The following is a 115,343-nucleotide window of genomic DNA, read 5'->3' on the forward strand; positions in this document are numbered from 1 at the left end:
AACGCGGTGTTCTCGGTTTGTATTACTAATTTACTTCAAATATCCAGTTTTCAATGAACAAAAATATATYTTTGAGAGTARACCTCTCAAAACTGAACAAAGTRWAAAACAAACAGTGTAGTCTCCGTAATATTCCTTAGAAAGGAGGTGATCCAGCCGCACCTTCCGATACGGCTACCTTGTTACGACTTCACCCCAATCATCTATCCCACCTTAGGCGGCTGGCTCCAAAAGGTTACCTCACCGACTTCGGGTGTTACAAACTCTCGTGGTGTGACGGGCGGTGTGTACAAGGCCCGGGAACGTATTCACCGCGGCGTGCTGATCCGCGATTACTAGCGATTCCGGCTTCATGTAGGCGAGTTGCAGCCTACAATCCGAACTGAGAGAAGCTTTAAGAGATTAGCTTAGCCTCGCGACTTTGCGACTCGTTGTACTTCCCATTGTAGCACGTGTGTAGCCCAGGTCATAAGGGGCATGATGATTTGACGTCATCCCCACCTTCCTCCGGTTTGTCACCGGCAGTCTTGCTAGAGTGCCCAACTAAATGATGGCAACTAACAATAAGGGTTGCGCTCGTTGCGGGACTTAACCCAACATCTCACGACACGAGCTGACGACAACCATGCACCACCTGTCACTTTGCCCCCGAAGGGGAAGCTCTATCTCTAGAGTGGTCAAAGGATGTCAAGACCTGGTAAGGTTCTTCGCGTTGCTTCGAATTAAACCACATGCTCCACCGCTTGTGCGGGCCCCCGTCAATTCCTTTGAGTTTCAACCTTGCGGTCGTACTCCCCAGGCGGAGTGCTTAATGCGTTAGCTGCAGCACTGAAGGGCGGAAACCCTCCAACACTTAGCACTCATCGTTTACGGCGTGGACTACCAGGGTATCTAATCCTGTTTGCTCCCCACGCTTTCGAGCCTCAGCGTCAGTTACAGACCAGAGAGCCGCCTTCGCCACTGGTGTTCCTCCATATATCTACGCATTTCACCGCTACACATGGAATTCCACTCTCCTCTTCTGCACTCAAGTCTCCCAGTTTCCAATGACCCTCCCCGGTTGAGCCGGGGGCTTTCACATCAGACTTAAGAAACCGCCTGCGCTCGCTTTACGCCCAATAAATCCGGACAACGCTTGCCACCTACGTATTACCGCGGCTGCTGGCACGTAGTTAGCCGTGGCTTTCTGGTTAGATACCGTCAAGGGATGAACAGTTACTCTCATCCTTGTTCTTCTCTAACAACAGAGTTTTACGATCCGAAAACCTTCTTCACTCACGCGGCGTTGCTCGGTCAGACTTTCGTCCATTGCCGAAGATTCCCTACTGCTGCCTCCCGTAGGAGTTTGGGCCGTGTCTCAGTCCCAATGTGGCCGATCACCCTCTCAGGTCGGCTATGCATCGTCGCCTTGGTGAGCCGTTACCTCACCAACTAGCTAATGCACCGCGGGTCCATCCATCAGCGACACCCGAAAGCGCCTTTCAAATCAAAACCATGCGGTTTCGATTGTTATACGGTATTAGCACCTGTTTCCAAGTGTTATCCCCTTCTGATGGGCAGGTTACCCACGTGTTACTCACCCGTTCGCCACTCCTCTTTTTCCGGTGGAGCAAGCTCCGGTGGAAAAAGAAGCGTTCGACTTGCATGTATTAGGCACGCCGCCAGCGTTCGTCCTGAGCCAGGATCAAACTCTCATAAAAAGTTCGAACAATCTTGCGATTGTTAAGCTCAATTGTTTGCTAGCATATTGCTTGCTTGTTAAAAATGTTTGTTGTCTTGAATCAATCAAGACGCCCTACACATTTGGTTTGTCTTTGCTTTGTTCAGTTTTCAAAGGTCTACTTGATTAATGCTGCTTGATTTAAAGTTGAAACTTCTTAACGAGCTAGCGATTAATCATTCGATATTGCCGTAGCAACTTTTATATCATAACAGATCGACATTTGTTTGTCAACTATTTTTTAAAAGTTTTTTTGACTTCGTTTTTCAGAAACGCTTCAGCAACTCATTTATCATAACTCACCGTTTGTTATTTGTCAACAACTTTTTTGAAGTTTATTTCGATGAAATCAAGCTTCATAAGCTGTCGGTTTTTAACGACTCAGTTATCTTATCATGTGATAACTCACACGTCAAGAACTTTTTGAATCTTTTTTATTACTTCATTTTTTTAAAACGAGTAACTAAAAACAACAAAAAAGAATATACCATGTAATTTTACACATGTCAATAAGTATTTAAACCTTTGGTATAGGTTATCACTCTTGGTTTCAGCTTTTCTATATTAAATAAGCCATAGTCATTCTACTGATTCTGGCTATCCAGATAATCGAACCGTAAGACTTCTTTCAGCTGTTGTCCATTTATGACATCTTTGGTTACTCCACACAGTTGCCCCATTGATGAGCGTTCATCGTTTTCCCGTTGATCAATGAGGTTGAGACAAAAGCAGCATCAAGAAATAAGAAGAAATTTCCGAAGATGCTGCTTTTGTCTCACCGTGAATCAGAGGTCGTGAAAACATCGGGTAGCTCTGATGACAATAAGAAAGAATTTTTTGAAACAGCTTCTCATGTTTTGAAAAATTCAGGCTTATTTCAAGGAGCTGATGTTTGAATACCGTTTAAAGCAAGAGGCTGTGAAAGAAGCGTTCAACTCCGAGCGAATAAGAGAGGATTTTTTTAAAATAGCTCCTCATATTTTAGAAAATCATCGCTTATTGTTGAGGAGTTGCTTCTTGAACACCGTTTATTCGTTTTTAGAGATAATAGAAGAGACCGAGACAAGTTTCTTTTAGAAAAGATCACTCACAAAAAAAGGAAATGAATAGCCATCCATCTCCTCTAACCGACTATTTCGTTTTTTTGCCACTGAGGTCATCCTGTATTTATTGGCTTGCAATTAATTTCTCCATTAATTCCTCATTAAACCCAACAAATAAAACATTATCAAAAATAATCAGCGGACGTCTGATTAGTTCTCCATGTGTTCTACACAAAACAATCAATTGTTGTTCATTAATAGTAGATAAATCAATTTCCAGATTTTTGAAACCTTGTGACCAAGTGGCGAACAGTCGTTCCGCGTGAACATTCTCAAACCCACACAATTCTTTTGCTTCCTTAACGGTTAGCTCTCTTTGATCTAAATCAATAAACTGATAAGAGAGATGATGTTCTTCTAACCACTGCTTTGCTTTTAGACACGTCACACAATGCGCCGACCCGTATACCTTCACAAGATTCCTCCTTTTTTAAATTTAACTGAAGATACTGTTTTGCATATAAATCATTCTTCTTGCAACTGAACGAATTTCTCTTGGAACAAACGAACGAATTTCATCTTCATTAAAACCGATCAATATTCTTTTTTCATCAATTAAGATCGGACGTCTTAGTAAAGAAGGATATTGTTTAAAAAGGACGATCATTTGCTTTAATGTGAGCTCGTTGAAGTCAATAGCTAATTTTTCGTATATTTTTGAGCGAGTAGAGATAATGTCTTCAACGCCTCCGTTAGTGGCTGCTAAAATTTCACGTATTTCATTTTCTGATATCGGCTCTGCAAAAATATTTTTTTCTTCAAAATCTAAACGATTTTCTTGCAACCATGCTCTTGCCTTTCTACAAGAAGTACAGCTAGGGGAAGTATATACTTTTATCATTCTCTCACTCCTTTTTAATTATAATCCCATTCTAACTGAAAGTTATAAAAAACACCAATTATTAGCTATTAAAATTCAGAAAATTTATTCTTCTTTGCTATTAAACCCTTTTAATCCTGTGTTTATATGAAAAAACTTAATTTATTTTGTATAAAAAAAGAAGAAAAACACATAAAAAAACGACATTATTAGTATTTTTTACCTAATAATATCGTTTTTTATGTGATTAAACATGTATTTTTTAATTTTACAACCTGTTTCTCTAATAAATCTAGAAGTTTTCAATTTTCTCGTCCCCTTCATCAAAGGTATACACAAATAGAGACGATTCCTTGCTCGGGTCATTGCTACATAAAAAAGACGGCGTTCTTCTTCGACTGTTGTCACATGCTCTGCCTTGACCTTATCCAAACTAATGGCTGCTTTATCAGAGGCACCATTGTAAGGAATAGCTCCTTCATTACAACCAACTAAAAAAACATTGCGATAGCTTAAGCCTTTACTTCTATGAATACTTTGAATGCATAAAGCATCAAGTTTTCCTTGTCGGTAAGCGATTAAACGAGTTTTTAGTTGTTTCGCAACTGCTTGGATGTCTTTTTCTAAATGGTTGATTTTTTCTAATGTTGGAAATTGTTTGAGCGTTCCTAACAACCATTCACGCTCACTACCGTCTATTTCTTTAGTTGGTCGACTTAATTTAAGGTAGCTTTGAATTAAACGATCAAAACCTTTTCCGCCATTTTTATCAAAAGTATGAAGGTCCTTTACAAACCGATGAATCTCTTTTTCTTTTGTTTTTAAATGCGGCTTTACAGAAAGGATATATTCCACAATATCTGTTACTTTATTTCGTTTAGAAAAATAGTCCTCACATTCAGCCTTCTTGAAATAGCAATTAATCATTAACTGATAGAGTACTTGTTGATAACCTTGTGTCTTTTTTTGATAAGTAGTTGCATTTTGCCAGTAAAGAATCCTTTGATAGAACTGTTGAAATAGTTTTATCCCAAATATCCCTTCGTATGGGCCATCTGCTTCTAGCACAAAGGGGATATCCGTCTGTAACAAGTCTTGGACTAATTGCTGGGTTTGCGTTAACGACCGATATAAAACGATTGATTCTTTGTATTTTCCTTTATGTTTAATCAATGTTTTGATTTGTTCAATGATCCAGCGACTTTCAGCTTGTATGTCATCAAAAGCTAGCGCCTGCATAATCCCCGCCTCTTTCTTAGCTGGAATCATTGATTTTTGGATACGATCATTTTTATTAAAAGTAATTAAGCGATTCGCTCCTTGAACAATGGTGGCACGTGAACGATAGTTGGTTAATAAAAAAAGCGTCTTCGTTGCGTACTCTTGGTCAAAATTTTTAATATAAGAAGGTTCCGAACCTCGAAACCCATAGATACTTTGATCATCGTCACCGACCACAATAAGTTTCATTGGTGTTTCCTTCGTGATCAGGCGAACAATTTCCCACTGTAAAGGATTCGTGTCTTGAAATTCATCAATAAATAAATAATCATATTTTTGTCCCACGAAGTTTCTGATTTCTTCGTTCTGCAAGGCTTGTTTTAAATTACTTAGAACATCATTGAATTCAAAAAGATGTTGCTCTTTCTTTTGTGCTTGCAGTTCTCGCATGAAGTGGGTCATTCTTTCGGAAATCGGCATAGTTGCATTCGGTTCAATAAAGTCAAAGTTTTCTTTTATCAATACTCGCGTTTCTTCTATTGATAAGTTCATATTCTGCCAATAATCAAGACGTGCCGCCAAATTTTTTTCTCCATATTGATCAAAAGCATATAAATTATACTTACGAATAAGTTGTTGTATTAGTCCACTGACTTTGTATGAGGTCTCTTTTGAAAATTCTCCCTGTATCCCTTCAGTGACTACTTCTGGGAATTGGCGACAAATATCATTGTACAAACGAAAAAAGATACTATGAAAAGTTCCTATATGAACATTGGTCTTCCGTTGGCTAAAATTATCTACTCGCTTTTTCAATTCATTCGCAGCATTTCTCGTAAAAGTGATCATCAATATCCGTTGCTCATCTACCTGATTTTCAGTCATTAAATAGACAGCTTTTGCACAAATTGTTTGGGTCTTCCCACTTCCCGCTCCTGCAATGATCCTTAGATTTTTTTCCATATTGTAAGTAATCGCTGCTTTTTGCTCGTAATTAAAACGATTGTAGGAGCGCTTTTCCATCATATCGAAAAATGAATGACTATTATTCGTTTCTTTTTCTTCCTCAATCAGCCCAGGTGCTTCACCATAAGCTGCTTCATAGCTTGCAATGATCTCTTCTTGCATCCGGAAAATTTGTTGGAGCTTCTCATATCTTTTTTCCCAATGACTGATTTCTCTTTGTAAGCGAAGTATTTCTTTTTCATTCCCTTGATTGATTGTTTTCACATCTTTCTATATATAAATGGTCAATATTTTTCTTTTATACTAACAGACCTTTCTAAAAATTAAAATGACTTTAGCAAACACTGACCTTTTCTGAAAATTATCTATAAAATATCAAAAACATATAACCAATATGATAGAATAAAAAAGACAAATATATTAATTTGAAGGTGAATATAAATGAGTACTTCATTTCATGAAGGACGGACAATCGGACTTTTATTATCCTTTATCGGTGGCGCAATGGACAGTTATACATATATTCAATATAACGCATTTGCTTCAGCACAAACGGGTAATATTGTCTTAGCAATCATCCAAGCTTTCGATGGTGAATGGATTAGCGTTGGAAAAAAAATACTTTCTACTGTCTTCTTTTTTTTAGGGATTTTACTGACAAAATTTTTGATTGATTATTTCAAAAAGAAAGAAAAACACTATTGGCGTTTGTATGTTCTTTACTACGAAGCAATTATCTTTTTCTTAGTCAGTCTGACTCCAATCAGTATCCACCCAGCCATCGTAACCATCATGATTGCATTTACAGCAGCTATTCAATGGGTCGCTTTTGATAAAATCGATGGACGAGCTTATACTAATCTTTTTACTACGGGGAATCTAAAAGGAGTTGCTACTAACTTATACGATTCTCTTGTCACAAAAGAAAAAGCAGCGTTCGATCGTTTTTTCCATTTTCTGACAGTTGTTCTGGCTTTCATCAGTGGTGCAGGCGTTCTCGTTTTTTGCCACCATTTATTTGGGCATTTTGCTATTTTATTAGTGGCTGTTTTATTTTTAATCATAGCAATTGTTCAAAGCATTCAAGTATGGAAATTTTACCAACGTCATATAGTCTTATCCAAAAAATAAGGACAAGCGTGTTCACTTTAATGGCCAACTAAAAAATCACTATACTTCAAAACACAACAAATAGACTGATTTACAGGATACTCGGACAGTACCTCAGCCTATTTGTTGTGTTTATGTTTATTTTTATTCATTCCATTATCGCACTTGATTTTCGAACAACAAGCTGCCAATGCAAACTGTCGGCAGTTTCATTATCTTCTACTGCACATTTGATGACCCGGATCATCACGCTGTTTTCATAAACTTTTTCAATTTCTCCTTTGATAGGTGCTTCAAATAAATCTGAAACAAAAGCACCTGTTTCACCAACTTCAAATAATTGCTCATCCATTTTCTCCATTACTTGTTCATTCCCCATGATAGTTCCTCCAATATTTTTTAAGTCAATCAATTTTTAACACACTTCTAGGCAGAGAACACATAAAAATCATAAAAAGCCCTTTTCATGTCAAAACCGTTCACTTTTTTTATCTGCCATTTATAAAATACTCAAAAAAGAAAGATCTAACTGAATTTTTTGATCTTTTTTTACGGTTTTGATGTCAAAACAACCTTTTATGAATCGAAACACTATTTTTAACAAATTTAGAATAAAATCGTTATTGGAGGTACGTTGGATGAAAAATAAAGTTGTAAATAGAATATTAGACACATTATTCAGTGGTGAAAAAATAGAAGATGAAATGGTTTATCTCCAAGTAAAATTTGCCCTTGATGTATTAATGAATAACCTTGGCAAATTGGCCGTTGTTTTAGTATTTTCTTTAATAACCGGTTCTTGGGTCGAAACAGGATTGACCTTTCTTTCTTATATTTGTATCCGTCGCTATGCTTACGGACTTCATTCTGATTCTGAATTTGTTTGTTTACTATGGACTTTGCTTTATTTGTGGGGCGTTCCCCTCTTAATGAAACACTTTGATGTGACCATCTCTTCCCCACTGAAGGTCATTTCATTGATCATCTGTTTCTTATTGTTGCTTCGCTATGGATCAAAAGGTACAGCAATCAATCCCATTGAACCTGAAAAACGCCCACCACTGTTAAAAAAAGCAATTTTCATGTTTCTTCTATTTGCAATAACTATTTTATTTTTCGCTAATTCTTACTTTTCTACTTACTTGCTTCTCGGAATTATTTTAGAAATAGCTACGCTGCTTCCAATTACGAATTATATAATGAATCTTGGAGGAATTTTCTATGAAAAAAACAATCATTAAACAACTTACTAATTTGTCTGACTTCTTTGTGTCTGGATGCTGCTTTGGTATGAGTTCAGAGTTTAAAATCCCTGAAAAATTAAAAAAATAATTCAATAAATATGCTATAATTTGGTAAAAATCAATGGGAGCTGTACTTTATGTTTTTGTGGTCCATAGCCTTGCAATATTTAATTTACACAATTTGTGTATTACTCATTGAACACCAAATTAAAAAGAAATACTTATTCGTTACCACTATTTTAATCTCTTGTGTCTTGTTAGGTTTTATGTATCCTTTATTTGGGATATTTACTGCTTTATTTGCTATAGGTATGCTGATGCTAACATTCTTCTTCTTTTCTACTTCCCCGCAAAAACTGGTTTATGCTCTTCCTTGGGGATTGCTTACTTCGCTTTTAGGAGACCATTTGACGAGCATCAGCGATTTTTTTATTTTGAAATCTGCTGTCATTGAACCAGGAGATTCCTTGCAGTATATTCATATCGTCATTTCTGCGACGTTATCGATCTTACTTGCTTTAGCCTTTAAAAAAGCCTTAGAAAATTTTCATGGTTTGGATCGCCGAATGATTGGAACCGTTGGCGCGTTGATGTTATTTACCTATTATATCGTTATCTTTTATACACGTTTTTCTGGCGAGACTCCCCAAATTTTAACTATCAACACTGGCTTTTTCATTCTTTATCTCTGTGGCGGGCTGTTTATCCTCATTTATTATTGGAAAATTTCAAAGAGAAAAATGGCAGACCAATTGTTAGAACAGCGTATGCAAATGCAACAAGATTACATCCGTGATCTAGAAAAAAACTATCAAGACCTTAGAGAATTCAAGCATGATTATCAAAACTTGCTTTTTTCAATGAATAGTTATCTTGCTGAAGGTGACCTGGAGGGATTACGTAAGTACTACAATCAAAATATCTTACCCACTCGTCAAATGATGGATCTTTTCCCAGCAAACCTTAGTCTGTTAGATAACATAAAAATTCCTGAAATAAGAAGCTTATTGTCTTTGAAATTAATGATGGCACAAGAAAAAGGATTATCCGTGCATCTTGTTATTCCAGAAGAGATCACTTTAAAGAAAAAACACACAGTAAACATCGTCCGAATGTTAGGTATTATTTTAGATAATGCGATTGAAGGAGCTTTAATTACTAAAAAGAAGAAAATTGAACTCTTTGTTTTAAAAAAGAAAAACTCAGTGATTATTCGTGTCATCAATACAACGATGAATACACTTCCGTTAAATCAATTAAAACAAAAAGGTTTTTCAACAAAAAAAGATCCTAAAAACGAAGGACTCGGTTTATTCATTTTGGATGAGCTGTCAAAGGCCAATCCTTATATCTTTTTAGAGACATCTATTGAGAATCAACGTTTTTCTCAGACAATCTATATACAAACAAAATAAAGGAGTATTCGTATGATTCCAATTTATATTTGCGAAGATGACACGAAACAGTTGGAAGTAATTTCAGCAGTGATCAAAAATCGAATTATGATTGAGAATTTGGATAGTTATGTCCATATCGCCACTTCTGATCCAATTGAACTTCTTCAAGCAGCTAGAGTACGAACCTCATCTTTTGGTATTTATTTTTTAGACATTGAATTAAAAGATAGCGATCTAGATGGTATTATGATCGGAAAACGCGTAAGAGATCTAGATCCTTTAGGAAAAATTATTTATGTTACTTCTCATACGGATCTTTCAATGTCTATCTTAAAGAGTAATATTGAACCGACTGATTATATTATCAAAGAAGATATTTTTGATTTAAAAGAAAATGTGGAACGTATTTTAAGTAAGATCTTTGAAGATGTCAAAGCGACTCCTTTACAAAAAGATATTTTTAAAATCGAATTTAACGATGAAATAAAATTTCTTCCGATCAAAGATATCCAGTATTTCTCTACTTCCCCAGGAACGCCACATAAATTAGAGGTTCATTTGACTCATGCGCAAATGCAGTTCTATGATAAAATCAAAGAAATATAGAAAATGAACCGTCATTTTATCCGCTGCCATAAATCATACGTGATCAATACTCAAAATGTCCGTACGATCAACAAAAAAACTCGTGAAATCACGTTAGCAAATGGCGAAGTGATTCCGGCTTCTGTACGTGGTTTAAAAAAATTGATCTCGTAAATCTCAGACTTCTCCCCAAAAACAAACAAAAAAATGAGCAAAACTCGTCTGTTTGTTTTGCTCATTTTTTCTTATTTATCTTTTCTTGTTCCTATTTTGTAGTTTAATGTAACAGCATTTCTTGCGCAATTTCTTGCCCACTCATCTCCACTGGATAAAAAGTTGGCCAATGATCCATTTCTGCCAGTAAACTTTCTTGACTTTCATTCCCTAAATAGATATGAAAATGTTCCGAATCTGTTGGTGCAATCGAATGATCACTGAATTGTACATATCGATAAGCGCCACTTTCTGGCTCTACTGCTTCAAATAAGTAGCGTACGCCTCGATTTCCTGCAGCGTAATTCAAAACTCTTTTACCTGCATATCGGTAAGATGATTGCTTCGTCTCACCATTTTTAAAAGTAAATGCCATTCGATCTCCGTCAATCTTGATCTTTTCGACATCCGTCTGGTATCCGACGGTATAATAATCCTTGTACTCTTTTGCTGATTTTTTTGGATCGATTTTTGCCTTATACTCAAATACGGGATCTAAGGTTCCATCAGCTAAATAGTTATCGACCGTTTGCCATTGCCCTTTCCAATCGGACAATTTGCGGTCTTTCACAGCTGAATCTTCAAAGTAACCATTATATACATTTTTTTCTTTTTCTGGTGTCAGTGTGGCTTCCAGTGGATTCACTGTATCTGTCGTTTTTTGTAATGACTTGAGGTTTTCTTTCATTATGGTTACGTAGTTTTCACCATTTGCAAGTTGTTCTTTCGTTAAACCTTCTAGAGGATTCAAGACAGCCAAAGAAACGCCGGCTTCATTTGCTAGAGTTCTAGCGATACTGTCTTTAGCATTTTCTTCGAAATAAATATATTTGATCCCATGATCTTTTACAAACTGTTTTAATTCAGCAATTCTTGCGGCTGAAGGCTCCTCACTTGAGGATAAGCCAGCTATTGACACTTGTTTCAGTCCATACTCTAATGCCAAATAGTTGAATGCGGCATGTTGGGTAACAAAAGATTTTTGTTTTGCTTTACTTAAGGTATCCTGATAACTCTGATGAAGTTCTTGTAATTTTTCTAAATAATTCTCCGCATTTTTAGTAAAGGCTTCTTTTTTATCGGGGTATTTTGTGATCAGTTGATCCCTTATACTTTTTACTTGTTTCATTGCTAAACTTGGAGCTAACCAAACATGCGGGTCTAATTCATGAGAATGCCCTGCTTCGCCATGACTATGGTCATGTCCTTCTTCACTACCCGGTAACAACAACATCCCTTCAGTCGCTTTGACTGCTAACACATTCCCCTCTTTCAATGTGTTTTGGATTGCTGGTACCCAGGTTTCCATATTTTCGTTGTTATAGACAAAGACATCCGCATTTTGAATTTTTGCCATATCTTTTGCTGATGGCTCATAGTCGTGTGAATCTGTCCCAGCAGGAATCAATAACTCAACTTCTCCTTCATCTCCAACTACTTCTTTCGTGAAATCATACATTGGATAAAAAGTCGTCATCACCTGCAATTTTTCTTTTTTGTTCGCGGCTTCTTGTTGATTGCCACAACTGGCAAGTATACAAACAGTAACTACTATCCCTAATAAATAAACCAAACGCTTCATTTGACGACACTCCTTCATCTTCTTTCATTTTACGATTAAAGTTACCAAATCGTAATCTTTACGTTTTAGCAACAGGATTTAATTTATCATATCGCTAAATAAATAGTCAAGCGTTTTCTTAAAACTATTTCTTTTTATTTTCTAGCCATTTCTGAACAGTATCATTTTCTTTTTGTCACTAGTTCCGACTATAATAAGATAAATCAGCTTGACGTTCCCGATAGGTAAAAAACAATTTCCTTTTACTTTTATCTTGAACTTAGAGCGATTTAGTACATTGAAAGGAGTAACAAATTGAAGAATAATTCTAAAGATCAGTCTCGTCTGATACGTTTTCTAGGAGGAACAACTTCCTATTATGTATTAGGGTTGTTGATTATGTTAGCTTTAGTGATCTATTTTTTTCAGCAGATCGGTTTTATTTTTAAACCATTTTTTGTGATTTTTGCGACGACACTCGCTCCAGTACTATTTGCGTTAGTTTTATATTATTTACTAGACCCGTTGATCAAACGTTTGAGTCGAAAACTATCTAGAAATTTATCTGTTACTATTGTTTATGTCATTATTTTATTTTTGATCGGCTTAGGGAGTGTTTGGTTAGTTCCTTTCTTGGAGCAACAAGCCAAAACACTAATGACTAGTTTTCCTGATTTGTTCAACGATTTTATACAAACTTTGAAAAACTTCCTAGCGCAAACACCTTTTGCGGACACATTCGATCAATTCTTTTCATCGATTGATGATTGGACGTCTAATTTTGCCTCGTTTATTGGCGATTATTGGGAAAGTGGCGCACAAAGTATCGGGAATATCTTTTCAGCAGTAACATCTACCTTTATTACATTGTTTACTGGTCCAATCATTGCGTTCTTCTTATTAAGAGATCCTCAGAAATTTTATCAAGCTGTGTTAGGGATCGTACCACCCAAGTTCCGTACAGATTTTCGCACATTGACTAAAATCGCCAATCAACAATTAGGTGATTTCTTAAAAGGGCAAATCATTGCTTCTTTCATCTTAGGAGCTGTTTATTGGGTCACATTTTTATTGATCGGCTTAGAATTTGCAAGCATACTAGCAATCGCAGCTGGGATTTTATGTATCATTCCTTACATTGGACCATTTATTGCCTTCTTTCCTGGATTGTTTATTGCTTTCCAAGATTCGACATTCATGGCAATTAAGTTTGTTTTGGTCTGGTTCATCGTCCAATTACTTCATGGGGACTTAGTTATCCCTCGAGTTATGGGCAATCGCCTTCAAGTCCATCCAATCACTATTTTGATTGTTTTATTAGTGATGGGTGATTTACTAGGACTCATGGGTGTAATTTTTGGGATCCCCATCTACACATTGATCAAATTATTGGTTGTCTTTACTTTTAAAAAGTTCAAACAACGCTACAACAAGTATTATGGCGATCAGGGTGTCTACCAAAAAGCAGAATTTTCGGAAAAAGACTACTTTGAAAAAGAGTAAAGAAAGTCTGGAACACCTCTCAAAAAAACGAGGGACTAGGACGATCAAGCTTATTTTTCTTACTGAAGAAGACTATTGTCCCAGTCTCTACTAAACAGACCTTTGTTCCTGTTTCTATGTAAAACAACAAGAGCTGCAATCCACATTTAAGAGTGCAGCTCTTCTTTTGTATGCTCATCAATCGCATAAAATGATTGGGGTTTTTGATTTATATCGATTCAATGACTAAGTGATTCCGTTTATTGAAGTGACCTGTTACTGAAATAGTATAATTGCCTTCTTCCAAAATAAGCAATTTATCCGTTATTTCTATATTGACCACTGATTGATTGATTCAGGGCTCATTGGTAATGTAAATCGCACAAGCAATGGCTGTGTCTTGATTTCCTGAATTTTACCGAGTAAAACAATAGATTATTCCATCACGATCACCTCGCTAAAATTATAGAAAAAACAACTAAAATCGAGAATTTTTAATCGATTTTAGATATGCTAATAATAATCAAGACAGTAAAGTTTGTGACGGTGGCTATCCGATTGAAAGTGAGGTGGTGCGTATGTGCGTACTTCCAAAATCTTACAGAAAGGAGAAGCCTTTTGCCTGTTGAAACGGCGCTAGGATTAATGATTGGTTTCGGTTCTTTAATCGCAACAATCATTTTTGGAATCTTGGCAGTTGTAAACAACAATCAAAAAAATAACCGTCAGCTTTAGCCGGTCGACGATTATTTTTCAAAAATAATATTAAACTGGTCACCGTCTTAAACGGTGCTGTTAAGGAGTTGTTAGCGCAACTCCTCTTTTCGTATTCATTATATCAACTTTATTGATCTTTTACAATCAGAATGGGAAATCATCATTGCTAATATCATTGTCCATCCAATGGATTTTGCGAAGCGTTAAATCCATTGTTATTAGTCATCGTTGTTTCATGTTGTTCAAAGGTGGTTGTGATTGGACTCTTGGCAGGTTGATCAGTGTAATTACTACACAACACTGAGTAACACATAATTTTACATCATATTTATTTTTAGATATTAATGTCCAGAAAATGGAGATTTGATCGACACAATGACAATAGATATTTTTAAACTAAAAAGTAAGAATAGAAAGGGAAAAGATAGCTAAGTTCACAAGTTAAAAAAAGAAGAAACCCCTGATATAATGTATTTTTTGTGTGTCACTTTTCTTTTGAAATGGCATAAATTTTTAATTTTATTTGACACAAAATATAAACCTCTGTACACATTCCGGTATTCCTCATTTAGCTCAACCTGTTTTAATTTTGAGCGTATCTTAAATCAAGAAAACTGAGACATTGATCAGATTTTTTCTAATCAATGCCCCAGTTTTTAGACTTACATAAATTTATTTTTCCTTAGTTTACAGAAACTGTTTGGTTTTCAGCCAATAAGTTGCCACTGCCATCATAGAAATTCATTGTTACTTGATCATCAGCTTTGATTAGGTCTGGCTTCACATAATAACTGATTGCCCCATCCTTAAAGCTCCCACCTTTACTGATCAGTTTACCATTGACAAACAAGTGTCCTTGGTGGACTTGGGTATCAGAACCATAGGCTCCTTTGATCGTTTGTGTGCCGATTTTATAAGTCAATTCGTTGATTTCAGCTGTTGGTGTTTGAATAGTGACATCAATCTCTGATCCTGGAATTTGTTGTCCTCGATTGTTGGCACCCATCAAGACTACCTGATCGTCTTCTGACACTTTAAGGTTTCCTACATAATAACTGAACTTGCCATCTTTGAAGCTGCCGCCTTGACTAACTTTTTCACCATTGACCAATAAGATTCCTTGGTAAACATCGCCTGTGTAGTTTCCTTCGATCACTGTACTGCTTCCCACACGATGGGCTTCTGTTAATTGACCCAGTTGTTCTCCTATAGTCACTGGTTGTGGGTCCCCTAGTGGTGTATCGAATTTATCATAGCCTTGAATCGTTGCTTGATCCCCTGCTTTGATGATTTGAGAGTTCACATAATAGCTAAACTTACCATCTTTATAGGTTCCGCCCCAGCTGATTACTTCCCCATTCACTACTAGTTTTCCTTTATGGATATCCCCCGTATAAGTTCCAGTAATGGTTGAATCACCTAGCTTATAAGTGTCCACCTGATCAATTGATCCTGAAGATTCGGAAATCACTTCAATCTCTTTTGAATCTATCAATTCCTTCTCTTTGTTGTAGCCATCTAATACGACTTTGTCGCCGACTTTTAATTTGCCAACACCGACATAATAGCTGAATTGACCATCTTTGAAGCTACCGCCCCAGCTGACAACTTTGCCATTAACGGTTAATCGTCCGAGAGACATATCCCCTGTGTAGGTTCCAGTAATATTGACATCTCCTACATGATATTCTTGTGGTTTCAACTCACTTTTCACTAGTTCTGCCACATAAGTTCCTGCCGTTAAATCCCCAGTTCCGTAATTTGTCATAAAGTCAGCAGGTGAATAGCCTTTGGACTGACCATCTTCACGAATCCAATTTCCTGTCAGCTGATCCCCTTCGTTCAGTGCTTTCGGCGCTGATAACTTAGTGTCTCCAACCGCTTTAAAGTGATCGCCTAGTGTTAATTTAGCAAGAGGTGTGTCCTTAAACATATCCTGCATAGTTGTTACGTTACTAGTATCAAAAACACTTAAATCTAGACTTGTTACGCTGCTTATATTGTAAAACATATTCTCCATAGTTGTTACATTACTGGTATCAAAACCACTTACATCTAAACTTGTTACACTGCTCATACCACGAAACATATTAGCCATATCTGTTACGTTACTGGTATCAAAGCCACTTACATCTAGACTTGTTACGCTGCTCATACCGGAAAACATATGTTGCATATTTGTTACTTTACTGGTATCAAAGCCACTTACATCTAGACTTGTTATGCTACTCATACCTTTAAACATTTTACTCATATCTGTTACGTTACTGGTATCCAGTTGACTTAACCCTTCGATTTCAGTTACATTCGTAGGTTTGTCAGCCGAGGTATTTCCACTAAATAATAAAAAAGAATTTTCTGGAGCAACTACTTTTCCAGACAAGACAATTTTCTTGATGGCTGTAGCATCTACTTTTTTGTTTTCGGACCATGGCGATTCTACAAAACCACTTAACTCACCTGCTTCGATCGTCAATGTCCCTGTGGTTTCATCAAAATTATACGGACTAGTTCCCCATGTGCCTATTTCAACGGAAACATACGTGCCCGCAGTCAAGTCACCAGTGCCATAGTTTTTCATGAAATCTGCTGCTGTATAAGCCTTTCCTTTGCCATCTTCTCTCTTCCAAGCAGAAGTAAGAGCTCCTTTTCCTGCTACAAATTTAAAGGTATCTCCTAGAATTAATTTTTTAAGTGAAGTACCAAAAAACATATCAGTCATATCTGTTACGTTGCTGGTGTCAAAGTTGCTTAAATCTAGACTTGTTACGCTACCCATACCTTTAAACATATAACCCATAGTTGTTACGTTACTGGTATCAAAGTTGCTTACATCTAAACCTGTTACACTGCTCATACCATAAAACATATAACTCATAGTTGTTACGTTACTGGTATCAAAGCTACTTACATCTAAACTTGTTACACTGCTCATACCAAAAAACATATAACTCATATCTGTTACGTTGCTGGTATCCAGTTGACTTAACCCTTCGATTTCAGTTACATTCGTAAGATCCTTACCAACGGTACTTGTACTAAATAAGTAGTTTGAATTTTCTGGAGCAACTACTTTCCCAGCCAAGACAATTTTTTTGATGGCTTTATTATCTACTTTATTGCTGCTCCATGGCGATTCTTTATAGCCACTTAACTCACCTGCTCCGATTGTTAACGTTCCTGTATCTTTATCAAACATATACGGACTAGTTCCCCACGTGTCTGTTTCAACGGAAACATACGTGCCAGCAGTCAGATCACCGGTGCCATAGTTTTTCATGAAATCTTCTGCTGAATAAAACGTCCCTTTGCCATCTTCTCTCTTCCAAGCAGAAGTAAGACTTGCGTTTGCTTCTACAAATTTAAATGTATCTCCTAGAGTTAATTTCTTAAGTGGAGCATCAGCAAACATATAAGACATAAATGTTACTTTGCTAGTGTCAAAATTGCTTACATCTAGACTTGTTACGCTGCTCATACCATAAAACATAGAACGCATATCTGTTACGTTACTGGTATCAAAGCCACTTACATCTAGACTTGTTATGCTACTCATATCTTTAAACATTTTCCACATATCTGTTACGTTACTGGTATCCAGTTGACTTAACCCTTCGATTTCAGTTACATTCGTAAGTTTTTCAGCAGGGGTATTTCCACTAAATAATAACCTAGAATTTTTTGGAGCAACTACTTTTCCAGACAAGACAATTTTCTTGATTGCTTCAGCATCTACGTTTTTATTTTCGGACCATGGGGATTCTGTATATCCACTTAACTCACCTGCTCCGATTGTCAATACTCCTGTGTTTTCATCAAAAGTATACGGACTGGTACCCCACGTGCCTGTTATCTCGGAGGCAGCTACCACGTTCGCTTTTTTCGCTACTTTTGGCGCTTCAGCTGTTGGATTAGTTGCATCCCCTTCACTTTCGGCAGTCGGTGCTGTTGCTTGCTCTTGTTCTGTTGCTTGGTCTTGGGTGTCATCCGTTGTTTCATCGGTTGTTGCTAACGAATCACTAGCTGTAGTGGTTGAATCCGTTGGGTTTACTAACGGATCTGTGACGTTTTGTATCGTTTGATCGATGACTTCTTTTGCTTCATTCGCCTGTGTTTGTTCAGTAGCAGTTTCAGCTGTTGGTGTCAAAGTATCCGCTAATGCCATTGTTGGTGCAATCCCAGTATTTCCCATCACCCCAGCCACCGCAAACATCGTTAATAGCTGTTTTTTACGTTTTGCTGTTAATTTTTTTTTACTCATATTTACTCCTTTTTTGCTCTTATTTTTGATCATTATTTTCTCGTCAATACCACTTCATCAGCTTTAGGTGTTTCCCCTGTTTTCAATTGATGTCTCTTTCCAATGTCCATTTTGTTACCGAAGCTGACAAAATCGTATGGATCATCTCCCCTGCAACATTTATTTTACTTGTTCTAATTAAGCATAAACGCTCAATATTCCCAATTAATATTCTTGAATTTTGATCGTTTACCATAACGTTTATATATATTTCTTTCATTGATTGAGGAAATCAATCAAGCTTCTTCTACTACTTATCATCTGAAGAAATATTTCACCTACATATTACGCTTTATGTAAAGGTTAATGGGTAAAAGAAAAAGAGAGTGAGACAATAGTCAGAAAAAAATCTGATTATTGCCCCGCTCTCTTTTTTATTACATTTTTAAAGCTACTTTCAAATGTTGTTTGCTATAATTAAAAAAAGGTCTTTAAGGAGAACTAAATAATGCTTTTAATTAAATTTATGTTTACTTTAATATATTATGGTAGTTTTATTTATACAGTCTACAAAGTCAGGCAGATCCAACAGGAGTATTCAGATATCATGGCTCTATATAAACAAGAAAGAGAGCGTACTTTTCCAAACCTAACTGAACAAGAACAAAAGAAACGAAAAAAAGCAATCTCACAATATTATGAAAAAAAGGATCCTTCTTTTGCTCTAAAAAGAAAATTTTCATTTATCATTTATGTTATTGTCTTTTTTATTTTGGAACGTGTTATTCACTACTTTTTCCCTATTGAAGACGTTCCTAAAAATTTGAATTATATAATTCCCTATTTGGGAATAGCCCTTACCATCAGTGCTGTTACAGGTTTTTACTTAATTAAATCCAAAAAAAAGGAACGCGAAATATTTAAACAGTATTTAATAGACCATCCCAAAAACGAATTACAATTTGTTTGGGTTTCAGAAAAACTTCAGGCAAGTTTTAGGCAAAATACAAATAAAAGATTTATAGTCCATCTTACACTAGGTATATTAATGATATTGTATCCTCTTTTTTCTTAGATGAGAGCATACATTAAATTGTTATTGCTTCCATCATATTCTTTGATTTGCGATACTCAATTTTATCATTACTCAATCGTTTTTTTCATGATTCTTTCTTCTTATCTCACATTTGTTTTTAGACAAAATAAAAACGACCTTAATCCAATAACTCATGGATTAAGCGTCGAATGTTTTACCACCAGCTGATGGTTCATTAAAAATAGAATTTTCTTTCGAAATATCTCGTGTAAAATTTTATCTACAACCGATTCATCGTTTTTTTCAAAACAGTTGCTCATAAGGACATCAGTAATTTGTCAAACTCATGAAAATTTTTTATTACTTTAGAAACAAAGATCATGCTCAGTTACTATCGGCTCATCGTTTACCAATTTTTTGCTCTTGATCTTTTATTTACTGGATCAACAGGGCGATCGCTTGATAAGGCCTTAGGGTCAATTCCTCTTGAATAAGAGTATTGGCATAATTGCTGATAAGCGGTTGGGCACTAGCAAATTCTTCTGGGATCGTTATGGTCGTTTCATTTTCGTAAAAATTAGTTAAAACCAATAATTTTTGTCCGTCTAATTGTCTTAAATAACCGTATACTTGAGGATGATCGGGTTCATAAGCTTGATAGTCCCCTGATGCAATTACAGGATATTGTTTTCGCAATTGAATCAATTTTTTGTAGTATGCGAAAATCGATTGTTCAGATGTACGTTCTTGTTCTACATTGATGACCTCATGATTTGCTGCTAAACCTAACCAAGGTGTTCCTGTGGTAAAGCCAGCTGTTTCATCACTTGTCCATTGCATCGGTGTCCGAGCGTTATCTCTGGATTTCGCCTTGATTCGCCGAAAAGCTTCTTCTTCCGAGAATGATTGGTTCAGCATTTCTTGGTAAGCATTTAAACTTTCTACATCGACGTAATCATCGATATGCTGAAAGTCTGGATCGATCATCCCAATTTCTTCCCCCATATAAATATAAGGCGTCCCACGATTCAAATGGATCATCGTCGCTAACATTTTAGCCCCTTCTGTGCGGTATTTATCAATTGCTACAAAGCGGTTGAGGGCTCTTGGCTGGTCGTGGTTATTTAAGAACAACGCATTCCAGCCATTTCCTTTACTCATCGCTTCGCCCCATGTATGGAACAGACTTTTTAAAGCTTCAAAATCAAAAGGTGGCGTACTCCATTTGTTTCCATTTTCGTAATCAACCTTCAAATGATGAAAATTGAACACCATCGAAAGCTCATTCCGACTTGGTTCCGTATACAAAATACAATTTTCAATCGTCGTTGAACTCATTTCTCCAACTGTGATGATTTCTGGATCTTGACCAAAAGTTTCCCGATTTAATCGTTGAAGATACGTATGAGTAATCGGCTTGTCAGTATATTCTGCTTTTCCTTGGTTCTCTGCATTATTTTTGAGTTCTTCATCTTTCCCGATTACGTTGATCACATCAAAGCGAAAGCCTTTGACCCCTTTAGACATCCAAAAACGAACAACTTTGAACAACTCTGCTTGAACTGCTTCATTTCGCCAATTTAAATCTGCTTGTGTTTGATCATAGAGATGTAAATAATACTTACCCGTATCTCCAAAAGGCGCCCATGCATTACCACCAAATTTAGATACCCAATCGGTTGGCTCATCTCTTAGAATAAAAAAATCTTGGTAAAAACGATCGCCAGCTAAAGCTTTTTGAAACCATTCATGTTCTATTGAGACATGGTTTAAAACCATATCAAGCATAATCTCTATATTATAGCTCTTTGCTTGTGTGACTAGTTCTTCAAATTCTTCCATCGTTCCAAATAGTGGATCAATCGCTACATAATCAGAAATATCATAGCCATTATCTTTTTGTGGACTCGGATAAATAGGGTTCAACCAAATCATATCGACCCCTAGTTCATGCAGATAAGGTAATTTTTCTTTGATCCCTTTTAAATCGCCAATCCCGTCACCATTACTATCACGATAAGATTTAGGATAAATTTGATAAACTACTTTCTCATTAAACGACATTCTCATTCGCCTCCAATCAGCTATTATTCCAACTTATATATACAAGTTTACAAATCCTATTATAAAGGAAAAGGAAGCGTTTATCAAGGACAGAGCTAAGTCCTCTAATAGGAAGACCTCACCCATTATAAACTGTCGCACATCCAACAAATTGGCATAACAAAACCTACGTATTATTTTCCCTATACCAAATTTTCTTTTCATCAACCAGTTACTTAATAAAAAAACTTCTTGCAAAAGTCTACTCAACTTTTAGCAAGAAGCTTTTTTTATTCGTTTGATTTCAAAGCATCAATCATATTGATATTTTTCAGCTTGAAGTGGGTCGCTATCATAACGATAACTGTAAATTCAATAGTCAAAACAGCAGAAAGAGCATATGCTTTCCAAGTGATCACTAAGGGGAAGATTACCGTCTCCATTGAAGCCTGTTGTAAAATAAAGTCAGTTAGGACGTAGCCGATGCCAAATCCACCTACAATACCAACTAAAGTAAAAATAATATTCTCCCTCACAATATACATCGTTACTTCTTTATCAAAAAAGCCTAGTACTTTGATCGTTGATAATTCCCGCACTCGTTCAGAAATATTGATATTGGTTAAATTATACAACACGATAAACGCTAACAGCCCTGATAAAACGACAAAAATCACAACGATTGAATCGAGGTTCGCAAGTGATTCTTCTTGGGTTTCCATTTGTTTCGAAACAAATGATGTATTTGTTACTGCATTGGTTCCCAATAGCTTTTCTGACAAAGCATTCTCTTGTTTTTTAGACATTGGGTCAGCTTGAACTAAATAAGCATTTGTAGAAGCTTCGTTTCCTGATACTTTTTGATAATAGGCAGGGCTCATATAAACAAAGTTTCCTAAATAGTTTTGAGCAATGGCTTTCACCGTAACCGATAACTCTTTTTGGTCATCCGTGTACAATGAAAGGCGGTCTCCTTCAGATACATCAAACAGTTCGGCAGCTTTTTGTGTGAGGACGATTCCTGAATCATTCAACTCCATGTTACGTCCTTTTAATGAGATCAAGTGAATAAACGGTGATAGACCTTTTGACGTTTCCGGTATGATCATCGTTACGCTTTGAGTCGCTTGTCCTTGTTGCCGAAGCTCGATCGTTTGCATGTTTACTGCTAGCAAATCAGTAATTTTCGGATCGGATTCTAACTGTTCCTTTGCTTTTGTTTCACTGTTTTCTGTTTCTCCATCTAAAGTGACAATTGCTTGGTAATTCGTAATTGGGCCAAATTGTTTATCAGAAACAGAGCTTAAAGAGTCTTTCAATCCTACGCCTGCTACCATTAAACCAGCACAACCAGCAATCCCAACGATTGCCATAAACATTCTGGATTTATAACGGAACAGATTTCGATAACTGATTTTCTGATTAAAGCTTAATCTTGACCACAGTGGTGTGATATATTCCAATAATATTCTTTTGCCTGGTTTTGGCGCTTTGGGTTGTAATAAAGCTGCCGGTCTTTCTCTTAAATCTTTGAATAATACGATCATTGCTGCACCAAATGCAGCGATAAAAAACGCCACTGCCGCTTGTAAAATCGGAGACCAATCATAAAAAATGACTGCTGATCCGATATCATAGCGTTCATTCGATAGTTCAAAAATAATTCTTGGTAATAGATTGGTTCCTAAGACGGTTCCTAAAATAATTCCTAGACCAGAAGCTAAACTTGCATAAATAGCATATTTTTTTGCAATTTCAAATTTAGTATAGCCTAATGCTTTCAACGTACCGATTTCTCGTCGGTTTTCTTCGACCATCCGTGTCATCGTCGTAAAAGTGATCAATGCTGCAATAAAGAAGAAGAAAACAGGAAAAACATTAGCAATGGCTGCGATCCGTTCAGCTAAATCACCAAATTCTTGAAAACCCACATTATCTGAACGCTCTTGGAAACGATAGGTTGGTTTTTCCAAACGATTGATCTTTTCTTCATTTTCGGTAATTTGGGCCTGTGCATCATTCAGTTTTTCTTGTTGTTCAGCGACTTGCTTTTCTTGCTCAGCTAGCTGTGCTTCTTGCGTAGCTAGTTCATTAGTTGCTACTGTTCGTTGTACTTCAGGCAATTGTTCGATCATTGAACGTTGTTGCTCTAGTTGGGCTCTGGCAGCTGCCAATTGACTTTGTGCCAGACTAATTTGTTCTTGACCAGCACTCACCTTTTCTTTTTCTGGTTGTAAAGACTCCTTAGCTTGTTCCCTTAGTTCAGTTAAACGTGCAGCTGGTCGATCTTGAAAAAGTTTCTCCACGCTTTTTTGGTTTTGTGCCATTTTGTCCCGATATTCTTTACTATAAGTATCAAAGGATGAAACATTTTTAAACGTTAAGTAAATAACCGATTGAATGTCTGTGTTAAATTCTGTTTCAGGTAAATAAACAAAATAATCGATCGTGCCGTTCCCGACATTGGCAAAACCACGTTCTAAATTATTGATGAAAAGTGGCGATCGTACAAATCCAACAATTTGATAGTCTTTCTTTTTCACGTTGTCAGAATCGATCTTATACGTTTCGCCTATTTTATAGCCTAGACTTTTTGCTTTTTCATCTAGTACGAGTTCGTCTTTATTCTTTGGTAAATGCCCATCTACTACTTCTAAAAGGTTTTGTTTATTTGATTTTTTATAAGAAAAAACTTGCACAACTTCGTTTTTACTTGAGCTGGAATAATAAAATTGTTTTCCCGTTTCCAGTTGTGCATCAGGGATTTTTTCGGCTCTAGTTACGTCTTGTTCCGTTAAACCACCAGTTGAAATGATTTGTAAATCCGATAGATTGCCTTTTTCAACATAGTGATCCATCGTTTTTTGCATAACCGGCCCCGCCGTTTTAACGCCTACGAATAACAAGGTCCCTAGCAAAATGATCAATACAATGGCAATAAATCTGCCTTTCGATTGTTTGATTTCTCTAGCACTTGCTTTAAGATATGTTTTTGTTTTCATAGCCCCTCCTTACCACACAATCTCATCAATGGTTGAAGGATGATCGTTTGTTTCAATCGAACGGACTTTCGCATCGTTGATATGGATGACACGATCAGCAATCGGTGCTAAGGCAGAATTATGAGTAATGATCAACACCGTATTTCCATGTTCTCTACTCGCATTTTGTAATAACTTCAACACCTGTTTCCCTGTTTCAAAATCCAACGCACCTGTTGGTTCATCACATAGAAGTAATTTCGGATTTTTTGCTAATGCTCGAGCAATGGAAACACGCTGCTGTTCTCCTCCTGAAAGCTGTGAAGGAAAATTGTCCAGCCGATGTGCCAGACCTACTTGTGTCAATACCTCCACTGGATCTAACGCATCTGGTGAAACTTCTGTTGCCAACTCGACATTTTCTTTTGCTGTTAAATTCGGTACCAAATTATAAAATTGAAATACAAATCCGACATCTGTTCGACGATAGGCGGTCAATTGTTTATCGTTGAACTGAGCGATGTCTGTCTGATCAATGATGATTTGCCCTTCATCTGGCTTATCCATCCCGCCTAATATATTAAGAACTGTTGACTTCCCTGCACCACTTGGACCAAGTATAATGACTAGTTCTCCTTTTTTGATCGCAAATGAAATATTATCATTTGCGGTAATCGTTGTTTCTCCCATTTTGTACCGTTTACATTCGTTGATTACTTCTACATAGCTCATCCTTCTTCTCTCATCTCCATCTCTTTACGAATAAAGTCGCTACTTTTTATTTTACCATTGAAATGAATCAGACTAAAGATTTGATAGACGATTCATTGACAAATACAGAAATTATGTTTTACTTACATGGAAAACGATCTATTCATTGAAAGAAGGAAAACCCATGACTACTACAAAATCACCTATTCCACTCGAATTAGCAAAAACAGCTTTTTTACCAATCGATCTCCAAAAAGGAATTGTGAATTCTGGGCAATTATTCCCTTATGATGCAACCACCATCCTCTCAAACAATCAACTGATTGCTGAGCAGTTAAAGCATACACCTGCTTGGAATATACTAGTCAATGTCGATATTACCAGCTTTCAGTATTTGAGTGCTAAAAATGACCGAGCACAAGCAGGTGCTTTTTATACCCCCCTTAAAGAATTTACTGATTTATTACTTGAACCTACCACCAAAGGAACACAAAACACACTCACGATCACTAAACATAATCCAAGTGCTTTTTTTGGAACGTCTTTAGATGCCCAACTTCGTCGAAGAAAGATCGATACGCTCATTCTTTCAGGTGTAGCAACTTCAAACGGTGTCTATGCCACCGCTTTAGATGCTTTTCAACATGGTTACCATGTTATTGTTATCGAAGATGGTTGTAGTGATCGAGATCTAGAACTTCATACGCTCTTTTTTGAAAAAATGTTTCCAAAAACAGCACGAGTGCGTACAACCAAAGAAATCCTTCAAGCAATCGAAGAAGCCAGATAAAGGAACCAAACACGCCTTGTTTTTCATTTACATTGCTGGTTTTCCATGGGAAAATAAAAGTAACCGTCAGATAGGAGTATCAGAATGAAGAAAAAGAAAATAACGATTAAAGACGTGGCAAAACATTCTGGTGTTTCCATTGCCACTGTTTCATTGATTTTAAATGGTAATGAAGAAAAATTCAGCGCTAAAACAGTTGAAAAAGTGCTTGCTTCAAAAGACATTCTCGGCTATCAACCTGACTATGTCGCTCGCCAAATGATTACGAAAGAAACAAAAACGATCGGTGTCCTCGTGCCGGATATCACCAACCCTTTTTTTAATACGCTAATGCGTGGAATTGAAGATGTGTTATACAAACAAAACTTCGTGACGATTTTTGTAACGCTGATTCTGACCATCAAAAAGAAATTGAGTATTTAGCCGAATTAGCACGACGAGGAGTCGATGGGTTTATCATAGCTACTTCCGCTGTTTCGACTACAGCAATCAATGAAAATCTCAAGAAACAAAATCGACCTTTTATTGTGTTGGATCAAAAAAAGGCTGAAGGATTTAGTGATGCGATCAGCACAGATGATTTTCGTGGAGGATACTTGGCTGGTACACACTTACTTCATTTAGGTCACCAATCCATTGCGCTCGTTTATCCACAAAATCCCCCTGAAAACGTCTATCGTAGGATCGAGGGTTTTAAACATGCACTAGATTTTTATCAGCTCTCGCACGACAATTTATTGTTACTACCTACTCATTTTTCTAAAAATGGTGGGTACCAGGTCGTTCCAACGATTCTTAATTCCTCTGCGACCGCAATCTTTGCCTTAAACGACGAGCTCGCTTTTGGTATTTATCGTGGGTTGGAAGAACATGGAAAGAAAATCCCCGAAGATTATAGTGTGATTGGATACGATAATGTGGATATGTGTGAATATGTCAAACCAAAATTAACGACGATCGCTCAACCAATTTTTGAATTAGGACAATCTGCTGCTCAATTATTATTAGCCCGTATCCAGTCGCCTGAAAAAGAATGGAGCGAAAAATTATTACCAGTAGAATTGAAAAAAAGAGCTTCAACTAAGCGTGTAAGTAGCATTTGTGAATAAATTATGAAGAAAAAATAAAACATGATGAAGTATTTTTGTGTTTTATTTTTTTTGTTTTTTACGGTCGTTATTTTTACAAATATTTTGTAGAAATCTATCTCCTTTGGTACAATTTAAGTAGTATGACCATTTCCCCCAAATTTGTTCTCCCCCAACAAATTAATGGCATGCAGAATAATTAAAATATTAAAGCGAAGCGACTTATTAGAAAAAAGAATCGTAGCTTATTAATCAAAAAAATCAGATCTTTGTTATGTATTAACAACAGTTGCATGAGCATAGAGACTCGTCACAAGCAAAAAGAAAAGGAGTACCGCATATGAACAAAAATAAAGCAATACGCCTACTTGCTGCATCTTGGCTGATTGCTCCAACGATTTTATCGACTCAAGCTGTTTTTGCAACAGAAAACCAACCAACAACTACAAGTAGCTCACTTGTTTCGGGAAGTGATTCTGTAACTTCAACAGCATCAAGTACAGACACAACTGAATCGTCCACCACAGATTCATCAGCCACAACTGGCTCAACGGGTGAATCATCAACCACTGATTCATCAACGACTGAAACAGGTGAATCAACTGAGAAACCTGCGGAAGAAGTTGCGACACATACACTGACAGTTAATCCCGAATTACTGGGGAAAATTAAGCTGTCTGTTATCAGTAGCGCCCCTCGAGAAGAAAAAGAGTTGACCATCCAACCTAATGGCACGGTCAGTGGGTTGAAAGAAGGAACGAAAGTGTTCTATGAAATCACCCCTCCTAAAGGTGAAAAATTACTTTCTTTCCAAGTAAATGGTGCCCAAGAAGTGAATTATCAAAAAAGATTCTTTGTCGTTGGTGTAATGGATCTATCATTGACTGCTTCATTCAACACACCAACTGTTCCATCTGAAGACTCTTCTACTCAGGATACGACTAATTCAGCTGGAAATACTCAAGATTCTTCTCAAACGACAAAACCTAATGATACAACGAAACCTAGCACAGATAAAAATAAACCAACTGATAGTTCAAAAGAACAATCGAAACCGTCAACGTCAACCAGTAACGATTCAGTTGTTTCAGCGAATACCAATAATTCTTCCAATCACCAAATAAATGACAAAAATAAAGGTCAACAGGCAGGAATTGAAAATCCTGTAGACGGGTCCTCCGATTTTGTCAGCAAAACACCGATTGAAACAACTTTACCAACAAACACGACAGCAGTTCAAAAAGAAATCGTGAAAGAAGCCTATAAATATTTAGGCAGACCCTACGTTTGGGGAGCAAAAGGACCAAGTACATTTGACTGTTCGGGTTTAGCTTATTATGTTTACATGAAAGCTACTGGTCATTATATCGGTGGATGGACAGGTGAACAACAATACGCTGGAACACAGATTCCAATAGATCAAGCACAACCAGGTGACTTAGTATTCTGGGGACCTTCCTCAGGTGTCACTCACCACGTTGGGATTTATATTGGTAATGGACAATTTATTCATGCCCCTCAACCAGGTGACAAAGTTCGGATTACTTCAATTGCTGATTTCAGACCAGATTTTGCAGTACGTGTCAATATCGCAGGTCTACCAAGCGTGACTGATCAACTGAAAAACCAGTCGATTTTAGATGGTTTAAATGATTCATTCAACTTTACAAAAAATCAAACAACGGATCAGTTTTTGAAAAAAATTGCTACAAGCGCGCAAGAAATTGGTCAAAAAGAAGGCATTTACGCTTCTGTTATGATGGCTCAAGCGATTTTAGAAAGTGGTTCTGGCAATAGTTTGTTGGCAAGTGAACCAAACTATAATCTGTTTGGCATAAAAGGAACTTATGAAGGAAAAAGTGTTTTGTTCAATACTTTGGAACAAGACAGCAACGGTGCAAATTACCAAATCCATGCAACCTTCCGTAAATACCCTTCTTATAAAGAAAGCTTAGAAGACTATGCGAAATTGATCAAAGGCGGGTTGTCCAATAACAAAGATTTCTACAAACCAACTTGGAAATCTGAAGCCAAAAGTTATAAAGAGGCAACGAAGTATCTGGAAGGCCGCTATGCTACAGATAAACAATACGCCAAAAAATTGAATGCGATCATTGAATCGTATGATTTAACTAAATACGATGAACCGAAAAAAGAAGATAATAAAGAAACCAAAGTTAAAAACGTTTCAAAACCTTTGGTAGTACCTGTGTCTTGGGATAAAAATGAGATGTCGCTAGTTGACGTAGACACTTGGTCTTTAAAAACAATTACGAAAAAACCAGAATATCTTTCTACAATGAAAACACCAAATTACTGGGAATTGTACTTGCAACTATCTGCCAGAGAAATTCCAAAAACGACTGTCATTAAAGTCAAAGCCGATACCATTCCTTTATTGAAAAACTTAGCGATCATCCATCCATCGTGGAGTAGATTAACTTAAAAAAAGCTATGACAGAAGTGTCTAGCTCTGAAAACAAGTCGGAGAAGAGGTTGAGACAAGTTTTGTCTCAGTCTCTTCTCCGGCTTATTCATGTTTAGAGTGAACGTGTGATGTCTCAGATGTTTCTTGTTTTAGCGTACACAAAAAGCACACAACCTTGTAAGATTCAAGTAACGAACAAAAATCAAAGGAGTGTGCCTTTTGTTTAACTATTGGATCGTCCATCAAACCACTTCAGTAATCCATATGGAACAATTTATTCCTCCAGAAGCTGATATTGCCTAGTTCAATACCTCAGATGAACCAATGCTTCTTTTTCGTCTCTTTAACAAGTGCTATCGATGAAACCAACCAATTTCACCTATTTAGAGTATTTTTATTTCTCTCTTTTCAAAACAATACTTGTATATAACCAAACAGTCAATACATAGTAAATAAAGTACATGACAAAGAAAATTCCGAATGGTATCAACACATCACGATATGGATCATTCATTAAAAATTCAAATAGTCTTAAACCAAATAAGACATGGATCGCTCCTAAAATACCAGGCGCTAAGAATAAAACACCAATTTCTCGTCGAATCGATTGTCTTAATAAGCCACGAGTCGTACCGATTTTTTCTAACATCGTATATCGACCAATGTCACTCTTACTACCTGAAAGAATCTTAAACATCAAGCAACTTGCTAACATCGCTAAGAACGCAATTCCTAGGAAGAAGCCCATAAATTCCATCCCTGAGAAAATACCATTCACTTGTTGATACATTTCATATTTTTGTCCACTCATGGCTTGGTAATCTTTCAACTCTGGATTGACTTGATTATTTTCTTTTACTAATGTTTCGATACCTGATAAACTTGCTTCAAAATCTTTGACTGTAATTAATTGTAACGTTGTTTCTGGCAACGCTAATTGATCGAATTCACTTGCACGAACTAATTTTATTCCCTTCGCTTGTTGCGTAGGTAATTCGTTTTGTCTTAATGTCTCTTGCAAATCACTTGAATTTGCGATTTCTTCAGCAGTTGCTGTCTTTACTTTGTTATCCGCAAAAGTGTTCCCACTATATGCAATATATCTAAGCGGCTCTTTTTCCCATTCATCATAATTGTAATAAACGTATTGTTCATCTTCTTTTTGGGCATAGATGTTATTTGACGTTGGATTTAGTTCTCTGACTTTTCCTTGGTCAATCTTTTGTGCATTGTTTAGAACTAAATCATAAGCGTTTGATGAATTGGTCAATGCGGAGATTTGATTTCTGAATCCTAAACCAACCGTTAACGCTCCTAAAGCTAAAGCAAATAAGATCGCTACCATTGAAAGCATTTGCGTATAGTCCCGAATCCTAAAGCTTAATTGTGATAAGGTAAAGTTGTTCAACTTTTTCAATGAGATACCTTCTGATTTTTTCAGTAAAGACAAGAAGAAAATAATCACTGAATGGAAAATGAAATAGGTTCCCAGACAAATCGTTACGAGAGAAATCCCTAAACCAGACAATCCAATACGTGCAATTTCTGATAGAACGTAATAACCAACGCCTAATAAAACAACCCCTAATACAACTTCAAGTAAAAATAAAAATTTATTTTGTTTCATTCGTGTTGGTGTAGCTTCCGCACGAATCAATGTAAGAATTGGCTTTTTCACAATTGAAAAAGCATTGGTGATTGCTGCTAATAAAAACAAAACAGCAAAAAAGAAAAGAGTGATCAGAATACCCTTTACACTAAATGGTGTAAAATGTGTAATTGAAATGTTTAATTGTTCAACGAGTATTCGTTCCACAATACTTGTTAGCCCTACACCAATCGCAGAGCCAACGACGGTCGCCGTTGCACCCACAACAAATGTTTCGGTAAAAATCATTTGTGCAATTTTTCTGCCCTTAGCCCCTAACATCATAAACATTGCATAATCTTTCTGACGCATCGCCATTAAAAATGAATTAGCATAAAGGATGTATACAAAAGTAATGATTGCTAATAATACCGAGCCAAAATGAAAAATTAAAACAGTTGATCCAACGGTAGAATTACTTTCTAAAAACGCTTCATTGCTTGCGATTGACTCGAACATATAAAAAATAGCTGAAGTCATAACCAAACCTGAAAATAAAACAATATAATCTCTTAAACGCCCTTTAATCCCAGTAAGCGATAATTTCCAAAGCATGTTTTTTCCTCCCCTTACTGTTCTAGATTTCCTAAGATCGTTAAAATATGACGATAAAACTCATCACGGCTTTGTTCGCCACGTTTGACTTCTTCGTGGATACCGCCATCTTTGATAAATAAGATTCGTTCACAGTAGCTAGCAGAAAACGGATCATGTGTTACTAATAGAATTGAAACATCATCTTTTTGATTCAATTCTTTCATCGTATCTAGCAAATCACGCGCACTCTTAGAATCTAAAGCTCCAGTCGGTTCATCACCTAATAAGATCGTTGGTTGTGTAACCAAGGCACGAGCTGCTGCTACCCGTTGTTTTTGACCACCTGAAATCTCAGAAGGATAACTTCCCATGATATGAGAAATCGATAAACGTTCTGCTACTGCTTTGACCCGTCGCTTGATTTCTTTAGGTTTAACGCCTTGTAAGGAAAGTGGTACTGCAATGTTTTCTTGTGCAGTTAAGTTTTCTAGTAAATTAAAATCTTGGAAAATAAAGCCAATCTCTTTCGCACGAAAGTCTGCTAATTGGTTTCCTTTTAACTTTGTTACATCGTTTTGATTGATTCGGATATTTCCGTCTGTGGGTTTGTCTAATGTAGATAAAATATTTAACAACGTTGATTTACCAGATCCAGAAGCCCCCATGATTCCGATAAATTCTCCTTTTTCTACTGTAAAGCTAATCCCACTTAAGGCTTGTGTCTTCTTCTCATTATTCTTACCGTAGATTTTTGTTACATTTTGAACCTCAACAATTTTTTCCATTTTCATCTATCCTTTACTTAGTTTTTCTTGTGCTAACTTAGGTATATCGTTTTGTTTAACTTCTTCATAAGAAGTGACACCTTTTTTTCATTCCATGTAATCTCTAAATAGGCTCCTTTTCTTAAAGGACGCGGTTTTTGTCCATTAAATGTTAATATTTTTTCACTTCCCTTTTCATCATATCCGGGAAGAGTATATTTATATTGGATGGTTATTTCATTACGATTATCTTTTATTTCCTCTTTTTCTCCATCTGTCGTAATTTTGACATAGTAGCTATCGCCACCCATGATCATTCGATCCGCAATTTTTAGGCCCCCAAAGATAAAAACTACCGAACCTAATACCAACGCTGCAATGGAAATGCCAATCCCGACCAGTAGTTTCTTCATTTCCTCTCCTTCTTTCACATATGATAGGGCAATTATAAAAAAAAGACCGTATTTTACCTTTGATTTAGCTGTCAAATATCTTTCAATATTGTCATTTATCTATCACAAAGCAAAAGAGTGATCCGCAAGCTTGAATCGAATCGTTTTTTATTTAGATAATAGTTTGATGAATTTTATAAAAAGAAGTTGAGATAAAAGTGTTTAGCATCAAGAAATAAGAAGGAATTTCCGAAAACTGCTTCTCAAATTTTTTGAAGATGCCGCTTTGATCTTACCGTGAACAAGAGGTCAGCTCTTTGAACGCCGTGAATCAGAGGTCGTGAAAACATCGGGTAGCTCTGATGACAATAAGAAAGAATTTTTTGAAACAGCTTCTCATGTTTTGAAAAATTCAGGCTTATTTCAAGGAGCTGATGTTTGAACACCGTTTAAAGCAAGAGGCTGTGAAAGAAGCGTTCAACTCCGAGCGAATAAGAGAGGATTTTTTAAAATAGCTCCTCATATTTTAGAAAATCATCGCTTATTGTTGAGGAGTTGCTTCTTGAACACCGTTTATTCGTTTTTAGAAATACTAAAAAAGACTGAGTTTTGGCTCAGTCTCTGACTACTCTACTGTTCTATTATAGAAAAAATACAGTTGAAAAATTCGTTACAATCATACGATATTTACTCAATAATGGCTATTTTTCTTTCACTGTCCCTGTATTAATGACTGGTTGTGTTCCTTTATCTGTAATAATCGAAACAAGTAGGTTATTGATCAATTGGACTTTCCGATCATCTGTGAAATTGATTTCTTGTCCTGTTTCAATTTGTTCCAATGCCATTTGTGTCATCGTAACTGCTCCTTCAACGATCGTTTGCCGAGCAGATAAAATAGCTTTTGCTTGTTGTCTTTGTAACATTGCACTAGCAATCTCAGTCGCATAAGCTAGATGATTCAATCTCGTTTCAATCACCTCGACCCCAGCAACAGATAACCGCTCTTGTAGCTCGTTGGCTAATTCATCAGAGATGGCAGTCGTATTGCCTCGCAAAGTCAAATCTTCTTCATTGAAAGTATCATAAGGGTATTGGCTGGCAATATGACGAATCGCTGTCTCACTTTGAATCTCAACAAAATCTTGGTAATACGCCACATCGAACAACGCCTTAGCCGTGTCAACAACTTTAAAGACTACGACGGCAGATATTTCGATGGGATTGCCGTCTAGATCGTTCACCTTTAAAACCGAACTGTTAAAATTTCGTACTTTTAAAGATAAGTTGATTTTTTGTGCAAACGGAATCGTTAAGAAAAACCCACTTTCTCGTATCGTCCCAATGTACTGTCCAAAAAACAAAATAACTTTTGCTTGGTTGGGACTAACAACCGTTGCGGAGCTTAGTAGTGCAATAGCAATCAACCAACAAACGAAACCCATGACCGTCTGGAAGATCGCTCCACTTGTCATGCCAAAATAGAATAAGAAGCCGCCGATACCAACTAATAACACCAAACCGATCAATCCAATATACCCATTTACATAAACCGCTTTCTTTTCACTCATCACTTATTTCCTTTCTTAGACCATTCCTACATGATTGGTTTCTTTCTAATCCGTGCCATCACTCCCTCTAATTCTAATTCCTTATCTTCTGTGATATACCAACCACTCACTTGTGGTCCTCCGGAAGTTTGGGGTAGATATTCTAACCTTGTGCGTACCCAATGTTTTTCTTCAGTAAAATAATCTTCCACTAAAATCTCTAAATCAATTCCTGCAGAAAGAATCAAATTCTCTCGAACTGATTTGAACACAAAACGCTCTTTTTCTTCGTCGTACTTTAAGATCCCTGTATCTAAAATCGGCAAAGAGTAATAGTCTAATTCCCTCTTTACTTTCAATAAATGATGGAATACTTCATTGTAAACTTGTTCTAATTGCCGACCTTCTGAGTTATTCGGGTAATCGATCATCACACGTTCTTTTTTTGTATCATAATATTTATGATTAAGTTCCGTGAGATAATTATGTAATTTTGTTATTTCTAACTGTAGCTCTTCTCGTTTCGCTTCATCTATTCTCATCTATTTTTCCACCTTATTATCTCAGCTGTGTTTTCTCTATTTTCTCTTATTTTACTACAGATTTGTAAGTTAAGCGATGAAAAAAATCGTTATTCCCCATGATACTGCCCGATGTCTTAGCATCCTAACAGTCATGTCTGTTATATTAGCTAACCTATCCGAGATAAAAGATGTAAAATCGTTATCTAAATGTGAATAAACTGTTATTCGAAAAAAACTTTTACGTGGATCATCATCCATAATCAACGACCGTCATTCAAAATCTTTTGAAAAAAATCGCTTAATCAAAAAATCGAAAAGTTCCAAAAATAGTTGCACCTATCTTTGAACCTCTTCGATTTATTTCTCTTTACTTACTCTTAATGACAGACTTTATCCTTTTTAAACATCATATTGATGGTTTTCGTCAGCTATCACCACACTGCTATCATAACCAGTGATTTTTATATTGTTTTCTCCTTTGATCACTGTTTTGATTGGTAATTCTTCATTATTTTTTGTGACAGTTGACATCCCTAATAGATCAATATCTAATCCAATCTCTCCATTATCAAGAAAGTCTACATAGCAATTTTCTAACATAACTGTTCCTTGGGTATTTTTGAATCCATTTAAGAATAGATTCCCATACTTGGCATTCAATTCGATGTTTGAAATATCTGAATTATCAATATTTACATAACTTTGCACAGAATTTACTTTGACTTTTTTTCCATCAACTTTATTAAATGTAATGTATCCACCATTATTTGTAACGGAAACATTCTCACTCACTACGTCATTTAATAAAAGTTGTCCTTGCTCTCCTTCTAACACAAGTTGATCTAAAGGAAGTTCGCTAGGAACTGTCAGAGTGATTTTGGATGTGTTATTCATTACATGAAACAAGACGTTTTGTTCACGACCATTTCCGTTAATCGTCAAAGTATCTCCTTTAGTAGTGACTTGAGGTTTACTTGCTTTTTCATACGTAGAGTTAACTTCAAAATTTTTGCCACGTTTGATCTCAACTTGTTGGTATTGTGCATTGACCACTATTTTGTTGATTTTTTCTTTTGTCGATATCACTTGTGAGTCATGGTTCATTTCGACCAATTGAGGGCCATTTTCCCAAGCAAGGCTTCGGTGCGTCCCAAACGCATAGGTTGTCCCGGCAAGTAAGCCACCACTAACCATCAAGCCTAGACCAGCCATTAAAAAATATTTTAATTTCATCTTCACACCTCTTTTTCTTATAACTTCGACGAATGAATCGCACGTCTCGTTACAAAACGACGTCCAACCCACTTCACAAAATTCATCATCATTTTAAATATCCATTTTGTCATTTTCAGAAGGAGCGGCGCACAGAAGACGACAGTTCCGGTAGCGAATAGCCCTAATCCAACGTAAAATAATCCACTTTCTATCGACTGCCCCAACACACCAATACCCGCAACAACTGAAAATAATCCAAGCCCTAAAACAGTAATACAACCGACATAACCACCTACCAGCAAAGCGACTAATAGACATAATAACCCCACGATCACTGCAACAAAACCAATCGCCAAAGGAATCAACAGAGGGGAGGCACATAAGCCAATCATGATCATCCAAATCAATCGAATTTGTCGTTTAGAACTTCTTGGGTTGACTTCATCTGTTGCTGAATCATCTTGTTCAGAGAAATAATTGATTTTCAATTTAAGCGCAAACTGTTTAGGCGTACCATATTCTTCAATGATTTGATCAATTGTTTTGCCAGAATCTAAAAAATATTCTTCATAATATTGAATCAAATCGAATCGGTCATCTTCAGGAATCTCTTGGATTTCCTCTATTACCTCATCTAAATATTCATTCATGTTTATTATCCTCCAATAATCGATTTAAGGAATCTCGAAAGACGATCCACTCATCAATAATATCTTCTAACCGATTATACCCCGCTGGTGTTAATTGATAATATCGACGATTTCTTCCTTCAAAGGGTTCATCATAAGTATCTAAAAATCCTTCTTTTTTTAACCTTCTTAAGACGGGATACATCGTTGACTCACTTACCGACAGGCTTTCCTGTACGATTTTAGTCAACGCATAGCCATACATATCTTCTTTACTCAATGCAGCTAATACCGTGCCATCAAGTAATATCGTTGGAACTTGGATGTGCATTCCTTCACCTTCTTTTATACAATATCTTCTTTCACAACATATTATACTACATATAATATTGTTTTAAAATATAAATGTTGATTATTTTAAATAAAACAGCATAATACTCAGATCTAAAATCTATAAATAACGACCCGAAATCAATTGTTGCTTCAGATTATTAGAGTTGAGCCATTTGAGAAAGACAAAAACATACTAAGATGAGTGGGCAAGATATTCGACAGAATACCTTACCCACTCATCTTAGTATGTTTCTTTTATAACGTAATTGATCTGGTTTTAGTTCATAATAAAACAATTGAACAGAACAACTACTTCATCATTAAAGTTTAGCTTTTTATTTTTTCAAGCTGATCACAGCTGTGGTTCCTACCTCAGGAATGCTGTTATAGCGTATCGTACCCTCATGCAATTCAAGGATTTTTTTTACCAAAGACAATCCCAAGCCATTGCCAGCCATCTGACGGCTTGTGTCTCCTTGATAAAATTTTTCAAAAATGCGATTTTGAGTTTCTTCGTTCATCCCTACACCTGAATCCGTTACTTCCAATAAAATATCTGTAGCATTTTGAGTCAAACGAATTTCGATCTTGCCATCAGGTTGATTATACTTGATCGCATTATCCATGATATTCAACCACACCTGGTATAAAAATTCTTCGTTTCCCTCATAAAAGACCGTATCCAAATCGATATGCAACTTCAACCCTTCCCATTTAGGTTGCAAAAACACGATGACTTCTCGTATTTGTTCATCTAAACGAAATTTATGCTTTTCGATTTTGACACTTTGGTTTTCTAACTTATTTAGTTTCAAGATATTTTCAGTCAACTGTGAGAGCTGAGTAATATTTTCAATCAATCGTTGCAAAAACACTTGCTTCTCTTCTTCTGGAATATCTGGTGCTTGTAACAATTGGACATAGCCTTGGATCGTCGCTAGTGGTGTTTTAAACTCATGTGAAACACTCGAAACAAAATCATTTCTTAGCGTTTCGATGCTATTGAGTTCTTGGACCATCACGTTGAAATCTTTATATAACTGTTGGACTTCTGCGACTTTGGGAGGTTCCTCCATTCGAATAGAAAAATCACCTGTAGCTACTTTACTCATATTTTTACGTAGTTCACTGATTGGCTTCAAGATCCTATGACCGACAAAGCCAGAGATTACCGTGCCGACGATCATGCTAAAAAAAGCAAAAACGAATAACGGATAGAGTGTTGGTCTTTCAGATGGCGTAACGTTTTGATGAGAAAGCAAAAAAATAAAGCCTAAGAAGCACAGTAGAGTCACTAATATTGAAACAAACACAATGCTAGCAAAGTAGATCCACAGTTGAGAGTATAATTTCTTTTTCATCTTTTGACCTCCGCTTTATACCCGAGTCCTCTAACGGTGATGAGCTGAAAATCTTCACTTGCTTCAAAACGTGTCCTTAATCGTTTGATATGTACATCGATCGTTCGTTCTTCTGTATTTGTATCCAACCCCCAAATATCGTCCATCAATTGTTGTCTCGTAAAAATCTTATTCGGGTAAGCTAACAGTTTGTAAAGCAAAAGAAATTCTTTCTGAGGCAGCACACTAACCTTTTCATTTTGTCTCACTTCATACGTTTCCTGATCTAAGGTAGTATTTCCAATGTTCAATTGATTACTATGATTGATTTTTGCTCGCTTTAATAACGCTTCCACACGTAAAACCATTTCATTGACATCTACGGGTTTCGTCATGTAATCATCCGTTCCTAACTGGAAACCGCGTTTTTTATCTTCAAAATCGGCTTTAGCCGTGATCATCAGCACAGGAAGCTCTATTTTCCCATCTCGTAAACTTTCCAACAATTCATAACCATCCATCTCAGGCATCATGATATCGGTAATAATCAATTCTACATGAAAATTTTCCAATCGTGCTAGTGCTTCTGTTCCACTACTAGCTGTGACTACCGAAAACCCAGCATGTTCTAATACTGAACGATAAAGCAATTGTAAATTTTCATCATCTTCTACTACTAATATACGGTTCATTTTATTCCCTCGATTTTTTGAAAAATTTCTTGTTTCTTTCTGATTGTTCATATTGAGTTAACATTCATTGATTATACTGCGTTTATTGTTCTGATATACTTTTAAGTATACCGAATATTCTAATAAGAAAGAAGGACGAATATGCTACAACTTAAAGATATAAAGAAATATTATAAAGTTGGCGAAACAACGACTAAAGCATTAGATGGCGTATCTGTTGCCTTTAGAAAAAAAGAATTTGTTGCCATTCTTGGTCCAAGTGGTTCAGGAAAAACAACGATGTTGAATGTCATCGGTGGCTTAGACAACTATGATTCCGGAGATATGGTGATCAACGGAAAGTCCACAAAAGACTTTAAAGATAGTGATTGGGATGCTTACCGAAACAATTCGATTGGTTTTATTTTTCAAAGTTATAACTTGATTGGACATTTAGGAATCATCGAAAATGTTGAATTAGGGATGACACTTAGCGGTGTGGCCAAAGAAGAAAAACGCCAAAAGGCTGAGGAAGCCTTACGCCGTGTCGGTTTAACGGACCATATGCACAAAAAACCAAACCAATTATCTGGCGGACAAATGCAACGGGTCGCAATTGCCCGTGCTTTAGCCAACGATCCAGATATCCTCTTATGCGATGAACCAACTGGAGCACTAGATACCGAAACAAGTATCCAAATCATGGAATTGATCCAAGAACTATCTAATGAGAAGCTAGTAATCATGGTTACCCATAACCCTGATCTTGCTCATCAATATGCAGATCGAATCATTGAATTTTCAGATGGTAAAATCTTGGCAGATTCACATCCTCATATCGAACGACCAAAAGATGATCAATTCAATTTACGTCGGACAAAAATGAGTTTCTGGACAGCCTTGAAACTTTCATTTAATAATATCCGCACGAAAAAGGGGCGAACATTTTTGACGTCCTTTGCTTCAAGTATTGGGATCATCGGGATTGCGATCGTCTTGGCATTATCTTCAGGCTTCCAAAAACAAATTGATAAAACACAGTCTGAAACGATGGCAAAATTCCCGATCACTATCTCCAAAGTGACAACCAATCGTTCAACAGATTCTGCTTCATTGGGTACGAGTAAAGCGGATTATCCAAATACAAAACAGGTAACTGCTAAAATCAGTGATGAAGATAAAGCACAGCACACCAATAAAATCGACCAATCTTATGTAGATTATGTCAAAGATATCGATCCTAATTTAAGTAATAATATTGGCTTTACTCGTGCTACTGGTATCAATATGCTTCGCCAAGTTGATGGTAAAGTGCAACCAGTAAGTTTCTCTAACCAAAACCCTGAAAACGAATCATTATCATTATCAAGCACGATGTCTGCTATGACGGGTGTCGGTGTTTCCAGTTTTCCAACACAGTTAGACAATCAAAAAGAAAACTTTTTAAAAGCGAACTATTCACTGCTTTCAGGCAGTTATCCTGCTTCTGCGAATGACGTGGTCTTGATCGTAGATGGTAACAACAATACAAATATCAATGCCTTGAAAAACCTGGGCTTTGATGTAAAAGACGGTCAAAAATTAGACTTTGATCGCATTGTTGGGACAACTTTCAAAGTGATCAACAACAATGATTACTACACGAAATTACCTACTGGCAACTTTATTCCAAATACTGATTACGATACGATGTATGCTAATTCAACGAGTGAAGTAAAGATTGCAGGGATTTTACGAGTAAAATCTTCTTCAACAATGAATCTTCTTTCCCCTGGAATCGCATATAGTGATCAATTAACGACACAAATCGTTAACGAAAATAAAGATTCTGAGATTGTAAAAGCGCAAAAAGATAGTGATACGAATGTGATGTCCAACGAAAAAGTGGATGAAACAGCTAAACAATCACTGATCAGCTATTTAGGCGGTGACAGCATTCCAACTAGCATCATGATCTATCCAAATAACTTTGGTGACAAAGAAAAAATCCTTGATTACTTAGATGCTTACAACAAAGGAAAAGCAGAAGAAGATAAAATCATTTACTCTGACTTAGCAGGAACAATGACTGAATTGACTGGTGGTTTGATGGATGCCATCACTTATGTATTGGTTGCTTTTGCTGGTATCTCACTAGTGACAAGTATGATCATGATCAGTATTATCACGTATACTTCAGTCATCGAACGTACCAAAGAAATCGGGGTGTTAAAAGCATTAGGGGCTCGTAAAAAAGATATCACTCGTGTCTTTGATGCAGAAACTTGTATCTTAGGAATTTCTTCGGGCTTATTAGGTGTTTTGATTGCTTGGTTAGCAACGTTCCCAATCAATCATTTACTCTATCAAATGACTGATCTAAAAAATGTGGCTCAATTGAACCCACTCCATGCACTGATCCTCGTGATCGTCTCTACGATCTTAACGATGTTAGGTGGGCACATCCCAGCAAGAATGGCTGCTAAAAAAGATGCAGCGATTGCTCTGCGTGCAGAATAAACGATTGATATTGTTTGAAAGAGATTGAGAAGTCCTTAGCAGCAAGAAATAAGAAGGAATTTCCGGCAATTGACAAGAAACACAAATACTTGTTTTCCCTGTTGATTGTCGTCTACTTGGTTCTTCTCAAATTTTTGGACAATTTCGGCTTATTGCCGAAGGTCAGACTTTGAACACTATTTATTCTTTTTTAGAGATACTAGAAGAAACTGAGACAAGTTTTAGCTCAGTTTCTTCTTTATTTTTTAGTCAGTAATATTATGTGTTAGAAACAACATAGCATGCACTGTTGACTGGATTGTAAGAATAGTAGATGTACCACTCTTGCGTGTAGACCCCCCAGCACATATTGCTTCTCCAATTGCAACTTTAGAGCTGTAGTTATTCCCTATTTCTGTACCTATGTTTTTTACAGTTAAATGATAGAATATGCATCTTTTAGAAAACGCTTAAATAGCCAAAATTATTTTTATGTATTTGAAACTTTTTCCTATTTATTTGACTCTAATAGATGTAAGAGAAAAAATCTTTATGAAGTGGGAGGAAAATCGTGTGCCCAGTGATTTATTTTTAGTAAAAAAAGCAAAGGAGGGAGATAAAGAGGCATTTGTCCAATTGTTTAAAAGTTATGAAGCTGTTCTCTATAATACAGCGCGTAAGTTTTTGAACAATTCAGAAGATATTGCAGATTGTTTACAAGAAACAGCATTGACGGCCTACAAAAATATCCAAAGCGTGCAAAAACCAGAATATTTTAACACCTGGTTATGCAAAATTCTCATTAATAATTGCAAAAAAATTCTCAAAAAATCAAAGAAAGAAACTTTTTATGTAGAATACGAGGAAGAAAAAAATACAACGATACGTTCAATGGAATTAAAACACATGCTACAAAAATTAGATTTGAAATATCGAATTCCGTTGGTGCTCTATTACTATAATGGGTTTTCCATCAAAGAAATCAGCACGATATTATCTGAACCAGTCAATACAGTGAAGACACACCTTGCTCGAGGGAAAAAACTACTAAAAATAGAGGAGAGCTAGGAGGAGAAAAAATGACTATTTCTGAAAAGAAATTTATGGAAGAACTCAAAAAAGAGGAACGCTTACCCTCAGAAGTACGAACCAAATTAGAAGCCACCTATGACTCTATACGAAAGGAGAAACAGGTTCCACTTAAAAACTACATAAAAAAACGGGGTTATTTGATAGCTGTTGCCGTATTTCTCATAAGTATCTGTTTGTATGCTTACTCACCCTTAGGCACTGCAACTGCTAATTTTTTACGGTTTGGGAAATTTACTTCTGAAACATTGAATCATGAAGGGTTTATTTCCAGCCAACAACTTACAGCTTATGATAAAAAAGCAGATATACAGTTAACAGAACTCTATGTAGATAAAAATGAACTAGGGTTACATTTTACTGTTCATCTTCCAAAAAACTCGGAGCTTTTAAACAAAAAATGGGAGAAATATGGATTAAATTTTGGGATCAAAAATGGGCAAGATCAGTATTTGATTGATTTTCGTTCAGGTCTAGCAGAAGAAAAAGAAGACTTGTCGCTATTCCGTTCGATCAATGAGGAACAGACCATTGATCGAGAAACAAACACATTGGAATTTATTTACAATCTACATCCTACAAAAACGGGCTCGGTTCCCTCTCTTGAAGAGACAACCATACAAATCAATGGCATCACAGCCTACAGAACAAGTGACCCAAAAACATATTCTATTTTTAAAGGCGAATGGGAACTACCTATTGATACAAGTAAGATCAACTATTTTGACGAAATAAATTTTACTCCAAAAAATAATCACCTTTTACCGATTGAGCGAGCAATGGCATATCCTACTAATTTTGTCATTCGTTTTAAAGATGAACAAGACTTTTTGAAAAAGTTGCCAAAACCAAAAAGTAATGCCGACAACAATATTCAATTAAAAATAGTAACTGAAAAGACGACAACCTATTACCCATATTCTAAATTTACTTCTGTTACTGAAGGGTCAAATAACTATTGGGATATGACTTTTGACTATTCTGGATATGATCAACAAGCCTCGATTTATCTCGAATTGAAAGGAATCGGAGAAATTGAGTTAGAAAAATAGATCGGATTGTGGCAAATCCATCATGGTAGTTAATAAAAAATGAGCAGAAGACAACTATCTTCTGCTTTAATTTTTTGGAATCACTTCTACAGAAACGATATCACCGATGTCTTTCTCAATTTTTTTACGAATATCTTTACGTATCCCTAAGATGTAGCAAATTGTTCCATCTTCGTTTTTCACCCCCATATTCACAATACTTCCCTCATATGCTACTTCATCAAATGTCGCTTGAACTTTGACTCGACCTACACCAAACTCTTCTCTGAGATCATAAGGAAAAATGATATATGCGCCACCCTTGCCTATTTCAGAAGCATAAATTTTTGACTGGAAAGAATATTTTTTTTGCATTTCCCCACCCCTTTTTTGTTCAGTATAACAAAAAAAGGACCCTCCACAGCTGATCGTTCAACTGTAGGGAGGAGCCCTTTTTGAAATTAACTGATTCTTGCACTTACTTGATTAGCTGACTATTTATTGGCTTTGACTTCTTCAACTAATTTCGTTAATGCTTGTTGTTGGAATTGCGTTGCTAATTCTTTTGACAAGGTTGCTTGTTCTTCTGGCGTCATGGCTGGATTTTCAGTCATAGCTTTCATCAGACCTTCTTGTACAAAAGCCTTTGCGTCGCTTTCCATCGTACTTTGTTGTTCTTTTACTCGTTGCGCTAATGTTTTTGCTTGATCCGTACTTAATTCGATCCAATCAGCTGGAATTTTAAAGGTGTTCACACGACTTGCATACTCGTGGTTATTGTCCGCTAGATTGAACCAGAATTTATACATATCATTTTTATAGACCCAATAAGTTGTTTTTGCTACTTTTTGCGCTTGACCAGTCGTACGTTCTACTTTATTGGTTTCATTATCAGTACCGGTAGCTTTTGGTTTCTTTTGGTCTTCACTCGTACGGTAAAGGTAGACTTTTTCAGTCCCGTCACCTAACGCTTGATATAAAAGCATATTTGCACTATCTGAATCAGCACTTGATACGATGTTAGTGGTTTTCGTTTCAGTTACTTTTTCCATGCCAAAATGGTTGGATAAATTAGCCACGATCAACCCTAAGGATGCCACAAAGACTAACCCAAAAAGTAATGATACAATTGTTTGCCAAGCTTTTTTTGCAAAGATATTCATTAGGGCAAAAGCCACTAAACTAATGATCAATACGAAAATAATCATGCTTTATCCCCCGCTTTCGCTAGAACAGGTTCTTTTCTCTTCAATAAGAAGGCAATCACAAAACCAATCACACCAAAGACGATCGCCACAAAGAATGCTGCGTGGTAACCAGATAATGTCGCATTGATCGCTTGGTCTTTATAAGTTAAAGGCGTGCTTTCTAAGACTGATTTTGCAGGTAGATTATCTTTTGTTACATTGGTCAATACACTGATCAAAATAGCTGTCCCAATCGAACTAGCAATTTGTCGGAAGGTATTGTTTACTGCAGTCCCATGACTGATCAGTTTGTTTGGTAAAGCATTCATACCAGATGTTGTTACTGGCATCATAACCATAGAGATCCCAAACATCCGAATCGCATAAAGAACAACAATATATAAAACAGGCGTTGTTTTTGTTAAGAAAGCAAATGGTGCTGTTGCAGCGGTTAGCACGAACATCCCGACAATCGCTAAACGTTTTGCACCGTGTTTATCAAAGATCGCACCTGTGATCGGCATCATCGCCCCCATAATCAAGGCACCGGGTAGTAACATCAAGCCAGAATGAAAAGCTGATTCACCACGGATATTTTGGATATATAGAGGAACAACCATTTCAGCACCGACCATCGCCATATTCGTTACACCAGCTAAAACTGCTGCAATCGTAAAGGTTGATGATTTAAATACACGCAGTTCCAAGAATGGATTTTCCAAACGAAGTTGGCGCCATGCAAATAAGGCAATAAATATTACCCCTACGATCAAGAAGCCGATCACTTTCGCACTGCCCCATCCAGCGTCACCGACACTTGAAAAGCCATAAAGCAAACTACCAAATCCAATTGTTGAAAGGATAGCAGATAGAATATCGATACTTGGATTTGATAACGGAATAACGCTTCGCATCAAGAAAAAGGCTAAGACCAAAACTAAGACGACAATTGGTAAGACCATACCAAATAGATCACGCCAATGATAGTTATCAATAATATAACCTGATAATGTTGGTCCTAAAGCTGGAGCCAATCCAATAACGATTCCTGACATCCCCATGGCAGATCCTCTTTTTTCTGGTGGGAAAATCGATAACATAATATTTTGTAATAAAGGCATTGAAACACCCACACCACAGGCTTGGATCAAACGTCCAATCAATAAAGTACTAAAGTTAGGGGCAACAAAACAGGTAATTGTTCCGATTAAAAAGACTGACATTGCTGATAAATATAAACTTCTTGAACTAAATTTATTGATCAGCCAAGCAGTAATCGGAATCATGATTCCGTTAACCAATAAGAACCCTGTTGTTAGCCATTGAACACTTGATGCAGAGATATCAAAATCTTTCATCAGCGTAGGAAAAGCTGTAGTTAATAAGGTTTGATTTAATACCGTACAAAAGGTACCAATCAATAAAACGACAACTAATAGTGTCCGATTATATGGTTTGCCGTAAATATCTACGGGTTGATTTTTATTCATATTTCTCCTTCTTTCTGAATTCTTTCTGAAACCACTTGAATACTTTAGTCCTATTTCGTTCATTTGTCAACCTACTTGACACATAAGTTATCCCAAGTATAATTAAGGAAAGTTAGACAACAAAAGGAGGGACAAAAATGGTAGGAGCATCCCTGAAACGTTTATTAGAAAATGATCATTTACTGGTAGGAATCAGTGAACTAAGTGAAATTGTCGGTGTGTCTCCACGTCAGTTACGATATTGGGAACAAAAAGAATTCATTCGTTCCGTTTCTACTGGTGTGAATTGTCCTCGAAAATATCAATTACCTACTGTTATCAAGGTTGAGATTATCAAAAAATATTTAGATGAAGGCTATACGTTGAACAAATCAGCTGAAAAAGCCGAAGAACGTCTAAAAAAAATGAAGCATGTCCGCAAAGTTTTTTCCAAAGCAATCAAAGAAATCGAATTGATTGATGAAAGATATACTGTTTTATTGATCGGTGATTTCAAAGAGACAACTGAAGACTCAAAACTTTATATCATCCACGATGAAGCAACAGATGAACTCACGTATAAAATTGTCCCCGTAAGCGAAAAAATTGATTTCGAACAATTATTGAAAAATCTTTAAGCAATGGAAAATAAAATGTAGTCAATTCTCCCAATTTCTCATGTGTTTTACCAAAACAGTTTAAGAAATTGACGATAATCGACTACATTTTTTGCTTCTTTTCTATCTTTTTCAATTCACTACTATCATTAAATGAAGTTATTCAATTAAGTTTATCTTATATTCTCTATTCCATTTATTATTTCTGTCTTTTTTGCTCTTCTAATACGCCCGTCAACCAATTCGCATATTCTGTTTCTCGATTGATCGCATGGGATAAAATCAAATAGTGTCCATAATTTTCTTCTTGTTCTTTTCTTGTTGGAAATATCCTCTCTTGACGTGCCAATAGATGCGCTCGCTTTTCTTCATGAAGATCCCTTTGCTGCTCAATGATCTCTCTCAACATCGGATCATTCACATCTTTCACAAAATATAATTTCAACACAAACTCATCTCGATTGACTGGTAATTCATTCGTTGGCGTCCGAATCCATTCGTTTAACAATGCCTTTCCTTCATCCGTTAATTGATAGACTTTCTTCTCCAATTTCATCCCTGTAATTTCAACTTCATGTTTGATGATCCCTCGTTCTTCCATTCTTGCTAATTCAGGATAAATTTGACTATGCTTCGCTTGCCAAAACTCACCGATTTCATTTTTGAACGATTGGTTTAATTCATAGCCTGTCATCTTTCTTTTACTCAACAATCCTAACAAAATATAGCGTAGCGTATTTTTTCTCGCCATGCTCTCTCCTCCTTGACAAATCCTTTTATTCATTCTATCATAATCACGTAATCAAAAACATGTACTTTATTACATGTTTTAATTTAAAAGGAGCTGTTGTTTCATGAAAGAATTTAAAGATCTAGAAGATTTTATTGGTACACACTTTATTTATACGTACGATAATGGTTGGGAATATGAATGGTATGCTAAAAATGACCATACTGTCGACTATCGAATTCACGGCGGAATGGTCAAAGGCCGTTGGGTCAAAGATCAAGAAGCAGATATCGTTAAGTTAACAGATGGCGTCTTCAAAATTACTTGGACTGAACCAACTGGTACTGACGTGGCCTTGGATTTCACGCCCAATGAAAAAAAATTACATGGAACGATTTTCTTTCCTAAATGGGTTGAAGAACATCCTGAGATCACAGTTACTTTCCAAAATGAACATATAGCTGAGATGGAAGCAGCACGTGAAAAATATGAAACTTATCCAAAATTGTTAGTACCAGAGTTCGCTAACATTACTTATATGGGCGACGCTGGTCTCAATAATGAAGATGTCATTAGTGAAGCTCCTTATGAAGGAATGCCTAGTGATATCCGAGAAGGTCGTTATTTTGATAAAAACTATAAACGGATAAAATAAGAATCATTCGTAGATTTGACTATTAGTCTTATACGAATAGGGAAAAACAACCATAGCATCTCATACTATGGCTGTTTTTTTAATTAACTATTGATCTAAATAAAGCGAGCAACAAAGGATGTATTTTGAAAATTTCCTGTAATAATGATAATTTTTTTCATATTTTTTCGAATTTCTTGCCACTCTTTTAGGTAAGCTTTATGATTAAATAAGTTACACTATCAAAAAAGGAGTATGACAATTGAAAAAATATGTTCCGTATTTGACAATTTTACTATTTGCATTCTTATTTGTTATGCCAAATATCCTAACACATGACCTTATCATTGGAGCAGATGCACCATTTCATTATAACCGTTTTTACGATGCCGCTGAACAATTCGCTAATTGGGATTTCCATTATTTCCCTTCCATGTATGGATTTCAGCAAAGCGGGCGTATCGTCAATGCGATCTATGGTCCGTTGTTTGCTTATTTTCAAGGCTTGATCGTTTTAGTTTCAGGCAGTTGGTTCCACTATCAAATCTTATCAAACTTTATTCTCTTTGTGATTTCTGGTTGGTCGATGTTGACACTATTGAATTATGTTCAGGTGAAAAAATGGGTCAGCATACCAATCTCGGTATTATTTATGACGACTTATTCCATTCAATATTGGGCAATCAATCAGGGCTTTACCAGTTGGGGCACCTGTTTTTATCCCTTATGCATGATTCCATTAGTGGACTTTGTTGTTCATAAAAAATTTCCTGTCTTGAAAGTTACCTTTTCAATTGCACTGATGACTCAGATCCACTTACTGTCCACCGTTATGTTGGTACTGATGTATATCCCTTTTTATCTTTATTATTTCTTTACTCAGACAGAAAAAGGCAAAGCAATCGGGCAACTGATCAAATCTGTCCTCTTTTATTTTGTACTAACAGCAAATATTTGGGCAGGATTAGCTATCGTCTATGGTGGAAATAAGATTTTGCCACCTTTTGTCAACCGAGAGATGAGCCAAAAAGCAATCAATCTGGATGGCAGCTATTGGCTAGCGTATCCCAAGATTTTCCCAATTTTTTTATTGATCGGACTAATACTGTATCTTCTTTTCCGCCGTCACTACGACATTTTTACAAAGTTACTTTTACGCACAAGTCTTGGATTCTTCCTACTTTCAACCAGTTTGATCCCTTGGACAACACTAGTGGAAAAAGAGGTACCTTTCGTAAGCTTGATCCAGTTTCCTTTTCGTTTCTTTGTCCCATTTACCTTGCTCTTTCTACTCTTTTTAGCACTTGCGCTAAATCAATGGGAAAAGAAAAATTGGTATCGTGCGTTGAGTGTCCTATTTCTCTTTGTCGCTTCTGCACAAACGATCCAAAACCTCTATCAGCATCTGGATAAATGGCAAGACGAAACATTTGTCAGCCGTCACACGTATCTCTTTGATACACCAGCAGAGGCAAGAAAAACATTTTATGACCATGATATGTCTACTAGTTTATTCGTTTTTCAAAAGACAACACCCGATTATCTACCAATCTATCATGAAACTAAAGCAAATAAATATGATCGCTATAATGAAGAAATCTTGGAAGGAGAAACCACGTTCATTAAATCTCATCCTGGAGGACGTTTAACGATCAAATGGAAAAACACTGGGGAAGAAACTGTCCATTTACCAGTCATTGTCTATGACCGCACAGTGTTACTGCAACACGGCAAAAAATTGACAGATTATCAATTAACAGATATCGGTACTCCTATCGTCAAACAGCACAATGGAATCAATGAGATCACTCTCTATTATGATTTACCAATTTTCTTTTACTTTGTGATGGCATTCTTCCTGATTGGTTGGTTCGTTTTGATCGGACTCTTTGTCAAAAATCGTTACCAGGTTGGGAGGATAACTAAAAAATAAGGGACTTGCTTCTGTGGATCAAAAAGATAAATTCTCAACACGGAAGCTGTCTCTTTTTTATACCTTTTTATAAAATAGCAAACAAATCGTCAAATATAGTAGTCCTAATAAACGAATCGTGTTAGTAGCTACTTTTTTTTCTAAACATAAGAAAAAATATTTATTTACTCTCTTCTTTTATAAACTATACTAGAATACAGAAAAGAAGGAGTGATACATATGCCTCAAACAACGAATCGACAATTGACTTTGAAAAAAAAATCGGACATGCTTTTGTTCATCAATCTACGAATACTACCCTTAATACTGAGTCTCACCTTGAAATGATACTTAAAGATCTACCTGAGGATTCGCTATCAATTAAAGAATCAACTAATGAACAGCTGTATGAGCTGCCAAATAGTAAGACTGAGCCGCTATATGTAACTGTAATTGTTGATCGATCACCTACGCCCATTTCAAATGTTCGGTCAACGAGTGAATCAACTTGTATTAATGACCAAGATTATTCTAAAAGAAATACCATTTTAGACATTTTAAAAAAAACTGCAAACTCTCCTGAAGAGGTAAAAGAGCTGACAAGCATCATAGAGCAGTTAATTAATGAACTGCCACATCGTGAGCCTAGCGGTGAAGTTCTGCAACCTCATGAGCCTAAAATCAAAGATTCCCTCGTTGTACTTTTGAATCTTTTAGATAACTTGCCAATTCTAACCGATTCCGATAAAGATCGATTTATAGACCATTTTGATATTTTACATGAGGAAGTACTACATAATACCAATTTACAAAAAAATACACCGGTAACTAAAGAGTCCGACTCCTTGAAAAATGTCCGAGAATTCATTTCTGCCAATCGGAAAAAAAGTCCAGCCGAGTTAAAAAAACAATGCAGAGACCAAAGAAACAGAGAATTTTATTGCCTTCCTCCTTGGTGCTTCCCATCGCACTAACAGTCATTTCATTATCTAATCAAATTTCTGCACGTAGCTGAAGCTGCTGCAAACAAAAAGTCCCATAGAAAGGATGTATCCATTTTTCTTTCTATGGGACTTTTTGATTATTTTATTGAATGGGGCTGACCGTTATCTCTACTCCATAATGGTCACTTACAATGATTTCTTGTTTTCCATCAAAAATACTACGATAAAAAGGAACTGAGAATTCCTGTGGTACATAGATATAATCGATTCTTAACTGCTCTGTATTCGTTTCCCATCCATCGATTTTCTGTTCAATGGTTGCCTGACCATGAACTTCTTGGGCAACAGTATAGGAATCGACAATCGCAAGAGGGCTTTTTTCAACCAAGCGATAGCCTGCCTCTCCTGCTGGGTTGTTAAAATCCCCCATTAAAAACAGCGGATTTGAGAGATTAGCTAAGTGTTCCATCAAGCAATGCCATTCAAAAGCAAAGCCCTTCGTTTCATCTATCCACCAAGAAAAATGACAGCTTGCTAGAGTGATTGTTTGGTCATCGATCATCGTCTGACAGATCAAAATTTTCCGAGTGTGGTAATCCTCTTTTTGCTTTGTTTCAGAAACATAGATTGCTTCACTGGTTAGTGGTGTCTTAGAAAGCAGCGCATTCCCCTCTTCATAAATCCCATAACCGACATGACTCATTTCCCAACTCCAATAATAGTCTTTCCCTTGTTTGGCTAAGTAGCGCACCAAACAATAAGCAAAATTATCGACATGGACGGGCGATTGTTCTATAACTGGACAAAATTTGTTTAATTCTTCATTCACGATACTTTCGGAAGTGATTAATTGATTGACTTCTTGTAAAGCAATCACATCATAATCTGCTTGACAGATTTTATCTACGATCTGGCGCATCTTTTCTTCTGGTGATTCTTCTAACCAGCTATGTGTATTCAAAGTCATCATCTTCATCTTCAATTCTCCTTATTGATTAAAACTTACTTCATTTCTTTTATGATAGGATAGCGATGGATTATTAGCTGTGATTGTTTACCTGCTCGCAGATATTCAAAAAAATAAGTCTGAGAACTCAAAAACGAAGTATAGCGTTTTCGTGTTTTCAGACTTATTTGAGAAACAGAAAAACTGACTATCGGAAACCAAATAAGGAATTAAATTTGGTACTGGTCATCTTACTCATTATTGTTGGGTGTCTTTTATAATGATCACAGTTTTATTTCGCCAATTACTGTTCCTAATTCCGTTGGTCCTAAATGTTTGAGAATCATTTCATTGACTTTCCCATCCGTAAATACCACCATAATCGTTATATCTTTTCCTTCATTTTTGATTTCGGTTAGATTCATTTGTGCCAGTTTTGCTCCTGCTTCAACGGTTTGACCTTCTGTTACCAGGATTTCAAAAGCTGGTTGATCCATTTGGACTGTGTCGATTCCCATATGGATTAGTACTTCTGCACCTTCTTCTGTTTCCATTCCAATAGCATGTTTGGTTGGAAAAATACTAACTACTTTCCCAGTAATAGGTGCCACAACTTCACCAGTCGTTGGAATAACAGCAAAGCCATCCCCCATCATTTTCTTTGAAAAAACAGGATCATTGACTGTTGCCAAGTCTATCACTTCACCAGCTGCTACAGTCTGCAACTCTTTTCGTATACCTAACGTTTGATTATTAGCTGTTTCTTTTTCAACAACAACTTCTTCTACTGGAGCTGGGATAGGCGCCCCCGATCGAAGCAAATCTTCGATATCTGATTTTAATACATCGGCTTTTGGACCATAGACAGCTTGTACACCATTATCTTTGACGATTAGCCCCATAGCGCCTGCACGTTTCCATTCTTCTTCTGAACCTACTTTCTCACGATCAGCTACACTCACACGTAACCGTGTCATACATGCATCTACATCTTTGATATTATCTTTCCCGCCTAATAAGTGAATGATTTTGATGATTTGTGGGTCTGACGTGCCAGCTTGGACTGTCGTTTGTTCTCCATTCCCATTGCTATCGTTACTGTCACTATCATAATTACCATTACGCCCTGGTGTAGCAAAATTGAATTTTTTGATCATGAAGTTTGCCACAAAGTACGTAACAACTCCAAACAAAATGACGCAAATGACGAAGTTAAGCAAATCGCCACCAAGTCCAGCTTTCATCGCTAGAGGCGTTCTAGTTAACAATTCGATGTTTCCAAAGGAATGAACACGTAACGGTAATAAATCTGCCATTGCAAATGCTGCCCCTTGGATCACAGAATAAACAATATAAAGTGGAACTGCAGCAAACATAAACATAAATTCTAATGGTTCAGTAACCCCTGTTAGAAAAACAGCTAATGCAGCTGAGAAATACATGGAACGATAGCGCGCTTTTTTATCAAGATCAACATTTCGATACATGGCTAAAGCTAACCCCATTAAAATACCAGAAGAACCAATCATTTGTCCCACTTTAAAACGAGCTGGTGTCCAGTTGTTCAACACAAATTCATACTGTGACAAATCCCCCGCACCTTTTAAATTGACCAAATCAGTAGCCCAAGCTAACCATAAAGGATCTTGTCCAAAGACTTGCGTTCCTGCTTGTGCACCAGATAAGATTTCATACGTGCCCCCTAATTGCGTATAATTGATCGGAATCGTCAACATATGATGCAAACCAAAAGGTAACAATAATCTTTCTAAGGTACCATAAAGAAATGGCGCTAAAACCGGTGCACTTTCTTGTGACTGAGCAATCCAAAGACCAAAATTATTAATACCTGCTTGGACATTTGGCCAGACAACAGCCAATACTAAAGCTACAATCGTTGACCAAAGAATCACTACAAAAGGAACAAATCGTTTTCCATTAAAGAAAGATAACGCATCAGGCAATTTACGATAATTGTAATATTTATTATAGGCCATTGCACCAACAAAACCAGCAATAATCCCTACAAACACGCCCATATTCAACGCAGGTGCCTCTAATACGCTGGTAAAAAATCCTTTGACCATGATCTTCGTGCCAAATAATGTATGGGTAAAGGCATCTTCATTTGCTAGCATCTCACTCGTCACTCCGAAAATCGCTCCCGTGATCCGGTTGATCAAAACAAATGAGATCCCTGCCGCAAAAGCACCACCTGCACGCTCTTTTGCCCAACTTCCACCTATTGCTAAAGCAAACAACAGATGTAAATTCCCGATGATCGCCCAACCAATATTTTCAATGACACCACCCGTTGTTACTAAAAAAGCTAAGTTAGGGTCAATCAACGGGATAGATTTCCCGATACTGATCATCAAACCCGCAGCTGGCATCACTGCCACAACAACCATTAAAGCTTTCCCAAATTTTTGCCAAAACTCAAAATTAAATAATTTCTTCATAACTCCTGCTCTCCTTTATGCAATCGGTTTCGTTGTTAGTTATTATAGCCTTTGTTTCTTTTTTTGTAAATGCTTTATTTTTGATTTTATTCACTTTCTACCCAAACAGTCGCTATCAGAAGAATCATTTTCTTTTCGCATTTAGTAGTAACTTATTATCAAAACAGTTAATGTTTTCCAGGAAAATTATCTTTTCATTTCTTTATTTTAAATCCCCGCTAAAAAATTCTGCTTTATTTATATTGACTTACGCAATCGGTTGCGTTTATTATAAACGTATAAATGAAATTATCTAGGAGGAGTACAATGAAACAAATCAAGCGCCTATTTCAAATTGATCCTTGGAAGATCAGCACCAACACATTAGATCGGGAAAATCTCCGTTTACAGGAATCTTTAACTAGTATTGGTAACGGATACATGGGCATGCGAGGGAATTTTGAAGAAGCCTATTCAGGTGATCATCATCAAGGAACTTATTTAGCTGGGGTTTGGTACCCCGATAAGACTCGTGTTGGTTGGTGGAAAAATGGCTATCCCGAATATTTTGGCAAAGTGATTAATGCAATCAATTTTATTGCCATGGATATCTATATCGATGAGCAATTATTAGACCTTGCTACAATCGAACCAGAAGACTTTTATTGGGAATTGAATATGAAAAACGGTGTGTTATCACGTAGTTACACAGTAACGACTGCAACTAACAAACTAAAGATCACCTTTGAACGTTTTTTAAGTATCGTCAAAAGCGAAGCTGCTTATATTCGTTTAACAGTTACGATGCTCGAAGGAAATGGCACGGTCAAAGTCATCTCTAAATTGGATAGTAACGTTCAAAATGAAGATAGTAACTATGATGAACATTTTTGGAATGAAATCGGTCGAGGTACTTCTGATGAAACAGCCTACTTAATGACCAAAACGATTCCAAATAATTTTGCGATCGAACAATTTACCGTAACAGCTGCCATGAGACATTTCGTGAATGAAGAATTAGCGCAACCAATTTACCACGAAGATACATTAGCCGTCCTTGGGGAATTTTCTTTCGACTTAACAACGAATCAATCCGTGACACTTGATAAAGAAGTGCTTGTATTGACGAGCCGTAACATCCCCGAAGCACAGCAAGTCCAACAGATCCTCCAAGAATTTAGTGACTTACAAAGTCATTATCTGCAAGCAAAAGCAGAACAAACCACTGCTTGGAGCAAACGCTGGGCACTGGCTGATGTGGTGATCGAAGGTGACGAGGAAGCACAGCAAGGGATTCGTTTCAATCTTTTCCAACTATTTTCTACTTATTACGGCGAAGATGAACGTTTGAATATTGGACCCAAAGGCTTTACAGGAGAAAAATACGGTGGTGCTACTTATTGGGATACGGAAGCTTACGCTGTCCCCTTATATCTTGCTTTAGCAAAACCTGAAGTGACAAAAAATCTCCTTAAATATCGCCATAATCAATTGCCTCAAGCTATTCATAATGCCCAACAACAAGGTTTAAAAGGCGCCTTGTACCCAATGGTTACTTTTACAGGGGTCGAATGCCACAACGAATGGGAAATTACCTTTGAAGAGATCCATCGTAACGGTGCGATCGCTTATGCGATTTACAACTATACGAACTATACAGGTGACACCGCTTATTTGAAAAAAGAAGGATTAGAAGTATTAGTTGAGATTGCTCGTTTTTGGGCAGATCGGGTTCATTTTTCAAAACGTCATAACAAATATATGATCCATGGCGTGACTGGTCCGAATGAATATGAAAACAACATCAATAACAACTGGTATACCAATACGATAGCTTGCTGGGTATTAACGTATACCCGGGAAAACTATTTAAAATTCCAAACAGAAACTGCTATAACGGTCACTGACGAAGAACTAACGAATTGGCAAACCATTGCAGAAAATATGTATTTTCCTAAAGATGAAGAATTAGGTATTTTTGTCCAACATGATACATTTTTGGATAAAGAATTATTGCCGGTATCAGAGCTATCTCCTAGCGAGCTTCCATTAAACCAACATTGGTCTTGGGACAAAATCTTGCGTTCTTGTTTCATTAAGCAGGCGGATGTGCTACAAGGAATCTATTTCTTCAACGACTCGTTTAGCAAAGAAGAAAAACAACGAAACTTTGATTTTTACGAACCAATGACCGTTCATGAGTCTTCCCTTTCACCAAGTATCCATGCCATTTTAGCTGCTGAATTAGGTATGGAGGATAAGGCAGTGGAAATGTATCAACGGACAGCCCGCCTTGATTTAGATAATTATAATAACGATACCGAAGACGGCTTACACATCACGTCGATGACTGGTAGTTGGCTCGCAATCGTCCAAGGATTCGCTCAAATGAAAACAGATCACGAACAGTTACGTTTTGCTCCTTTCTTACCAAACACGTGGACAGCCTACTCCTTCCATGTGAATTATCGTGGTCGTTTATTATTTGTTTCGGTGTCTAGTGAACAGGTGCAATTGACCTTAGTATCAGGCGAAAGTTGCCCATTAAAGGTGTACGAAAAAACGTATCTTTTAGAAGACCAGTTAAAGGTACCTTTGCGTAAGGAGGAATTAGATGTTTAAAGGAGTTTTGTTTGACTTAGATGGGGTGATTACAGATACTGCGGAGTTTCATTATCGCGCTTGGAAAAAATTAGGTCAGGAAATCGGTGTTCCCATTGATCGAACATTCAACGAACAATTGAAAGGGGTTAGTCGAGAAGATTCACTTCGCTTATTGCTTTCCTACGGACAAAAAGAAAGTGAGTTTTCCCCACAAGAATTTCAAGAATTAGCGCACAGAAAAAATGAGTACTATCTTGAAATGATTCAAGCGATCACGCCTACAGATGTTTTTCCAGGGATATTGCCATTACTTGAAGAATTGAGAGCAAACAAGATCAAGATTGCCCTTGCTTCAGCTAGTAAAAACGGACCTTTCCTCCTTGCTAAAATGGCATTAACGCCATTTTTCGATGCAATTGCCGATCCTGCAACGATCAAACTGGGTAAGCCGGCTCCCGATATTTTCTTATTGGCCGCAAAAGAAATTGGCTTATCCCCACAAGAATGCATCGGGATCGAAGATGCACAATCTGGGATCAAAGCAATCCGTGCTAGCGGGGCATTTCCAATTGGTGTTGGACGAATAGAAGATCTTGGAAAAGATATCCCAGTCGTACCTGATACGACTTGCCTTACACTAGACTATTTAAAAAATGAGTGGACACAGTATGTCTAAACCTTCCATCACTGTGATCCCCATTCCCAACACCAACTTGAAGCAAATCACATTGAAGAACGACGAACTCACAGTCGTTCTTCTCAACTACGGGGCAAGGCTTCATCAAATTCTAGCTCCAGATAAAAATGGTCACTTAGAAAATGTCTTATTATCTTATGATTCCTTAGAAGACGTTTTAAAAGATCAAAGCTATTTTGGGGCAACGATTGGACCAGTCGCTGGCAGAATTAAAAATGGCTCTTGGGCTGATCATCAGCTAGAAAAAAACGAAGGAAATCACCATATCCATGGTGGTTCAAACGGTTGGGCATTTCAGTATTGGGAGGTAGAAGTTTTTGAGACTCCTACAGCGATCGGTGTTGTTTTTTATTTGCAGGATACTTTTTCCGGTTATCCCGGTCCGATCACCGCAACCGTTACGTATCAGATTGTTCAAAATAATTTAGAAATGATCACCAAGACAAGCAGCTCGACTGAAACCATCTGCAACCCAACGAATCATGCGTATTTCAATCTTTCTGGCAATGGCAAACGAGATATCTACGATCATGAACTAACGATCCAAACAGATGGAATATTAGCCTTAGATCACGAAAAAATACCAACTGGTGAAGTGATCGCTCTCAGCGACTTACCGCTTAATTTTAAACACCCACATTCGCTACTGGAAATTTTAACGAATGATCCAAACGGACTAGATGATGCTTTTGTTTTAAGTACGCCTAAACGAACGAAGAAAATACTTACCTTGACCGAAAAGCAAGCGGGGCGCCAGTTGTCTATAGCAACGACGAGCAAAAGTATGGTATTATTTTCTACGACTGGATTTGAAGCAGATTTTTTAATCAATGGGCAAAAAATGCACTCAAATTATGGGTTGGCAATTGAACCACAAGAACTTCCTGATGCCGTTCATTTCCCTGAATTTGGGTCAATCGCATTATATCCGGGACAAGAAAAAATTTGCTCTACCACTTATCAATTTCATCGTTTAAATGAAAAGCAAGTCTAGAAAAGAGGTGTATCGTTTATGGCGATCACAGTGAAGGATGTAGCCAAAAAAGCTGGTGTTGCGACCTCGACCGTTTCACGGGTCATCAATGACCATCCAAGCATCTCAGAGGCAACCAAAAAGAAAGTACAAAAAGTCATGGATGAACTAGGCTATGTACCAAATATCACTGCTAGAAATCTAGGGAAAAGAATTTCTAGCGCAATTGGCGTCATTCTCCCACCCCTTGATTCAAAAGAACGGATTGGGAATCCTTTTTATCTTGAGATCATGGAAGCGATCAATGAAGAAGCACGCCGTTATGATCTGACAACTGCTATAGCAACAGCCAAAAATTTTGATACTTTATTAGAAAACGTGCAACGGATGCATCTGCAAAAACAAGTCGATGGGTTTATTTTAGTTTATTCCGACAGTGAAGATCCTGTCATAGATTATCTCTATACGAATGAGATTCCTTTCACTTTGATTGGTCAGCCTTACCGACATGAGAATGAAATCATTTATGTCGATAATGATAACCAATTATTAGGTAAACAAGCCACGGATTTCTTGATTCAAAACGGTCATGAAAGCATTCTTTTCGTAACCAATACAACCCACGAGAGCCTTTACTTCGAACGTTATTTTGGCTACCAAAAAGCCTTGATGCTAGCTGGACTTACAGTTCATCCTAGTGTAGTGATCGAACAACCCGAAGATTATTTAGCTTTTGATGCCATTTTGAAAAAGTCCCAAGCAACAGCGCTGGTAGTCATTGACGATATTTTTGCCTTACGAACGATGCAACTAGCACAGATGTATGGCTATCGAATTCCTGATACCCTATCGATCATCAGCTTCAATAACTCTATTTTCGCTACATTGACTCACCCTTATTTAACCAGTATCGATATCGATATTTCTGAATTAGGAAGGGTTGCAATGCAAAAATTATACGAATTGATCCACGATGAAATCAGCAGCGGTGTTCGTTTAGTCATTCCTCATCAACTCGTCAAACGAGAAACCGTCGTTCCTCGTTTATAAGAAAAAAATAAAACAACTGTTGAACACACAAATAAACTATTTGTAGTGTCTTCAGTTGTTTTTTTACTATACAGGTTCATTTTTTAAGAATCTACATTCTTCAAATAACTTTTTCATGAAAAAGAAACTGAGTATAAAAAGCTATTTCGCTTCTCGTTCTCAAACCTTGATGGTGCCTAGACTATTCACTGGTACGTTTTTTCATCTTTTGATTAAGCCAGAAACCACTCAAAATCGTAAAAATCGGTGCTAAGATCGAGAAGAAAGTAAATGGTAGATATTGTAATGCGCTGACTTTCATCGTGCCCATAATAAAGGTACCACTAACTCCCCACGGAACGAGTGAATTAACGGTTGCTCCAGCATCTGCCAAAGTTCTGGTAAGATACTTTTTATTAACGCCCGCACGATCGAACGATCGCTTAAAGGTTTCGCCTGGTAAAATGATCGACAAGTACTGTTCGCCTACGATCAAATTGATCCCGATACAGCTTAATGCTGTAAAGCCAACCAAGCGAGAAGGCCGATCCATTTTTTCTCGCAATTCCTGAACAATCGTTTCCACAATCGTATATTTGATCAACAAGCCACCCAAAGCTAAAGCTAGAAGAATCAAGCTTGCTGAACCAAGCATACTAACAATTCCCCCTCTTGAAAGCAATTCATTGATTTTAGGGTCTGCTGTATGGGCAACATAGCCGTTCATTAAAATATTAGCTACTTTTGACATCGTTAAATGTGGTTGATTGATGAAGGAAAGAATGATCGCAGCAGTTGAACCAACTAGTAGTGTTGGAATCGCTGGAATTTTTTTAATCGCTCCACCAAACAAGATCACTAATGGGATCAACGTCCATGGAGAGATCCAGAAACCTGCTTTCATGTTTTGGATCATGTCCGTGATCGCTTGTAGATCCGCTGTGTGACTCCCATTCCCAAGAAAAACATAAAATAACATAGCAATTAAAAATGCTGGCAAATCAGTGTAACGCATTTGAGCGATATGCTCAAATAAGTTTACTTCTCCGATCCCGGCCGCCAGGTTCGTAGTATCAGATAACGGCGAACAATTATTTCCTAAAAAAGCCCCCGAAACAACTGCTCCTGTCGTCATCGCATCACTAAAACCTAAAATATGACCGATTCCTAAAAAAGCAATACCGATCGTTGAAATCGTTGTAAATGAGCTTCCAACAGTAATCCCGACGATTGCACAAACAAGAAAAGCAGTCGGTAAGAAAAAGCGAACCGAGATCAATTGGAAACCATAAACCATGATCGTTGGAATCGTTCCAGATAAAATCCACGAAGCTACCAAAACACCAATCAACAGAAAAATCAAAATTGGGATGATCCCTGGAGTAATTCCTTTGACAATCCCATCATGAATCTCATCCCATGAGAAACCTCTAAATCGTCCGTAAAATAACAAACACATGAAAGCGATTAGTATAGGAATATGCGGAGACAATTGAAATCCAATAATCAGTATTCCTAATATCGCCAACAATATGAATAAAACTGCCATACTTTCTTTCACAGATATTTTTTTATTCATCGTATCTTCTCCTATTTTTTTTACAAAAAAAGTCCTACCTAAAAAAAGCGTTCTTTTGGTAGGACAACTGGTCATAGCATCATTTTTTTGTTTTAGCGGATAGACGATGCTAATGACGATTATTTTCTCAAATCCGCTGAACCTTATGATTAGCGTTATTTTCGCAAAGGTTCCCTGATTAAAAAGCATACATTTGGCAAACCATGCTGTAACAGACATGAGCTACTTCTGGAACACCGTTTGTTAGGAATAAGGGACTGTGACAAGATTTTTGTCATAGCCCCCTTCCCTATTTACATTTTTTACTTGCTTCTTATTTATTCTATTCTTTTAAACTCTTTTCTACTTCGCTTCCCCAAGAATCATTTTTAAAACGATTGATGATCAAAGGAATGACAAACATAACGATTGCAATAACTGCTACCAATAATGCATCCGTCAAGGTAGATGTTCCTAAAGTGGATACAACTACTGCAATGATAGAGAAAATCAACATGCAGCTAACTACCCAAGCCATTCCATTTCCTTTTTTACCAATTCGATAAGGACGTTCTAAATCTGGATGGCTTTTTCTCATTTTGATCAATGAAACAGCAATCAAAATATAGACGATACAATAAATAACAGTTGTAGCATTTGTTAATGTTAAGAATACAGCACTGACGTCATCCATTACGCCATAAAGTAAAGCGAATAATGAAATAACGATTGATTGAGTTAATACGACATTACGAGAAACACCATATTCATTTTCTTTATGGAATCCAAATTTAGGTGGTAAGAAACCTTCACGTGCTACTTGGATTATCGTTTTAGATGGTCCAGTTACCCATGCAGATAATTGAAGTAACACACCGATAAACACCATAAAGCTGAAGATGTTCCCAATAATTGTTGGTAAGCCAAGGATTTGGCAATAAATCAAGATTGGTTGCGTAATGTTTGCTAATTCCATTTTTCCATTTGGTACAACATTGGCAACTAACATTGCATTGATCACGTTCAATAAAACAAGACCAATCAACGCAATAAAGACCCCTTTAGTGTAGTTTTTCGTTGCATCTTTTAAACGAGGCATGTAAACAGAACTCATTTCGATACCAACAAAAATAAATGTGATACCTGCAAGATATTTCAATGATTCACTATGTTGTAAATCTGGGAAAGCTTTTGACCAAGAAAAATCTCCTAAGTAACCATTAGATACTAGCCCCACTTTGAATGCGGCGAATAAACCAAGGACAAACATGATAACCACTGGGATATACACACCTAACCAAACGCCGATGTTCCCACCAACTTTGGCCATATCAAATTTCAAGTTCAAAATTGTAATGATCCAATAAATAACTAAAATACAACCTAATACAAATAAATGATTATTGCCTAATTCTACGTTCCCGAATGTATTTCCTAATAATGGACCTAATGTTGATGCAACCATAACCATCCCTGGGAACATTTGAACCCAAAGCAACCAGGCAACAACAAATCCCCATTTACTTCCTAAGGCAGTTTTGACCCATAATTGTGGTCCACCTTCTTGTGGAAGCATCGTAGAAAGCTCACCAGAAACCATCGAAATAGGACCGGCAAAAAACAGTACGGCAAAAATTGAATAAAAAATCAATGTCCAACCAACGGCTGCTAAAGTCGGAATACTCCGAACTGTCGCACACAAAGCCATCGTCAGACCGACAAAGGTCCCAAGACCCATTTTACTTACTTGTGATTTACTCACTGTTGACACGCTCCTTGTTTTTTTGAATAAAAAACATTGTCTTCAAAGTAATCCCAAGTCGCAAGACAAAAGCCAAGAGGTTGTTCCCCACAACTTTTTTAGTATAAAAACGATGCTTAGTGACTGGATTTTATTAGTTATTATTTGCTAAAAAAGAAAAATCTGAAATAGTCTTGTGTTCCATTCGCTGTATTTGTATTGAAGCTTTTCGATCTTTCTCTTCATTCATACAAAATACCTAAAAGAGCGCAAGCTATTTCATTACAACCTCGGCTGTTTTGAACAGATTACTTGTATCGCTTCAAAGACAACCTGTAAAACAAAAAACACCTGAGCAGATAACAGAAGTGCTGAGCTCAGAAAAACCAGCAGAAGAATCTAAAAAATAACTTTTTGTATTTTAAAGATCCTTCAACTGTATTTTTCGATTGAGCTACCACCGTTTATTCGGTTTTATAGCATACAATAAAAGTGACTTCTACTTCTTATACTCAGAATGTTTTTTATTTTATTATTTTTCTTCGCTTGCTAGTAATTGATTTGCGTAGATTTTTTCTAATTTTTCTTGAAGAGCTGCTTTGATTTTTCCAGCATATTCTTCGAAGTTTTCTGCTTTATTCATGTATGGTGTCATTACACTTGCACGTAAAACAGTTACTTTTCCTGCACGGTTCCATTCTTCATCTGAGAAACCTAATTGGTTCACAAATTGTAATGGGCTGTTGCCATAATCTGGAATAGCAAAGTCAGTGTGTGATGTCAAGAATTCATTACCATAGATGCTACCTTTAACGTATGAAGAGTAGTCATAAACGTCATGATTCAATTTGTTCATTGCAACTAGATCGTCGTTGCCTTTTTCTTTAAATACATAGTCAACCATATTGAAATCTGGGTAAGTTAATGGATGTACTTCGATTTCTTTATCGCCAACTTTAAATGATAAATCTTGTAAGAAGTTATAGAAACGATGTGCTCCTTCAATTGAAGCTCCCATCAATTTACCATAACCAGTTACATTAAGTGGTAAGACATGATGTGCAGCCCAAACACTAGCAGCAGTTGCTCCTGCTTTTGAACCTTCTAAAATGTATGCACCAAGTAATGCTGGGATATCTGCGCCTTTTTCAAACACGTAAGTAGCAAAGTAAGAAATAACGTCGCGCATACGTACGTCTTTGATGACGATCCCACCAGCTGAGTAAGGAACATAACCCATTTTATGTGGATCAATTGTTACAGATTCTGCTTCTTCAATTGCTTTGAAGGCACGGTGTACATCTTCTAAGATATAATCTTTGTTTTCTGTAAATACATGATGTTTTGCATGAACATCTTTTAATTCTTCAAATGGAATAAAGTTATTTTCTTCGTCTAAGAAAATGGAACGACCATAACCGCCGTAAGCAGCATCAACATGCAAGTAGAAGTAAATACCATCTTTTTCTAATACTCGACGTAATGCAACAATTTTATCGATACCGTCAATGGCTCCTTCTTCTGTCGAACCAACAACACCGACTACACCCAAGATTGGTGTTTTTTCAGCTGCTAGTTGACGAACGATTTTTTCAAGTTCGTTGATATCCATTCGATAGTTGTGATCAACTGGTACAGGGATTACTTGATCTAACCCGATACCGATGATATCAGCTGCTTTTAGCCATGAGTAATGTTTCGTTTGTGGTACTAACCATTTTCCTAATTGTTGTAAATGTTTTCCGCTACGTGCAGAATGTGCTTTGATGTCATCAATTTTTTCTGGAACACTATCTAACAAGTCCATGATTTCTTTTGTAGACATGTTCATCAATTCCCAGTCACTTTTTCCTGAGACTAATTCAGGTGCAACTTCTTTCATTGCAAGTGGAAGTGATTTGATGTTACGTGCATACCAAAGACCTTCTAAGTTAGCTAAAGAACCATCAGCAACGATGTGTCCCCAGCCATCTTTATAGCCCATTAATTTCGCAAACTCTAGTCCTACTTCTTCTTCCATTTGACTTGTTGCTGGAGAAGATTCGTAAGCAACGTTGTTACCATTCCATAGCATTGCGAAATTATATGCTAGTAAAGATGGCATTAATGTTTCAGAGTTCATATGACCCCAATAACGTCCAGCTGTATGCCATGGTACTGAGTGAGTACGCATACGAGCTGAGATTTCAGATAAAACATCTTTTGTTTTATTGACTGTGTGCTCAAAACTTGCACTACTTTGTTCTTCTGGTGTAATAACTGGCATGTCTTGTGGCATGTAGTTTTGTCGCCAGCCTAAATGTTCATCTACTAAATCGTTCAACAAATCTTTATAGAGTTGGCCGTTCTCCGCTTTGTCTCCGATAAATAGTGCATTTAGGTTTAATTCATTTGACAATGATTCCATGTGAAACCCTCCTAAAAAATATTTAAATTTTGTCGAGCCCTACATTACACCTGTTTTTTATTTCTGTAAACTAAATCACAAGTGGTTTTTTAATCATTTTATAATAATTATCAATTGTGCAAATTGTTTACACATTTAAAAAAATTAAAAAAACGAGGGAATTTACAAAAGTAAATTCCCTCGTAAAGATTGTATTAACGAGATCCCACGTCACCCTTTTAGGTTGGGTTTCAAAATTGGAATCTTGTAATAGAGTTGACCATTTTCAAGCCAAAAAATTACTAAATTCTAATCAACTACTTTGGCCAAAAAGTAATTTTTCTTACCCTTTCGAATAACCACAAACTTACCATCAAATTCCTTCGATGGATCTATGACAAAATTTAAATCGGTAACACGGTCACCGTTAATACTTATAGCTCCGTTTGAAACATCTTCACGCGCTTGGCGTTTTGATGGTTCAATTTTTGTGGAAACCAATAATTCCACGATATTTTCAGGTTTACTTGAAATTTCAACGTTTGGCATTTTACCAAATCCTTGAGCGATCTCAGCTGCATTTAATTCTTTGATGTTTCCAGAGAACAATGCTTCTGTTATTTTTTGCGCTTCTTTCAAGTCTTCTTCACTATGAACGAATCTCGTCACTTCTTCTGCTAAACGTCGTTGTGCTTCACGTTTTTCAGGTTCAGTTTCAACTTTTTTCGCCAAATCTTCAATTTCTTCTTGTGATAAGAAAGTAAAGAATTTCAAGTATTTCACAACATCTCGGTCATCTTGGTTCAACCAGAATTGGTAGAACTCAAATGGTGATGTTTTCTCAGGATCTAACCAGATAGCGCCACCGGCAGTTTTACCAAATTTTGTCCCATCCGCTTTTAACATCAATGGGATCGTTAAACCGAATGCTTCTGCTTCTGGTCCTTCTAATTTACGGATTAAGTCTAATCCAGCTGTGATGTTCCCCCATTGATCAGCACCACCGATTTGTAGTTGAACATCATATGTTTTGTGTAAGTGTAAAAAGTCAATTGATTGCAAGATTTGGTAAGTAAATTCTGTAAATGAGATACCGACTTCCAAACGACTTGCTACGATATCTTTCGCTAACATCGTGTTAATATTGAAGTTTTTACCGTAATCACGTAAAAATTCAAGTAATGAGATTTTTGATAACCAATCATAGTTATTCACAAACGTGATGTTTGCATCTTTCCCAAATAATTTTCTCATTTGGTTAGATAAAGCATCGACATTATGTTGGACTTGTTCCATTGTTTGTAAGACACGTTCTGTCTTACGACCACTTGGGTCTCCAATTGTACCTGTTCCGCCACCGATCAGAATGTATGGATGATGTCCTGCCAATTGAAATCTTTTCATCATCATAAATGGAATCAAATGTCCGATGTGCATAGAATCCCCAGTTGGGTCAACTCCGCAATATAGTGAAATACTCTTTTCGTCAACAAGTTCACGAAGTCTTTCTTCATTCGTTTGTTGGTTAATGGCATCACGCCAAGTTAATTCGTCGATAATATTCATGTTAAATCCCTCCGTATCATTTTATTGTGAAAGCAGGAACCTGCTATCATTCATACTAATTAAAATCAATAAAAAAATCCCTTGGTTAACTAACCAAGGGACGAAATCTCGCGGTACCACCCATTTTATATGTTTCATTCAAAACATATCACTCAAACATTTAACGCTGTCACGTGACAAATCAATGCCAAAGGCTCCTAAAATGTAATTCGTCTTAAAGCTTGTACTAGTTCTCAGCAACCACTAGCTCTCTGAAACATTGGCTTTAATAACTACTGCGTTTTGATCATTGCCTGTTATCAAGTTAATATGTGTCTATCATAGAACGCTATTTTTTCTTTGTCAATAAAAAAGATAAAAATTTCTTTCTATACTTCTTCAGCAATGGAATAAAACAGTAAAATCCGAACATTCTTTTTTTAAATCATTTGCATCCAATTACCTAAAATACCTCATTGATCCCTTTATTTCATCCGTTTTTTCTAAGATGAATGATCCATTCAATGGCGCTCATTTGACCATCAAATGAAAATTTTAAAAATTTTCGAAGCTTAAGAAAATTTTATAAACTAGTATTTATCAACGACAAATTTACTTCTTTTATTTTATTATTTTAACGTTTTCGATCATCTAAGCGATCCAATACCTCTTTCTCTCACCCTAATTAATGTTATTATTTCCCATTCAATCGAAGGTATAAAGGCATCAATTCCTGCATACCATCTAAAATCAACTTTTCAGCATCTTTTAATTCATTCGGATAAAAATAAAGCTTACCAAGTTGGAAGGTTTTATGCTCCATTGCTTTTTTTAATTCGATTTGTTTTTGCTTATCCGTCAAATAGGTGGCTAACGGCAGGTGATCCACCAGTTCATGTTCTGGTTGCGGCCAAATATAATACTCTTCAACTGGGATGTGCTTACTCCATTCCTTTAAAACCGTTAGTAGATGATTGAAGGACGAAATACTTCCTTGGCGTTCTTCACTTTTATAATGTTGAAACATCAAATAGATTTGAAATTGTTTTTTATTTAGCAAAGTAGCTAAACAAGCATTTTCCTGTTGGCGTCCTTCACTACGGTACGCACACCAAAAATGGCTTCTGAGATTCCAACCATTCGTCCAACTTTCGATTTTTGGTTTCCTCATCTGCCATTGCAAGGGTGTTGCTTTCGCCACTTGTTCATTCATTTTTTTCCACTTTTGCCAGTGTGTTTGATACCTCACCTTAAGCTGTGCTAATTCTTCAGTAGTATATCTTTCTTTTAACTGCTTAAAGGTAAACATCGAACGATCAAACAATTCATAATCACTAGTTAATAAATCCATTCCGCCACTTCTTTCTTAACGATTTCCCTATCCTACATTGTAAAGACTATCAATGAGAGAAACAACAAAAATAGCAAGAAAAGAGTGAGCATGGAATTATTTCGGTGAAAATACTCGATAATCATCTTCCTTTATCATTTAGATCTTGTTTTGCTTGTGTAATTGGTTGTCTATTAACTGGATTCTGCTTTGTTGTCTCATTTTTCTGTACTTTGTCTTTTAATTGAGCTTTTTGTGGCTGTCCATTCCCTTGTTCTGATTCCATATGCTTTTCCAGAGAGGCGATCAGCTTATCTGTATATTCTATATCTTGTTTTACCAATCCTTTAAAACTATTAATCAAAGGCATCATTTTGGCAACCAGAAGTTGTGATTGACTCTGAGTAGTGTTTTCCAGTTGAACATTCAAATTTAAAAAACGCTCTCTTTCCTTGCTCACATCTTTCTTTAACTTTTCAAGACTTTTTGTTCCTAGAAGTTTTTTCCCTAATGCTAACTCAGCTTTTTGAGCGTCAATTTCTTTTTTCAACATATATTTTTGTAACCAATTCACACCTTTTGCTAATTTTTCTTCGTTTTTGTTCATACTATCCTGCAATTTATCGATTCGTTGAGTCAAATGAACCTTCATATTTTCCTGATCTCGTGGTTCTACGTCTAATTTTTTTGCATGATTTAAATAATTTAATCGATTCATCCGTTCTTTTTTCAAATAAGAAACTCGAGCATACTGCTTCTGTCTTTGCTTATCTAACTCTAGGATCGTTTTATATGTATGTAAAAATTCCTTATCCAATAGCATGGGAATTTCCATCTTTATACTCTTTTTTTATTTCCATTTACCTCAGTTAATTGGTAAATCTTGGCATTTTTTTTAGATACTACTTCTTGTTCAACAAGCTGATAAATTTTTTCTTTTGTTTTAACCTCTTTTGCTTTTGGTAGTATTGACATTTTTTTACTCCTTATCATTTAGTAATCGAGATATTTCGAAAACGAATGCGTTGTGCCTAAACTTAGACGAAACGCATTTGGACAAACGAAACTTTCCAAACATATTACTAATTACGTGAATCGTGTTCAGGCGTTGATCTTTGTTGTTTCTCTGGTTGGCTTTGTTGTTTCCCTGGTTGGCTTTGTGGCTGCGTAACTCCTTCTATCAGAGTATATAATTCACGTGGACCATTTGTTTTTTGCACATCATTTATTTTTATTGTTTCATGCACTTCATTTGTTTCTTGCTCATCATTTCTTTCCATTTCGGCTTGTACTTTATTCTGATATTCATGTAACTCCGCATTTAGTACTTGTGGGCGATGATTCTTGATATTTTCAAATCTCTGCTGTGTCTCTAAGAAATTTTTTTCGGTCGTATAAATTGAGCGAGCAAGTTCGCCTAATAGCGGTGCCACGTACGGAAATAGACTGGCTGATACTTTATTATTTAAATCTATAAAACCTTTCTTCACCATACTAAATTGTTCATTCATATTCAAATCAGAATATTCTTTCGTTATTTTATTTATCCATTTCTTCTTTATCTTTTTACTATCAACCTCCCCACTCAAACTATAGCCTTTCCCATAAAGTGATGATAGATCAGACTCCAGTTTACCTTTTATAAGCTTTTGTTCATTTTCCAATGAACGCTTCTCTTTTTCCAAAGCTCCTATTTCACCTGTAAAATAACTTAAAAATCTTCTAAACGGTGAAGCTTTGATCTTATCGATTTCATCAGTCTTCTCCTTGATTAGTACTGGTATTGCATTTAACCGATTCAATTTGTTATCCATGTTGTTTTTTTCACTAGTGTAGCTAGTCAATTCTACGCCTATCTCTTCTTCCAACGACTGAATTTTTATTTTCATGTCGTCTTCATCACGCTCTAACTTATTTTGCATACTAATTACTGAACTCATGTCTTTATTTAGTTCAAAACACTTTTGTACTTCTTTTTTAGGAACAACTAATGATTCCTTATATGAACCAAAAGAATATTCGCTCATTAGACGTAGATCTGATTTTTCGTGTTTTTTCAACAGTTTTTGTTTGTTTTGTTCAATTGACGCAATTTTAGCTTGGTCGTTAGTGACATACGCTGCTATACATTCCTTTTTATATTTCTTAAATTTATCTTCCTGTTCCATTTCTAAACTAGATACTGCCGCATTTTTATTTTTGTTATTTAAATCCCCCATATCTGCTTATCTCCTTTATTACTTTAGTGTGTTAAGAATAACACGCGCGACAACTGTTATTTCTCCGACATTTTCTCAGTTTGGAAATTTTTGTTTTAAAATTGTTTATCCTTTGTTTTTTTGATTTGAAAGCATATTCTCATAAGTGTTCTGGAATAGAAAAAAACTGACTTTTGTTCCCATTTTTACTGGTTAAAAAGTCAGCTATATAAATATTTTGTTATTTATGATTCTATATTAGTTAATAAAGTTTCAAAGAAAATAGCACTAGAAGCTGCTCCGGGATCGATATGGCCAATGGCTCTTTCCCCTAGATAAGAGGCACGTCCTTTTTTGGCTACTAAATCTTTTGTATGTTCCTTCGCTTCTTCAATCACTTCTTCTGTTAATCGATTATTCTTCAAGGCTTCAGTAACAGGTAACCAGACATCTAGCATCGTTTTCTCTTCTGCTTCTGCTTTCCCCCTAGCTTGAATCCCATTTTTTCCTTCTTCAATGATTTTCCCTAATTGTTCTTGTGATGTAATCACATCAATGTCTTTTGTAGCCTTCATTATATTCATAAAGGCAGAACCATATAATGGTCCAGAAGCACCTCCAACTTTTGAGATCATTGCCATCGAAAGAACCTTGAACGTGTCACTGATCGTTTTCGGTTGTTCTTTTTGAAACGCTTCTTGATAAGCCGTCATCCCTCGCCCCATATTATTGCCATGATCGCCATCACCGATCGGCGTGTCGAGCTCACTCAGATAACTTTTATTTTCATCGATTTTCTCTGTAAAATCCGTTAACCACGCTTGAATTTCTTTGACCGTTAGTTCCATTATTCTCCCACCTTCTACCACGAAATTGTGTGAACTTCACTTTCCAATGCTTCCTGCCATTTCTTAGTTGTTAGGTCAATCATCGTCAGAGATAATCCTTGCATGTCTAAAGAAGTCATAAAATCACCGACTTTATGAAATGTCACTTTGACTGATTCTTGATCGAGTAATGATTGGACATCATTCATAAAAACAAAGAGTTCCATCAATGGCGTGCCACCCATCCCATTAACTAGCACTCCAACTTCTTTTGGTTTCTCTGGGTAGTCAGCTAAAATTTTTGTTACTAATTCTTCAGCTAATACTTTAGCAGGTTGCAACTTTTCTCTACGATAACCAGGCTCGCCATGGATCCCTACTCCGTATTCGATCTCATCTTCGGCTAATTCAAATCCTGGCTTTCCTACTTCAGGAACCGTGGCCGCACGCAATGCCACACCAATCGTCTTGATCGCTGGAACTAGTCTATCTCCTAGTTCCTTCAATTCTTGCAAGGATGCACCTTTCCTAGCGGCATCCCCTAAGATTTTATGCACAAGAACTGTTCCAGCTACTCCACGTTTGCCAGCAGTATATGTGCTATTTTCCACCGCAATGTCATCATCCACTACAACACTTTCTACTTCAATCCCTTCCATAGCCGCCATTTCTTTAGCCATGTCAAAATTGAGTACATCTCCTGTATAATTCTTGATGATCAATAAAACGCCTTTTCCTTGATCCGCTTCTTTGATAGCTATATGAATCTGATCAGGTGTCGGCGAAGTAAAAACATCTCCTAAAACTGCAGCACTCAACATCCCAGCACCAACAAAACCTGCATGCGCTGGTTCATGACCACTTCCTCCCCCAGAAACCAAGCCAACTTGTTCTACTTGATCATTTTTTGCTACTACTCGAGAATCAGCTACTTGGTGAATCATTTCTGGATAACTTATCACTAAACCAGACAACATTTCTTCTACGATCGTACTAGGATTATTCATGATTTTTTTCATTTCACGTCCACCCTTTCTTTCCCGCATTCTGTGCTTCCGTTAGTATTTGTTGAGGATCATCCGTGATACCTGCTGTGATCGCTCCAGCAAAAGCCCCTTCAACAAGTGGCGCATCCACAAGGTAGTATTTCTTTTGTTGGTCTTCATCCAACATTTCCTTGGCCATTTCAGCGTTCAAAACCGCACTCCCGATATCCGCAAACACAAAATACATGGCGGAATCAGCTGATTGGTTGATCGCATCGATGATTTTCATCGGATCAGAACCAATTCTTCCCTCTACTCCTCCTAAGGAAAAAAGTAACACATCTTCTGATTGTTGCATCTGTTCAATCATTTCTTTGAGTCCATCCGTTAACTGTTGACTATGGGAGACAAGTAAGATACTTTTTTTCATGCCATTTCTCCTTCTTCCTTTTGTGGTCACACCAAGTTTGCGCTTTCATTCTTTTGATCATCAACTACATTCTTTTGCATAGTTCCAGTATATAATAGAATGTCCATTTTTTGGAAATGATGCGCTGTAATTGACTAGCTAATTCCAATTGCGACTTAAGAAATAAATTTTGATATACTATTTTTAAAGAAAGGAGTGATCAAATGATCATTACAACAACAAACAACGTGGAAAATAAAGAAGTAACAGCATATAAAGGCATTGTTTTTGGTGAAGTCATTACTGGAATCAACGTATTAAAAGATATCGGGGCAGGATTTCGCAATGTTTTTGGCGGACGTTCAAAAAGCTACGAGGATGAATTGCTTGCTGCACGTGAAGAGGCCTTAGCAGAAATGCAAGAGCGTGCTCGATCATTAGGTGCAGATGCAGTCATTGGGATGAAAATGGATTATGAAGTATTGGGGAGCGATAACGGAATGCTAATGGTCACCTGTAGTGGGACAGCGGTGACAATAAACTAGTTCAGACATGAGGTTGTGAAAAGAGTGTCTTGACCTGAGCGCTCACCAAGTAAAAACTGCGACGAGTAATCGCAGGAGCATTAAGGATGAAAATCTCGAAACAGCTCATCATGTTTTGAGATTTTTTGACTTATCGCCGAAGGTCAGCTCTTTGAACACCGTGAATCAGAGGTCGTGAAAACATCGGGTAGCTCTGATGACAATAAGAAAGAATTTTTTGAAACAGCTTCTCATGTTTTGAAAAATTCAGGCTTATTTCAAGGAGCTGATGTTTGAACACCGTTTAGCAAGAGGCTGTGAAAGAAGCGTTCAGCTCCGAGCGAATAAGAGAGGATTTTTTAAAATAGCTCCTCATATTTTAGAAAATCCTCTCTTATTGTTGAGGAGTTGCTTCTTGAACACCGTTTATTCGTTTTTAGAGATACTAGAAGAGACTGAGATAGAACTCTCACTTAAAAAATATACCGAACCTGTTCTACCAATACACCGATTCAAAAAACAGATTGATATAAAATAAGGTGTTTCCTAAAAAATATACGTAAAAACGTTAAATTTTAGGGAACACCTATGCTCTTTTTCCCTAAATTTAATTGATTATCCAAGTAAGATACTGCTATCTAATTATTTATGTACGTTGCTCTTTTCATCAATGGATTATTTTCTATTCTACTATCTATGATTGCTGGCATTTCACCATCCGATTATCCTCTTGAAGTTCGATTCGTTTTATTGCTATTTTGCATTTGATCTTGTTTATCACCTCGGTTGCTGAGCTTTTCTACCCGCTGTTGAGCATTCTCTTTTAGTTGGTTTATCTCTTGCTTTCTCACTAGAAGCTCTTCTTTAAATTTTTCATGTTTTCCTTTCCAACCTTGTACATTTCTTTCTAAGTCCTCAACCTTTTGCTCCATGACGTTTAATTTCCCACTAATTTTTTCAAGTTGTTCTCTTCTGTGTTTACTAACATCTCGTAGTCCCTTTGTCTTATCTTCAACAACGTCATAAATTGAGAAGAGCTGTGCTTTTAATTTTTTTTGCGCCTTCAATTCTTCACGACTATATTCCTTATCTGTTGCTTTAATTGGGTGTCTTAGCATCGTTGCTAACTTTTCCTCTTCTTTTTCATGAATATGAGCTGCTTTTTTATAATTTTCTCCGTGAGGATAGGTAGCGTGACTATCCATTGTTTTATAGGCGTTCTCTACTATTTTTTTTGCTTATCAATCACTGCTTTTGTAAATCCTCTACCTTCTGCTATTTCTGTCATTAGATCCCCTTCTCTTATTTGATTAATAATCTGAATGTAACACAAATGTAGAGTTTTTTTAGCCAAAAATTTCTAAATAACAGATTTTTTGTTCTATGCTAATGATATTTATTCCTAGCGACTTTCTTTATTGATGAGAATCGCTGAACCAATAACTGTTTTTTATCTTTATCTCCTCATCATTAACTACAAATATTATTTTTCCTTCATAAAAAATATCATTCATTTGTTTTTTTGGAACAATCTTCGATGTTGAATATTTAGAATATTATTTAGCAAGTAAAAAGGATGTGATTTTTCGCCCCATCAAGCAAAAAATCACATCCATATCATGTTAGAACATCTTTTTCATTCACTTTTCCAACGATCCTTTTCAAAAACTATCTTTTAGAACAAGGATATTCGCTGAATCAGCATGAGCTTCATTCACTTTTACTTCGCCAAACGGTAGATAGCATCTGCATAAATGGCAGTTGCTCTGAAAAGGTCATCCAGACTCATAAATTCGTTGGCTTGGTGCATTGTATCTGTATAGCCTGGGAACATTGCGCCGTAAGCTACACCACGTTTCAATAGACGGCCATAGGTTCCGCCGCCAATGATTTGTTCATAGCCTTTTTCGCCTGTATGGTCTTCATAAACTTGCAATAAAGTTGCTACCAATGGATCTTCCATTGGTACATAGTGAGGTTCCATGACACGTGCGCCACGAGTAACTGTTGCTCCTTCTGCTTTCATCGTTGTTGCAATGTCATTTTCTAAGCCATCAACGGTAACCCCTTTTGGAAAACGGAAGTTCATGTTGATATAGTTATCTTCTTCTGACCCATTTTCTTTAAAGGCAAACAATCCAGCGTTCATGGTCAATTTACCCATTTTTTCGTCTTCATGGGCAACCCCTAATTTTTCTCCATAAAAATCTTCATGGACATAGGCTGCTGCTACATGGATGAATTGTTTAGCAGAACCGATAAATTCATAATCGTCTAAGAATAATGCTAAGAATGAACCGGCATTGATCCCTGATTGAGGACTTGCACCATGTGCGCCCTTTCCGATCAATTCGATTTTCACATAGGTATTATCCGCTTCGATCGAACCACTTACTGGGTTTGCTTCAACAAAACGATAAAAAGCTTCTTCCATTTGGATCGCAGCTTCCGCACTTGGTACTTCAAGAGTCGCTGTTGCTGTTCCAGGCACCATGTTTTCACGTAAACCTGAAGTAAATGTCTTCAAGACATAATCTCCTGCGTTGTCTCCTTGGAAACGTAGTGCGAAAGAAACATTTCCTTTCTCACCATTGATGATTGGAAATTCTGCATCTGGAGAAAAGCCAAAGTCAGGTTCTTCTTCATGTTCAAAGTAGTAAGCCATGTCTGCCCAACCACTTTCTTCATCACTACCAACTACAAAACGAACTTTTTTGGATAATTCCAAGTCAAGATCTTTGATGATCTTCATGGCATAGTAGGCAGCCATGCTTGGTCCTTTATCATCACTAGAACCACGAGCAAAGATTTTCCCATCTTTGATTACTGGTTCATAAGGATCTGTATCCCAACCATCCCCTGCTGGTACTACGTCCATATGACCAAAAATACCTAAAGTTTCATCGCCTTCACCAAGATCAATATGTCCTGCATAGTTATCAACATTTTTTACGACAAACCCATCACGTTCGCCATAAGCCAACATATGTTTTAGCGCATCTCGAGGTCCAGGTCCAAAAGGTGCATCAGGAGTTACTTTTGAATCATCCCGTTCACTGTTCACACGTAAAAGATTTTTTAAATCTTCAAGTAGTTCTTCTTTACGTGCTTCTACTTCTTTTTGCCAATCGATTGTCATAAAATCAATCCTCCACTCATTAAGTCTACCTGTCCATCATACCATAAATCCTGCCAAAAAAACGTGCAAAAAAATTTGTGGTTCCTTAGCCAAACGGTATTTTATTTAAAAATACTCAGTTATAATACAAGAAAGGAGGCGGAAAAATTGTTAATAGATAGCGATTTATTACAAAAAGTAATTCAACCACGCCCAGAAAAGTCACATAAAGGAACTTTCGGTCGTACTGTCTTGATTGGCGGTAACCATCAATTTGGTGGTGCGATCATCATGAGTGCACTAGCGGCTGTACACAGTGGCGCAGGATTAACGACTGTTGCTACGGACCAGTGGAATCAAGCACCACTTCACACGCATTTACCTGAAGCCATGTGCATCGACTGGCAAGAAAAAGAACAACTGTTAGCAGTGATGGACACGGCAGACGTTCTATTGATTGGTCCAGGATTAGGGGACTCCTCATTGAGTTTAGAATTATTAGCATTCACTTTAGCACATCAAAAAAGCCATCAGTGGTTAGTGATGGACGGTTCAGCATTAACATTATTCGCTAAAGAAAATCTAACCCTCCATTTTCCCGAGCAAACCGTCATGACTCCTCATCAAATGGAATGGCAAAGAGTAAGCTCACTTAAGATCGAGGAACAAACACCTGAGAACAACCGCAAGCAGCAAGCCAAATTAGGCGCAACGATTGTTTTAAAAAGTCATCGAACCACGATCTACGGGCAACAAGAATGTTATCAAAATACTACTGGCTCTGCCGCAATGGCCACTGGAGGTACTGGTGATACATTAGCTGGTATGATCACTGGATTCTTGGCACAATTTCCTAAAAACGATGAAACAATCGCAGCAGCTGTCTACCTGCATAGTTTTATTGGGGATCAACTGGCAAAAAAACAATATGTTGTTTTACCGACACAAATCAGTCAAGCAATCCCTCAATGGATGCACTATTTTAGTCAGAAAAAAGATGGAAACAAGGAGTTCTAATGATGGAAAAATTTACTGGATACATGCGTGAGCCGTTTTACTATGAAACCGATCAAATGGGGATCATCCACCACAGCAACTATATCCGTTGGATGGAAGAATCTCGTGTTGCTTTATTGGATCATTTAGGTTTCAGCTATACAAAAATTGAAAAACTAGGAGTGATCATCCCTGTTTTAGAAGTCACTTGCCAGTACAAAGAAATGATTCGTTATGGTGAAACTGTTCGTATTTTGCCTAAAATCGAACAATATAGTGGTACAAGATTAAATTTTAGTTATGAAATCTACGGTTTAGATGACGGAAAATTACGAACAACTGGCTCTAGCAAACATTGTTTTTTACTCGCTGACAATCAGAAGTTAACCAAACTTGAACGGGTAAATCCTGCATTAGATCGCTTATTCCACGAGTATGCACAGTTGGATAGCTAAAGAATAGTATTTAACTCTTGTATTTTTTAGGATTTCCATTACGGATTTTCTTAAAAAAAATCAAAAAAGCTGCCTTTTTTCTTGTGTTGGCTTGATTCATCCGTATAATAAAATAAAAAGCAGGTGATCATCATGTATGTTGTGAAAGTATTGCACGGTTACATTGATAAAACAGGCTGCCGCACTAGAGAAAAAAATCCAGATAACTTATTGATTTTCAAAGAAAAAAAGCATCAGAAGCTTTTGCTAAATCGATCGGAGGGCGTGTCAAACAACTGCACGAAGTACGCCCTGATTGAAATAAAACCTCAATCATTAGTTAGTCAACATGATTGAGGTTTTTGCTTGTCCAAAAAATTTCTTTAAAAAACGAGCTTACCAAAAAGAGTGATCCTTTTGGTAGGCTCGTTTTTCTTACTATTTTCTCTCTTCTATCTTGAGAGGGTTAGTTTGTCACCAGTTAATTGAATATTAACAGCATCTACTATTTTTCCTTCTTTTGACAAAACAGCAATATTTATGCCCGTTTTATTTCTTGCAACATTTATATCGCCCACTTTTATCGCAGCAAACTGTTGGTCAGCATACGGTGTAAAACTTGAAGAAACTGAGATCTCTTTCCCATTGATTTCTTGGCTAACAGAATTATAGTTCTTTGTCTGTGAAAATTCAGGATTTTTTCCTAACAGACGGATACCCGAAAAATTCCAAGAACTTTCTGAATCCCCATTTTTAAACTCAGGGAACAGCTTACGGATCTCTTCAGCTAACTGTTGGTTCATTTGTGTCTTGTCTCCTGCACCTGCCATCACAATCAAATGATCAGTTTGACTTAATGCTTCAAAATAGGCGTTAGCATTCCAAATACTCATCCATTTTGGATCTCCCTGTTGATAGATTGTTTCCCAAGCCTCTTTTGGTACTGAATGAATGGACTCTAAACCAAAATATTTTGCATTCGCTCGATTGACTTGTTTCGTTATATCCGTTTTTACGTGGGATAGTCCTCCCGAGTAAGCAGTATGACCAGTTTGATTATAAATCGTAAAGTTGGCAATCACCGGATTCAAATTCCCTTGTTTTTTTTGCTCTCTGACGTAATGGTATTGTTGATTGATCTCTCTATAAGAAAGTGCTATGTCATTGACTCCTAAAGCAAAAGTAAATAGAAATTGGGTAATCAATACGCCACTAATCACCCCATAAAACGCTCCCTGGGTAGATTTCAACACTTTATCTGGCCATTCAAACGCCATCGCCATAATGATAAATAAAACACCACCAAAAAATGATCTTCCCCAATCAAGTCCAGCTGGTGAAAGAGATAATACATAGATCGTGGCTATCCCTGCAAAGAGATAGATATAGGATAGTCTCAACCATTCTTTGTGTTTACTAAAGAAAATTCCCAACACGATCAGAACCGCCATCAACACAAAAAGAGCTAAACTATTTTCATATAGCGTTTTTGTGATTGAAAAAACACCTGAATACAATTTCCGAGGTAAAGACCACTGGCTACGAGCAAAATAAGTAGCTCGAACAGCATTTCCAGGGGCTGTTACCATCATGAATAAACCAAAAATTGCTCCTAACAATCCTGTGAACATCCATGGTCGTAAAGGCTTTTTCTTTTGATAATAAAAATAGAGGTAGCCAAGAACGATCAAGATCATCCCACCAGAAGTGTTTTCATTACACCAACCAGCTAGGATTCCTAAAATGAGTAGCAATATACTATTTACTATAGGATTGAATGATAATTCCTGCTCTTTCTCATAATAGCGATGGTAAAGAAAGAGGAAACTGACAACGATGATGCCTCCCCATAAATAATTAGCAGCACCAGTTTCCCACAAAATCGTTTGACCGAAAGCTGGGACAAATAACCATAAAAATACATTAATTAAAAAATATTTGAAGGAATAAAACGTAGTATTATCTTTTGTGGTCATTTTATAAATCAATAATGTCAGTAAAACATAGATCAGTGGATTGACCAAATTAAATACTGTTTTAGGCATCAACAAAAATAAACGTGCAATGATATGGACAACAGATCTTCCCGTCCAAGTCATATATTGTGTGTATTCATCATGTAAAATAGACGAAAAACTACTTGTTTTATACATATACTCAATATCATCCGCAATTAACGGTGTCAAAAAATTTAAAACAACCATGATAACATAGGCAGAAATAAGAACTAAAATTTTTTTATTATTGCGGATAGTCTCTTTTATTTGTTTCACTTCGCTCCTACTTTCTTCTTAAATTTTGCTATAAAAAGGGTTCCTGTGATTCACAAAGAAAATTATAGCATTTTTTGATTCAACTTACATTCTTACTTTTGTATTCGACTGCCACATAGATCAAATAAGGAAAAAACCATCAGTAATCATGAATGCGTGTTATGTACGAATAATCAAAGGACTAACCCTATTCTCCGACCCTGAAAAAGGGAGATAAAGACAAAGCACCTGACCTGTTCGTTATTCGAAATAAGACAGCATAAGCAAGATTATCGTAATAGCAAGAGGCTGTGAAAGAAGCGTTCAGCTCCGAGCGAATAAGAGAGGATTTTTTAAAATAGCTCCTCATATTTTAGAAAATCATCGATTATTGTTGAGGAGTTGTTTCTTGAACGCCGTGAATCAGAGGTCGTGAAAACATCGGGTAGCTCTGATGACAATAAGAAAGAATTTTTTGAAACAGCTTCTCATGTTTTGAAAAATTCAGGCTTATTTCAAGGAGCTGATGTTTGAACACCGTTTAGCAAAAGGCTGTGAAAGAAACGACTAACTCCGAGCAAATAAGAGAGGATTTTTTAAATAGCTCCTCATATTTTAGAAAACCATCGATTATTGTTGAGGAGTTGCTTTTTAAACGCCGTTTATTCACTTTTAGAGACACCCGAAGAGACTGAGGGGAGTTTTGGACTCCGAGGAAAATAAGAAAATACTTTTCGAAACACTTTCTCAGAAACATTAAGGTTTATTTCAATTAGCCTATGTTTAAACACCTTCTAGGGCAAGAAATCGTGAAAGAAGCTTTTCTTCTTTCTGTTCAAATTATTCTAAGATTTCTCTTCACCAACATCATTTTTCATAGCGCACAAATTTTTAGAACATAAATAAATCCCTTATGCTAAGAGCACAAGGGATAAAAAATCTTTTACACTTCATTCGTGTAAGGGTCCCATCAAAATTAAATTGATGCACCGAAAAATAGTATTATTTGTATACGGTTAATTCTTATTTACAAATTAATTGTATTTTCTAAATTCTTTTTTGTCAAGCCACTTATAAACCTTGACTTCTTCTATTAATTAATAATTTTCCCCATATTAACTATCTCTTTAGAAAGAATAAAACAAACAAAGGTTTCTATAAAATCCATCATAAAAGCGCATTTATTTCTATACTTAAATGTGAATAAATTATCAATCTACGGTTTAGTCAGAACTCTTTATCCTATGCCATAAAAAGGAGATCTTTTATGATATAAATTAAACAATACAAAAAGCAGATAACACAATCAATTACATGTTTGATTACTATGTAGGCACTAGTCCTATAACTAGTAAGAAAATTAGAACCGAGTATAAAAAGAAGACTAGTAAAGACCTAACATTTATTACTATTCATAGTTTTAGGCATACGTATGTAAGCCTACTTTAGTTATCAGAAAGAAATCTAAAAAAAGTACAGGAATATTTCATTCTAATGTGAAAACTACACTAAATGGATACACGCATTTAAATGATAAGTACAGTGATCAAACCGCTGATAAGCTAATGGAGTTTATGAGTTTAGATTAAATTTTAAATAACAAAAAAACCCACTAATTAAAGTGGGCTTGTGGGTATTGAATACCCTTTATTTAGCTAAAGCATCTTTAGCTTGGTCAGCTAATGCAGTAAATGCTGTTGCATCGTTTACAGCCAAGTCAGCTAACATTTTGCGGTTGATGTCGATTTCAGCTAATTTCAAGCCGTGCATCAATTTTGAGTAGCTTAAGCCATTCATACGAGCCGCTGCGTTGATACGAAAACCCTCATTTTTATCTACATTAAGGGGTATTCAATGGGGTATTCAATCAAAAATAAACAGGCATAGGATAAAGTTGATTTTTATTTAAAAAATAAACAAACAGAGATGAAATAACAAATATACTTAGTTCAATGAATTACTTCCAAAGAACATTCTACTTGTTTGCCCAACACTACTGTCTGCTTGAGGATATAATTTAAATAGTTCTTGATATATTTGTTCAATTTCTTTATTAGAAGTAACCACTTTATCTAATCGAAAAACCACACGAAATTTATCTAGGTTAGAATTTTTATCACTAAACGTTTTATATATAAAACAAGCATATTCTTGCATCAACGAATCAGATTCCAAGTCTTCCAATGTATACAAATTATTTTCATCTTTATTATCAAAATCGAGCATTATTAATTCTTGACCAATAATCTCTGTATACTTAGACAACTTAGGCTCTTTTAATTCAGCTAATACAACAGTTTTACCGTCCACAGCGAGTTCTTCTGCAAATTCCTGCATTGAAATATCTACTAATGTATTCATTATAGTGTTAGATATTTTGCGGATGGTTATTGGATTGGGTTTTTCTTTATTCGGAATATTACTTAGATATACTTTCATACTCTCTGTCCTCCAACATTAGTAATCTACCGTATTTTAAAACGATTACTTTCTCTAATAATATCGTTTTTTCTTCTGTCAATCCACGTTTTCCTTTTCGAAAATTATGTAGATTTTGATTGTGAATACCAATGGCTTTAGAAAAAACGTTCATTTTTACCCCATAAATTTTGTCCAATATATGTAGCCAAGCCTTTACTTTTTCTTGTTTCTCAGTCAATTCCTCTGCTGTTAATTTTTTTGAATTCATTTAATTTATCCTCCGAAATTATTTTATTAATCAATTTAGGTCCGGACTATATCATCAATTATCAACTGAAGTCAAGAATGGATATCATTTTCGGACAACAAAAAATAATTAGTGTATTTTTATTAAAAGAATGCTCTTATTTTCTTGTTCCGTTCTTAGATATATCGAAACCATTAAAAACATTGATATATCAACGTTTATTTTATTTTCCATCTTAAATTCGACCTAAAAACACCTTAAATTGAACATGAAGTGGATAATTCCCCATAAAAATTTTTTCGTGAAGTCTGAGAGGTATATTTTCAAAAATCCATTGAAAAATCGTTGATATTACAATAATCTTGTATTTCTGTCAACAAGTAGAAAACCCTTGATTTTACTGGCTTTTTAAAGGGTCATTTTTTAAGTGGTTTTTGACAATATTTTTGAGATAGATTTTTGAAAAAAAAGAAGAGACATGACTTTACTCACATCTCTTCTAACAATTCTTTTTCTTTTGTTACTACATGTTTCTCCCAAAGACAAGCTACTAATTCTTCACTGAATAATACTCTCTCTTGTTCTTCAATAGATAAATTTATAAATTCCTTATATAAAGCAGTAGCTACTCTATTGATTACTACTTTAGGAATAGTTACATTCGCTTGAACAAATACTTTCTTCACTTTGTTTTGAACATATTTCTTTCGGGCTAATTGATTAGTATTCATCTATTCTCCTTACATGAAAAAGTGGTCAAACATTGCAATAGTGAAAAAATATTGTTCAAATTCAGCTAACACTCCATCGAACGCTTGTTTATATAAATAAATAGGTTCATTATTATCGGTTAGTGAGACATATACGTTATCCAAATGAGAAGTATTTTTTCCATTTATACTCATTTGGTTGTTTAAAACCGCAAGTGATGGAGCTTCCTCATTTTCTAGACTACTTAACATTTTACTTATATCTCTTGTGTCCGTTGCTTGCTTTGAATGGATAGGTTTTACTACCAGTAATGCTTTTTCTACACGATTTTCTTCTGTTACCAAGTCTTTTACAGTGTGTAAACTTATTATTATTTCATCAGCTTTTTGAGTTACTAAATAATAATTTGTTTCTCCAGAACCTTGATTTAAAAGCAGAGTCACAAATTTATCATATTTACTACTATCAATTTGTAGATTTGAACCAATTTCTGTTGCCTCTACTACTTCGGCTTTAGAGTTACCTATATAAAAAAATGGGTTTGAAGCACTAGGATTCCCATTATAAAATAAAGTGCCTACATTTAATCCATCCATCTCAAAAGCTTCATAAATATCTTGTTGATTTACAACAATATTCGTATTGAACCTATCATCCTCAGTTTTTATTTTATCTTCTAAAGATACTTGAAAGGTGCTTTCATCATTTTTCATTTGTATAAATTGGTCTATCACACTTAATTCTTCAACTTTTTCAGTTGAAGCTGTAGGTATATTACTGTTAGAACTACTTTCATTTTCAATAGATTCTTCTTTAATTGTCGAAGAATTGCTATTAACTGCTTTTGCTACCACTGGTTCTTTTATTTGTGAATATAAATAAGCTCCTGTTCCCCCGCTTATTATAGCAATTCCAACTAAAGCTACACCCATCTTTAACCATTTTTTCATTTTATTCACCTCTTCTGTTATCTTTTATTAAATAAATTAATCACAAACACTATTCCAGCAACAAACAAAAAGGAAATAAACAGATGTTGGAAAACAAAATCCAATACATGTATCAAAATGGTTATGACAATTACTAATAATACTATCCAACCAATGCAGCCACACCCTTTTTCTTTTTCGTCAGGTACTTCTATCATTTCTTGAAAAATCCTTCCGCCCTTTAACGCCATTATTTCAATCCTTTCTTAAACTTTCTTGATGCAAAAAATCAAGGTTTTTGCCAAGACAAAAAAAGCCTGCTTTATCAACTTCAAATCATTGATAAGACAGCCTTTGCCTGTTTGTTATTTTTTATTTGTTCATCGGTAAAAAACCTTGATTTATTACCGGTCATAATCTTGCTTCCCTTTTCTATGTTACCTTCAGTAGAAAAATTAATCAAGGGTTATTTTCTGGATAAACCCTCATTTTTAGCTACATTATAAACTGTTTTCACGCTAACATTACATTTCATAGCAATTTCATTTAGTGATAGCTCTTTTTTATCATACAATTTAATAATTCTCTTTTTTACGTTATTTTTAATAGGTGGTCTGCCCAATCGTTTATCTGTATTCGCTAGTGCTTCTTTTGTTCGAATGCTAATATTTTCAGCTTCAAATTCTGCTATCGCTGCAAGCATCGTATAAAATAATCTACCTTGAGCAGTTTTAGTATCTACATTTTCCTGAATACTTTTTAAGTAAACACCCCTTTCGTTCAGTTCCGACATTAAATTAACTAATTGTCTTGATGACCTGCTCAATCTCGATAAATTATAGACAAGTAACGTATCTCCTTCATCCAAACTATCTAGAGCTTTTTGAAATTCACTTCGATTCTCTTTTCTTCCAGATATTTGTTCTGCATAAATAATGGACGGTGAAAACTTTTCTATCGCTTTCTTTTGGACTTCCAATCCAAGTTCTTGTCTATTTGTTGACGTTCGAATATAGCCGATAATTCTATTATTCATATATATCCCTCCTTTTTTGTTCTTAGTTTAGTTCAAATTAGCTACTTTATATACGAAAATACCCTAACTTCAGGGAAAGTTAGGGCAATTGAAAAACATTTAAAGATTTAGAGGTCATTATAAATGGTTTTTCGTCAAGGTAACTATATTATCTCATCAAATATAACGTTTGTCTATAAAATGAATCATGCCTTTACTTTTCTCTTATATCCCCTTAAACAAAGCACTAATTGCTTATTTATCAACTTATACACAGCATTTCTATACACTGGAAATTTGTAAAAAAACTCAGATTTGATATAATAAAGAAGTGATTAAAATAACAAAAAGGAGGTATTTTTAATGACAAATGGAAGCTCACAAGGACTATTTGTAGTTGTAGCAATCGTAATATTCGGTATTTTTGTTTTGATTAGCTATTTACTTTTCAAGGATAATTTAAAACCTAGTTTATCTAGGATATTTAATGATAGCTTAGAACAATCAGCAGATTATTTAACAGGAGTCGCAAACCAAGAATACTTAAATTTTTCTACTACTAACGGTAATGGAATCAATGGTTTAACTTCAAGTGCTTATAACGAAGATGGAAGTATTAAGAAAAATTTAAAGACACTGGCATTACCAAATACTATTCGTGGGAGAGATTTACAAACTATTGATTTTACTAATTCTGGCACTAAATTTCAAGGGGTCGAAAAAATAGTTGGAAATTCTAATCTAAATAGAGTGACTTCTACAGCAAATATGAGAAGTAACACTATACTTGAATTAGATTTCAGCAAAACAAAGGTAACAAACTTAGGGGTTCAAGACTTTTTAAGAGATAATACATCAATAAAGAAATTGACATTAGGGGAACATTTTACATCTTTTGGGTATGCTCCATTTCAAAATTCCGTGTTAGAAGAATTAACCTTAACAAATAAGACGCCAATAACAGATTTATCTAATGGATTCTTTAATCTTCCAAGAAATCAAATAACTTTAAATGCCCCTAAAGAATTAGAAGAACAACTAAAAAGCTATGAAAGTAGATTTAAAAAAGTAAACTATTACTAACAGTAAACCATCAGAATTAATCTGTTGGTTTTTTTCTTTGTCAACAATTCTAACTATGTCATTAAAATTTCCATCATCGTTTTTACGATGGTATAATATAGATATATAGTAAATTGAAAATGGATAATTACGAGATGGATACTTGAGAGAAATTTCTCGATTTTTTCTCTCAATTTTCTGCCCCTACATTATCCCTACATTGTGAATTTTCATACCTTACATTATCCCTACATCGACCCTACATAAAGTGCTTTTTGGATTTTATGGATGATAACTTTAAGATAACTTTCGTGATAACTTTTTGAAAACTCGGTGATTTTTGATGAAATTTTACAAATTTTGAATGGAAACCTCCGTGAATTTTTCGAAACAGCAACTACCTAAAAAAATTTCTAAAATTTGAACAAGAGATTCCTTACCATGTAGGGGTCACAAAATTGGATTATTTCGACCTTTACCAACTATATAAAAATGGATACTTTTAAGAATGAAAATTACTGAAAAAAATGTATAAAAATTATTGGAGGGAGTGAATTTGAAAAAATATATTGTCAACAAAAGAGCGATTGATAGTGATGAATTATTACAACTAGCTATAGATCTAATGGGATTTATGAATCCACCTTAGAAAAACTGCTACAATGTAACAGAATCAGCTTAGAAGCTCGTTTAAGCACGTTAGAGAAGCATAAATGGATTTCTAAGGAAAAGTTGTCCAAGCACTTCTATTATTCTAAGAAGTTTGATTTAGACAATTTAAAGCACTTGGACTTACAAGCCAATGCCTTACAAAAAATGTTAGCACTAGGATTTAGAACAGCTAATCTTTCAATAGCTACGAATCAACAAAAACAAGTGACTGCTTCTTTTTATAGTTCTGTAAGAAATATCTATAATCATAAAAATTTCAGTCAGAAGCCACAAGCTTCCCAATTGTTTAATCAATGCTTATCCAATGAGAATAAAGAATTTTATATGAAATTCACAGAATATCAACACGTTCAAATACCGATTCAATTTTCTAGTGCTATTGATGAGAATCAATTACCCCACACTCATTCTTTAGATACTTTAGATATTATTGCAATCCCTACTAAAGAACAATTACCTGCTATTAGAAGTAAACTCAGAGATTTTAATATGTATAAAGTGCAGAATAATACAGAATTTATTCGTGATGACATCCTAATCTCTATTCAAAGCGAAGACTGCTTCTTTTTCTATGCGAAAAACGAACAACGACAATGGATATTATATAGAATTGAAAGACTATTTGCATTCATTTATTATTTGTCTAATTATTTTAAATCCAATGAGAAAATTACTTTTTCAAATGATGTAGAAAAATATACCAAGTTAGAAACTTTATATGCAAAAAGCAGTGAAAATAGAAAACAATACAATACGATAGGTAAAAAGAATGCAAAAAAAGAAGCACAGTCTTAGTTGATTGTGCTTTTATATTCATTATTGAAACGGATTAAACTCATCCAAGCTTGATTGAAGCTCTTCTTCTTCAATTCCTATGTATCTTAGAGTTACACTCTGGCTACTATGGTTTAAAATTTTCATCAATGCCGTTAAATCCTTTGTTTTCTGATAATAGGTATAACCAAAGGTTTTTCTTAATGTATGAGTTCCTATATAGTCTAAATCAAGGAAATTAGCCGTTTTCTGCATAATCTTATAGAACTGATGTGTAGCTAAATGTTTCGTATTATCCCTAGGTGATGGAAATAACCACTCACTTTCCCCATCATGTTCTTCGTCTAGGTATTTAATTATTTGATTCGTTAATTGCATCAGATTAAGTGTTCTTTTCTTTCCTGTCTTTTTCTCAATAATATTCGCTTTTAATTTCCCTTTTACATCTTCCACTTTTAGATTCAATATATCTGAAATTCTTAGTCCAGTAAAAACCCCAAACATAAATATTGTATAGTCCCTTTGTCCATGTTTGTTTCTCAACAGTTCGTTTGAGAAATTTATTAATACTTCCCTAGATTTAATTGGTTTGACATTAATATTTCCTTGTGGCATATTCCTCCCTCCATAATGAATGAATTATGGATACTTTCTATCTCTTATAATATAAAATTATCCATCTCTCTATAAACCAAGAATGAAACATTGATATAATAGGATTCATGATGGATAGAAATTACAAAAGTATCCCTTGCAAGGACCTTTATAGCATCATCTTATAAGGGTTGCAAATTTATAGAACAAAAAATATCACCAATAAATATTAGTGATATTTTCCAGTTATTATTTATTTCTCAAACTCTCATTTATTTTTTTTGACAGAGTTCTCCCTATACCTGTAAAGAATTTATTTTCTTTTTTAGGTGTCCATTTCTTGCTATCTAATTCATCAGAAAACATTATTATTAGTGAAGGAATTACGTCTATAAAGCATTTCAAAACAACAATAGATTCTATTGTTTCTGCCATTTCAAAGTATTCTGCTCCTCTATATTCATTAACGTCTATATCCACATAACTTTTCTCACCTAGGGTTAAAGAAAAATACTCTTGAAATCTTGTTAACTCTACTTTAACACTTGAGATTTCCTTATTTTCAAATAAAAATAAGAGAGTTGTTAGCATGTTTAAAATTTTCTCTCCAGAACCCGAAATTTCTGCTAATTTATCTTTAGTTTGTCCCTTAAAACTAGTCAACTTTAGTAATTTAGTTTCACTGTCCTTTTCCAAAAAATCATCTGGATTATCTATTAAATAATGTGTCATCCAAATAAACAAATCTGTTTTTATCCCCAAAACTCGTTGTTCTGTTATAGTTAAATCTTTTTTATAACCGGCTAACTTTCTTAAATTTTTTAGGGTACTATTATTGTATCTTTTATTACATATGTAATGATTTTTACCCTCATAGTTAAAAATAATCACATTCATCGCATATGTAGAAACACGCTTTTCTCGACGTGGATTCACAGCTTCATGATTTTTAACGTATTCATAGTTAAATTGCAAGTAATTATAGTAAATATCTTTACCATTTATTATCGTAAATTGGTTTTCTTCATATACAAAGTCAACTTCATAATTCAGAGGAGTATTATCAAAAGCATCAATCTCTCTTATATGATTTTGTTTATTTACTTTTATATTATTAATTAAATCATCCAAAGAAATATTTGAATTATCAATCCATTTAGAATAAATCATAACTTAAAACTCTCCTCCTACTTTTGCAACAATTGAAGTCTTTTACTATCTATATTCGTCATACCAAGACATTTCCAACCGCTTTCTTTTTCGCAAACAAGATAATCATTATTTCCTTTATTATGCTCTTCTAATAATAAAATAAATTTAATTTCTCTTGTAATCGATATTCCTTCTTTGGGGCTTTTCTGTAAAATTTTATTTATATCAATTTCATATTCTTCAGAAGTAGAAATTTCTTTTACAAAAGAAGAACTCTTATTGTTCTGCACTTGTAATAAGTAACAATCAGGAGCTTTTAATGAAATCAATGGGCATTTCCTCTTTTTACCCTCTATTTTAATGTTAGCTTTTATTTCCAATTGTTTATCTATATCCTTATCATAAAGAATTAGTTTGTCAGATTCTTGTTCTATTGCTTCTATATAAATTCTAATTATTAACTTATTTTTTTTATAAAAATAGTCTATAGCGGAGAATAAACTATTTCCAATAAAACTAAATATAGCAATATCAAATCCTGTAAGGATTTTTGTGTCTGGGATATTAACAAAAAAATGAGCAATCGGTATAAAATAAGAACAAACTCCTGAAATAATAACAATTATTAACTGCTTTATTTGTTTAAATATTTCATTCTTCATAAAAGTACCTCAGAAGACATTTAGAAACGAAGCTATCAAAAACTTTCTCAATTTTTCGTCCTAAACAAATACCATTTGATTTAATAGTAATTTCAGAACTAGTATTTTTATTTAAAAATCTAAGTTCCATAATATCTATAGATTCTTTGTCTGAAATCCATTCTAATTCTGAAACGATTTTATATATATTATTTGGTTGCGTCCTCAATTGCAGTAACCAATGATTAAGCTCTTCTTGAATACCATCCTCTGCATCTTCAGACATTTTTATCTTGGTTAAAACAATATCTGAATTTTCAGAAGTAGCTTTTACTAAAAAAAGCATCAGTTCTGTATTAAATAAAACTTGTCTAAATCCTCTTTTTCTTTGCGACTTGATAAAATCAGAATAATTAATCTCAGAAGAATCATATGGAATCAGCAAAAATTCACATGAATTACGGTCTACTTTTTTAAAAATTTTAGCAAATTCCATAAAAACATCTCCTAAATTTTGATGGTATATTCAATATTTATTATACAATAAATCTTCATTAGTAAACAGAAAATTCCTATTTCTCTGGGAAAAAGTATAAAAATCCACTTATACTTCTTATAGAATTCTACTACTCGATATCATATAATAGTCTCAACTTTATCCTATGCCATAAAAAGGAGAATTTTTATGGCACAAATTAAACCATACAAAAAACAAGATGGCACTATCAATTATATGTTTGATTTTTATGTAGGCATCAATCCTAAAACTGGGAAGAAACAGAAAACAACTAGAAGGGGGTTTAAAACAGAGGAAGAAGCTAGTTTAGCATTAGCGGAATTAAGTCTTTTGGTTGCAACTGAACAGTATGTACCTAAGAAACACCATACCTTTAATGAAATTTTCACACTATGGTATAAGCAGTATTGCAACCTAGTAAAGGAAAGCACTGCAGTTACAGCTAAATGTGAATTCAAGTATGCAATATTGCCAAAATTTCAAGAAATGAGAATCCAAGACATTACTCCAATTTATTGTCAGCAAATAGTAAATGAATGGTATAAAGATAAACCAAAAAGAGCTAGTAGGTTTATTTACTATTTTAATAGAGTAATGGAACATGCTATGTTCTTAGAATTAATCTATCAAAACCCAATGGCTAATGTTAAAAAAACAGTAACCAATCTTAATTTAAATCATTATGAAGAGTTTTCAAATTTTTTTACTAAAGAAGAATTAATCGAGTTTCTGAGATTTACAAAAGAAAATTTTGATTCTGAAAGATATGCCTTTTTTAGAACACTGGCATTTACTGGATTACGCAAAGGAGAAGCATTTGCTTTAACTTGGGAGGATGTTAATTTTGACGAGAAGTATTTAGAAGTAACTAAAACTGTTGCTAAAGGAGACAGAAACAAAATCCTAATTCACCCACCGAAAACAAAGGCTGGTTTTAGAAGAATAAGTTTGGACAATGCCACATTAGAATCTCTAAAGACATGGCGTGAAAAACAAGCAATAAAATTTGGTTTACCTAAGATAAATCCTAATCAGATTATTTTTTCTAATTATAAAAATACTTATCTCGAATCAGGTATAACTAAAGAGTGGTTTTTAACAATTCAGAGATTGTATAGGAAAAAGACTGGTAAAGAAATCAAAACAATCACAATGCACGGTTTTAGACACACACATGCAAGTCTATTATACAAAGCAAATATCCCAATTAAAGAAGCTCAAGAAAGACTTGGACATTCAAATGTGAAAACGACACTGAACATTTACACTCACTTATCCAAAGACCAAAGAGATAAAACAGCTAATCGTTTTGCTGAGTTTATGAATGAAATATAACAAAATGCAAAATAAAAAACCCACTGATTATAGTGGGTTCGGGGTATTCAAAAGTTGCCTATTACTTGTTTTCTAGGGCTTTTGAGGCTTGGTCAGCTAATGCAGTAAATGCTGCTGCATCGTGGACAGCTAAGTCGGCTAACATTTTACGGTTGATGTCGATTTCAGCTAATTTCAAACCGTGCATCAATTTTGAGTAGCTCAAGCCATTCATACGTGCTGCTGCGTTGATACGAGCAATCCACAATTTACGGAAGTCGCGTTTCTTTTGACGACGATCGCGATATGCGTAGTTGTATGAATTCATTACTTGTTCTTTTGCTGTTTTAAATAAAGTGTGTTTTGAACCGTAGTAACCTTTTGCTAATTTTAGCATTCTTTTACGACGTTTACGAGTGACTGTTCCACCTTTAACACGTGCCATGTTTAATTCCTCCTAATAAAAATAAATCTTCAAATTTCGATCTTTTTGTTTTTTTATTTCATTTTTGCTAGTTGTTGGCGAATACGTTTGAAGTCGCCACTAGAAACCATGCTTGCTTTACGCAATTGACGGCGTTGTTTTTTAGTTTTACCGTGGAAACGGTGACTTGTAAACGCGCGGAAACGTTTTAATCCGCCTTTACCAGTACGTTTGAAACGTTTTGCTGATCCGCGGTGTGTTTTTTGTTTTGGCATGACTATATTTCCTCCTCAAAATCTTTCGTTATCCGACTATCGACTGTCCAACAGTCAGTGAGTCATTCAAATTACTTACTGTCGTTTTTCGGTGCCAGCGTCAAGAACATGCTGCGTCCGTCCATTTTCGCTTTTTGCTCAACTGTCGCAATATCAGCAGTTTCTTCAGCTAAGCGATCCAAGACTTTTTGACCAATTTCTTTGTGGGTAATGGCACGGCCTTTGAAGCGGATAGAAGCTTTCACTTTATCGCCCTTCTCTAAGAACTTACGTGCATTACGAAGTTTTGTATTGAAGTCATTCACGTCAATTGTTGGACTTAAACGAACTTCTTTAACATTGATCACTTTTTGTTTTTTACGCGCCTCGCGGTCTTTCTTTTGTTGCTCGAAACGGTATTTTCCGTAGTCCATGATTCGCGCAACTGGTGGCTTCGCACTTGGGGCAACTAACACAAGATCTAAATTTGCTTGTTCTGCAATTTTCAATGCTTCTGCTTTTGTCTTAACTCCTAATTGCTCACCATCTGAACCGATCAATCGTAACTCACGTGCACGAATGCCGTCGTTAACCATCATATCCTTTGCTATGGTCATTCACCTCCAAATATTATGAGAGAAAGAAAAGCGTACCGAATATTCGGCAATAAAAAAACGAGTTCTCTTCCAGAACCCGCACGTACTTCACCTAATTCAATAGATGAAAACTATCTAGCCCAGTGACTGAATCAACTAAGGCGAGAAGCGGGTGCTTCTGCTTTTATTTCTCAACTTCAACAGTATAGCAAATCTATATTTTTTTGTCAATCTTTTTCACTAGAGACTCTCGAAACATTCCCTAATCAGTTAATTACTTTAGTTATATACTTGTCCAAATAAAAAACTTTTAGCTATCGAAACACACCCTTCATCAGACACTCAACTTTTTTGGTGACCGTCTTCCTTGAAACTACCGAATCCTACGCCACAATGCGATCAGCATCCAAACTGACAATATCAGACTGATGAATAAGGCGATCCCCCAACCAAAGACAGAATGTGTAAAAGGCAATTGTAGATTCATACCGAAAAAGCCTGTCACAATGGTAGGAACAGTCAGAATCAACGACCAGACTGTCAAAAATTTCATTGTGTCATTTAAGTTGTTGTTCAACAAATTATTATACGTTCCCGAAAGTTGATCAAGGATCTGGGAGGCCAAATTGGTCATTTCCACTGCCTGCTTTGCTTCGATCAATGCATCATCCAATTGTTCCTTCTCTTTTTCAGTGAGCTTTCGATAAATCGCTAATGCTTTGATTTGTTCTAATAACACGACATTTTGTTTTGTACCAGTCACTAGATAAACTAAACCAACTTCGAGGTCAGATAAAGCTAGTAAATTGCGGTTCGTAGTTTTTTCTCGCAACTTTTGGTTTAAGCGTTGTCGTTCACTATTCACTTCTTCAATCAACGGGAAGAAGGAATCTGAAATCAGAAAGAGCGTACGAAAAAGTAAACTATATACATTTATCTCGGAATCTCGATCTAAGATTGAACGAATCAGGCGAATCACATATTCTGTATTTTGAGTCGTAAATGTAAATAGACCATTTTCTTTTAGAATAAATGCTACTGGACTTGTTTCATAGTGGTTTTCGATTTTTTGTTGATGAGGAACATTGGTGACTAAAAGTAAAATATCATCAAGAGTATCATATTCCACACGAGCACGTTCATTTTTGTCTAAAGAATAGGTAAGCATCTCATCACTAATGCCATACTCTTCCTTAAGATTTTTGATTCCCATTACATCATCTCTAGGCACATTCAGCCAAAAATTTTGATCAAAATTAAAAAAATGTTTTTCTCTCATACAGTCCCCTTCTTCCTGTGCTGATAGATTCATTAGGTATCTCACGACGATTCTTCTAAGTATTCTTGGCGAATTTACAAATCATTAGCCCTTCCGACCGCTGTCTCGCTCTTAAAAATAAATAAGCCGATGAAAAGCGAAAATAGCTCTCCTATTTTCAATTTCTTCGGCTTAGCTATCGAAGTTAGATCCTGTCTTCTTTATACTATCATTTTTTATTGGACTCAAGAAACAAAGACTTCTTGACGAATTTCTGCCAACTTTTCTTCAATCATGTTCAGCACTTCTACTTTTGCTTGGGGATCTTCCACAAAATTGAATCGATCGCCATCAATTTGGATTTTGGGACTTTCATTGTACTCGTCATACCATTGATCATAGCGACGATTCAATTCTTTGTAATAATCATATAAGCTTGGATCGAAGGAAAGTTGTTCATATGATCGTCCTCTTTTTTCGATCCGTTCAAGCATCGTATCAAATGAAACACGAATATGAACCAATAAATCCGGATGTTTTTTATGTGCGGCATACGGCAACTCTTCCATCATATTTGCTAATAGCTCGTCATATACTCGAACTTCTGTTTCAGTTGCCCGACCCAAATCAGCATTCAAATGAAAAAGCAAAGAATCTTCATAGATCGAACGATCTAAAACATTGTTGTCTTCTTTCATTGCCTGCTTGATACTTTCAAAACGTTTATTCAAAAAATAGATTTGTAACAAAAACGCATACTGCTCAGGATTGGCATAAAATAAAGGCAATACCTCATTATCCTCGATTGACTCATAAAAAGCTCGACTTCCAAAGTGTTCAGCCATCATTTCTGTTAAACTTGATTTTCCAGCGCCAATGGTACCTGCTAAAACAATCACACTCATTAACCTCCAACTCACTTTATCACTAAATGTTGTGTCTTTTTCCAATTCTTTTTAAATATACCCCCAATATCTGGTGGTGTCAATTAGGAATAACAGGATATTTCCATTCATAAAATTCAATAAAATCTTAAGAAAAAAGAGGTTTTTCAACAGAAAACGTATTCTTTATTTTACTTCTGGGAAGGTTTTAGTAAAATAAAGATGAATTGTTTTTTGAACTTCTATGTTATACAATCTGTTCGTTAGCGCAAAGGATCCAAGGCGCTTTATTTTTTGCTCAAAAAAGTTATGGGAATAAAAGAAGGAGTTAGATTATGGCAAATTATGGCCAAGGGGAATCAAATGGTAAAATTATTCTGATGGGCGAACATGCAGTTGTCTACGGCGAACCGGCAATCGCTTTTCCTTTTCAGGCAGCAAAAGTAGTTGCTTCCTTGAATGAACACATCACTTCGTCAGGAGATCAGCTTGTTTCTTCCTACTATACAGGAATACTGCGTGATGCCCCACATTCGTTAAAAAACATCAAGCAGTTAGTATTCAACTTAAAAAAGGAACTGCAAATTGAGCAATCATTAGAGTTAACTATTCACAGCACTATCCCTGCCGAACGTGGAATGGGCTCAAGCGCTGCAGTAGCTACGGCAGTTACTCGTGCCTTTTACGATTATCTCGAACAACCACTTTCTCGCGAACAGCTCTTGACAAATGTCCAAATTTCAGAAAAAATTGCCCATGGTAATCCTAGTGGTATCGATGCTGCGGCAACAAGCAGTTTAGAACCAATCTACTTTGTGAAAGGACACCCGTTTGATTATTTCTCTTTAAATATCGACGCTTTTTTGATTGTCGCTGATACCGGAATCAAAGGTCAGACGCGAGCAGTGGTCAAAGACGTTGCTCATTTATTTGAAAAAGATCAGCAGAAAGTTGGACAAAAAATCCAACAACTAGGATACTTAACAAGGCAAGCCAAAAAAGCCATTGTTAAAAATAACCCCGAGCATTTAGCCCAAGCGATGAATGAAGCCCAACTAATTTTAAAAAATTTAACGATCAGCAACGATTTTCTTGATGTATTGATCGAAACCGCTAGAGATTCAGGCGCTTTGGGAGCAAAACTAACTGGTGGTGGTCGAGGTGGCTGCATGATTGCGCTAGCTCAAACAAAAACAAAAGCCCAAGAAATCAGCGAAGCCCTCTTACAAGCGGGAGCAGCTGCAACTTGGATTCAAGGATTAGGAGTACATACCTATGTTTAAAGGCAAAGCACGAGCATATACGAATATCGCCCTTATCAAGTACTGGGGTAAAAAAAATGAATCGTTAATTCTCCCGATGAATAACAGCTTATCACTCACATTAGATGCATTTTATACGGAAACTGAAGTCAGCTTTTCAGAAGCTTACACGGAAGACCAATTTTATTTAGATAATCAATTGCAAGATGAAAAAGCAACCAAAAAAATCAGTACTTTTTTGGATATTGTGAGAGAAAAAGCGGGTACCACGAAAAAAGCAAAAGTGATCAGCCAGAATTTCGTTCCGACTGCTGCGGGTTTAGCTTCTTCTGCCAGCGGCTTAGCGGCTTTAGCCGGAGCATGCAACGAGGCATTGAAATTAGGGTTAGATGACCAAGCTTTATCAAGACTGGCTCGTAGAGGATCAGGTTCCGCTTGTCGGAGTATTTTTGGTGGATTTGTTGAATGGGAAAAAGGACACGATGATCAAAGTTCGTATGCTCATCCAATTTCCTCAGACGGTTTTGAAGATCACTTAGCGATGGTCTTTCTATTGTTGAATGAACAAAAAAAGGATGTCTCAAGTCGTGATGGTATGCGCCGAACGGTTGAAACTTCAAGTTTTTATCAAGGATGGTTAGATTCTGTCGAAGCCGATCTTTATCAACTAAAACAAGCAATCAAAACTAAGAACTTTCAACTTCTAGGTGAAACTATGGAACAAAATGGGTTAAAAATGCACGGAACGACATTAGCTGCTCGTCCGCCATTTACCTACTGGTCTCCTGATAGTTTAAAAGCCATGCAAGCGGTACGGGATTTAAGAAATCAGGGGATTCCTTGTTACTTTACTATGGATGCTGGCCCAAATGTGAAAGTGCTAGTTCAAAAAGACCATCTAGATAAGGTCAAAACAACATTTAGTGACTTATTTAGTAGCCAACAAGTCATTTCGGCTTTTGCAGGTCCAGGAATGACGATTATTGAATAAAGGGAGATTTTTATGATTGAAGTATCTGCACCAGGAAAACTTTATATTGCTGGAGAATACGCAGTTGTTGAAACCGGACATCCGGCTATCATCGTAGCCATTGATCAGTTTGTTACTGTAACCGTTGAAACCGCACGAAAAGTCGGCAGCATCCAATCTGAGCAATATAGTGGCATGCCGATTCGTTGGACTCGGCGTGATGGTGAACTTGTCTTGGATATTCGTGAAAATCCATTTCATTATATCCTTGCTGCCATTCGTTTGACTGAAAAATACGCACGAGAAAAAAATATTTTACTTTCTTTTTATGACCTAAAAGTGACAAGTGAATTGGATAGTTCTAACGGACGCAAATACGGTCTAGGCTCAAGTGGCGCCGTAACTGTCGCAACAGTCAAGGCATTGAATATGTTTTATGCGTTAAATCTTACACAGATTGAAATTTTCAAAATTGCTGCACTAGCAAATTTAACGGTTCAAGATAATGGCTCTTGTGGAGATATTGCAGCTAGTTGTTATGGTGGTTGGATTGCTTTTTCAACCTTTGATCACCAGTGGCTCCAAGAACAAGAAAAACAACATACAATCGTTGAACTCATCGAAATGGATTGGCCTGGTTTATCCATTGAGTCTCTTCCGACACCGAAAGATCTGCGTTTACTGATTGGTTGGACTGGCAGTCCTGCATCAACTTCTGATTTAGTCGATCAAGTCCATCGCTCACGTAAGGAAAAAATGGTAGCCTATCAAAAATTTTTACAAGATAGTACCTTATGCGTTCATGAAATGATTAAAGGATTCAAAGAAAATAACATTGATTTGATCCAAGCTATGATTAGAAAAAACCGACAACTACTCCATGAGCTATCTTCAATTACGGGCGTATTGATCGAAACGCCTGCTTTAAATAAATTATGTAGCTTAGCAGAAGAATACGAGGGAGCAGCAAAATCATCTGGAGCAGGTGGTGGCGATTGTGGTATCGTAATCGTGGATCAAAAATCCGGTATCTTGCCTTTGATGAGCGCTTGGGAATTAGCAGAAATTACACCCTTGCCATTACACGTCTATAGTAACCAACGAAAGGAAAAAGGATGAATCGAAAAGATGAACATGTCTCATTAGCTAAAGCTTTTCATAGTAAACAAAAAAATGAATTTGATACGGTTCGAATCGTTCATAACCCCTTACCTGAAGTTTCCATGTCAGAGATTGATCTACATACGACTGTTGCTGGCTTAACTTTAGACTATCCTTTATATATCAATGCTATGACTGGTGGAAGTGAAAAAACTAAAAAAATCAACCATGATTTAGCGATGATCGCAAAAGAAACAAATTTAATGATTGCCACGGGTTCAGTCAGTGCAGCTTTAAAAGATCCTGCTTTAAGCGATTCTTACACGATCATGCGTGACGTTTATCCAGAAGGAAAGATCCTTGCCAACGTAGGAGCCGGCACCTCTTTAGCACGAGCAAAAGAGGCGATTGAACTATTTCAAGCCGATGCTTTACAACTCCATCTCAATGCACCACAAGAATTGGTGATGCCTGAAGGGGATCGTGATTTTTCCAATTGGAAAGAATTGATCAAAGAAATCATCGAAGGCATTTCGGTTCCTTTGATCGTGAAAGAAGTCGGTTTTGGTATGACCAGAGAAACGATTGATGAACTAGCCGAGTTGGGAGTTCAGACAATCGATATCAGTGGCCGAAGCGGAACCAGCTTCACTCAAATCGAAAATGCTCGTCGAAAAAAAAGAGAGTTAGATTATTTAGTCGATTGGGGACAATCAACGGTTACTTCTCTGCTAGAGGCAAACGAAGCCCAACATCAAGTAGAGATTCTTGCTTCTGGTGGTATTCGCAATGCCTTCGACCTCTTCAAAGCACTTTGTCTTGGTGCCAATGCAGTAGGCGTTTCTGGAACGATCTTAACGCATCTCATGACACACGGCGTGGCAGAAACGATCCAACTAGTCCAACAATGGCAAGCAGAACTTCAACGGCTATTGACCATGGTAGGAGCTAAAACTATCCAAGAACTTCATCACCAACCCTTGATCTTATCTGGAACTACTAAAGATTGGTGCGAAGCCCGAGGAATCCCTCTGACCAAATATGGCACACGAAAGAAATAAACAAATCGATTCAACTCAAAAAGGTTGTCCAATCATCGAAAAGATGAATGACGACCTTTTTTGTCTACAAAAATACAAAGTTTTCTTAGAATGAGATTTTCTTATGGCGTTGACTCTATTTTATCCTTCACCAATCACTTCATACTTTTGTTCAAGTTTTCATGCGATAAATAATAGGATACCAATTCTTTTTCATCTGATAAACAAAAATAAAACCTATGTATCTTTGACAAACGGCTATAATTCCATTCCTGGCATCATTGGCGGAGCGCTAGGTTTTATTATACCCATCCCCTTCCCTATCTCAGGACTACTCGTTTCACATACTTTCCCTAGTTCTTTGCTTATTAGATCAGTCAATTGTTTTTTCCCCTGCTGTTTTTCCTGAACTGCTGTTTCACGCTTAAAGTTATCTGGATTGGTTAGTAGATAACTATAAATATCTCTCCAACTCATCTGAAGATCTCGTTCTATTTTTTTCGTTTTTTATCCACTTTACCACCACTAAATAGATTGAGCGTTTTTCCGCCAGGGTTAATCCTGAATCGTATAATTTTTTCTAGCTGCATAGATCTTTTAAGATATAAACGTATTATGACGTAATAGTCTATTTTATTTTGATTAAAACAAGAATTCTTTACATTCCCTAATTTTTTTAACGTTTGATCTAGCTCCTTAAGATTGTGGAGATTATTTTTTAATTGTTGCTTTCGTTGTTTTTCAGTCAATTCTTTAGTAACCAGTTTTAGTTCTTTTGTTGTTACTTTTTCTTTTGCTGCTATATTTTTTTCGGTTGCTGCTTCCTCTTCTGTTACTATATTATTTTTTGTTGCTGCTTCCTCTTTTAGTTTGTCATCCCCCGGTGTATTTTTTTCATCTGCGACAACTTTAGTGTTCACCACGTACTTTAATAAAGAATGATCGATCCATTTTTCACCTCTCCTACCAGTTAAATACTGCATTTCCTTCGTCAGTTTTTTTATCTCAGACTTGCAATTTTTGATTTCTTTTGCTATTTTGTTAAGCTCGTTTTTTTTGCTCTTGATCGTTTCACCATGTACTTGCTTGGTGCTTTTATATAATGCATTTTTTTTGCTTTCACTGCGTTTTGAAGTTCCTGCTCACAGTCTTCCTTTTTTTTATTTGAGTATGCTTTTTCTTATACCAATCCTCTCTTTTCTTAGCCCGTTCTTCAATTTCTCTCTTTAGTTCATGTTTCAACTCTATGTATAGCTCAGTGTATTTGTGTAAGTTTTCAAGTGGTTCTAAGTTTTCCCGCAATTTGACTTCTAATGAATCAACGGTTGACATCAATTGTTCTTTTCCCATATTTTCTTGATTTTTTGTTTTCTCAAATACTGGTTTTGTCATCCTAACAACTTCCTTTCTTTTTTCATTTTTACTTATCTAAAGTAACACGGTTTACTAGTCTTGATAAAACTACTTTTTCTAAAAAAGCGAATTAATCGTTTTTTTCTAACAAAAGAAATTCCTACGCTAGTTCTAACGAGATTGTTCTTCTTTCCGACAAAAAAAGCCCCTCTTTCCAGATCATCTTTATCTGGAAAAGGGGCTTGATTAACTATACTTGTATTGAATTAACCATTATAAGCATCAATAATGATTTGTTTTAGCTCACTGATCAATGGCTCTTTTGGATTTGCTGTTGTACATTGATCTTCATAAGCAAGTTCTGCCATACGGTCAACCGTTGAATCTAAGGTTTCTTGTGTCACACCTTGAGCCTTCAAGCTCATATTGATTCCAACTGATTGTCCTAATTCATAAACTGCTGTTGCTAAAGCTTCAACTAATTCCGCTGTTGTTTGTCCTTTTAACCCTAAGAACTTAGCAATATCTGCATAGTCTGTATCTGCACGGAAGTAATCATATTTAGGGAACATTGCATGTTTTTGTGGATCTTTTGCATTATAGCGGATGATATGTGGTAATAAAATGGCATTTGTACGACCATGTGGGATACCATATTCTCCACCAATTTTATGCGCAACTGAGTGACAAATTCCTAAGAAGGCGTTCGCAAATGCCATCCCTGCCATTGTAGAAGCGTTGTGCATTTTTTCTCGTGATTCCATATCAGGAGTTTTCACTGATTTTTCTAGGTAATCGAAGACTAATTTGATTGCTTGTAAGCTCAATCCTCTTGTATAATCAGAAGCCATAACAGAAACATAAGACTCAATCGCATGAGTTAATACGTCCATCCCTGTATCTGCCGTGACAGAAGCTGGTACTGACATGACAAATTGTGGGTCGACGATTGCTACATCTGGTGTTAATGCATAATCTGCCAATGGATATTTCACATGTGTATCACTATCTGTGATAACGGCAAAAGGTGTTACTTCAGAACCCGTTCCTGAAGTTGTCGGAATACACACAAATTGTGTTTTTTCTGGTTTATCGATCTTATATGTCCGTTTACGGATATCTAAGAATTTTTGTTTTGCTCCAAAGAATGAAGTATCTGGGTGTTCATAGAACATCCACATTCCTTTAGCAGCATCCATTGCAGAACCGCCACCTAATGCAATCACTGTGTCTGGTTTGAAATCAGCCATCAATTTCGTTCCTGCATAGACTGTGTTTGTTGAAGGATTTGGCTCAACTTCTGAGAAGACTTCGATTTTCACATCATTTTTACGTCTTGATAGTACTTCACGAACCGTATCACAGTAACCAAACTGCACCATACCAGGATCACAAACGATCATGACACGCTCTACGTTTTCCATTTTTTCTAAATAAAGCAAAGAGTTCTTTTCAAAGAAGATTTTTGGTGGTAATTTGAACCATTGCATATTATTTCTCCGTTTCGCTACAGTTTTGACATTGATCAAGTTGATGGCACTTACATTTCTAGAAACAGAATTTTTACCATATGAACCACAACCTAAAGTTAGTGAAGGGATCATTTCGTTATAGATATTTCCGATTCCACCTTCTGCTGAAGGAGTATTTACTAAGATACGGCAAGCTTTCATCCGTAGACCAAACTTCACATGCAGCTCTTCATCCTCTGAGTGAATCACTGCAGTATGGCCTAACCCGCCTAAGTTCAACATTCCTTCGCATAATTCAAAGGCATGTTCTGTATTGTTTGCTTTAACCATTGCAAGTACTGGAGAAAGTTTTTCACGTGAAAGAGGGTAATCCGCTCCGACACCTTCTAATTCAGCTACTAACATTTTTGTCCCTTCTGGAACTTTGATGCCAGCTAGTTTTGCAATGTCCATTGCAGAATGTCCAACGATTGCTGGATTTACTGCGTATTTACCTTCATTCATCACTGCATCTTCTAATTTTGAAAGTTCAGCTGGTTTCACAAAATAGACTTGATGTGCTTGGAATTCTGCTTTAACTGCAGCATAGACTTCTTTGTCAACGATTACTGCTTGCTCAGAAGCACAAATCATTCCGTTATCGAACGTTTTAGAAACGATCAAGTCATTCACTGCTCGTTTGATTTTTGCTGTTTTTTCAATATATGCTGGTACATTACCTGGTCCAACACCTAAAGCTGGCTTTCCTGTTGAATAAGCAGATTTTACCATTCCCGCCCCACCAGTAGCTAAAACAATTGCGATCCCTGGATGATTCATCAACATTGAAGTCGCTTCAATCGATGGATGTTCAATCCATTGAATACAATTTTCAGGTGCGCCAGCTGCGATCGCTGCATCACGAACGACACGCGCTGCTTCAGCAGAAGATTTTTGAGCACTTGGATGGAATGCAAAAACGATTGGGTTTCTTGTTTTCAACGCGATCATTGATTTAAAAATTGTCGTTGATGTTGGGTTAGTTGTTGGAGTTACCCCACAAACCACACCAACTGGTTCAGCAATTTCAATCAAGCCTTTTTGAACATCTTCATTGATGACACCAACTGTTTTATCGTGCTTGATGTTATTCCAAATATATTCAGAAGCATACATATTTTTGATCGCTTTATCTTCATAGATTCCACGACCAGTTTCTTCAACTGCCATTTTAGCTAACGGCATATGTTGATCTAATGCTGCCATTGCCATTTCATGCACAATATGATCTACTTTTTCTTGATCAAAGTTTTCCATCTCTTTTAATGCGACATTTGCTTTCGTTGCTAATTCATCAATCATTCCTTGAACATCAATAGTTTTTGGTTGTTCTTTCTCCATTACTTTAGCCATTGTCTTCCTCCTAATGGGTCATGGTTGTTTGTTAATTAATTCACATTCTCATCATACAACAAACCTTTTCAGATGTAAACCTTTATTGTGATTTTTTTCACAGTTTTTTAAATTTCGATTAAATCCTTTATTTATCAGTGTTTTTATTTATTATCCTAATTATCCAAAGTATTTTATCAAAAAAACAGATTATTCAAAGCTTAACAAAGTCAGAGATTTAGGATAAAAAAAGAGCCCGAGACACCGTCTCAGACTCAACTACTAAGCTTTACCTATTTGTTTTCTTTACTATCTTCAGGTGTTTCAACAGTTTCAGTAGCTTCTTCTTTCACTTCTACTGTTTCAGCAACTTTTGGTTCTGTTTTTTCTACCGTATTTACTGTCGAATCATTGGTTACGACAGTTCCAGGTTTAACCGTTTTGATGGCTGCTCGATCGTATTCTAGAAAAATCCCTTCACAATCTATAACAACTGTGCGTTTTTCATTGTCGATCTCTGAAACAACACCATGTAATCCGCCGATTGTAACTACTTCATCGCCTGATTTCATACTGTCTAGTAAATTTTGTCGTTCTTGTTGTTGTTTCTTTTGTGAACGTGACATAAAATACCACATTGCTAAAAGAGCAACGAACATGACTAACATTGGTAATGATCCCATTTTTTTCACCTCACTAACATGTATCTACACACTCAACTTTAGCAGAAAAAGGCGTGAGACACTAGTTTTTTACATAAATTTAGTGAAAAAGATTAGAAACTTTTGGCATTCTCTTTATTAAACCCATATTCCTCAAAAAAGGCTGCTCGAAATTCTAATAAATTGTCATCCATGATCGCTTGACGCACTTGTTTCATCAAGTTTAATAAGAAGTACAAGTTATGGTAAGACGTTAACCGTATCCCAAATGTTTCATCACATTTGATCAAATGACGAATATACGCACGTGTATAATTTTTACATGTGTAGCAGTCACATTTCTCATCGATTGGGCGGAAGTCATGTGCGTATTGTGCATTTTTCACAACTAAGCGTCCCTGCGAAGTCATACAAGTACCATTTCTTGCGATACGTGTAGGCAAGACACAGTCAAACATATCGACTCCTCTAATCACGCCATCAATCAATGAATCTGCTGCACCAACACCCATTAAATAACGCGGTTTATCCTCAGGGATCAATGGTGTTGTAAACTCTAACACACGGTTCATTTCTGATTTAGGTTCGCCAACAGACAAACCACCGATTGAATAGCCAGGGAAATCCATTGAAATCAAATCTTTTGCACTTTGGCGACGTAAATCTTCAAACCCAGCTCCTTGAATGATACCAAATAATCCTTGACGATCAGGATTCAGATGGGCTTTTAAGCCTCGCTCAGCCCAACGTGAGGTTCTTTCCACTGATTTTTTGACATAATCATAGCTTTCATCAAAAGGAGGACATTCATCGAAGCTCATCATGATGTCTGATCCTAATTTATTTTGGATATTAATTGCTTTTTCTGGTGATAAAAACATCCGAGAACCATTTAAATGATTTTTAAAATGGACACCCTCTTCTTCGATGTTACGCATATCGCTTAGCGAGAACACTTGAAAACCACCTGAATCTGTCAAAATCGGTTGATCCCAATTCATGAACTTGTGTAAGCCGCCTGCTTCTTCTACCAAGTCTTCTCCAGGTCTTAACCATAAATGGTACGTATTACTTAAAATGACTCCCGCACCCATTGCTTTTAATTCTTCAGGTGACATGGTTTTGACAGTTGCTAGTGTTCCCACAGGCATAAACATTGGTGTGGGAAATGTCCCATGAGGAGTGATCAATTCACCAAGACGGGCACCGGTATGTTTTTCTTTTTTGATTAAACGATAACGAATGGCAGGTTGTGTCATTCAATTCCCTACTTTCTCTATAATAATCGCATTGACAACTCCCATCATCATAATCGTTCTAACTCTTTTTTGCAAGGGTTCATTGGGTAACAGGTGTTTATTTAACCTTCATTTTTTAAAGAAATTATAATAACAGATAAAAGATAAAGAAAGCCAAATTGTTTCTTCTTTGTTATACTTATGGCATAAATAAAAAGGAGTGAAACTCATGCTATCTTCAAAAGAACTGAAACAACAAGCAAAAGACAGTTTAAAAGGACGCTGGGGACAAGCTGTATTATTGAATTTAGTCCCAACGTTAATCACAATTGCACTCATTATGATCATAGCTATTCCGACCGCTTTATTATTGGCTCATACCTATAATGATCCTGCAGCTGTCCAAGATATGGCAAACAATACCAACGGAGGTGCTGCTTCTAGCGGTGGTGGTATTGTGTCTGGTATTATCAGCGCACTATTTATGAGTGGGATCTCATGGACCTATCTAGATATCCTGCGTGGAACCAAATCGACCATCGAACCATTTAAAGATGCCTTTCGTGGTTTTACAGGATTATTTCTTGGTGGTGTGATTTTACTAGCTATTTTGATTTCGATCTTTACTACTTTATGGGCGTTATTATTCGTTATTCCTGGTATCATCAAAAGTTATTCTTATTCCCAAAGTTACTTCATTTACTATGATGTTATCACTGAAACAGGGGGAAAACCAGGAGTGCTAAATACGATCACTGCTAGTCGTAAATTAATGGATGGCTACAAAGGTAAATTGTTCTGGCTTGATCTATCCTTTATTGGCTGGCATATCTTGGCCATGCTAACTGCTGGAATTGGTTATTTATGGTTAAATCCTTATATTACAGCAACTAAAGCAGCTTTTTATGAACAATTGCCAAAAAACGTATAAAAATCAATGTCCAATGAAACGACCCTCAAAAGTTAGACCAAAAATCTAACTTTTGAGGGTCGTTTCACATGCTTCAGCCGCAGTCGCTTTTTTCATTTCGCTCACTTCTGCTCAGCTTTTAGAACTTCGCCAGTATACGCATCAACTTTGACTGTCTACTTTTTTATTTTTTTTTAATAGTAATTGTCCAATACGATTTTCCTGATTGTCTTTCGAGATACCACATTACTGCTTTTCCTGTCCCAGTCGTTTTTTCAGCTACTTTTTCAGCTACTTCAGTAACTTCCGATAAACTTTTTAAGTTTTTGATATTGAACAGATCTGCGGATTGCTCGGTAGTGGCTTGTTCGTGTTTGTTTCGTATGCGATATACTTTTTTTTTGATGTTCGCTGTTTTAGTTGAAATTCTTACGCTGCATTCTTTAGTTGCATCTCTACCAGTAATTTCGTAATAGTAAGGACCAACAGTCTGACTAACTTTCACAGAAGTAATCGCTTGATTAGGATAACAAGTCTGATAAGTTTCAAGTGCTTCTTTTAATGATACATTGAATTTTTCCGGCTCCTCAATTTCCTCCGCAGATGTGGACGAACTAGAAACATTGGCAACCTTGATTTCTTTCGTTTCATTCCCATAATTTTCATAAGGATAATTAAAAACAAACATCACCAACATCACCAAACTAAAACTAGTTAATACCGTTAAACACCATACAAACAACTTCATCTTTTCCGCTCCTTCACAATCAATTGTTAGATTCTTGAAATGAACGATTAATCGTTCTTTTTTTAGGAGTTTGAGGCTGGATGAATTGAATCCTCCAGCCTCATTGAGAGAATATAAGAGATAAAGCAAATAATATATCCCTATGTCTTTATTCTACTTAAATCTTTCATCTTATTTTTTTTATTTTTTACCATCTAGTCATGAACAAATAAAAAAAAACATATTAGAAAAGCTCCCCCATGGCTTTTCTAATATGTTTCATCATTACTTTTGATGGAAAGGAACGATTTTAGAAGTCAGTGTCACTGATTTCTAAATTTACTGTTACATTTCCACGCAAAGCTTTTGAGTAAGGGCAAACTTGATCTGCTTCTTCAACAAAACGTATTGCTTCATCTTTCGGCATATCTTTGATAAAGACTGTCAAAAGAACTTCTATTGTAAAATCTGCCTCTCCATGATTCAGCAAGGCAACGTTTGCTTTTACTGAACTAGGTTGATTGATGTTCTTTCTAGATAAAACTAATTCTAAGGCACCGTTAAAACAGGCACTATAAGCTGCTGCAAAGAGCTCTTCGGGATTTGTTGCATCCGTGTTTTGGGTTCCAGGTGCTGCGACATCATACAAAAATTTTTTCTCTTGTGAATAAATTTTACCACTACGACCACCTGTATTAATAGTAGCTACCTCATAAATTTTGCTCATAAATTTCGCCCTCCAAAGTTGATTGTAAATATAGTAGTTGGCATCTAGGTAATTGGGTATCACATAAAAGGTTAGTGTATAGGAATGATTGGGTTGTTTACAAGAATAGTAAATTTTACCTGAAACCAAACTGCGTCTATTTACTTCTTTACTCTAAAGGATTATTCAACGTCATTTTTTCTTAAAAAAAATACGAATCTACTCTTTATTGAAATTATTAAAAATTTTGAGCAAGGAAACTACTCGTGTTCAATTTTCTTTTTTCCATTTCCCTAAACCACTCAAAATAGGGTTATAGCCAAACAAAGACGTTAGTAAAAAATAGATAGGGACGGCTATAGAAACTTGGATTAGATTAGTCAAAAAGGTAGGTGACATGCCATTTGTAATTATTCTTGTAACGAACCACATAATAATGGATGAACAAAAAATAACCAGTAAGTTTTTTTTCTTAAAGCTAAAATTTGTTTGATTCAAGAATGATTTTGTACGTACCACTGTTACAAAAATTTCTGCTAAAAGGTTTGAAAAAACCACTCCAAAAAAACCGATCCACGGTAACAAGATTAAATTAGATAAAATATTGATAACCGCACCAATTAATACAGATTTATTGTAGATTTTTACTTTGCCAATCGGTATCAAATATTGTCTAGAAATGGACATACCTAAGGGCATCACAACGATCAAAATAGAAAAAAGTGGAATAACTTTATTGATGAATAAGAATTCTTTCCCAAAAAACCAGGGAACTAATTTATCGTAAACCGTAAGCATCCCGAACATCGCTGGAACACTAAAATATAATTGTAAATGAATCGTCTTATCAATGATGTCCACCATCTTATTAATGTTTCCTTTGGCATATAACCCACTCATGTGCGGTAATAGCACCATATCAAGCGTTGTAATAACCGTGATAAATACCGTATTGATTGTTAATGAATTAGTGTAATAACCAACAGCTGTACTACCAATAAAAACACCCAATAAAGTCTTGTTTAGATTCGTATAAAGTAAAATAGCAACCTGTGGGATAAAAAATTCAAAAGATGATCGGATATGTCTAAAGCTATCTAAGAATGCTACCTTTTTAAAATTTATATGTTTATGAATAAATAGCCATGTCAATAGTTGAGATAATAAGGTTCCTACTGACTGTAGTAAAACATATAAAATCGTATCAGAAGAATCTTTAATCAAAAAGATAATTAAAATGAAAGTAACAAATTGAATTCCCAGATTGATCATGCTCGTTTTTCTGAAATCCTCGATTCCCATAAAAAACCACGAAATGTCAAACATAACAGCTATAATAGTGAGACTTTGTATATAGAAATAGATCTTATTACCTAAAAAAGTAGTAAATAACAAAAAAACTAAAAGTGTAATACATGTTAAAACTGCTTTTAATAAACAGATTTCCCAAAACGTTTTTGAAATATTTTCTTTACGATTATAAACTAATGCGATTTCTCGATTCCCATACATCGAGATCCCTAAACTAGCGACTAACACAAAATATTGAGTAATCGAATTGGTGTAATTAAAAATCCCTAATCCTCCAGGACCTAATGCTTTTGAAACAATTGGGACTGTAATGATTGGCATGATAATCTTTGTCAGTTGAAATAATGACTGATACCCAAAATTTTTAAGCACATGTTTCAATTCTATTATCCCTTCCAAATATATCTCGCGTATAGACTTTCATTTCTACATCTTTGAGTAACGGATCAAATCGATTGGCTAATATCACATCTGAATGCTTCTTGAACTCATCAATGTCCTTTATTACTTTAAATGTCGAAAAATGCTCCTTCTTCACTGTCGGTTCATAAATGACTACGTTAATGCCTTGATCTTTCAAAAGACGCATGATACTTAAAATAGATGAATATCTGAAATTATCAGAGCCCGCCTTCATTGTTAAACGATAAATCCCTACTACATCTGGATTTTTTTCCATGATACGATCTGCAATAAATGTTTTTCTTGTATCATTTGACTGAACGATGGCTTGGATCAGATCATTTGGCACGTGCTGGTAATTCGCTAGTAATTGTTTCGTATCTTTCGGTAAACAATATCCGCCATAACCAAAAGAAGGATTATTATAATAGTCCCCTATTCTTGGGTCCATTGAAACCCCCGAGATAATTTGAGCTGTATCTAATCCATTCATTTCAGCATAAGTATCAAGCTCATTGAAATAAGCAATCCTTAATGCTAAATAGGTATTAGAAAACAGTTTGATCGCTTCTGCTTCTGTTGAATCAGTTAAAATAACAGGAACATTTTTTATTCGAGTATTTTTTTTAAACATCGAAGCAATTTTTTGTCCTCTTTTCGTGTTTTCGCCTACAACGATACGAGAAGGATAGAGATTATCATACAATGCTTTTCCTTCCCGCAAAAATTCTGGTGAAAAAATAAAATCCTCTGATTGATATTTCTTTTTTAAATACTTAATATAACCTAAAGGAATCGTTGACTTAATGATAAATACAGCATCCGTACGTACTGCCTTTACCTTTTCGATTACTTCTTCTATGGAGGAAGTATCGAATAGGTTTTTTTCTTCATCATAATCGGTTGGAGTAGCAATCAAAATAAATTCTCCCCATGATGCTGCACTTTTGAAGTCTTGTGTAAAAGTTATTCCCAATTCTCTATTATTCAAAAATTCTTGGATCTCTTTATCTTCGATTGGGGAACAACCTTTTATTAGTTTCTCGATTTTTTTCTGATCGATGTCATAAGCAACCACATCATTATTTTGGGCAAGCAACAATGCATTTGCTAGCCCTACATAGCCCATACCGAAAACAGATAGTCTCATTTCTTACACCTTACTTATTTTTTTATTTTTTGCTTGTTTTAAAATTTTTTGTATTTTTTTATTATCCCCCCATACAGCCTTAGAATCATATTTTCTATCGGGATAGGCACCATAATCCAAATGAATATTCAAGTGATTATCTGCAATGAATTGTTCGACACGTTCTTTTAATTTAACAGGATAACCTGAGCAAATATTAATGATTCCTGAGATTTCGTCTTGTTCAACAGCTGCTGCTACTTGAAAACAAAAATCATCATAGTCTAAAAAATCGTATTGGTTTTCCCCCATTGTAAAAGGAAAGTTTACCTCTTCTTCCTTGGCTTTCTCAATGATTTTTGAAAAAACCGAACTACCACCCGGTTGATTCGATACAATGTAATAAGCACGCAACCATTGAAATTTTTTATTGGTTTCTTTAGCCATAAACGAACTGAAATTTCTCAATGAATCTTTTGCAATGCCATAGTAACTCATTGGGTGTGTACTAGTGAATTCGTTAATGCAGCCTTCATAAAATCCAACTTCATGCATCGATCCCATCACTACGATTTTATCGATTCCTGATAAGAAAAATTTTTTTAAAAATAGTGCATGATCGGATAAGTTTCTAATATGACTTTCTGCATTATGGATAAACCCATCTTGCCATGCAAGATGGACTAATACGTTCGGTTCACCAAAATAATGATACGGATCAGAAATATCAAAAAGATTTTCTTGATAGATAGTGGCTTCTTTATTTATTCGATTCGTTCTGACATCTGTCGCAATAACTTCATTTCCATCATTGATCAGTTGGTCTACAATTCCAGTTCCTAAATAACCGTTTGCTCCAGTTACTAATATTTTCATCAATTCTCACTCCCCAAATTTACTATTTTTTCTATTATTTTTTCCCATGAGAAGAGGTCGAGTAACACCTGATCCCCAACAGGGATACGTTTTTTTCCCAAAAATTGAAGCATTTCGTTGATTGAGATCGGTGAATCATCATCCTTTACTTGATAAATATTTTGTTTTACTGCACTAAAAAATGGTGTTTCGCCTGATGTAATCACTGGAATTCCTTGATAAAGTGCTTCGGATACTTTGATAGCTGTCTCAATATTGGCACCTCGTAGATGTAACTTTAATGTACCGATAGCCATTGAAGCTTCACCATAAAGCTGTTCTAATTCTTGACGATCTTTATACCCATGAAATATAACGTATCCTTGTAATCGGTAAGATGCTACCAGTTGTTTTAACTCTTCAATTGCTGGTCCCCCACCAACAATGTCAAAGAAGACCTCTGGTGCTATCTCATCTTTTGTCCGATAATAATATTCAAGTCCTTCAATTAAACGATCCAGCCCATGATAAGGATAAAAATTTCCAACAGCAACTACCCGATGTGTAGGCTGTTCTTCATTTTTCTGATATAAATTGACTGGCAAATTATCCGGATCTACACCATTGTAAAAAGAAACCATCTTCGCCTTTTTTTTATTACTTGTCTTCGCCTCAATTACTGCAATCTTATTGCATTTTTTTTCATACAATCGATCACCTAAGTAATTCCATACTAGACTCAATCCACCCTTTAACTTATTGGGTGCTACATTCAATTGTTCTTTATAATAAGGATAAGTAGGAATTTCCATAATCGTTTGAATTGTTTTTTGCTGAGAGATACTTAACAGTTCACTCATTATTTTTGTATAATATTGATCCCGAAAATAGAAATGAGTCCATTCTCTCGACAACAATAATTTTTTTGTTGCTATTTGGATATCTTTTATTTTTTGACGGTGATTCGTTGCATCACTCTTTGTTAATAGACTGTCGTGAATCATCTGCTTGTCATAAAACTCACGTACTCTTATTTCTTGTTTTTTAAAATAAAGTAACCAACATTGCTTTTTATGATTGCTCATATACTTTGCTTGGGAACAGTTCTTTTTAAAAATACCTTTATTTTCTTCTGCAGAAATCCCACTCAAAAATAAGATGCTCATTGTATTTTGTCCTTTCTTATAGCCATTCATTCTGATAAAATAGCGGATTAAAAATCCTTTCAGGTATAGAGATCGAAAAATAAGAAACATAAAACCAAGCCAGAAGGTGAATAACTAACATCCCCCACAAAACGAGTTGATAATAGGTGACTTTTTTGTATTTATAACTAGCATTGATCACAGAAATATAAATCAAAGGCAATATACCTCTGGCTAAACGGTAAAATTCCACAGAATACCAAAGCAAAGGAATAAACATCAATAAAATCACCGAAGCATAAAACACATATTGTGAGAATAGTTTATTTTTTTGACTGATTGTACTTTTAGGAAATCCTAAATGTGCCCAGTATGCTAACCCCACATTCAGCAAGAAAAGAAAAATAACTTGTATCGAACCATTTGTTATTTTTTCAGTATATTGTTGGATTCTTCCGGAATTTGTTGAGAACTCTTCGATTAAATAATTCAAATAGGGAGGAGTTCCACTATAGATTACATAGATCAACTCCAGAAAAATTGCACCACCAACCATTAGTTGAATAAAAAACTTTTTGTTTTTTGAAGATAAAAATAAAAACGGTAGATAAAATAAACTGATCGTATGAAATAAGCTAGCGCTAATTATGCCAAAAAAATATTTTATTTTTTATTTTCTACTAAATATGGAAATGAATAAATCACAAGAGATATCGCCACTAAATTCCTTAGTTGAATAGCATCAATAAAAAATAAAAATAACGTATAAATAATTATAAATAGATGAGTATTTACGCAATATTTTTTAACTGTCGCACCGATTAATAGGGTTGCAAATAAAAAGACCAACCCACGCATACCAAAGAGTCCTAAATTTAATTGTCGGCAAAACTGTGCAAAATAGTAAAAGCCGAATTCTGTCGCTTTATATTTGATACGTGCATCATCAAAATAAGTTGCTTTATAGTAGACCATGTCTGTATTTTCAGTACCACCTGCAAAAATCAATCCGAGGATCAAAACACTTAATAAGAGTAAATATTTATTGCGTTTATTTCTGAAAACTTCAATAAAATTAAGTATCAGTACAGCAAAATAAGCAACGATGATCATCCAGCAGACACCCTATTCAACATTTTTTTATAAAACTGGTTCCATAAATCAACTGATTCAAGGTTCGATATCTCCGTTTTTCCATTAAACGACTCACCAGACATAAATAGTTTCTATAATACCGTGATGATTCTATGATTAAAGGTTTCTGTATTTTCTCTTTGGACAATAGTTGTTGGATATCTTGTAGCATCTTTTTTTGATTCGCTGTATTCATGCCGAATTGGGTATAGATATTCAACCCATGTCGTAAAAAATAAGTATAGCGATATTTTTGATAGTAGGGATAAACGCGTTCATTCCATTCAATTTCTCCAATTGTTTCTATAAATATTTGAAAATCTTTCACAGCTGAGGGATTATTTTTTAAAGAAGTACTCGTCAATTCACGTTGACTATATTGATAAACTACTTCGGGGACCAGCTGAATCGTTTGACATTTAGAAACATAGTTAAAATTGAATAAAGTATCTTCTTGCCCATAACGAAATCTTTCATCGAATTTCAAATCATACTCATCTATTATTTTTTTCGGTACAAACAATTCCATAAATGGAGAAACGTCATTCGATGATCTAAATTAAACAAAGCATAAGCAATCTCTTTTTGATCCTTTAATTGCTTTTCTTCATAGGAGTAATCTATTTCAGACAAAAGCAGTTGTTTCTTATCAATCAACTGCATCGATTTGCCACCTACGATCATATCTGCATCTCCGATTTTGTTAGACAAATAGACATAGATATTGGGATCAATTGCATCGTCTTGATCGATAAAACTAACAAATTCGCCTGTCGCATAAGCTAAACCTGTATTACGGGCTGCACAGATCCCCGCGTTTGTTTGATGAATCAATAATATACGTTCATCTTGTTGTGCAAATTTTTGGCAAATTTGATAACTATCATCTTGTGAACCATCATCAATCAAAATCAACTCGATGTTTTTGTAGGGCTGATTCAATAAC

The 115,343-nt window shown here is 35.8% G+C and carries 97 protein-coding genes, 1 rRNA gene, 6 pseudogenes and 2 other annotated features (1 of these 106 cut by a window edge); of the genes and pseudogenes, 32 read left to right on the plus strand and 72 right to left on the minus strand.

Annotated elements, in window-relative coordinates; genetic code table 11:
• Positions 1–140 precede the first annotated feature (140 nt).
• From EHR_RS02910 to EHR_RS02930, 4 genes are all read right to left on the minus strand, one after another.
• Positions 141–1,700: ribosomal RNA gene (locus EHR_RS02910) — 16S ribosomal RNA — on the minus strand.
• Positions 1,701–2,887: 1,187 nt separating this feature from the next.
• Complete coding sequence (locus EHR_RS02920; protein ID WP_010720213.1) at positions 2,888–3,238, minus strand: Spx/MgsR family RNA polymerase-binding regulatory protein; 351 nt, start codon at positions 3,236–3,238, stop codon at positions 2,888–2,890.
• Between the two features lie 21 nt (positions 3,239–3,259).
• Positions 3,260–3,664, minus strand: a complete 405-nt coding sequence (locus EHR_RS02925; protein ID WP_010720214.1) for a Spx/MgsR family RNA polymerase-binding regulatory protein — start codon at positions 3,662–3,664, stop codon at positions 3,260–3,262.
• 198 nt (positions 3,665–3,862) lie between these two features.
• Positions 3,863–6,094: an ATP-dependent helicase gene (locus tag EHR_RS02930; protein ID WP_014834312.1), complete on the minus strand. Its 2,232-nt coding sequence runs from the start codon at positions 6,092–6,094 to the stop codon at positions 3,863–3,865.
• Between the two features lie 177 nt (positions 6,095–6,271).
• On the opposite strand from EHR_RS02930, the gene EHR_RS02935 reads away from it, so the two are divergent.
• Entirely contained in the window at positions 6,272–6,961 is a 690-nt protein-coding gene (locus EHR_RS02935) for a YoaK family protein (RefSeq protein ID WP_010736953.1), read from the plus strand.
• Between the two features lie 127 nt (positions 6,962–7,088).
• Here EHR_RS02935 and EHR_RS02940 read toward each other — a convergent pair whose 3' ends face one another.
• Positions 7,089–7,319, minus strand: a complete 231-nt coding sequence (locus EHR_RS02940; protein ID WP_010720217.1) for a hypothetical protein — start codon at positions 7,317–7,319, stop codon at positions 7,089–7,091.
• 259 nt (positions 7,320–7,578) lie between these two features.
• On the opposite strand from EHR_RS02940, the gene EHR_RS02945 reads away from it, so the two are divergent.
• The 3 genes and pseudogenes from EHR_RS02945 to EHR_RS02955 all read left to right on the plus strand — a co-directional run bounded on the left by EHR_RS02945 (position 7,579) and on the right by EHR_RS02955 (position 10,340).
• Complete coding sequence (locus EHR_RS02945) at positions 7,579–8,181, plus strand: accessory gene regulator B family protein (RefSeq protein ID WP_010736952.1); 603 nt, start codon at positions 7,579–7,581, stop codon at positions 8,179–8,181.
• A gap of 140 nt (positions 8,182–8,321) precedes the next feature.
• Positions 8,322–9,599, plus strand: coding sequence for a sensor histidine kinase (locus EHR_RS02950; protein WP_010736951.1), 1,278 nt, complete (start codon positions 8,322–8,324; stop codon positions 9,597–9,599).
• A gap of 12 nt (positions 9,600–9,611) precedes the next feature.
• Positions 9,612–10,340: pseudogene (locus tag EHR_RS02955) on the plus strand (LytR/AlgR family response regulator transcription factor).
• 103 nt (positions 10,341–10,443) lie between these two features.
• Here the strand turns inward: EHR_RS02955 and EHR_RS02960 are convergent.
• A complete protein-coding gene (locus EHR_RS02960) occupies positions 10,444–11,961 on the minus strand; it encodes a zinc ABC transporter substrate-binding protein AdcA (protein WP_010736949.1) in 1,518 nt (505 codons plus the stop codon).
• A gap of 294 nt (positions 11,962–12,255) precedes the next feature.
• Here EHR_RS02960 and EHR_RS02965 point away from each other — a divergent pair, with 294 nt between their 5' ends.
• Positions 12,256–13,443 carry an AI-2E family transporter gene (locus tag EHR_RS02965; RefSeq protein WP_010720222.1) on the plus strand — a complete coding sequence of 396 codons (1,188 nt, stop codon included), beginning with the start codon at positions 12,256–12,258 and terminating at the stop codon, positions 13,441–13,443.
• 597 nt (positions 13,444–14,040) lie between these two features.
• Positions 14,041–14,157, plus strand: coding sequence for a competence inhibitor ComI (gene comI / locus EHR_RS13705; protein ID WP_014834314.1), 117 nt, complete (start codon positions 14,041–14,043; stop codon positions 14,155–14,157).
• Positions 14,158–14,821: 664 nt separating this feature from the next.
• Here comI and EHR_RS13710 read toward each other — a convergent pair.
• On the minus strand, positions 14,822–18,400 hold the full coding sequence (locus EHR_RS13710) for a BspA family leucine-rich repeat surface protein (RefSeq protein WP_014834315.1): 3,579 nt from the start codon (positions 18,398–18,400) through the stop codon (positions 14,822–14,824).
• A 487-nt stretch (positions 18,401–18,887) separates the two neighbouring features.
• Here EHR_RS13710 and EHR_RS02980 point away from each other — a divergent pair, with 487 nt between their 5' ends.
• Positions 18,888–19,454 carry a hypothetical protein gene (locus EHR_RS02980; protein ID WP_010736945.1) on the plus strand — a complete coding sequence of 189 codons (567 nt, stop codon included), beginning with the start codon at positions 18,888–18,890 and terminating at the stop codon, positions 19,452–19,454.
• A gap of 396 nt (positions 19,455–19,850) precedes the next feature.
• Here the strand turns inward: EHR_RS02980 and treC are convergent, their stop codons facing one another.
• The 3 genes from treC to EHR_RS02995 all read right to left on the minus strand — a co-directional run bounded on the left by treC (position 19,851) and on the right by EHR_RS02995 (position 25,171).
• Positions 19,851–21,479 (minus strand): alpha,alpha-phosphotrehalase, encoded by a 1,629-nt coding sequence (gene treC / locus EHR_RS02985; protein ID WP_010736944.1) that lies wholly within the window; start codon positions 21,477–21,479, stop codon positions 19,851–19,853.
• Between the two features lie 269 nt (positions 21,480–21,748).
• Entirely contained in the window at positions 21,749–24,460 is a 2,712-nt protein-coding gene (locus EHR_RS02990) for an ABC transporter permease (RefSeq protein WP_010736943.1), read from the minus strand.
• A 9-nt stretch (positions 24,461–24,469) separates the two neighbouring features.
• On the minus strand, positions 24,470–25,171 hold the full coding sequence (locus EHR_RS02995) for an ABC transporter ATP-binding protein (protein ID WP_010720230.1): 702 nt from the start codon (positions 25,169–25,171) through the stop codon (positions 24,470–24,472).
• A 163-nt stretch (positions 25,172–25,334) separates the two neighbouring features.
• On the opposite strand from EHR_RS02995, the gene EHR_RS03000 reads away from it, so the two are divergent.
• The 3 genes and pseudogenes from EHR_RS03000 (at position 25,335) to EHR_RS03010 (ending at position 29,474) form a co-directional block, all read left to right on the plus strand.
• Positions 25,335–25,940: a cysteine hydrolase family protein gene (locus EHR_RS03000; protein ID WP_010736942.1), complete on the plus strand. Its 606-nt coding sequence runs from the start codon at positions 25,335–25,337 to the stop codon at positions 25,938–25,940.
• An 84-nt stretch (positions 25,941–26,024) separates the two neighbouring features.
• Positions 26,025–27,049 (plus strand): annotated as a pseudogene (rbsR, locus tag EHR_RS03005) (ribose utilization transcriptional repressor RbsR).
• Between the two features lie 319 nt (positions 27,050–27,368).
• Entirely contained in the window at positions 27,369–29,474 is a 2,106-nt protein-coding gene (locus tag EHR_RS03010) for a glucosaminidase domain-containing protein (RefSeq protein WP_010736941.1), read from the plus strand.
• Positions 29,475–29,850: 376 nt separating this feature from the next.
• On the opposite strand, the gene EHR_RS03015 is transcribed toward EHR_RS03010, so the two are convergent.
• The 10 genes and pseudogenes from EHR_RS03015 to EHR_RS03060 form a co-directional block, all read right to left on the minus strand.
• Positions 29,851–31,659, minus strand: a complete 1,809-nt coding sequence (locus EHR_RS03015; protein ID WP_010736940.1) for an FtsX-like permease family protein — start codon at positions 31,657–31,659, stop codon at positions 29,851–29,853.
• A 14-nt stretch (positions 31,660–31,673) separates the two neighbouring features.
• Positions 31,674–32,426, minus strand: coding sequence for an ABC transporter ATP-binding protein (locus EHR_RS03020; protein WP_010720235.1), 753 nt, complete (start codon positions 32,424–32,426; stop codon positions 31,674–31,676).
• A 6-nt stretch (positions 32,427–32,432) separates the two neighbouring features.
• A pseudogene (locus EHR_RS03025) lies at positions 32,433–32,818 on the minus strand (YxeA family protein).
• 680 nt (positions 32,819–33,498) lie between these two features.
• A complete protein-coding gene (locus tag EHR_RS03030; protein WP_010736938.1) occupies positions 33,499–34,368 on the minus strand; it encodes an SPFH domain-containing protein in 870 nt (289 codons plus the stop codon).
• Between the two features lie 26 nt (positions 34,369–34,394).
• Positions 34,395–34,889, minus strand: a complete 495-nt coding sequence (locus EHR_RS03035; protein ID WP_010720238.1) for a DUF5348 domain-containing protein — start codon at positions 34,887–34,889, stop codon at positions 34,395–34,397.
• 381 nt (positions 34,890–35,270) lie between these two features.
• Complete coding sequence (locus EHR_RS03040) at positions 35,271–36,104, minus strand: DUF4097 family beta strand repeat-containing protein (RefSeq protein WP_010736937.1); 834 nt, start codon at positions 36,102–36,104, stop codon at positions 35,271–35,273.
• Between the two features lie 17 nt (positions 36,105–36,121).
• Positions 36,122–36,736 carry a DUF1700 domain-containing protein gene (locus EHR_RS03045; RefSeq protein WP_010736936.1) on the minus strand — a complete coding sequence of 205 codons (615 nt, stop codon included), beginning with the start codon at positions 36,734–36,736 and terminating at the stop codon, positions 36,122–36,124.
• Positions 36,729–37,046 (minus strand): PadR family transcriptional regulator, encoded by a 318-nt coding sequence (locus EHR_RS03050; RefSeq protein ID WP_010736935.1) that lies wholly within the window; start codon positions 37,044–37,046, stop codon positions 36,729–36,731. Before EHR_RS03050 ends, EHR_RS03045 begins: the two co-directional genes overlap by 8 nt.
• A 337-nt stretch (positions 37,047–37,383) precedes the next feature.
• Positions 37,384–38,409 carry a HAMP domain-containing sensor histidine kinase gene (locus EHR_RS03055; RefSeq protein WP_010736934.1) on the minus strand — a complete coding sequence of 342 codons (1,026 nt, stop codon included), beginning with the start codon at positions 38,407–38,409 and terminating at the stop codon, positions 37,384–37,386.
• Positions 38,406–39,080, minus strand: a complete 675-nt coding sequence (locus tag EHR_RS03060) for a response regulator transcription factor (RefSeq protein ID WP_010736933.1) — start codon at positions 39,078–39,080, stop codon at positions 38,406–38,408. The genes EHR_RS03055 and EHR_RS03060 overlap by 4 nt, the downstream gene beginning before the upstream one ends.
• Positions 39,081–39,221: 141 nt before the next feature.
• Between EHR_RS03060 and EHR_RS03065 the strand changes: the two genes are divergently transcribed.
• The 3 genes from EHR_RS03065 to EHR_RS03075 all read left to right on the plus strand — a co-directional run bounded on the left by EHR_RS03065 (position 39,222) and on the right by EHR_RS03075 (position 43,678).
• A complete protein-coding gene (locus tag EHR_RS03065; protein WP_010736932.1) occupies positions 39,222–41,558 on the plus strand; it encodes an ABC transporter ATP-binding protein/permease in 2,337 nt (778 codons plus the stop codon).
• A 531-nt stretch (positions 41,559–42,089) separates the two neighbouring features.
• Complete coding sequence (locus tag EHR_RS03070) at positions 42,090–42,605, plus strand: RNA polymerase sigma factor (RefSeq protein WP_014834318.1); 516 nt, start codon at positions 42,090–42,092, stop codon at positions 42,603–42,605.
• Between the two features lie 11 nt (positions 42,606–42,616).
• The gene (locus EHR_RS03075; protein WP_010736931.1) at positions 42,617–43,678 is read left to right on the plus strand and encodes a hypothetical protein; all 1,062 of its coding nucleotides are present in this window, start codon (positions 42,617–42,619) and stop codon (positions 43,676–43,678) included.
• Between the two features lie 66 nt (positions 43,679–43,744).
• Here EHR_RS03075 and EHR_RS03080 read toward each other — a convergent pair whose 3' ends face one another.
• From EHR_RS03080 to EHR_RS03090, 3 genes are all read right to left on the minus strand, one after another.
• Positions 43,745–44,032, minus strand: coding sequence for a DUF1905 domain-containing protein (locus tag EHR_RS03080; RefSeq protein WP_010736930.1), 288 nt, complete (start codon positions 44,030–44,032; stop codon positions 43,745–43,747).
• A 119-nt stretch (positions 44,033–44,151) separates the two neighbouring features.
• Positions 44,152–44,865: a DUF4811 domain-containing protein gene (locus EHR_RS03085; protein ID WP_010736929.1), complete on the minus strand. Its 714-nt coding sequence runs from the start codon at positions 44,863–44,865 to the stop codon at positions 44,152–44,154.
• Positions 44,862–46,334: an MDR family MFS transporter gene (locus EHR_RS03090; RefSeq protein WP_010736928.1), complete on the minus strand. Its 1,473-nt coding sequence runs from the start codon at positions 46,332–46,334 to the stop codon at positions 44,862–44,864. The genes EHR_RS03085 and EHR_RS03090 overlap by 4 nt, the downstream gene beginning before the upstream one ends.
• A 137-nt stretch (positions 46,335–46,471) precedes the next feature.
• Between EHR_RS03090 and EHR_RS03095 the strand changes: the two genes are divergently transcribed.
• Complete coding sequence (locus tag EHR_RS03095; RefSeq protein ID WP_010720251.1) at positions 46,472–46,951, plus strand: MerR family transcriptional regulator; 480 nt, start codon at positions 46,472–46,474, stop codon at positions 46,949–46,951.
• A gap of 178 nt (positions 46,952–47,129) precedes the next feature.
• Here EHR_RS03095 and EHR_RS03100 read toward each other — a convergent pair whose 3' ends face one another.
• On the minus strand, positions 47,130–47,681 hold the full coding sequence (locus EHR_RS03100) for a PadR family transcriptional regulator (RefSeq protein ID WP_010736927.1): 552 nt from the start codon (positions 47,679–47,681) through the stop codon (positions 47,130–47,132).
• A 103-nt stretch (positions 47,682–47,784) separates the two neighbouring features.
• Here EHR_RS03100 and EHR_RS03105 point away from each other — a divergent pair, with 103 nt between their 5' ends.
• The 3 genes from EHR_RS03105 to EHR_RS03115 all read left to right on the plus strand — a co-directional run bounded on the left by EHR_RS03105 (position 47,785) and on the right by EHR_RS03115 (position 51,180).
• The gene (locus EHR_RS03105) at positions 47,785–48,315 is read left to right on the plus strand and encodes a phenolic acid decarboxylase (protein ID WP_010736926.1); all 531 of its coding nucleotides are present in this window, start codon (positions 47,785–47,787) and stop codon (positions 48,313–48,315) included.
• Positions 48,316–48,610: 295 nt separating this feature from the next.
• Complete coding sequence (locus tag EHR_RS03110) at positions 48,611–50,227, plus strand: hypothetical protein (RefSeq protein WP_371126270.1); 1,617 nt, start codon at positions 48,611–48,613, stop codon at positions 50,225–50,227.
• Between the two features lie 323 nt (positions 50,228–50,550).
• Positions 50,551–51,180 (plus strand): hypothetical protein, encoded by a 630-nt coding sequence (locus EHR_RS03115; protein ID WP_014834320.1) that lies wholly within the window; start codon positions 50,551–50,553, stop codon positions 51,178–51,180.
• Between the two features lie 112 nt (positions 51,181–51,292).
• Here EHR_RS03115 and EHR_RS03120 read toward each other — a convergent pair whose 3' ends face one another.
• Together EHR_RS03120 and EHR_RS03125 are read right to left on the minus strand one after the other, a co-directional pair.
• On the minus strand, positions 51,293–52,126 hold the full coding sequence (locus EHR_RS03120; RefSeq protein ID WP_010736923.1) for an endonuclease/exonuclease/phosphatase family protein: 834 nt from the start codon (positions 52,124–52,126) through the stop codon (positions 51,293–51,295).
• Positions 52,127–52,380: 254 nt separating this feature from the next.
• Positions 52,381–54,558 carry a PTS transporter subunit IIBC gene (locus EHR_RS03125; protein WP_010736922.1) on the minus strand — a complete coding sequence of 726 codons (2,178 nt, stop codon included), beginning with the start codon at positions 54,556–54,558 and terminating at the stop codon, positions 52,381–52,383.
• A 306-nt stretch (positions 54,559–54,864) separates the two neighbouring features.
• On the opposite strand from EHR_RS03125, the gene EHR_RS03130 reads away from it, so the two are divergent.
• The 4 genes from EHR_RS03130 to EHR_RS03145 are packed head-to-tail and all read left to right on the plus strand — an operon-like array spanning position 54,865 to position 59,861.
• On the plus strand, positions 54,865–57,159 hold the full coding sequence (locus tag EHR_RS03130; RefSeq protein WP_010736921.1) for a glycoside hydrolase family 65 protein: 2,295 nt from the start codon (positions 54,865–54,867) through the stop codon (positions 57,157–57,159).
• A complete protein-coding gene (gene pgmB, locus EHR_RS03135; protein WP_010736920.1) occupies positions 57,152–57,817 on the plus strand; it encodes a beta-phosphoglucomutase in 666 nt (221 codons plus the stop codon). The genes EHR_RS03130 and pgmB overlap by 8 nt, the downstream gene beginning before the upstream one ends.
• On the plus strand, positions 57,810–58,832 hold the full coding sequence (locus EHR_RS03140) for an aldose epimerase family protein (RefSeq protein WP_010736919.1): 1,023 nt from the start codon (positions 57,810–57,812) through the stop codon (positions 58,830–58,832). Before pgmB ends, EHR_RS03140 begins: the two co-directional genes overlap by 8 nt.
• An 18-nt stretch (positions 58,833–58,850) precedes the next feature.
• A complete protein-coding gene (locus EHR_RS03145) occupies positions 58,851–59,861 on the plus strand; it encodes a LacI family DNA-binding transcriptional regulator (protein WP_010736918.1) in 1,011 nt (336 codons plus the stop codon).
• 181 nt (positions 59,862–60,042) lie between these two features.
• Here the strand turns inward: EHR_RS03145 and nhaC are convergent, their stop codons facing one another.
• The 11 genes from nhaC to dhaM form a co-directional block, all read right to left on the minus strand.
• A complete protein-coding gene (nhaC, locus tag EHR_RS03150) occupies positions 60,043–61,419 on the minus strand; it encodes a Na+/H+ antiporter NhaC (RefSeq protein WP_010736917.1) in 1,377 nt (458 codons plus the stop codon).
• 322 nt (positions 61,420–61,741) lie between these two features.
• Positions 61,742–63,160, minus strand: a complete 1,419-nt coding sequence (gene tyrP, locus EHR_RS03155) for a tyrosine-tyramine antiporter (protein WP_010720263.1) — start codon at positions 63,158–63,160, stop codon at positions 61,742–61,744.
• A gap of 511 nt (positions 63,161–63,671) precedes the next feature.
• Positions 63,672–65,546 (minus strand): tyrosine decarboxylase, encoded by a 1,875-nt coding sequence (gene tdc, locus EHR_RS03160; protein WP_010736916.1) that lies wholly within the window; start codon positions 65,544–65,546, stop codon positions 63,672–63,674.
• Positions 65,547–65,834: 288 nt separating this feature from the next.
• Positions 65,835–67,091, minus strand: a complete 1,257-nt coding sequence (gene tyrS, locus EHR_RS03165; protein WP_010736915.1) for a tyrosine--tRNA ligase — start codon at positions 67,089–67,091, stop codon at positions 65,835–65,837.
• Positions 67,092–67,184: 93 nt separating this feature from the next.
• Positions 67,185–67,390, minus strand: a binding site (T-box leader).
• A 374-nt stretch (positions 67,391–67,764) separates the two neighbouring features.
• A complete protein-coding gene (locus EHR_RS03170; protein WP_010736914.1) occupies positions 67,765–68,421 on the minus strand; it encodes an HI_0552 family protein in 657 nt (218 codons plus the stop codon).
• A gap of 121 nt (positions 68,422–68,542) precedes the next feature.
• Positions 68,543–69,235, minus strand: a complete 693-nt coding sequence (locus EHR_RS03175; RefSeq protein WP_014834321.1) for a hypothetical protein — start codon at positions 69,233–69,235, stop codon at positions 68,543–68,545.
• 2 nt (positions 69,236–69,237) lie between these two features.
• Entirely contained in the window at positions 69,238–69,375 is a 138-nt protein-coding gene (locus EHR_RS14205; RefSeq protein WP_014834322.1) for a hypothetical protein, read from the minus strand.
• Between the two features lie 107 nt (positions 69,376–69,482).
• Positions 69,483–70,619 (minus strand): hypothetical protein, encoded by a 1,137-nt coding sequence (locus EHR_RS03180; RefSeq protein WP_010736912.1) that lies wholly within the window; start codon positions 70,617–70,619, stop codon positions 69,483–69,485.
• Positions 70,620–70,843: 224 nt separating this feature from the next.
• Positions 70,844–71,446 (minus strand): dihydroxyacetone kinase subunit DhaL, encoded by a 603-nt coding sequence (gene dhaL, locus EHR_RS03185; RefSeq protein ID WP_010736911.1) that lies wholly within the window; start codon positions 71,444–71,446, stop codon positions 70,844–70,846.
• Positions 71,447–71,460: 14 nt separating this feature from the next.
• Complete coding sequence (dhaK, locus tag EHR_RS03190; RefSeq protein WP_014834323.1) at positions 71,461–72,444, minus strand: dihydroxyacetone kinase subunit DhaK; 984 nt, start codon at positions 72,442–72,444, stop codon at positions 71,461–71,463.
• A 1-nt stretch (position 72,445) separates the two neighbouring features.
• The gene (gene dhaM / locus EHR_RS03195) at positions 72,446–72,841 is read right to left on the minus strand and encodes a dihydroxyacetone kinase phosphoryl donor subunit DhaM (protein ID WP_010736909.1); all 396 of its coding nucleotides are present in this window, start codon (positions 72,839–72,841) and stop codon (positions 72,446–72,448) included.
• 203 nt (positions 72,842–73,044) lie between these two features.
• Here dhaM and EHR_RS03200 point away from each other — a divergent pair, with 203 nt between their 5' ends.
• Positions 73,045–73,365, plus strand: coding sequence for a putative heavy metal-binding protein (locus EHR_RS03200; protein WP_010720273.1), 321 nt, complete (start codon positions 73,045–73,047; stop codon positions 73,363–73,365).
• 701 nt (positions 73,366–74,066) lie between these two features.
• On the opposite strand, the gene EHR_RS03210 is transcribed toward EHR_RS03200, so the two are convergent.
• Together EHR_RS03210 and pepV are read right to left on the minus strand one after the other, a co-directional pair.
• Positions 74,067–74,462: a hypothetical protein gene (locus EHR_RS03210; RefSeq protein ID WP_136770789.1), complete on the minus strand. Its 396-nt coding sequence runs from the start codon at positions 74,460–74,462 to the stop codon at positions 74,067–74,069.
• Between the two features lie 602 nt (positions 74,463–75,064).
• Positions 75,065–76,483, minus strand: coding sequence for a dipeptidase PepV (pepV, locus tag EHR_RS03215; RefSeq protein WP_010736907.1), 1,419 nt, complete (start codon positions 76,481–76,483; stop codon positions 75,065–75,067).
• Positions 76,484–76,630: 147 nt separating this feature from the next.
• Here pepV and EHR_RS03220 point away from each other — a divergent pair, with 147 nt between their 5' ends.
• The gene (locus EHR_RS03220) at positions 76,631–77,479 is read left to right on the plus strand and encodes an NAD(P)H-hydrate dehydratase (protein ID WP_010736906.1); all 849 of its coding nucleotides are present in this window, start codon (positions 76,631–76,633) and stop codon (positions 77,477–77,479) included.
• A gap of 2 nt (positions 77,480–77,481) precedes the next feature.
• Positions 77,482–77,913: an acyl-CoA thioesterase gene (locus EHR_RS03225; RefSeq protein WP_014834326.1), complete on the plus strand. Its 432-nt coding sequence runs from the start codon at positions 77,482–77,484 to the stop codon at positions 77,911–77,913.
• A gap of 431 nt (positions 77,914–78,344) precedes the next feature.
• On the opposite strand, the gene EHR_RS03230 is transcribed toward EHR_RS03225, so the two are convergent.
• The 8 genes and pseudogenes from EHR_RS03230 to EHR_RS03265 form a co-directional block, all read right to left on the minus strand.
• Positions 78,345–80,165 carry a DUF3329 domain-containing protein gene (locus EHR_RS03230; protein WP_010736904.1) on the minus strand — a complete coding sequence of 607 codons (1,821 nt, stop codon included), beginning with the start codon at positions 80,163–80,165 and terminating at the stop codon, positions 78,345–78,347.
• A 1,626-nt stretch (positions 80,166–81,791) separates the two neighbouring features.
• A pseudogene (gene rplT, locus EHR_RS03235) lies at positions 81,792–81,962 on the minus strand (50S ribosomal protein L20); the annotation flags it as partial.
• A gap of 135 nt (positions 81,963–82,097) precedes the next feature.
• Positions 82,098–82,583 (minus strand): annotated as a pseudogene (locus EHR_RS03240) (hypothetical protein); the annotation flags it as partial.
• On the minus strand, positions 82,564–82,833 hold the full coding sequence (locus EHR_RS03245; RefSeq protein WP_010736902.1) for a hypothetical protein: 270 nt from the start codon (positions 82,831–82,833) through the stop codon (positions 82,564–82,566). The gene EHR_RS03245 and the pseudogene EHR_RS03240, both read right to left, overlap by 20 nt.
• A gap of 467 nt (positions 82,834–83,300) precedes the next feature.
• Entirely contained in the window at positions 83,301–83,543 is a 243-nt protein-coding gene (locus EHR_RS03250) for a hypothetical protein (RefSeq protein WP_010736901.1), read from the minus strand.
• A 9-nt stretch (positions 83,544–83,552) separates the two neighbouring features.
• A complete protein-coding gene (locus EHR_RS03255; RefSeq protein WP_010736900.1) occupies positions 83,553–84,473 on the minus strand; it encodes a hypothetical protein in 921 nt (306 codons plus the stop codon).
• A gap of 17 nt (positions 84,474–84,490) precedes the next feature.
• A complete protein-coding gene (locus tag EHR_RS03260; RefSeq protein ID WP_005233820.1) occupies positions 84,491–84,703 on the minus strand; it encodes a hypothetical protein in 213 nt (70 codons plus the stop codon).
• Between the two features lie 215 nt (positions 84,704–84,918).
• The gene (locus EHR_RS03265) at positions 84,919–85,488 is read right to left on the minus strand and encodes a recombinase family protein (RefSeq protein ID WP_010736899.1); all 570 of its coding nucleotides are present in this window, start codon (positions 85,486–85,488) and stop codon (positions 84,919–84,921) included.
• Positions 85,489–85,830: 342 nt separating this feature from the next.
• Between EHR_RS03265 and EHR_RS03270 the strand changes: the two genes are divergently transcribed.
• Positions 85,831–86,550 carry a hypothetical protein gene (locus EHR_RS03270; RefSeq protein WP_010736897.1) on the plus strand — a complete coding sequence of 240 codons (720 nt, stop codon included), beginning with the start codon at positions 85,831–85,833 and terminating at the stop codon, positions 86,548–86,550.
• A 535-nt stretch (positions 86,551–87,085) separates the two neighbouring features.
• Positions 87,086–87,996 (plus strand): annotated as a pseudogene (locus EHR_RS03275) (hypothetical protein).
• Between the two features lie 21 nt (positions 87,997–88,017).
• Here the strand turns inward: EHR_RS03275 and EHR_RS03280 are convergent.
• From EHR_RS03280 to EHR_RS03295, 4 genes are all read right to left on the minus strand, one after another.
• On the minus strand, positions 88,018–88,590 hold the full coding sequence (locus EHR_RS03280; protein ID WP_010736895.1) for a tyrosine-type recombinase/integrase: 573 nt from the start codon (positions 88,588–88,590) through the stop codon (positions 88,018–88,020).
• Positions 88,591–88,818: 228 nt separating this feature from the next.
• The gene (locus tag EHR_RS03285; protein WP_010736894.1) at positions 88,819–89,739 is read right to left on the minus strand and encodes a hypothetical protein; all 921 of its coding nucleotides are present in this window, start codon (positions 89,737–89,739) and stop codon (positions 88,819–88,821) included.
• 17 nt (positions 89,740–89,756) lie between these two features.
• The gene (locus EHR_RS03290; RefSeq protein WP_010736893.1) at positions 89,757–90,383 is read right to left on the minus strand and encodes a hypothetical protein; all 627 of its coding nucleotides are present in this window, start codon (positions 90,381–90,383) and stop codon (positions 89,757–89,759) included.
• Complete coding sequence (locus EHR_RS03295; RefSeq protein WP_010736892.1) at positions 90,373–90,858, minus strand: hypothetical protein; 486 nt, start codon at positions 90,856–90,858, stop codon at positions 90,373–90,375. The genes EHR_RS03290 and EHR_RS03295 overlap by 11 nt, the downstream gene beginning before the upstream one ends.
• Positions 90,859–91,047: 189 nt before the next feature.
• Between EHR_RS03295 and EHR_RS03300 the strand changes: the two genes are divergently transcribed.
• Positions 91,048–92,214: a tyrosine-type recombinase/integrase gene (locus EHR_RS03300; RefSeq protein ID WP_010736891.1), complete on the plus strand. Its 1,167-nt coding sequence runs from the start codon at positions 91,048–91,050 to the stop codon at positions 92,212–92,214.
• 61 nt (positions 92,215–92,275) lie between these two features.
• On the opposite strand, the gene rplT (EHR_RS03305) is transcribed toward EHR_RS03300, so the two are convergent.
• The 5 genes from rplT (EHR_RS03305) to EHR_RS03325 form a co-directional block, all read right to left on the minus strand.
• Positions 92,276–92,638, minus strand: a complete 363-nt coding sequence (gene rplT, locus EHR_RS03305) for a 50S ribosomal protein L20 (RefSeq protein WP_010736890.1) — start codon at positions 92,636–92,638, stop codon at positions 92,276–92,278.
• Positions 92,639–92,691: 53 nt separating this feature from the next.
• Positions 92,692–92,892 (minus strand): 50S ribosomal protein L35, encoded by a 201-nt coding sequence (gene rpmI / locus EHR_RS03310; protein ID WP_002289309.1) that lies wholly within the window; start codon positions 92,890–92,892, stop codon positions 92,692–92,694.
• 71 nt (positions 92,893–92,963) lie between these two features.
• Positions 92,964–93,488, minus strand: coding sequence for a translation initiation factor IF-3 (gene infC, locus EHR_RS03315; RefSeq protein WP_010720284.1), 525 nt, complete (start codon positions 93,486–93,488; stop codon positions 92,964–92,966).
• A gap of 43 nt (positions 93,489–93,531) precedes the next feature.
• Positions 93,532–93,657: a sequence feature (ribosomal protein L20 leader region), on the minus strand.
• A gap of 183 nt (positions 93,658–93,840) precedes the next feature.
• Complete coding sequence (locus EHR_RS03320) at positions 93,841–94,746, minus strand: magnesium transporter CorA family protein (protein ID WP_010736889.1); 906 nt, start codon at positions 94,744–94,746, stop codon at positions 93,841–93,843.
• 224 nt (positions 94,747–94,970) lie between these two features.
• Positions 94,971–95,630, minus strand: coding sequence for a deoxynucleoside kinase (locus EHR_RS03325; RefSeq protein WP_025480454.1), 660 nt, complete (start codon positions 95,628–95,630; stop codon positions 94,971–94,973).
• Positions 95,631–95,944: 314 nt separating this feature from the next.
• On the opposite strand from EHR_RS03325, the gene mvk reads away from it, so the two are divergent.
• From mvk to fni, 4 genes are read left to right on the plus strand one after another with little or no spacing between them, the layout of a single operon-like run.
• A complete protein-coding gene (mvk, locus tag EHR_RS03330) occupies positions 95,945–96,892 on the plus strand; it encodes a mevalonate kinase (RefSeq protein WP_010720287.1) in 948 nt (315 codons plus the stop codon).
• Positions 96,885–97,862, plus strand: a complete 978-nt coding sequence (mvaD, locus tag EHR_RS03335) for a diphosphomevalonate decarboxylase (RefSeq protein WP_010736887.1) — start codon at positions 96,885–96,887, stop codon at positions 97,860–97,862. The genes mvk and mvaD overlap by 8 nt, the downstream gene beginning before the upstream one ends.
• Positions 97,863–97,874: 12 nt before the next feature.
• Entirely contained in the window at positions 97,875–98,960 is a 1,086-nt protein-coding gene (locus tag EHR_RS03340; RefSeq protein ID WP_010720289.1) for a phosphomevalonate kinase, read from the plus strand.
• On the plus strand, positions 98,957–100,003 hold the full coding sequence (gene fni, locus EHR_RS03345) for a type 2 isopentenyl-diphosphate Delta-isomerase (RefSeq protein ID WP_010736886.1): 1,047 nt from the start codon (positions 98,957–98,959) through the stop codon (positions 100,001–100,003). The genes EHR_RS03340 and fni overlap by 4 nt, the downstream gene beginning before the upstream one ends.
• Positions 100,004–100,240: 237 nt before the next feature.
• Here the strand turns inward: fni and EHR_RS03350 are convergent, their stop codons facing one another.
• The 6 genes from EHR_RS03350 to tgt form a co-directional block, all read right to left on the minus strand.
• A complete protein-coding gene (locus tag EHR_RS03350; protein ID WP_014834333.1) occupies positions 100,241–100,459 on the minus strand; it encodes a hypothetical protein in 219 nt (72 codons plus the stop codon).
• A 14-nt stretch (positions 100,460–100,473) separates the two neighbouring features.
• Entirely contained in the window at positions 100,474–100,965 is a 492-nt protein-coding gene (locus EHR_RS14210) for a hypothetical protein (RefSeq protein ID WP_014834334.1), read from the minus strand.
• 136 nt (positions 100,966–101,101) lie between these two features.
• Positions 101,102–101,374, minus strand: a complete 273-nt coding sequence (locus EHR_RS03360) for a hypothetical protein (protein ID WP_014834335.1) — start codon at positions 101,372–101,374, stop codon at positions 101,102–101,104.
• A gap of 227 nt (positions 101,375–101,601) precedes the next feature.
• Positions 101,602–104,199 (minus strand): bifunctional acetaldehyde-CoA/alcohol dehydrogenase, encoded by a 2,598-nt coding sequence (gene adhE / locus EHR_RS03365; protein WP_010736883.1) that lies wholly within the window; start codon positions 104,197–104,199, stop codon positions 101,602–101,604.
• Between the two features lie 272 nt (positions 104,200–104,471).
• Positions 104,472–104,861, minus strand: coding sequence for a preprotein translocase subunit YajC (gene yajC, locus EHR_RS03370; RefSeq protein WP_010720295.1), 390 nt, complete (start codon positions 104,859–104,861; stop codon positions 104,472–104,474).
• A 92-nt stretch (positions 104,862–104,953) separates the two neighbouring features.
• Complete coding sequence (gene tgt / locus EHR_RS03375; protein WP_010720296.1) at positions 104,954–106,099, minus strand: tRNA guanosine(34) transglycosylase Tgt; 1,146 nt, start codon at positions 106,097–106,099, stop codon at positions 104,954–104,956.
• 208 nt (positions 106,100–106,307) lie between these two features.
• Here tgt and EHR_RS03380 point away from each other — a divergent pair, with 208 nt between their 5' ends.
• Complete coding sequence (locus tag EHR_RS03380) at positions 106,308–107,009, plus strand: DUF975 family protein (protein WP_010736882.1); 702 nt, start codon at positions 106,308–106,310, stop codon at positions 107,007–107,009.
• A 163-nt stretch (positions 107,010–107,172) separates the two neighbouring features.
• Here the strand turns inward: EHR_RS03380 and EHR_RS03385 are convergent, their stop codons facing one another.
• From EHR_RS03385 to EHR_RS14420, 10 genes are all read right to left on the minus strand, one after another.
• Positions 107,173–107,736: a hypothetical protein gene (locus tag EHR_RS03385; protein ID WP_014834336.1), complete on the minus strand. Its 564-nt coding sequence runs from the start codon at positions 107,734–107,736 to the stop codon at positions 107,173–107,175.
• A 289-nt stretch (positions 107,737–108,025) separates the two neighbouring features.
• Positions 108,026–108,442 carry an Ohr family peroxiredoxin gene (locus EHR_RS03390; RefSeq protein WP_010736880.1) on the minus strand — a complete coding sequence of 139 codons (417 nt, stop codon included), beginning with the start codon at positions 108,440–108,442 and terminating at the stop codon, positions 108,026–108,028.
• A 249-nt stretch (positions 108,443–108,691) separates the two neighbouring features.
• The gene (locus EHR_RS03395; RefSeq protein ID WP_010720300.1) at positions 108,692–110,113 is read right to left on the minus strand and encodes a flippase; all 1,422 of its coding nucleotides are present in this window, start codon (positions 110,111–110,113) and stop codon (positions 108,692–108,694) included.
• A complete protein-coding gene (locus EHR_RS03400; RefSeq protein WP_010736878.1) occupies positions 110,097–111,284 on the minus strand; it encodes a nucleotide sugar dehydrogenase in 1,188 nt (395 codons plus the stop codon). The genes EHR_RS03395 and EHR_RS03400 overlap by 17 nt, the downstream gene beginning before the upstream one ends.
• Positions 111,285–111,287: 3 nt before the next feature.
• Positions 111,288–112,139, minus strand: coding sequence for an NAD-dependent epimerase/dehydratase family protein (locus EHR_RS03405; RefSeq protein ID WP_010736877.1), 852 nt, complete (start codon positions 112,137–112,139; stop codon positions 111,288–111,290).
• Positions 112,139–113,284 (minus strand): glycosyltransferase family 4 protein, encoded by a 1,146-nt coding sequence (locus tag EHR_RS03410; protein WP_010736876.1) that lies wholly within the window; start codon positions 113,282–113,284, stop codon positions 112,139–112,141. The genes EHR_RS03405 and EHR_RS03410 overlap by 1 nt, the downstream gene beginning before the upstream one ends.
• Positions 113,285–113,300: 16 nt before the next feature.
• Complete coding sequence (locus EHR_RS14405) at positions 113,301–113,930, minus strand: hypothetical protein (RefSeq protein ID WP_476589223.1); 630 nt, start codon at positions 113,928–113,930, stop codon at positions 113,301–113,303.
• The gene (locus EHR_RS14410) at positions 113,927–114,376 is read right to left on the minus strand and encodes an EpsG family protein (RefSeq protein ID WP_014834338.1); all 450 of its coding nucleotides are present in this window, start codon (positions 114,374–114,376) and stop codon (positions 113,927–113,929) included. Before EHR_RS14410 ends, EHR_RS14405 begins: the two co-directional genes overlap by 4 nt.
• 16 nt (positions 114,377–114,392) lie before the next feature.
• Complete coding sequence (locus EHR_RS14415) at positions 114,393–114,926, minus strand: hypothetical protein (protein WP_014834339.1); 534 nt, start codon at positions 114,924–114,926, stop codon at positions 114,393–114,395.
• On the minus strand, positions 114,899–115,343 hold the 3' portion of the coding sequence (locus tag EHR_RS14420; RefSeq protein WP_014834340.1) for a glycosyltransferase family 2 protein. 68 nt of this gene lie beyond the right edge of the window; 445 of the gene's 513 nt are visible here — the last part of the coding sequence; its start codon lies beyond the right edge, outside the window; it ends in the stop codon at positions 114,899–114,901. The genes EHR_RS14415 and EHR_RS14420 overlap by 28 nt, the downstream gene beginning before the upstream one ends.

The sequence above is a fragment of the Enterococcus hirae ATCC 9790 genome (assembly GCF_000271405.2).
GTDB lineage: Bacteria > Bacillota > Bacilli > Lactobacillales > Enterococcaceae > Enterococcus_B > Enterococcus_B hirae.

What these genes read in the sequence shown, in the direction of transcription:
- EHR_RS03295 (WP_010736892.1), bottom strand. Translation starts at nt 90,858, where the DNA reads ATGGAATTTGCTAAAATTTTTAAAAAAGTAGACCGTAATTCATGTGAA.
- EHR_RS03040 (WP_010736937.1), bottom strand. Translation starts at nt 36,104, where the DNA reads ATGAAATTAAAATATTTTTTAATGGCTGGTCTAGGCTTGATGGTTAGT.
- EHR_RS03410 (WP_010736876.1), bottom strand. Translation starts at nt 113,284, where the DNA reads ATGAGCATCTTATTTTTGAGTGGGATTTCTGCAGAAGAAAATAAAGGT.
- tgt (WP_010720296.1), bottom strand. Translation starts at nt 106,099, where the DNA reads ATGACACAACCTGCCATTCGTTATCGTTTAATCAAAAAAGAAAAACAT.
- adhE (WP_010736883.1), bottom strand. Translation starts at nt 104,199, where the DNA reads ATGGCTAAAGTAATGGAGAAAGAACAACCAAAAACTATTGATGTTCAA.
- dhaK (WP_014834323.1), bottom strand. Translation starts at nt 72,444, where the DNA reads ATGAAAAAAATCATGAATAATCCTAGTACGATCGTAGAAGAAATGTTG.
- EHR_RS03065 (WP_010736932.1), top strand. Translation starts at nt 39,222, where the DNA reads ATGCTACAACTTAAAGATATAAAGAAATATTATAAAGTTGGCGAAACA.
- EHR_RS03105 (WP_010736926.1), top strand. Translation starts at nt 47,785, where the DNA reads ATGAAAGAATTTAAAGATCTAGAAGATTTTATTGGTACACACTTTATT.
- EHR_RS02940 (WP_010720217.1), bottom strand. Translation starts at nt 7,319, where the DNA reads ATGGGGAATGAACAAGTAATGGAGAAAATGGATGAGCAATTATTTGAA.
- EHR_RS03070 (WP_014834318.1), top strand. Translation starts at nt 42,090, where the DNA reads ATGAAGTGGGAGGAAAATCGTGTGCCCAGTGATTTATTTTTAGTAAAA.
- yajC (WP_010720295.1), bottom strand. Translation starts at nt 104,861, where the DNA reads ATGGGATCATTACCAATGTTAGTCATGTTCGTTGCTCTTTTAGCAATG.
- EHR_RS03225 (WP_014834326.1), top strand. Translation starts at nt 77,482, where the DNA reads ATGGAAAAATTTACTGGATACATGCGTGAGCCGTTTTACTATGAAACC.
- EHR_RS03210 (WP_136770789.1), bottom strand. Translation starts at nt 74,462, where the DNA reads ATGCTAAGACACCCAATTAAAGCAACAGATAAGGAATATAGTCGTGAA.
- EHR_RS03060 (WP_010736933.1), bottom strand. Translation starts at nt 39,080, where the DNA reads ATGAACCGTATATTAGTAGTAGAAGATGATGAAAATTTACAATTGCTT.
- treC (WP_010736944.1), bottom strand. Translation starts at nt 21,479, where the DNA reads ATGTCGTTTAATGAGAAAGTAGTTTATCAAATTTATCCTAAATCTTAT.
- EHR_RS03255 (WP_010736900.1), bottom strand. Translation starts at nt 84,473, where the DNA reads ATGAAAAAATGGTTAAAGATGGGTGTAGCTTTAGTTGGAATTGCTATA.
- EHR_RS03270 (WP_010736897.1), top strand. Translation starts at nt 85,831, where the DNA reads ATGACAAATGGAAGCTCACAAGGACTATTTGTAGTTGTAGCAATCGTA.
- EHR_RS03350 (WP_014834333.1), bottom strand. Translation starts at nt 100,459, where the DNA reads ATGAGTTGGAGAGATATTTATAGTTATCTACTAACCAATCCAGATAAC.
- EHR_RS03110 (WP_371126270.1), top strand. Translation starts at nt 48,611, where the DNA reads ATGCCAAATATCCTAACACATGACCTTATCATTGGAGCAGATGCACCA.
- EHR_RS03140 (WP_010736919.1), top strand. Translation starts at nt 57,810, where the DNA reads ATGTCTAAACCTTCCATCACTGTGATCCCCATTCCCAACACCAACTTG.
- EHR_RS03200 (WP_010720273.1), top strand. Translation starts at nt 73,045, where the DNA reads ATGATCATTACAACAACAAACAACGTGGAAAATAAAGAAGTAACAGCA.
- dhaL (WP_010736911.1), bottom strand. Translation starts at nt 71,446, where the DNA reads ATGGAACTAACGGTCAAAGAAATTCAAGCGTGGTTAACGGATTTTACA.
- EHR_RS03400 (WP_010736878.1), bottom strand. Translation starts at nt 111,284, where the DNA reads ATGAGACTATCTGTTTTCGGTATGGGCTATGTAGGGCTAGCAAATGCA.
- EHR_RS03010 (WP_010736941.1), top strand. Translation starts at nt 27,369, where the DNA reads ATGAACAAAAATAAAGCAATACGCCTACTTGCTGCATCTTGGCTGATT.
- EHR_RS03360 (WP_014834335.1), bottom strand. Translation starts at nt 101,374, where the DNA reads ATGACAAAACCAGTATTTGAGAAAACAAAAAATCAAGAAAATATGGGA.
- EHR_RS14415 (WP_014834339.1), bottom strand. Translation starts at nt 114,926, where the DNA reads ATGGAATTGTTTGTACCGAAAAAAATAATAGATGAGTATGATTTGAAA.
- EHR_RS03015 (WP_010736940.1), bottom strand. Translation starts at nt 31,659, where the DNA reads ATGCTTTGGAAATTATCGCTTACTGGGATTAAAGGGCGTTTAAGAGAT.
- nhaC (WP_010736917.1), bottom strand. Translation starts at nt 61,419, where the DNA reads ATGAATAAAAAAATATCTGTGAAAGAAAGTATGGCAGTTTTATTCATA.
- EHR_RS03095 (WP_010720251.1), top strand. Translation starts at nt 46,472, where the DNA reads ATGGTAGGAGCATCCCTGAAACGTTTATTAGAAAATGATCATTTACTG.
- EHR_RS03180 (WP_010736912.1), bottom strand. Translation starts at nt 70,619, where the DNA reads ATGGGGGATTTAAATAACAAAAATAAAAATGCGGCAGTATCTAGTTTA.
- fni (WP_010736886.1), top strand. Translation starts at nt 98,957, where the DNA reads ATGAATCGAAAAGATGAACATGTCTCATTAGCTAAAGCTTTTCATAGT.
- EHR_RS03045 (WP_010736936.1), bottom strand. Translation starts at nt 36,736, where the DNA reads ATGAATGAATATTTAGATGAGGTAATAGAGGAAATCCAAGAGATTCCT.
- EHR_RS03290 (WP_010736893.1), bottom strand. Translation starts at nt 90,383, where the DNA reads ATGAAGAATGAAATATTTAAACAAATAAAGCAGTTAATAATTGTTATT.
- EHR_RS03340 (WP_010720289.1), top strand. Translation starts at nt 97,875, where the DNA reads ATGATTGAAGTATCTGCACCAGGAAAACTTTATATTGCTGGAGAATAC.
- infC (WP_010720284.1), bottom strand. Translation starts at nt 93,488, where the DNA reads ATGACCATAGCAAAGGATATGATGGTTAACGACGGCATTCGTGCACGT.
- EHR_RS03115 (WP_014834320.1), top strand. Translation starts at nt 50,551, where the DNA reads ATGATACTTAAAGATCTACCTGAGGATTCGCTATCAATTAAAGAATCA.
- EHR_RS03030 (WP_010736938.1), bottom strand. Translation starts at nt 34,368, where the DNA reads ATGAGTGAAAAGAAAGCGGTTTATGTAAATGGGTATATTGGATTGATC.
- EHR_RS02980 (WP_010736945.1), top strand. Translation starts at nt 18,888, where the DNA reads ATGCTTTTAATTAAATTTATGTTTACTTTAATATATTATGGTAGTTTT.
- EHR_RS03320 (WP_010736889.1), bottom strand. Translation starts at nt 94,746, where the DNA reads ATGAGAGAAAAACATTTTTTTAATTTTGATCAAAATTTTTGGCTGAAT.
- EHR_RS03390 (WP_010736880.1), bottom strand. Translation starts at nt 108,442, where the DNA reads ATGAGCAAAATTTATGAGGTAGCTACTATTAATACAGGTGGTCGTAGT.
- EHR_RS03385 (WP_014834336.1), bottom strand. Translation starts at nt 107,736, where the DNA reads ATGAAGTTGTTTGTATGGTGTTTAACGGTATTAACTAGTTTTAGTTTG.
- EHR_RS02945 (WP_010736952.1), top strand. Translation starts at nt 7,579, where the DNA reads ATGAAAAATAAAGTTGTAAATAGAATATTAGACACATTATTCAGTGGT.
- EHR_RS02950 (WP_010736951.1), top strand. Translation starts at nt 8,322, where the DNA reads ATGTTTTTGTGGTCCATAGCCTTGCAATATTTAATTTACACAATTTGT.
- EHR_RS03125 (WP_010736922.1), bottom strand. Translation starts at nt 54,558, where the DNA reads ATGAAGAAATTATTTAATTTTGAGTTTTGGCAAAAATTTGGGAAAGCT.
- dhaM (WP_010736909.1), bottom strand. Translation starts at nt 72,841, where the DNA reads ATGAAAAAAAGTATCTTACTTGTCTCCCATAGTCAACAGTTAACGGAT.
- EHR_RS03265 (WP_010736899.1), bottom strand. Translation starts at nt 85,488, where the DNA reads ATGAATAATAGAATTATCGGCTATATTCGAACGTCAACAAATAGACAA.
- EHR_RS03050 (WP_010736935.1), bottom strand. Translation starts at nt 37,046, where the DNA reads ATGCACATCCAAGTTCCAACGATATTACTTGATGGCACGGTATTAGCT.
- EHR_RS03285 (WP_010736894.1), bottom strand. Translation starts at nt 89,739, where the DNA reads ATGATTTATTCTAAATGGATTGATAATTCAAATATTTCTTTGGATGAT.
- EHR_RS14210 (WP_014834334.1), bottom strand. Translation starts at nt 100,965, where the DNA reads ATGCAGTATTTAACTGGTAGGAGAGGTGAAAAATGGATCGATCATTCT.
- EHR_RS14410 (WP_014834338.1), bottom strand. Translation starts at nt 114,376, where the DNA reads ATGATCATCGTTGCTTATTTTGCTGTACTGATACTTAATTTTATTGAA.
- EHR_RS03250 (WP_010736901.1), bottom strand. Translation starts at nt 83,543, where the DNA reads ATGAATACTAATCAATTAGCCCGAAAGAAATATGTTCAAAACAAAGTG.
- rpmI (WP_002289309.1), bottom strand. Translation starts at nt 92,892, where the DNA reads ATGCCAAAACAAAAAACACACCGCGGATCAGCAAAACGTTTCAAACGT.
- pgmB (WP_010736920.1), top strand. Translation starts at nt 57,152, where the DNA reads ATGTTTAAAGGAGTTTTGTTTGACTTAGATGGGGTGATTACAGATACT.
- EHR_RS03085 (WP_010736929.1), bottom strand. Translation starts at nt 44,865, where the DNA reads ATGATTATTTTCGTATTGATCATTAGTTTAGTGGCTTTTGCCCTAATG.
- EHR_RS03090 (WP_010736928.1), bottom strand. Translation starts at nt 46,334, where the DNA reads ATGAATAAAAATCAACCCGTAGATATTTACGGCAAACCATATAATCGG.
- EHR_RS03075 (WP_010736931.1), top strand. Translation starts at nt 42,617, where the DNA reads ATGACTATTTCTGAAAAGAAATTTATGGAAGAACTCAAAAAAGAGGAA.
- EHR_RS03300 (WP_010736891.1), top strand. Translation starts at nt 91,048, where the DNA reads ATGGCACAAATTAAACCATACAAAAAACAAGATGGCACTATCAATTAT.
- EHR_RS03020 (WP_010720235.1), bottom strand. Translation starts at nt 32,426, where the DNA reads ATGGAAAAAATTGTTGAGGTTCAAAATGTAACAAAAATCTACGGTAAG.
- tdc (WP_010736916.1), bottom strand. Translation starts at nt 65,546, where the DNA reads ATGGAATCATTGTCAAATGAATTAAACCTAAATGCACTATTTATCGGA.
- EHR_RS02995 (WP_010720230.1), bottom strand. Translation starts at nt 25,171, where the DNA reads ATGAGCTATGTAGAAGTAATCAACGAATGTAAACGGTACAAAATGGGA.
- EHR_RS03145 (WP_010736918.1), top strand. Translation starts at nt 58,851, where the DNA reads ATGGCGATCACAGTGAAGGATGTAGCCAAAAAAGCTGGTGTTGCGACC.
- EHR_RS03130 (WP_010736921.1), top strand. Translation starts at nt 54,865, where the DNA reads ATGAAACAAATCAAGCGCCTATTTCAAATTGATCCTTGGAAGATCAGC.
- EHR_RS03325 (WP_025480454.1), bottom strand. Translation starts at nt 95,630, where the DNA reads ATGAGTGTGATTGTTTTAGCAGGTACCATTGGCGCTGGAAAATCAAGT.
- EHR_RS03055 (WP_010736934.1), bottom strand. Translation starts at nt 38,409, where the DNA reads ATGAAAAAGAAATTATACTCTCAACTGTGGATCTACTTTGCTAGCATT.
- pepV (WP_010736907.1), bottom strand. Translation starts at nt 76,483, where the DNA reads ATGACAATCGATTGGCAAAAAGAAGTAGAAGCACGTAAAGAAGAACTA.
- EHR_RS02935 (WP_010736953.1), top strand. Translation starts at nt 6,272, where the DNA reads ATGAGTACTTCATTTCATGAAGGACGGACAATCGGACTTTTATTATCC.
- EHR_RS03000 (WP_010736942.1), top strand. Translation starts at nt 25,335, where the DNA reads ATGACTACTACAAAATCACCTATTCCACTCGAATTAGCAAAAACAGCT.
- EHR_RS03035 (WP_010720238.1), bottom strand. Translation starts at nt 34,889, where the DNA reads ATGAGAATAGATGAAGCGAAACGAGAAGAGCTACAGTTAGAAATAACA.
- EHR_RS03175 (WP_014834321.1), bottom strand. Translation starts at nt 69,235, where the DNA reads ATGGAAATTCCCATGCTATTGGATAAGGAATTTTTACATACATATAAA.
- EHR_RS03245 (WP_010736902.1), bottom strand. Translation starts at nt 82,833, where the DNA reads ATGAATTCAAAAAAATTAACAGCAGAGGAATTGACTGAGAAACAAGAA.
- mvk (WP_010720287.1), top strand. Translation starts at nt 95,945, where the DNA reads ATGGCAAATTATGGCCAAGGGGAATCAAATGGTAAAATTATTCTGATG.
- EHR_RS02990 (WP_010736943.1), bottom strand. Translation starts at nt 24,460, where the DNA reads ATGAAAACAAAAACATATCTTAAAGCAAGTGCTAGAGAAATCAAACAA.
- tyrS (WP_010736915.1), bottom strand. Translation starts at nt 67,091, where the DNA reads ATGAATATTATCGACGAATTAACTTGGCGTGATGCCATTAACCAACAA.
- mvaD (WP_010736887.1), top strand. Translation starts at nt 96,885, where the DNA reads ATGTTTAAAGGCAAAGCACGAGCATATACGAATATCGCCCTTATCAAG.
- EHR_RS13710 (WP_014834315.1), bottom strand. Translation starts at nt 18,400, where the DNA reads ATGAGTAAAAAAAAATTAACAGCAAAACGTAAAAAACAGCTATTAACG.
- EHR_RS02960 (WP_010736949.1), bottom strand. Translation starts at nt 11,961, where the DNA reads ATGAAGCGTTTGGTTTATTTATTAGGGATAGTAGTTACTGTTTGTATA.
- EHR_RS03170 (WP_010736914.1), bottom strand. Translation starts at nt 68,421, where the DNA reads ATGGATTTATTAACTAGTGATTATGAATTGTTTGATCGTTCGATGTTT.
- EHR_RS03280 (WP_010736895.1), bottom strand. Translation starts at nt 88,590, where the DNA reads ATGCCACAAGGAAATATTAATGTCAAACCAATTAAATCTAGGGAAGTA.
- EHR_RS03120 (WP_010736923.1), bottom strand. Translation starts at nt 52,126, where the DNA reads ATGAAGATGATGACTTTGAATACACATAGCTGGTTAGAAGAATCACCA.
- EHR_RS03080 (WP_010736930.1), bottom strand. Translation starts at nt 44,032, where the DNA reads ATGCAAAAAAAATATTCTTTCCAGTCAAAAATTTATGCTTCTGAAATA.
- EHR_RS03405 (WP_010736877.1), bottom strand. Translation starts at nt 112,139, where the DNA reads ATGAAAATATTAGTAACTGGAGCAAACGGTTATTTAGGAACTGGAATT.
- EHR_RS03260 (WP_005233820.1), bottom strand. Translation starts at nt 84,703, where the DNA reads ATGGCGTTAAAGGGCGGAAGGATTTTTCAAGAAATGATAGAAGTACCT.
- EHR_RS14205 (WP_014834322.1), bottom strand. Translation starts at nt 69,375, where the DNA reads ATGTCAATACTACCAAAAGCAAAAGAGGTTAAAACAAAAGAAAAAATT.
- EHR_RS03100 (WP_010736927.1), bottom strand. Translation starts at nt 47,681, where the DNA reads ATGGCGAGAAAAAATACGCTACGCTATATTTTGTTAGGATTGTTGAGT.
- EHR_RS02925 (WP_010720214.1), bottom strand. Translation starts at nt 3,664, where the DNA reads ATGATAAAAGTATATACTTCCCCTAGCTGTACTTCTTGTAGAAAGGCA.
- EHR_RS03380 (WP_010736882.1), top strand. Translation starts at nt 106,308, where the DNA reads ATGCTATCTTCAAAAGAACTGAAACAACAAGCAAAAGACAGTTTAAAA.
- rplT (WP_010736890.1), bottom strand. Translation starts at nt 92,638, where the DNA reads ATGGCACGTGTTAAAGGTGGAACAGTCACTCGTAAACGTCGTAAAAGA.